The following is a 115,343-nucleotide window of genomic DNA, read 5'->3' on the forward strand; positions in this document are numbered from 1 at the left end:
GATATTAAGAGAGATGATCTGAAAACAGTAATCTCATGAGTAGAATTACAAGAACAAATAATATTGATTAATAAAGTTGATAGTTCAATTGCCAAAAAAGCTATTCAGGAATTAAAGAAAATTTCTGAAATTGATGCTTTAAGTTTTAACGTTCAAGGTTTTAAATATTTAAAAGAGGGGGTTAAGGTTTATGATGAGAAACAAAAGAGATCGTTAACAATTAAATTATATGATGATAAAAATTTAAATAATAATAACTATACCTTTGTACGTCAATTTGAAATTTCTGATGGTGAAACTAAACGTATTCCAGATATAGTAATTTTTTTAAATGGATTACCAATTTCAGTAATCGAATTAAAATCACCAGTGGCTAATCAAAACTTAGAGGATGCTTGAAAACAAAATCAATCTTTAAAACGTTTTTGCCCAGAATTATATACATATAATTTATTTGATGTAATTTCCAATCGTAATGATACTAAATTTGGATCAATTACATCTCATTATAATCGATATGTTAGAGTCTTATGAAATAATGATAATAGTGATAATCCAATCCATTATTTGTTTAATAAACAGTTTATTCACAATGTGATTAAAGATTTAACTTTTTTTGATAATCAAAATGAAACAAAATATTTAGCAGCACCACACCAAATTGCAGCTATTGATAAAACAATGCACAAATTAATCACTACCCAAGATAATAAAGGGGGATTAGTGTGACATACTCAAGGGTCTGGTAAGTCAGTAACAATGTTAATGTTAACTCGCAGAATCTTAACTCAATTTCCTCAATCGACCATCATAGTTATTACTGATCGAAACTCGCTAGATCGTCAATTATATAAAAGATTTAAACAAGCAAGTGAATATCTATTTAGTGAATCAGAAAGTATTGATTCACGTGAAGAACTAGTAACTAAATTAAAAGATAAAAAGAATTTTGGAATTTACTTTATTACAGTTCAAAAATTTACCCAAGATGCCAAATTATTATCAAAACGTGATGATGTTTTTATTTTAGTTGATGAAGCACACCGTAGCCAAAACAACATTGAGGGGGAAAAACAAATTGATGAACAAGCCAAAGAAGTAATTATGAAATTTGGTTATGCTCGTTATATGCGTGATGCTTTTCCTAATGCCAAATTTGTTGGTTTTACCGGAACTCCTTTACTAGGAATTGAGAAAAAAACCCAAGCTATTTTCGGAACTTATAACCATACTTATTCTATGAATGATTCAGTTCGAGATGGAACCACAGTCCCCATTTTATATGAATCACGCCACATTGATTTAAAACTAAATGAAGATGAATTAAAACGAATGGATCAATACCAACAAATGTACATTGATCAATTACATGACGATGATCCTAATGCTCAAGACAAAATTGACGCCTTATTAAATTCCTTAAAATTAAAACCAATTTTAGAAAATCCTAAAATCATTTTAACTAAAACCAAAGATATTTTAGAACATTTAAAAAGGCGAGCAAAAACTTTACATGGTAAAGCTTTTATTGTTGCATCAACTAGACAAGCAGCTTATGAGTATTACAAAGCTATTCTGCAAGTAGAACCAGACCGTAAAGAATCAACGGTTTTAGTGATGACACATAGTAATAAAGATGAAAGTGATATGACTAAAACAATTGTTGATAAAAAAGATATCAATAATGTGGCTGAAGAATTTAAAAAACCAGATTCTAAATACAAAATTGCTATCATTGTCGATATGTGATTGACTGGTTTTGATGTCCCTGATTTAGATGTTATGTACTTTGATAAAATGATGAAGTGACATAATTTAATGCAAGCTATTGCTAGGGTTAATCGAACATACCAAGAAAGTGAAGATGTTAAAAAAGAATCAGGTTTAATTGTTGATTACTTAGGAATTTGAAAAAATCTAAGTGAGGCATTAGTGGAATATGCTAATGGTAAAGAAAAACAATATGACATTATCCCAGAAGATATTGCCAAAGAAAAAACCAAATTAATTGATTGTATTCAAGCAATGGAAGATAACTATATTCCTGGCATTCAAGAATCGTATAAACTAAACAGCAAGGAACTATTTGACTTTATTTATAAACAAGTAGATGTAGTTTTAAGTTTAACTAAACAAGAACACGAACAATTTAACAAGTTGGCAGCAAAGATTCGTAGCGCTTTCAAATCATCCTTTACAATTTTGGAACAGTATCTCTCAGTGGTTGCCAAAAACATTCAAATCATTAAGCAAGTAGCTGCAAAAAAAGATATTGAAACTGATGATTTATTATCGTCAACCAGCAAAACAATTGCTGAAATGATTGAGAATGCTTTGAATTCTGATGAATCAGAAGTAAAAGTGCAATCCACAGTACTTAATAAAGATATTAATAAAATTGCTCAAATTCTTGAAGAAGAAGCAGAACAATTGAAAAAAACTAACCCCTTAGTGGCAGTTGATAAATTAACTACAGCAATTAATTCAAAAATTGCAGAGCTAAGAAAAATTCGACCAGTTTTTTCAGAAAAAATATCAGAAAGATTAAGAAAAATTATTGAAGATATGCAAGAAGAAGTAGATGTCCAAAGAACTATTGAATTACTACAAGAGTTAGCAAAAGATGTTACCAACAAAACCAATGAAGCACCAGAATTTAATGACAAAAATTTACAAGAATTTTTTGAAGTGTTAGCAGATGATGCTTTTCTAAGTCGCAATAATAATTCCCAAGTTTTAAGACAAATTGCTGTTGATTTAATGAAAGCAATTAAGGGGAAAATTAAGGATAAAACCCAATTTAAAAATCAAAAATTTATTAGCAGTATGACATTAGAATTAAAAAAAATCTTAAAAACTAAATATAATTATCCGCCAAAAGATTCTAATCAAACTTCTGGTTTAATTATTGATAAAATTAAAAAATCTATTGAAATTAATCCTGATTATTTTTTAGATAAATCAAATAATTTAGACAACTGAATAACAAAATAAATAAAAAAATATTTTAGAAGGGTAATAACATTAAAATGCAAATTAAAGAAATCGAAACCAAACTATGACAAGCAGCTGATCAATTACGTGGTAATATGTCAGCTGAAGAATATATGCACACCATCTTAGGGATTCTATCTTTAAAATATATTTCAGATAAATTTGATACAGCAATTGAAAAATTAAAACAGGATGGTTTAGAACTATCAGATATTGAGCCAGATGAATTATATGGAGAATATGATGCCTTTATTGTTCCGGAAAAATCATCATGAAAGCATATTATTAATCATGCTAATTCTCCCCAAATTGGTCAAGTTATTGATGAAGCTTTAATTGCCATTCAAAATAAAAATAAAATTTTAAAAGGGATCTTCAACACTAATTATAACAATGAAGGAATTGACCAAAATCGTTTAGGAGAAGTGGTGAAGATTTTTTCGGATGAAAAATTAAATTTTGAAAAAGAAGACATTATTGGTCGCATTTATGAATTCTTTTTAGGTAAATTTTTTAAAGACCGTGGACAAAAAGGGGGAGAATTTTATACTCCAACATCAATAGTTCAATTAATGGTTAGTTTAATAAAACCCTTAAATGGAACCATTTATGATCCTGCTTGTGGTTCAGGAGGAATTCTAATTCAATCCAAAAGATACATTGAATCACATGGGGGTGATATTACCCAGGTTAATGTTTATGGTCAAGAGTTTAATCAAGTAACTTGAAAACTAGCTAAGTTAAACTTAATACTAAATAATTTTCCTTTAACTGACAGTGATGACAATAAAGTTTTAGGGGTTAAATCAGCTGATACCTTTACAGAAGACCAACATTTAAATTTAAAATTTGACTATGTTATGACTAATCCACCCTTTAATTTAAAACAATGAAACTATGAAAAATTACTAGATGATCCGCGCTGAAAATATGGAATTCCTCCAAAAGGGAATGCCAACTATGCTTGATTATCACATGTGATGTCTAAATTAAGTAGCAAAGGAAAAGCAGCAGTAGTTTTAGCGAACGGTTCATTATCTACATCCCAAAATGGTGAAAAAGAAATTAGAACTGAATTATTAAAACAAAACAAAGTGGATATGATTATTGGTTTACCATCCGCCTTGTTTTATACAACAGGAATTCCCGCATCAATCTGAATTTTTAATAATAATAAAACAACTGACAAAGTACTAATGGTCAATGCTACTGAAATTGGTACAATGATCAGCAAAAAACTGCGAGAATTACAAACTTCGGAAATAGAAGATATTACTAAATTATATGATAAACATTCTAAAGGGGAAGATATTAATCAAGTTGGCTTTGCTAAAAATGTTAGTTTAGAAGAACTAGCAGAAAATGATTATTCATTAGTGCCTGGAAGATATGTAGGATATGAAGAAGAAGTAGTCGATAAAGAAGCTGCAAAAGCAGAGATTAAAAAAATTTCTATAGAACTAAAAGATTTATTTAAAGAGTTTAATGAGTTAATGCCTAAAGTAGAAGAAAGTATAGATAAAGCAATGAATTTTAAAGAAGAAGAATAAAAAAATATTTTATTTTTAATAAAATGATTTTCAGAATATTAATTAGGGAGTTATAGAATGTCTAATATAAAAGATGATAAAAATATTTTTTCTTTTGATTTAAAAAGTTTATTTAATTTGTCAATAAATGCAATTGAAAAAAATAAAAAAAATGATTTAATCCATATGATTCGTCAATATGGCTTACTTTTAAAGTTTATTAAACTTGAAAGCAAAGAGTTTATAATAATTTTAGAAAAAAAAGATTAATGTATGGTGATTATCCCTTTGAAATAAAACATTATTCTGGAAAAATGAAAAAATTAAATAATTCAGAAGAATTATTTAATTTTTTTGATGAAATTTTAACTATTGATTTTAAACAATTTATCAATGAAATAGGATTGATAAAACAAATAAAAATGATATGAAAAGATGAAAACAAATGATTCGAAGATTATTTAACTATTGATTTTTATATAATGTTTAACAATGTAATAGAAGAGTTTATGTCACTTATAAATCTTAGAAGCAAATTAAATGTTAAATATGATATTTCAATTATTAAGACAATAAAAGAAGAATATAAAGATATTCTGGAAAAATTTTCTAAATTAAATGAGTTTGAAAATAAAATAAAAGAAATAGATGAATTATGAGAACAGAAAAAATATGACGATGTCTTTATGGATGCTTGTTCTTTAACTAAACAAATAATTAAGTATGCATTTCAAGTGAATAGTGTAGAATTGAAAAAAGTAAATAATAAAAATTTTGATGATTATGCTAAAGCTACAAAAGAACTCTTGAAAAAAGTAATAGGAGAAAAATTTTTGTCATTAGGAGAAATAAATGGAAAATTAAGTAATTTTTTTACTGGTTTTATAGTCGCCATTAGGAATAAATATAAACCAGAAAATGATGATTCTGAAATGAGGAAAGAATTCAATTCGCTAAACGATAAAAATAAACGAATATTTTCTCAATTGTATATAAATATATGCAAAATATATATGAATATATTTATATTATGTGATTAATTTTTTTCTCAATAGTTAGTTTAAAATGTTATAAATTTTAAATTTATAGAAACTCAAAAATAAAAATATTATATTACTTTTTATTTTCTGTAATTATTAAATTGCATAGTCCTTTTTATATTTATCAGTTATTCTTTCATCTATTTTTTTCTTAGTTGATTTTCATCTTCGTAAATAACCATATTTCTATTTCTTATATCAAATTTAACATCTTTAATATTTTCCTTATTGCATACAAGAATAGTTTCTTTATCTTGGCCTAACATATATCAGATTTCCAGATATACATTTGCATTTGTTGAAGAAATTTTAAAAATACCAAAATCAGCATTATCCATAGATTTAAAAAGAATTTTATCTATAACTTCATTGTGTTGCATTTTGTCTATTTTTATAGGTTTTAAATTTCAATCATTTATACTTTTTTTATAATTTCTGAAATAGGCTTAAATTTATCACCAAAGTCCATACCTATAAAAACATTTTTTGTCTTGATATTTTTGCCATCTTTTTTAAAAGCATTAATAATTTTTTCTTTGTATTGCTGATTTTTACTAAATTCTACTGCCACATTTTTAACATCTTGCAATAATAAATCGCAACTATTTAAGTTAAAAAGATAAGCCATATTTTCCGTAGTTAACATATAATCATCGAAATTAGCACTATTTTTTATAATGCTACTATAATTTATTGATCTAATTTTAATAGTTGAGTAATTACAAAACCATTCTCTAAAAATCAGATATCATTTTTTAAGTCATTATTAATTCCTGAATGTTCCATTTTTAAACATTTCATATTAACAGAATAATTCCTTATTTCACTAGAATGCAAATTTACAAATTTAGCAGTTAAGTTGTGCATAGTCACCCTTTAAAATTTTATATTGTTCCATAAATTATATTTATTACAATGAATCAATGTTTTAAAATTAAAATTTTACTATATATATTTTAATAATTCTATTTCATTAAAACGCGCAAAATAAATTTTGATTTACATAAGAAAGAACTATTGAAATAATTTTATTAACTAATAACTATCAAAGTAAAAAAATCATTGATAAAAATAATTATTTATAATATTTTATCAACTATTGTTCCTATAGTGTTTGTCAATTCATTTTCAAATTCTCTAGTATTGTCTACCTTACCACTTACTGCATGAATTACTTCGTGCAGTAAAGTTCCAGAATATGTCTCTAAATTTTTTAATTGAGATCTCTTTATAATTATAGTTCCAGTCTCATTATCTCAAATCCCAAGTATTTCCATAAATGAAGTAGTATCTTTTTGCATAACTTCTGAAATTTTAATATTTTTAATGACTTTAGGTTTTTTACAGATAAGGTTAATTATAGAATCTGTTTTATTAAAAATTTTTAATTCTCTATTTTCCAACTCATGAGCTTCAACAAATTTATACTCAAAATTTTCTTTCAATTCTGATAAAAATTGATTTAAATCCTGAATAGGTTTTCCTTCAAAATCGTTCATATTTTCAATTTTATTTCTTATATTGTTTGATATAAAGATTATTTTTTTACCATTCATTTTTATTTCATCCAATATACCAGGGCAGTTTTCTAATTCTTTTCGAGACAAAAAAACAATAGAATTATTTGACGTACTATATTTTTTTATGACATATTCTTGAACATCGGTTCAACCTATTTCCTCAGTTTGAATTCCTTCTTCAATTTTTTCTAATTCTTCACATAAAGCTTCAAAAACTTGGTTTTCTTTAGCATTTTTTAAAATTAATTTAATTCTATCTGAATATGCTACACGGCCAACATTTGTTCTTTCTCTATTTAGAGCTTTTTTAATTTTTTTGTCTAAGGATGTTATATTGTAACTAAATAAAAAATTGGTTTCTTCTGCAACTTTAATTCCATTTAAATATATACAAGATGTCTCATTTTTCTCGATTATTTGACCATACTTATTAGTTTCTAATATTCTTTCATTAGAAAAATTTAAAAACAATTTTTTAGCTTTTTCCATTTCAGAATCATCTATTCCTGATATGGCGAATATAGTACCGCAAAAGTTTTTATCATTAGGTTCATTTATAATCACATGTAATGTTTTAATATCTTCAAAATTTTCCTTTGAAGACATATAAATTTTATTTATATTTAAATATTTAGATTTAACTAATACTTTAATGTTTTTTCTATGAAAGGTTGCCAAGGCATCTTTTAACCCAATTCCAAATTGACCTATTAAATTTTCATTTTTAGTTTTTTCAATATTTTCATTTTGAGTTAAATGTTTATTTTGCAGACCTCTTCCGAAATCACGTATATATCATGTGCTTGGTTCATTTTTACTTTTGTAAATTTGTATTTCCTTTGTTTTGGATAATAATTGTTCATCTAATGCATTGGCTATTATTTCTCTAATAGCATGAAAAGTCTCTCAATTTTCTAATATTTTTTCAATATTTAAATCAAATAATTTTTTATTTTCCATATAGGTACCTACTAAAAATTAATAATAAAATTATAAAGTATTATAATATATTTATCTAATAATCTATAATTTCCATTATTAATAATATTCCTCCACTCTTTAGATCTCATTATATTAAAAAGACAGTAAAATTTTATTATTATTATATTATTTTCGGTCATATTCATATTGTTTAATATTTTATTGTTTAATTTTTCATTTTCAAAAATTTTTAATACAGATATAAAATCCGATTCCAAACCAGATTGATTGATTTCCTTTTCAATGTTATATCCATCAACTGAATAAAGACCATTTTCTACAATTTTTTGTTTAGCAGATTTACTTTTTAAATTCATTTTTTTAAAAATATTTTCTTTTGAAATACTATAATAAAGTGATTTTGTATTTTTTTTATTTATTAAGTAAAAATATATAGAATAGTAATATTGTTTATAAATATAGGTTTCTATTGATATATTTTATTCTTTGTGTTAAAATGACATAAAATCATTACATTTTTATTAGATTAAACAAGGGGTTATTTATGGAAAATGGAATGAACAAGCGCCAAAGTTCTTTTAATAACATCAACAAAAAAGGAAATAATTTTTCCGAAAACAGACCAGCTCCTATAATAAATTCTGGAAGTTTTTCAAACCCTGTAGCAATTACTGGTGTTAAATATAATAATCAATTAAAACCCTTAAATCCATCATATAATTTTAATCCAATCAATAACATTAACAATGTTCCTGTTAATAAAAAACCTCATGATAATAAAAAAACTAATAAAAACCGTTTGTTAATGGGTTTAATAGGTGTTATAGCTTTAACAACAGCTGCGGTAGCAGTGACAATTCCTATTAGTGTGCAAGTGGCAAATAGTAGAGAGGTCCAAAATATTGTAGAAATTCCACAAGATATTTTTACAAAAAGCGATACAGTAAAAGGCAATAATGTCTTCTTCAAAGGTGCTGATATCGAAACCTTTGAGCAATCTTATGAGCATTCAGTTTGAATCACCTTAAATGATTATTTAGATTCGACAAACGGTAGTATTGTATTATTTGAAGAATTAACTTTTGATTGAACTAATGTCAATTTTACTAATTTAACAGAACAGACTTATTATGTTAATATTGATTGTAAAGATCCATCAATTCAAAATATTCCTCCAGGAGAAATTATCTTTGATAGTACAGATAGAATTAATTTGTCTGTTTTAGACATTAGCGATCAAATCAATTTAAGTCCATATGTAACTACTGATAGCTCTTATTTTAAAGACCAAACAGAACAATCAATTTTAAATGCATTATCAGCAATTTACCCAGATAGACCACCAGTTACTAATAATGATATTTCATTTAGTTATTCAAGCACTATGGATCAATATGATTTAGATTTATCTAGTTCCACTCAAGGTGGTGGGCGAGATTTTAAAAATCAAATTTTATTAACTACTACTAATAACAATAGCTTAGTTTATGGTTCGATGGTTTTATCAGTTACACCAACCGCATACTCATTAACTAGTCCTTATTTATTTGGATCACAGCATAAACGCCCGACAGGTAATAATGATAGATATTATGCATCTTTATATTATAATCAAGCTAATTATATTAATTGGGAAGGTACCAACACAGTTGATGTCGACAAAGTCTACCAAACTGAAGAAAGCGATTTAGAGTATTGTTTTCGCCAATTTGCAAAGCAACCAGAAACATTAAACATTCCGCTTCCTGTCGGAGGAGCATATTCTTTATTTGATTTTACAGATTTATATAAATTCACTTCTAACCCTAGATCATGAGGTTATAGACCGATAACATATGATGCAGACTGAACAACCATGTACACACTATCGGCAGCCAAAGGTAATGGTGTGGTCTACGGTTCATTTACAAGATCATTATATTGATACTTTTAACCAAAAAAGTTCCTATTAATAGGAACTTTTTTGGTTAAAGAATGTTTATTTCAAAACAGAAATAAATGGTAATATTATTTTAATTTATAAATAATTTGTTAACATATTGATAAGTTAAATATTGTTCGTTAAATTCTTTATTTTAAAATTATCACTTTTACTTTTAGCTCTAGTAAATGAAGCATAATAAATTGCAGAAGGGTGAATTTCTTCACCATTTTTATTTTTTATAAATAACTCATAAAGTAATATTAAGTTTTTATCTGTATTAAGCGGATGTTTATGAAGATTGTTATCACCAATGTACTGAGCACTTAGACCTGTAGAAAGTGATATGATATTTTTTTGAGTTCTGAAGTTATCCTTATTATCATTATGTCTAATCTTAATTACTTTTAATTCATTATCAGTTTCAGTTATTATTCTGTCGAATTCTTTTTCATTAACATTTAATTTAAAAATTAACGCTTTTCATATTGAAGGATATTTTATTTTAAAATTATGATAATTTTTAAATGTTATTTCTTTATGAATTCTAGAATTAGTATAATTTTGATTGTTAGATATTTTCACTAAATTATCTAACTCGTTTATTTCATTTGGATTATCTGGATAATAATGAGTTTGTCACAATCAGGAATTGCTTTTTTCTTTTATGTTTTTTTGAAAATTACCAGCATTGGCTCTATGTGGAATCATCTTTGAATTTTGATCAAGACTAAATCTATAATCTTCGATTAAGTCATCTAGTGAATCTTCATTTTCAAAATAAGGATCATTAACTTCTAAAACACCTCATCTCTTTTTCTCATCTCTTGCCAAAATTGAAAAATCATTATAAATTTCATTAGACATAAAAATTTTCATATAGTTTAATAAACTATTTCTATAACCAAATCATCGCGCTCTTTGCAAAGTTGTATCAGCATTACTTTTACTTTTACCGCGCCTTGTAATATATATTATGATTAATTTATCAATCGTTACGCCTCGTTGTAATAAATTTCCACCAATATAAATTAAATTTAAATCATCTCCCTCAAAATTATTTTTGGATTTACCATTGATAATTTGGGAATTTGTAAAATGGATTCTATCTTCTAAAATTTTAAATATTTCATTGTCTTGCTCATTCAATAAATTTAAATTTCTTCCGAATATTTCTTTAAAAGGAATATTTAATACGCTGTTTAAATTTTTCTTTTCTAAATCATTATTTTCTTTTATTTCTAGCAGATTTGTAATTTCGTTAATCCTCTCTTTTAAAATTTCATTGGTTCTTCGATGCTCATTAGTTTTTACATCTTCGTGGATTAACATTGAACAAATGGTATTTCTATCTTTTGTGTCATATGCATATTTAGAACTTATAATTAAAAAGTAATGAAAAGCATCAATAATACTTTTTTTATCATTTGGATCTTCTATTAGTTTTATGTATTTAAAAGAATTTTCATTATGAAACTCTTCTAAACCTGCGTAGTTTTTCCCAGGTTTAGTGAGATGATAAAAGTCAGGTCTTAAATGATCTTTGTAATCTTTCAATAATGAAATGTTTAATTGTGCAGTAGCTGTCACCGATAAAAAAATATGATGGGGTAAGATATTTCTTATATTTCTGATATTTGAAAAAATAGATGTATTATTAACTTTATTATTATTTTTATTGCCATCAGGAGAAAATTGATCACCTTCATCATCAATAATTATAATTTTTTGCTTTCTAATTAATTCTGTTTTTTCTAGAAAGTTTAACAATCAAATAATGTGATTATTATTTTTTAGACAAGGGATAATAATATTTTTCTTTTTGATTTTTAGAACTTTATCATATTTACCAGCATTAGATTCAGTTTCTTTATTTAACGAAAGAATAGTTACTTGATCATCGTCGCCAAAAACATCATGGATCCTTTTTTTATTTTGTTCAAATAATGTTTTATCAACACCACCAATAACAATTGCTATTTTATAGTCATCATCAAAAAGAACTGAAATTAGCGCTAAAAAATTTAATGTTTTTCCAGATTGAATTTTTCCAATAATCAGACCCGTGGGGTTAGAAATGTTGTTTTGAATTTTATAATTTATTTTCTTTTTAATTTCTAAACTATTTTGTAAAATTTCGTCAATGTTTTCGTCATTCAGTTTATTAATGTTTTTAATTTTTAATTTAAAATTATTCATAAATTTATCGACTGGCATATTATTTTCTTTCTTTGAAATTAAATTTTAGTAAATCATTCAATGTTGCCAATAGTTCCATAGGATCGATTTTTGCAAAATTATTGATATATTTTAATTTGATTATTGTTGCACTTAATGAAATGACAAATTTTCTAATCGCAAATAGAAAGTCTTCGTCAATTTTTAAATCCTTGAAAAAGGGATGTAAACGATAAAGAACTACATTATAATTTCTATATTTGTTTTCATTTTCAGTAATAACAAGTCATCTTTCACTAAATTCTTTTTCGTTAACAGAATAGTTTAATTCAATTGTTTCATTGTTTGTTAGAGTCATTGCAAAAGTTTTATCTAAAGTTTTATCGTTAAAAACGTTAGGTTCGATTACATCAACTTTTTTAATTTCAAAATTATTATTTAAGTTAAAATTAATACCTTGTTTTAAACCTTCGCTTATTTCTGTATTATCAGTAATAACCTTTTTTGGATTAAGTTTAATAGGTTTATCTTTTCTTATAGTTTCACATTTATGTCGATATTCTGCTGTTATTTCTTTCATTTTCTCGATAAATTGATCTTCTAAACCATTTTCTCAATCAAAATTATCCTTTGCTTGTGTAACAGGCCATTCGTTTAAATATATTTCACCAAACAATCTTAAATACACAAAACCATTTTTAGAACCAAAAATTTCACTATTATAGTAATTAGAATCAGGTCCTCCAATGATCACTCTTCCACGTCTTAAAAGTGAAAAACCACCATATTTTCTATCACCAGTTTCACGAACACCTATAACACCTGATATGTCATAACGCTTTCCTTCGAATTCAATAAAATCACTAAAAGATTTTTTTAATTCGGTATCATCATTTTCTATAAAAAATTCAGGATATTCATATTGTAATGGTGAAATATTTTCCCACTGTCCATAAGTATGACCCTCTATATTTTTATATATAATTTTGCCATAGTTATTTTCTTTTTCTACATACCTGATTTCAATTTTTCCACGTGTGATATCAAGTCTATAAGTGCTTGCTAGTTGTTCTAATAATATTTTTTTCTGTCTTTTTGTAGAAAAACTTTTATTTAAATTCTTTAATATTATTTGAGTACCATGCCAACCAAAATCATCATTCAATGTCTCTAAAGGAATTGTTGCTTGTTTTGTTCTTTCTAATTCCGCTGTATCTAAAGAAGCTTTATACAATTTATTGCTGTGCAATTGAGAACTTTTGATAGTTCATGTTTTAGCAAATCAACAAGCTGCAGTTTTAAGTCCCATCCCAAATTCATTTCTGCCTGTTTTATCCTTTGGTTTTGCGTTGATCATAAAGGCTCTATGAAAATCTTCTTGTTCCATCCCGTAAGCATTATCAAAAATTTCGATCTCTTTTCGTTCAATATCATTGAATATATATATTCTTAATTTATAACTTTCATCATTTGCTAATAATTCTTTTTCATGTTTAAAAAAACTTGCTGTAGAATTATCGATAAATTCAGCAATTGCTGTATGTGTTTTGTATGACAAACGACTAAAAGTTGAATAAACATCTGTTTTCGGTTGAATATCAATATAATAATTTTTATTATTATTTTGAAAATTTTCCATTTTGGTTCTCCTTTATATAATTTCTTTTAAAAAATTCATCATTATGAAAAATTAAATAATTCGACATATTTTTATCTATGATATTTATCGTTTGCTGCATATCGATTAAGTTAAAATAATTAGTTTGATGTTTAACTTCATCTGAAATTAAAACTTCACCCTTACCACTAGTGAAAGAAATTAAAAATCTATCAAATAATCGATCGTGATTTGGACAAAATAAAAATCCATTACACGAATCCATGATTTCTTTAATTTTATGAGGTTTATCCATTCTTGTATCATGAACAATAGAATGCACAGGCTTGATGTGGGAAGCATTTAATAAGTTTTTACCACCAACTTCACAATTAAAAATTTCGCATTTCCAACCTCGTTCTAATAGAAGTTTTTCTCTAAAAATATTTCGAAATTTTTGATATTTTTTTAAATCATTTTCCATATCTTTTACTTCTAATCAGTTATCAACTAATTTCAAAAGATTATTATTGTAGCAATTTAAATATTTACTTTTAATTTCGTTGGAGATCAACATTTTCAAATCATATCGATTACATATGAAGAGATTTTTACTATTATTCTGAACAATTATTTTTTCATTTAGAACTTGTAAAATTTTTTTCAATTCAATTCATCTAGAAGAAGAATTTCATGTCTCTTGGGTAAGTGATTTGGAATTATAAATTTCTTCAGGTTCTACAATAGCATAGACCCTGTTTCCATAATCTAATTCTTCATTCTTTAAAGGTATATAAACATTAATAACTAAAATAGTTTCATTATTTTTTATTAATTCTTTAAATTTATTATTTGCAAAAGGAATTTCAATTTTTTTTCGTGGATTATCCATTTTTTCTTTTTTATTTGTTCGATCATTACCACCGCCATCGCAAGGTTCTAAACTGATCATTCAATCTACATTATTAAAAGTTAAAGAAAAAATTTTATTTGATTTTTTAATTATTGAATTAAAATTCACATTTAAATCTTTGCAAAAGTTTTTAATGTGAATGTCATTTTTATTTGGTAACTTGATATTTTTCATATCACTTAAAGGGTGAATAGAAGAGGACTCTCTTATTTCATTATTATTGATATCGTTATATCTAAAATTATTACCATTCTTTATTGCCATAAAGCTAGTAGTTATCCAAGAGAGTTTTTTGAATTATTTTGATAATTTCAACATTTACAGAATTGCCAAATTGTTTATATGAATAATAGTCATCGTTACTTGTATTAAGTTCATTATGCAATTTAAATGTTTTAGGAAAACTTTGTAAATTAGCTGTTTCTCGTGGTGTTAAGTAGCGTCATTCTTTTAGGGTGTTGTCAAAGATAATGGGAATTTGTACCATCGCAACTAGAGTAGGGAATTTTACAGGTCTTTTACATCTAATCCCTGACTGACGTAATTGAATAAATGATTCTTTAATATCATTAATATCTTTTCCTGCCTGTCACTCAAATTTTTGTTCTCTAATTTTTCAAGAAAGAGGATCATGTTTTTTAAATCATGAATCAATAAAAATTTTATTGTTCTTATAAATATCTCGCATATCAGAAATATATTTATATCTTCAATGAGTCATTAATTCAGGATTTAATTCGTAGGTTTGGGTTAACTCTTTCAATCAAATTACAGGCAATGTTCTGTTAAGTGGTTTTTTAACATTTTGTAAAAATTCATTTCATGCGTCAAAAACTTTTTGTAAATAAGAACCATTTGCATTATTTTTTAATAAGTATTTTTCGTTAATTTTAGTTTCTAAAATATTGTTATAGATTTTATTTTTTTCTTGAATAAAATTATCAGAATTAAAATTTTTTTTATATTTATTGATATCTTCTTCTAAATCAATTTCATCAATATTCTCAGCAATTTTGGATTTTAATACTCCTGGAATAAAGACTCTCTCTCTCTCTTGAGGGATGCCAAAATTATGTGGCGATAATACCAAAGGTTTTTTGGGAATTAAGTAACCAATTTCTTTTAATTTATTATTTATAATTTTTCATGTTTCACCATTATCATGTTTAATAATATGTTTAACATTTTCTAGTAAAATATATTTTGGTTTTTTTTCATTTAAAATTTTAGCAATTTCAAAAAATAAAGTTCCTCTAATTTCATCTAAAAAACCTTTTTTATTACCAGCGTTAGAAAAGGTTTGACAAGGAAAACCAGCAAACAAAAAGTCATGTTCGGGAACATCTTTTTCAATATTATCAATGTCTCTTATGTTGATGATTTGATTTTTATCATAATTGAAATTATGAGTATAAGTTTCAATTGCGTATTTATCAATTTCACTGACAAAGACACACTCAATATCAATATTATTATCTTGAGCAACAAATTTAAGAGCTTGGTGAAAACCACCAATCCCTGCAAAAAGATCTACAAATTTAATTTTTTTATTAGTCATAAAAAGAAAATTCCTATGTTAATTATTAAAATAATAATATTAAATTTTTTAATATTATTCAATAATTTAAGAATAACATTTTAAGATTAATTGTTTTAGTCAATTCTTTTATTTAATTATTTTTAATTAATATTTAAAAGTAATATAATGAAAAAAATGTTCATATATTATAAGGAGTACATTTATGGCAATTAAATATTATTTAGGTTTAGATTTAGGGATCGCTTCATGTGGTTGAGCGGTAATGGCAGAAGATACTAACATAGAAATATCAGATCCAGAAAAAGATCGATTTTATATTCATGACTTTGGAGTACGAATTTTTGATCCAGTAGAAGTAGCAAAAACTAAAGTTACATTAGCAGCAGAACGAAGAGGATTCCGAGCAACCAGAAGGTTATATCGTAGAAGACACCACCGTTTAGAACGTATCAAAAGAGCACTTTCAGAACATAAATTTCTGACAGTAGAAGCAATTGATAAATATGTTAAAAGTTTAACTAATAATGATGGAGTTACTACTACCGAGAAATTAAAATATGACACAAAAAAATATATTAATCCTTATGTTTTAAGAAATGACGCAATGCATAAGAAGGTTTCAAAAGAAGAAGTGGCATATTGTTTATTAAATTTAGCAAAACACCGAGGTTATTTAAATGCTTTTGATGAAGAAGAAAAGGGCAAATCAGGTTTAAAAACAGCCTGCGATGATGCTAAAAAATTTATTGGTAAATATGAAACAATCTCAGAAGCAGTGGTTAATAATCCTGACTTTATTAAAAACAATAAAATTGATATTCGAAATAATCAAACTAGCGAGACAACGGGTTATAAATATTTATTTCGACGCAAAGAAATTCAAAAAGAAATTATTAAAATTTTAACTAAGCAACAAACATTTTATCCAGAGATTACAGATGAATTAATTACTCAATTAGAAAACATTATTGTTCAACAACGTGATTTTGAAGATGGTCCTAGTTGAAAATATCGTGATGCATCTAAACCTATTTTTGAAAGAATGATCGGATATTGTAAATATGAACCAGAAGAAAAAGTTGGTTTCAAAACTTCAATTGTTTTTGAGTTGTTTCATATTGCTAGTGAAGTTTCTAAATTTACAGTTGCTTATAAACAATTGTTAGATATAGAAAAAATTCATGTTAATGTTATTAAATATGTTATTGAAGAATTATATAAAGAACCAGGTAAAACATATCAATTTAAAAATGAGTTTAAAAAAATTATTTTAAATAGCATAAAAGAAGGTTTTGAATTTAACGATAAAGTTTATTGTAACTCACAAAACCCCTTATGAAAAAATATTGATTTTAAAATAAATTATATTAAAAAATGTAAGGAAGTTTTTGGCCCAGATATTTTTAAATCAATAGATGTTAATAATCTAACTAATGATAAAAGAACTTTTGATTTTGGTGAAATAATATCAAATAATATTACCCCTAAAAGAAGAAAAGAAAAAATTTTAGAACAATTTGGTGATATTCTAACTGTACAAAAATATGATGAATTAAAATTAGAATCTTACCAACCAACTGGAACATGCAATTTATCTTATAAAATTATGCAAGAATGAATTGATCGTTTCTTACAAGGTGAACCAACCAATACATTTCAACATGAGTATCAAATTCATCCAAAATCAAAAATTAAAGATAATAAATTTTTAGGACCCTTAAATGATCCTGATATCAAAACAAATCAAACCGTTTATAGAGCTATAAATCAAACAAGAAAAGTGTTGAAAGCATTATTTAATAAATATGGACAATTTGTAAATAAAGATAAAGAAACTTTTAGTGCAATTAATATTGAAGTTGCAAGAGATTTATATGCTTCTGTTGAAGATAGAAAAAAAATGACAGAAGATAATTTAAAAAATCAGGTCTTAAATGCAGGGATTATTAAAACTTTAGATGATAATGAAATCAAAGCAAATGAATCTAATATTTTAAAGTATAAATTATTTCAAAATCAAAAAGAACAATGTGTGTATTGTGCAAAATCATTTACATTATCTGATATTAATATAACTAATGATTTACAAGTAGACCATATTATACCAATCAGTAAATTTGCGAATGACTCATTAAACAATAAGGTATTAGTTTGTGCAAAATGTAATCAAGATAAAGGTGATAGAACTCCAATTCAATGAATGAAAGCTACAGGGAAGAATTATAAGACTTTTACAGATAGGGTTAAAAAGTTAAGGTTCAATGAATTAAAAGAAGGATTTCTGTTAGCAGAATCATTAGATGAAGAAGTTTTAGAAGGTTTTGCTTCTAGAAATTTAAATGATACTAGATATATCACTAGATTTATTATGAGTTGATTAAAAAAGGAATTAGATGCTTATTATAAAACTAATAACCATCATTTAGTCGCAAAACAAAAAGGTAATGGTGATTATAATATTAATCCTTTAAGAGGAAATGTCACTTCGAGGTATCGTAGAACATGATTGAAATGAATTTGATCAGAAGAAAACAATAAATGAGAACATAATCCATGAGGTTTAGAGAAAAAGGTAAGAGAAATTACCCATTGACATCATGCTGTTGATGCAATGGTAATAGCTTCTTTTACTAATAAATCTAATATTGATTTTGCTTCCGATATAATCATTGCAACTAATTCAAAGAGAAAATTTGATAAAAAAATGATTAGCAAAGAAGAATTTGACAAAATTAAAAAAGATATGATTTCAAAATATAATGATAAACATGTTTGAGTGAAAAGCGCTACTTTTAAATTGAATAAAATTTTTGATGGTTCATTAGAAGAAAAAACATTAATTAATTATTCAAACAACATTAAAAATTTTAGTGAAATGGTAGTCACAAGAATTCCTGTTAAATTAAAAGCAATAGAACAAGAAATTGCAAAAGATAACATCACTAAAATTTTAAAAGTAGTTAAATTAGATGAAAAACAAATTAATGATAAGTATATTAAAAAGGAATTTATTCCAGAATATTCAACAGTTTTAACTGAAGAAGAATACTTTAATCAACCACAAATAAAAGAGTACCAAGCAAAATATAAAAATAAAAATCAATGTAACATTCATTACCCATATGTTTCACATATGATCATTAGAAAAATTAAAGGTAGGGGAACTATTTTAGGTTCACAAATGCCAATGAAGAAAAAAGCTGTCGAAAAAATAAAAAATATCGATTTAATTAAAAAAGATAATTATGGAAATACATGAGACTTAAGAACTTATTATGGAATTAATTCAGATATAAATTCTAAACAAAAAACTGTTTCATGGTTAAAGGCGAAAATGGAAATCAATGAAAAAAATCAAAAAATAGATTTGACAAAAATTATTGTTCCAAATGAAAATGTAGAAGGATTCTTCGAAGGAAAGAATTTTACATTTGTTTATTATGGTATATCAGGCGACAGATTTTTTTGTAATATAAATGGACTTATAAAAACAATACCCATTTCGAATAATTCTTCAACAAGATTTAGCAGAGGGTTAAAAGAATTGGGGATTAATTATAATAAATTACAAAAAAACATATCTATTTTAGGAGAAAAATAATTTTATTTTTCTTTTTTTATTGTTAAAATTAATTTAAGGTTTTAGTTGGCTGTTATTTATTAGTACATTACTTCAAAATTGACATTATAGATTGTAAAAATAACGTTTTAGTTGGCTGTTATTTATTAGTACATTACTTCACAAAACAATAAAAGAATTTAACAAATTAAGTTTTAGTTGGCTGTTATTTATTAGTACATTACTTCTCTTCACTTTTGAGAGTAGCAACCATTAAAGTTTTAGTTGGCTGTTATTTATTAGTACATTACTTCTCTTCATTTTTGATAATAACAACCATTAAAGTTTTAGTTGGCTGTTATTTATTAGTACATTACTTCTATAATTTACCATGATATGAAAAAAATGAAGTTTTAGTTGGCTGTTATTTATTAGTACATTACTTCTTATAACTAGGTGAGGCGTCAAGAACAGAGGTTTTAGTTGGCTGTTATTTATTAGTACATTACTTCTTTCAACATTATCAACACTATAATAATAGTGTTTTAGTTGGCTGTTATTTATTAGTACATTACTTCTTAATTTCACTTGTTAAATGAATAACTGAAGTTTTAGTTGGCTGTTATTTATTAGTACATTACTTCTCAATATTTATTTCTTTCATCATATCAATTGTTTTAGTTGGCTGTTATTTATTAGTACATTACTTCCTGGATATTGCACAATGTTGTGGCGTTCATGTTTTAGTTGGCTGTTATTTATTAGTACATTACTTCGCTATATAACACTCATTTATACTATGTGTGGTTTTAGTTGGCCGTTATTTATTAGTACATTACTTCTAGTATTATCAAGAATAACTAATGCAGAAAGTTTTAGTTGGCTGTTATTTATTAGTACATTACTTCAAACTGGTTATGTTGGTTATAATGCTGACTGTTTTAGTTGGCCGTTATTTATTAGTACATTACTTCTTTATTTTTGTATCTGTAAACACCATATCTGTTTTAGTTGGCTGTTATTTATTAGTACATTACTTCAATGTTTGAGATTTAAACTCAGCGAAAGCAGTTTTAGTTGGCTGTTATTTATTAGTACATTACTTCGTTTAAACCTGTGAACCCATAAGTACAGAAGTTTTAGTTGGCTGTTATTTATTAGTACATTACTTCTATAGAGACCAAAATATTCAAGGCGAAAAAGTTTTAGTTGGCTGTTATTTATTAGTACATTACTTCGCAATAAATTAATTAAATTAAAGTTTTCAATGTTTTAGTTGGCTGTTATTTATTAGTACATTACTTCACTTTTACTTAAAGGTTTGATATGTTCATTTTAAGTATTTAATATATGGTTATTTACTAATTTTTAATAATATGTTATAATTAATTTATTAAAATACATACCTTTAATTATCATAAACAGAGGTGCTTTGTGAAAAAATGTTAAGTGCATTATCGACAATGAGTATATCGATCGCCCCAGTGATGAGTGTGGTTGCATGTGGAGATACAGAACCAATCAGTTCTGATAATGTTAAATCTACAATTGACAATAATGGTAACATAATTATGATGAAATCAAAAGACTATGATATTGCTAGTGGTACACCAGCCAGCACACCAGCAGAAAATGAACAAAATTTTACAAATTGATTTAGTTCACAAGTTGATACAATTGGTGGTTTTAGCGGGACTGCAGTGAACACAGATTATACTGTCCAAATTTTAGATTCTAATTCTAATCCAGTTTATCAAGGATGAGCAGATTCAGAAGTAAAGACTGGTATCAGCAGTAGAATTTATTTAAAAGAAGTAGAGGTCACACCTATTGAAGGTTCACAACATCTAACAGGTAATCCAATTAAATTTTATTTGACAATAACACCTTATTTATCATTTACTGGTTACTTTGGAGATTATTTACCGTCTGCAGATAAAGGTCAAGCACCTAAAATTGCATTAGATACTGAACTTGATGATGCTTCTAGTTCAGTAGTGCCAAAAATGGATTTAACTAATGTTAATAGTGAATCAACGTTTTTGGATGAATTTTTCAATGATTTTACTCATAATTTAATTGGTTGAAATTTAAGTGATGTAAAAAATAATACTAAAACCCTTGACTATACAAACAGCAATCATCCACCTATAGATTGAAGTTCTGTGGTAAATAAGAACCAGTTTGACTTGCTTATTGCAAATAAAGAAGTCAACAATAATATTTGATTTGACTACAATAACGACTTTTCTTATTTAGTCCACAATCTTATATCTGTTATCCACAATTAGTCAAAAAATCAATTGGAAGTTTTAAAAAATAAGATCCTAAAATCAGGATCTTATTTTTATCACAGTAATATTGATTAATATTTCAAAATGACGAGTTTAAAAATATGAAAATTGCCAAAACAGAAAAAAAGTGTCTCTTTATAAATTGAGTAAATTATGGTATAATTATTAAATAATTCGAATTGAAGTAAAAATTATTTTCTTTTTTATAATTACTGAAATGAGGTATTTTATGAAAAAGTTAGGAAAATATTTTCTTTTGATTATTATGCCAATTTCCTTAACAATTCCTTTAGTTCTTTTTTCAACTGGTATTTTTTATAATAATACACCAATTCCACCACCACCACCACCTTCTGGTAAGCTGGATTTAACTACTTATAATTTTCAATTTACAACTTCTTATGAGGTATGTGATGCTGATTATTCTTTAATAATTCAAAACTCTATCGATGACGAAATTAATACTGAATTAGGTGATTTGGCACAATATATTGATATTACCTTTAATTCTAGTGGGCAAATAAATAATGGATTGAACTTCTTTGGTTCTAATAATGCAAATACAGTTACTATAAGTACTATTGATGATGATTTTGTTGTTGGTGAACAAACTGTAGATATCACAACTACTGCAATTGATATTTATTCATGATTTGATGGTACTACAGAATATCCGGCAAGAAGTGATCATCAAAAATTTGTGCAAACTTATTTGCTTTATGATAATTATGTTACTTTTAATCACAATAATGTTACTAGTCATGATGTAGATTCTTCAGCAGTAATGTCATATACATTAGGTGATATTAAGAGTAAATTATATTGAATTGTAGATAATACTGAAGAAATACATATAACTAGTGAAGAATTAGATGATATTTCCTTTAGTGTTGCAAATGATTTTAACTTAGGAATGCCAACTAGGGATGGTGGAAATTATTGGGATTTTATTGGACCAGATGAAGACTTTGATAAAACATGACCAATGACCAATAAAACTACACAAACATTTTTTACTACTAGTAAGAACATAACAATGATTAGTCATTTTTATAATTAAAACCACATATTATAAAAATATACTCTTGATTTCTTGTTATAATTTGGGAACAGTAATCAAATAACAAGGATTTTTAATTTAACTATAATATGGTATAATTAATATAATAATAAATATACTTTTAATTATCATAAAGAGGGGTACTTTATGAAGAAATTGTTAAGTGTATTATCGACAATAGGAATATCAATTGCACCAGTAATGGGTGTGGTTGCTTGTGGAGAAGAATTAGAGCCACTATTGCCGATCAGTTCTGATGATGTTAAATCTACAATTGATAATAATGGCGATATGATCATTATGAAATCAAAGGATTATGATTTTATGAATGGTGCTTCACCAGTCAGTACACCAGCAGAAAATGAACAAAATTTTACAAATTGGTTTAGTTCACAAGTTGATACAATTGGTGGTTTTAGTGGAACTGCAGTTGATACCGATTATACAGTTCAGATTTTGGATAATAACACTAATATGGTAGATGGAGTTGCAGTCTATCAAGGATGAGCAGATTCAGAATTATCAAAAGAACAAATTACTTTAAAAGAAGTAGAAATTACACCTGTTAATGGTTCACAATATCTTACAGGTGATCCAATTAAATTCTACTTGATAATAACACCTTATTTATCATTTACAGGTTATATGAATTATACTTTACCAACTGAAGATCAACAATCAGCTCCTATAACCGCTTTAAATGTAGACTATGATGCAAAAAATGACCCAATAATGGATTTAACTAACGTCGATAGCGACCAAACATTTTTAGATGAATTTTTTAAAGTTTTTACTCATAATTTAATTGGTTGAGATTTAAATGAAGTTAAATCTCAAACTGCCCCAGACCCATTTTATGGTGATACTGTAGATTGAAATGCTTTGAATAATGATGATTCACTTAGACTTATAATTGCTAATAAGGATAATAAAACAGATCGAACTTGATTCACTTATACCAATTTCTTCAATAAAAGTTTAATAAATACTATTATTGATGATATACATGTTCTTAAAAACTAGTTATAAATGAATTTAAATTTTTAAAAAGAGAGTCTAATAAATTAGACTCTCTTTTTTATATTTATTTTATAAGATATAATATAAAAGTTTAGCTTTTACTTTTTTATTCTGTGGATAATAATTTTATTAATTTTTTAAATAAAATTATAAATGACACTTACAATATATTTTGTTGTATTATTAATACTTGAATAATTTATAAAATATGATACAATAAATTATATTACATTTTCAATAAACATAAGGTTAATCTTTTATAATTATTAATTATGTTATTATTTTCAAATTAAAATTTTTGTTTTTATTGTAACTTAATATGATTGGAGCTTAATATGAAGAAGAGTCACATAATAGTTATGTTAGTAATCCCAATAGTATTATTGCTGGGAATGTCTGTATTTTTATCTGTTTATGTTCCTTTAGAAAATTCAGCAAATAAGCCAGTTACAGTTCCGGTGAACACAACCAAATTAAAAGAGTCAATTGATAATAATGGTAATGTGATTATGTTGAGATCAAAGGATTACGACTTTGCAAAAGACATCGATGTTGATTTCAACAATGATGTACCACCAGCCAGCACACCAGCAGAAAATGAACAAAATTTTACAAATTGGTTTAGTTCACAAGTTGATGCAATTGGTGGTTTTAGTGGAACTGCAGTTGATACCGATTATACAGTTCAAATTTTGGATAATAATAATGATAAAGTAAATGGAAATTCCGTTTATCAAGGTTGAGGAGATTCGCAGATTTTTCAAGGAGGAATTATCTTAAAAGAAGTAGAAATTACACCTGTTAGTGGTTCACAATATATAACTGGTAGTCCTGTTAAATTTTATTTAATTATAGCCCCTTACTTATCATATTCTTCATTCAACCCTAATGCTTTGCCAGAAGAAGACAGAGGTACAGCTCCGATCACTGCATTAAATAATGTAGAGTATGATGGACTTATGCCTATAATGAATTTAACAAATATTTATGATTCCAATTCATTTCTGACTGAATTTTTAAAACTTTTTACTCATAATTTAATCGGTTGAGATTTATATGCAATTGAAAACCATACTCGACTTACACCTCTAGATTTAAGTCTGGTTACAGATGGATCAGCTTGAGGAGTTACAGTTATGGATGCACTTCCTTATGAAAAAAATTGATTTGGTTTTGATACATCTACTGATGATAAGAGCATGCCTCTTATAGTTAACACCACAATTAAATTTGTTGAAGAATAGTTAGAAGCAATATTTAAACTTGAAAAAACAAGAACCTCATTAATCAGGTTCTTGTTTTTATTGTAATGTTAAAATCCTTCCATAGCATCTGATAGATATAGACTAGTTTGTTATATTTTTTAATATGTAAACATGCATGTTTGTTAAATAATTAAAATTTAATTGACATATCTTAATTATAAGATAAAATGATAATGTTAAATATGTTAATATGCAAAGGATATAAAATGAGTAATTTTAAACCTGTTATTATTAATGTAAAAGATGATAATGGCGTAAAAAATAAGTTGTCTGCCAATAAAGCTAATGATAATTTTAAAATTGTTTCAAATAATAAATCAACTTTAACAAAAGAAATAAGGAAAAAAAATACTTTGTGAACCAAAAGAAATGTCTTAATTTTAATGGCAACTTTGATATTTTTATTTTCCATTGTATTTGTTATCGCACTACCTTTAAGTGCAAAAAGTAAAAATAATGTGACAAAAGATTTTGTTTTGCCATACAGTTTATTTGATGACCTAAATAAAGGGTTAACTACATCTTATTATGAAAGTGAAGATCAAGTTGTTTTTATGGTAGATGTAGAGGAATCAGCTTTAGAAACGATTAACGATGCTTTAGATCCATCTGAACAATTGACAGATGATGAATTGAAATTTGATTGAGACAATGTTGATTACGATACACCTGGTAAATATTATGTCAGCATAAATGTTGTTAAAAATACAAATGATAGATACTATATTCCAGATATAAAAGTAAACATTACTGGTATGTCTGTTATCGATTTATCTGATATTTCATTTTCTGATGTTTTTGATATTAATCCGTATGTAACAACTGATTCAACATCATATGAAACAGTTGTTCAAAATAGTGTACAGAATTTACTTGAATCAAAAGGAATTTCTGCTGATAATATTGATATAAAATTTTCTTCGCAAAATAGTGAAGTTTCTGATCATTTAAATCTTTCCCAATCTACCCAAGCTGGTGGAAAATATTTTGGTAATGTTGTCTCAATTAAGGCGACAAAACATTCTCGTTATGTTACAGGTAATGCATCAGTTTTCATAAGTCCTAGTGCTTATTGATTAAGCGATGTATTGAATGAAAAGCGAATTACAGAAAATCATAATAAAGAATATGAAAAGAGATATAATCAGGTTTATTTTTCAAATGATCCAAAGTTAACTCCTGATAATCGAAATAATTATTTTGATTTAACAGTTATTGATTCAGCAGATACAGCTAGACTTAATCGCGAGATACAACAAAATGTAGAAGATGGTTTAAGAGAACTTTCAAATACTGCAGATTATTTAAACATTCCTACAGCAGCTGATGGAACCTATAATAGTTTATTAAGTTACACTGATTTCCCGTATCAGGGTTCTACAGATCCAAAATTAAATCACACCAGCACTGCACCATGAGCTGCCGACGGTGCTAGAAATGTTTATAGAGGTACCACTTGAACTCGTTATTTTAATATATACACCCGCCCAAATAATGGTGTTTTTCTTGACTTAGCGGTTATGAATGTAACTTTATCAATTCCATCTTATAAATAGAGGACAAGATATTTGCTTCGAGGAGGATTTGTTTATGAATAATCAAAATAAAAATTTAAATTTTTTTGACAACAATAAACCAAATTCATATAAACAAACAGTTAACAACAATAAACAAATTTTACTTAATCGAACTGTTAGTATCAACAAACCAAATTTAACCAACCAAACTTTTAATATCAACAAACCAAATTTAACCAACCAAACTGTTAATAACAATAAACCAAATTTAACCAACCAAACTGTTAATAACAACAAACCAAATTTAACCAACCAAACTTTTAATAACAACAAACCAAATTTAACCAACCAAACTTTTAATAACAATAAACCAAATTTAACCAACCAAACTTTTAATAACAATAAACCAAATTTAACCAACCAAACTTTTAATAACAACAAACCAAGTTTAACCAACCAAACTTTTAATAACAACAAACCAAGTTTAACCAAACAAATTTTATATAATCAAACCAACCAAACTGTTAATAACAACAAACCAAATTTATACAACCAAATTGTTTTCAACAATAAACCAAATTTACCAAAACAACCTTATCCTCAAAATAAAACATTGAGTGAAAAATCGACATTTTTTTCAAAAGCTTCATTAAGCTCTATCACTAAATTTAATGAAGCTTTTGAAAAGCAAAAAATGAATGTAATTAAAACAAATTCAATAAAAGATACAGATGGTTTAGTTCATAAATCTTTTCCAATTGAAAAGTCAGAAAAAACCAAATTTTTATTATTTAAAAATATTTCTAATTTTACAATTACATCAATTCTTATATTATCATTACTCGTTATTTCAGTTATATTGGTGATAATAGGTGTCACTACTTATTCAACAATCAGTGATGGACCAGTAGTTTTGCCCGCTAATGTATTTGAAAATTTAGAAGAAGGATATTCTACAACTTATTATGAAAGTCAAGAACAAGCTCAATTTATTTCGAGTGTAGATCAATTAGCATTATCTGCGATCAATAGTAATGTATCTAAAACAAAAAGATTAACAATGGAAGAAGTTGATTTTAATTGAAATGATGTTCAGTTTTCAAATGAAGGTGAATATAATGTTGGCATAGAAGTTAATGATAAAGTAACTGATAAATATTATATTCCTGATATTGAAGTAAAAATCTTTTCTGTTATGAATTTATCTGATATCGATTTTTCTAAAATTTTTAATACTTTTCCATACGTTACTACTGAAACAGCGTCATATGAAAAAAATGTTCAAAATACTGTAAGTAATTATTTTGAATCAAAAAATGTTCCTTCCCAGGATGTTGATATTAAATTTTCTTCTAAAAACACTGTTCATGCTGATCATTTAAATCTTTCTCAATCTACCCAAGCTGGTGGGGCTAATTATGGAAATTTAATCGAATTTATCGCAGACCCTAATTCAAATGCTGTTGTTGGCGATACTAAAATAATTATAACGGTTCAAGCGTATGATATAGAAGAATTATTAGCTCAAAGAAGAACACCAAATAGTGAATATGATAAATATGAAGATAGATATAATCAAATACATTTACTTCAAGGTATCTCACATGTTGGATATAGTTCAGAATGTGATCAATATTTTAACTTTAATGGTTGAGGCGTAGATACAGCAAATTCAGGCAAGATTAACCATGATATACAATACGCTATTAATAAAAATATAACAGAAATATCTGATAAAAATGGATTGCATATTCCACCACTATCGGATAATACATATTACTGATTATTAGATTTCACTAATTTTCCTTTTGAAGGAAGCGATAAGGGTTATGAAGAAACAACCACTGAACCATGAACCGCCGAAGGAAATAAAAATATATGAAGAAATGAAGACTGAACTCGCAATTGAGAATTAATGGTTCGCCCAAATAATGGTGTATTTATAGGAGAAACATATATCTGAGTGACGTTTTCTACTTAATTCAACAACCTAAACCACAACTAAAATAATTAGGCATTATTAAAAATCTATCACATTGTTCAATTATTAAATTAATATACTTATAATTATGTAAATTAATAATTATTTTGAGGGTTTTATCAATGAAAAAATGATTATTTTAATTTTAGTAATCAAAATAGACAAATTTTTTCACTCATTATTAATCTAAAAACACAATTAAAAATCACTGGTGAATTTTGTACATTTTTAATGAATAATGAAAAAATATTATTATTGACTTTTAAATTATATATGTATATAATCACATTGTATAATTATAAGAAATTACTTAATCAAGCATAAATTTTTTATATGATAAAATAATAGAAAATTATTTGATAGTTGTTTATATAGAAATTCATTTATATTTAATTTTATAATAATTCAAAATATTCTTATTCAAGAAAGGCCTGTCACAAAAATGAAGATAAATGATCAAAATAATAATTTAAATTATATGAATAATACTTCTCGTCCAATGATGAACCAAAATGGTCAAGTAAATAGTCGTCCAATGATGAACCAAAATGATCAAGTAAATAGTCGTCCAATGATGAACCAAAATGATCCAGTAAATAGTCGTCCAATGATGAACCAAAATGGTCCAGTAAATAGTCGTCCAATGATGAACCAAAATGGTCCAGTAAATAGTCGTCCAATGATGAACCAAAATGGTCCAGTAAATAGTCGTCCAATGATGAATCAAAATGGTCCAGTAAATAGTCGTCCAATGATGAACCAAAATGGTCAAGTAAATAGTCGTCCAATGATGAACCAAAATGGTCAAGTAAATAGTCGTCCAATGATGAACCAAAATGGTCAAGTAAATAGTCGTCCAATGATGAATCAAAATGATCAAGTAAATAATCGTCCAATGATGAATCAAAATGATCCAGTGAATAAAGAATCAAAATTCAATGTTGCTTTCAAAGAATTTCAAACCAAATTTCAAACTAAATTCAAAGAATTTCAAACCAAATTTAAAAGAAAATCAAATGAAGCGCCATCACAAGAAATAAATCGTGAAGAAAAAAAAGATACTTTTTGAACTACGAAAAATATTTGAATTGTAGCAGCAACTTCAGTGCTTGTAATTTCAATTATATTAGCAATTGCTTTGCCCTTATCATTAAGAGGTGACAAATTTAATATCCCTGATAATGTGTATGATAGTATTAACGTAGATACTGTATCTTACTATGAAACTCAAGATAGAAAAGTATTTGAAAAAAATGTAGAAAATTCAGCTTTAGTGGCAATAAACGCTGCTTTACCTGCTTCACAACAATTATCAGCCAACGATCTTTCTTTTGATTGAAATAATGTTAATTTTAATACTACAGGTCAATATAATGTTGGTGTAGAAGTTGTTAATAATACTCATAACAAATATTATATTCCTGACATTAAAGTAAATATTACCGGTATTTCTGTTATCGATTTATCTGATGTTTCATTTTCCGATGTTTTTGATGTTAATCCGTATGTAACAACTGATGCATCATCATATCAATCAGTTGTTAAAAATGAAATAGATAGTTTTTTTGAATCAAAAGGAATTTCTTCTGATGCTGTCCAAATCAAATTTGGTTCAAGTGCTAATTCTGATAATGTAGACCTATCTCAATCTACCCAAGCTGGTGGAACAAATTTAGAAAGTTATGTTAAGATTACTGCAAATTCAGACCAACATGCTGTTGTAGGGGTTGAGACAGTAAACATAAGTCCTGAAGCTTATAATTTAAATGATTTATTAGATCAAGGAAGATCGCTTGACAATACTGTACCATATGAAACTAAATATAATGATATATATTTACCTGATGTTAAATCAAATGGTTCTGGTAATGACAATAATTACTTCGATTTAACAGGTAGAGATGGTGCTAACTCAGCAAAAATTAACCATGATATACAAGAAAATATTCACTTAGGTCTAACAGAAATTTCAGACAAAAATGGATTAAACATACCAACAGGACCAGATGGAACTTATACAACTTTATTGGATTACGCTCAGTTCCCATACAGTGGAACTACAGATTCTGTACATCACAATGATGACTCAACCAAACCATGAGCTCCTGAAGGAAGTGAACATGTTTGACAAAACCATACTTGAACTCGTCATTGAGATGTTTTGGCTGCTCAAAATAATGGAGTATTTGTTTATAAAGCAACTATCGATGTAACATTCTTCATTCCAGATTATTAAAATAAAATTCTTATAAAATAAACATTCAAATTTAATATTTTAAAATATAAAACACAATTATGTTTAATTGTGTTTTATTTTATAACTTTACTACTTGATATAGTCAAGCAGTAAAGTTATACTTAAATTACTTGATATAGTCAAGTAGAAATTCGGTGATAAAATCAACGCTCAATTGAAAAAAGGAATTATTGAATTAATTATATTGAAATGTCTAAAAAATAAAGACATGTATGCTTATGAAATTAATAAAATAATTAATAAAACAATTGATACAAATGAGTCTACAGTTTATGTTAATTTGAAAAAATTAGTAGAAAATAAATATTTAATTATGTACCAAAAAAATAGTTTAGTCGAAATTAACCGAAAGTACTATCAAATAACTTCGTTGGGTATGCAACGTTTAAATAGCTTATTAGAAGAATGGAATAATTTTTATTTAACAGTTAATCAGTTATTAGATAATATACTTTAGTTAAACGATCAACTATATGTATTCAAAGAAGGAAAATAATATGCAAAAAAACAAACAAGCTCAAGTTTGATTAAGAAAACTAAAAAAAGAATTATTCTTTTTAGAGAAAAATGATAAAAAAGAATTAATCAATTATTATTATGAACAGATTCAAGAAAGGATTTTGCAAAAAGAAACGATTGATGATATCTTGTCACAATTGAAGATTGATGAAATTGCAGAAGAAATTATAAATAACCTTCCTTATGAACAAAAACAAAATATTTTAAAAAATAAAAATAAAATACAAAATAAAATTAATTTTTTAATTAGTTGACCTTTTGTTATGTTGCTATTTTTAGCACCAATTATTTGTTTTGTAGTTTTTGGTGCTATGTTGGCTTTACCGCCAGGATTATTTATTTTTTCATTTTTATCTTATATTGCCTATGATGCTTCAAGAGCTACTGCCTTCATGTTTGGCTGCTGGTTTGGTGCAATTGTATGTTTTTTTGTATTTTACTCATTAATAGCTTTACTGTGAAAATACTGCTTAAAATATTTTGTAAAATATACAGTACATTTTTTTGACCCCAAAGAAAAAACAGTGGCAAAAATAGAAGATTTTAGTTTTTTTGCATTATTTCAAAAAATTAATAAAGTGTGATGAATAGTAATTTTAGTCACATCAACCCTAATTGGGGTGTTAGGAATAACTAGTTCTTTTGTTGGAGAATATTCAGTTTTTGGAGGTTTAATCCAACAAAAATATATTCATACTGAAAATGACTATGATGTATTGGAAAAAGATATGACTATCGATAATGTTTCAATTAGTGATTATGATCAAATTTACATTGATATCAGTAACTTATCAATTCAAGAATTTCAAATTATAAATGATCCTGGGCATCAAGATTATTCTTTAAACATTACGCGTTATCACCGAATGAAAGCAACAGATGATGTAAGTTATGTGTTTAGTATTGAAACAATAGATGATGTGAATAATACTTTAACATTAACTATAAATGAGATTCAACCATGATATGATATTGTGTTTGGGCAATCTCAAAAATTTACTTTTGAATGTGGAACTCATATTAATATATTATAGTCAGAGTTAATTGCTTAAGTAATCAGAATTAACTTTTTAGAAATATAATGATCGATTCAAAGGGAAATAATATTTGACCTATCTGCTTCTTATTTTGGACAAAATTGATTTGGTCATGATCATAGAAAAAACTCAGATATTGGAATTATTGATTTTAAAACCTTTAGAGTTTTCAAAAATAGTTAAAAAGAAAATTTAAAACTAAAACAAGAACCTAATTGAATAAAGGTTCTTGTTTTTTCATTAATAATTGACTTATAAATAATTTCATATATAATTTATTTTAATTATATATGAAATTATTTTAGGTGGTTAATTAATGAAAAAACCAATTAATAATTTTAATTCACATAATAGCTTGAACATACAAGGTCAACCACAACGCCCAAATAACCAAAACCAACAAGTTTATGGTCAACTACAACGCCCAAATAACCAAAACCAACAAGTTTATGGTCAACTACAACGCCCAAATAACCAAAACCAACAAGTTCACGGTCAACCACAACGTCCAAATAACCAAAACCAACAAGTTCACGGTCAACTACAACGCCCAAATAACCAAAACCAACAAGTTTATGGTCAACCACAACGCCCAAATAACCAAAACCAACAAGTTCACGGTCAACCACAACGCCCAAATAACCAAAACCAACAAGTTTATGGTCAACCACAACGTCCAAATAACCAAAAACAACAAGTTTATGGTCAACCACAACGCCCAAATAACCAAAACCAACAAGTTTATGGTCAACCACAACGCCCAAATAACCAAAACCAACAAGTTCATGGTACAAAGAAAAGAATGGTTGCTTATATAATAGGGGTAATTCTTTGAATATTAGTATTAGGAATGTTGGTTTGTACATTATTAGTGATATTCAATATAATTTAATTAATGGGGGTCAACCGCTAAACCTCATTAGTCCAAAAGAGGAAAATGGTTTTTGAACTAAAATATTTTAATATTATTCGCAATGTTAGTGATTTTAATTTCAGTTATTTTATCAATTACTTTGCAACTAACTTTAAAAAGTAATTCCCGGAAAGTTGAAAAAATTTACTTGCCCAACAATGTATTCAGTTCTTTATATGACAATGATGTTTTATCTTATCATACAGGTGAAGAGTAACAACATTTTGAATCATATGTTGAAACATCGGCATCAGAAGCGACTAACAGTGCATTGCTTGTAAATGAACAGTTAACTATTGATGAAGTTAAATTTGATTGAGAAGATGATGTCAACTTTTCACTCAGGTTCAATATAATTTAGAAATTGAAATTAATAAATAAGGTTATGAATACTACACTCCAGATCTTACAGTGAATGTCATTCAAGATCTAAACTCTAAAATTATTTTAGATATTGTTGATTTTGAAATATTTTTGATAATCACCCATATGTTACATCTGATTCAGCAGGGCATGAAGATAGTATTCGAAACACTATATACAATTATTTTGTGCCAAAAGGTGTTTCTCGTGATGATATTAATATTAGATTTAATTCATTAACTTCCGAGGGTGCAGTCGTAGATTATACAAATTTATTTCAATATACAACAGAATGAGGAGAAAATTAATAAAGACATTCAAGATAATCTTGCGCAAAGTTTGAAAGAAATTTCTTCTAAACCAAAGTTTTTCAATCTTCCTTCAACCTCTGATGGAACATATGCTAGTTTGTTAAAATTTGATCATTTTCCATATGCTGGTTCTACAGATTCTGATGCCCACTCAAAAGATAGCGATGAAACAAAATGAGCTAAAGAGGGAAATAATCGTATATTTTAAGGACAAACATGGACTAATTCTTATGAACAAGATAGCGCAGATTAAAATGTTTTAGTTATATATAGCGTTACTTATCTAAAGACCCTGCAAAAGAATCTGGAGCGCTGATATCTATTCAGTTTATTAAATTAATCCTAAAATGGTTGATTTATTAGTTTTTTGATGTATAATTTAAAAAAATAAATAAAGTAATATTTTAAGTTGGAGATCATGAAAAAAACAAATGCAGATAATAGACATTATATTTCTTCCGTGATGGATAAAATTTTAGATAATATGGACAATCCAAATAGTAAACAAACAAATAAAAATAATAAAGATATAAATTCTAATTTTTATGCTACTGAGAATCACAATCCAAACCAACCCCAAACATTTTATTCAAACAATCAAGATAGCTCGACTGTTTTAGGCCCAAACCAACCCCAAACAATTTATTCAAACAATCAAGATAGCTCGACTGTTTTAGGTCCAAACCAACCCCAAACATTTTATTCAAACAATCAAGATAGCTCGACTGTTTTAGGCCCAAACCAACCCCAAACAATTTATTCAAACAATCAAGATAGCTCGACTGTTTTAGGTCCAAACCAACCCCAAACATTTTATTCAAACAATCAAGATAGCTCGACTGTTTTAGGTCCAAACCAACCCCAAACATTTTATTCAAACAATCAAGATAGCTCGACTGTTTTAGGTCCAAACCAACCCCAAACATTTTATTCAAACAATCAAGATAGCTCGACTGTTTTAGGTCCAAACCAACCCCAAACATTTTATTCAAACAATCAAGATAGCTCGACTGTTTTAGGTCCAAACCAACCCCAAACATTTTATTCAAACAATCAAGAGAATTTTCCTTTTTTAATGAACCCAAATCAAACCCCAGATTTTGATCCATTTTTTATTGAAAATTCACAACCAATAAAATCTAAAAAATTATTTAAATTTAAAAATTCATCTAAACCTAAAATAAAAAAAGAGGTAATTAATGTAGAAGTGCGAAAACCTCTTTTAGGTCCTATTGGCTGAATTTTATTATTAGTTTGAATTTTATTGATCGTTTTATTAATTATAAAAATTTGTTTAATAAAATTTTCATAATTTTTATGAAAAAATGCTTTTAACAATAAATGTATGTTTATTATTCAAGTAAATAATTAAAAAACCTTTAATACTTGACTTATATTTATTTTTATGTATTATATTGTTATATAAAATATTTATTTTCTTTTTAAGGATAATTGATTTATGGGAAAAAATAAGAGTAAGAAAAAATCCGATATAAATGATTCAATAAATATTCCGGAAGCAAATTATAATTATAACCAAAACCAACAAGTTTATGGTCAACCACAACAATCCATTGTTCAACAACCATACGCTTATGGGCAACCACAACAATCCATTGTTCAACAACCATACGCTTATGTCCAAACAACTCCAACCGAAACTGTTAAAAATCCAGTGCAAGTTCATCAAATTATTAAAGCTAAAAAAAGAGGTAAACCTGGTTGAGCGCTTTTTTGAATATTAATTATTTTGGTAGCTACAGGGTTAAGTTTAACTTTGTTTTTCACTTTAAAACCTGATAAATTTGTTTTACCTAGTGACTTATTTGTAGAAAGTAATTTTACAGATACAACTTATTATGGTGGAGGTATAAACGAACAAAGAGGATTCCAATCACATGTTGAAGAATATGCAAGAGATAATATTAATACTTATATGCAAGAAGAAACTGGTGATAAAAATTTCGAATTAAAAGCTGAAGATTTAGCTTTTAACTGAAGTGAGGTAAATTTTAATACTCCCGGTAAATATTCAGTACATGTTACATCTACATCTTTAGTTAAAAATAATTATGTTTTTCCAGATTTATTTGTAATTGTAGATGAAAATGGACGTTTGGATATTTCGAATATTTATCTTAGTGATATTACAGAAGTTAGTCCTTATGTAACTACTGATTATGGAACATATCAGTCAAAAGTGAAATCTGATTACATTGATTTTCTTGCATGACATGGTTGCTCTTCTAGTGATGTAAGTTTTGCATTTAGTTCAGATGCATACTCAGATCATTTAGATTTAACACTATCACAACAAGATGGTGGTTCTAGTGATTTAAATAGCCACATTAAAATTACTGCGAATCCAAATTCTACTAAAGTTACAGGATCAAAAGATTATAAAATAGATCCTACAGCTTATGCGTTAGATGAAACACTTAATCAACTTCAACCAGAGAGTATGAGAACTCCGTATACAGAAACTTTTGGTGACGTGTTCTTGTCTGATGATTCAACAGGTCATAGTTATGATGATACTAACTATTTCGATTTAACTGGTGTAGATTCTGCTGATACAGGTAGACTTAATCATGATATAAAACAAACTATTCAAGATAATATACAATATATGTCAGATAATAAAATTTTTTGCCCTAATTTACCACAACCGCACTATTACAAAGATCTATTTGACTGAAAAGAGTTACCACGACATGGTTCAGAATCTTCAGATTATAACGCTGACAGCACAAGTTATTGATCTATGCAAGGTCAAAGTAATGTTTGACAGGGTGAAACTTGAACTAATTATTACAGAATATATGTTAGAACTGATTACAGCGGTATTTTCCGTGCTGGTAGCAATGCAGTTATTGCAGTAACATTCCACATTCCAGATTATTAAAATAAAATTAAACTATAAATATTGCTTAGATATTAAGTTATTATTATATTTATTTATAATTTATATTTTATTAAAAAAGCAATTTGATTTCTGTTTTTTTTAATAAATAATTTTATACATTATATTAATTTATCCATTAACAATTCACATTTATTTATTTAAATTGTTAATTCAGTTTTATTGAGCAAATTAAAAGCAATCAATTATTCATTAAAATTAAAATGTTCAAAAACAATAATATAATTTATTTAAAAAAAACAACTTTTGAGTTGTTTTTTTATTTGTCTTTATATTTATTTATTAAAAAAAATATCATATATAATTTGTGTAAAAAAGGTCCATATTTGCTGGTCGAAAAGTTGGGATCCCTACAATTTAAGGTTTAAAAATGGTATAATTATATAAAAGGTATTTTTTAAGGGGTTGGAAATGAAGAAAAAAACAAGCAAAAAAAATGTGATTCTTTTGGTAATCGCTCCATTAGTCTTGCTTGTCTTATTTTTTGCATTTGTATTTATATATATATTTTTTATTTGAAAACCCTTAATTCCAACACAAGACATAAAAAATACAATTAATAATAATGGTCAAATATGAGTTTTTATGCGTTTTGATGAAAGTCAAAATGTGGTTCAAAAGAGATTTACTGACTGATTTGATAAAGAAGTCACAGATATAGTAAATACCAATTTTCACGAATGTAAATATGGTGATGACTATACTTTAACAGGTGTTTTCGAATATTCAAATAATGGTCATGACAGAACTGATCCTAATTACATATACAATGAAATTGTAATAACACCAACTGAAAATTCTGATGTTTTTATGGATACAACACCTTTCACATTATATTGTTATGCCTCTGATTATTTTGTAATTAATCCTGGTTTTACTGTTTTTCCATACACACCAGATGACTATAATTTAGAAGATAATCAACAATATATATCAATATTAAACCCGGATAATTATGTTTACTATGACAAAACTGATCACGTAGACGTATACATGAACTATTATTGTAGTATTAATTGAACAGTTGAAGATGTTTTCAATAAAATATTAAATAGTTTTAGTACAAATGTGATGGGTTTTTCATCTGATCAAACTCAATTTAATTCCTTAGGAGTTCGTATGACCGATAATAGTAATAATGATTTTGTAATACCAGATGATTTATCACACCCAACAGCTTACTATTGGATATTTTTTGATTATGTCCCAGAAAATATGAAAACTTTTTATCCCGCCTCTTTAGGTAGTACACTTAACTCTATAATATTCCAAATTACTTGAACAGATTAACCAAGTTAAATTAATTTGAATTTTATTTAATTGCAAAATATGTATAATAATAATATTGTAATTAGTTAAATGTTAAAGAGTAAATATGATAGAAGATAAAAATAAATCTGACACAGTAATTATTGAACCAGAAATTTTGGAACCTGGCGATTATATTGATAATTCACATAAGAAAAAAAACCAAAATATAAAAGAAGCGACTTTAATAAACAATAAAAAAAATATTTGAGTAATCTTAATTTCTATATTTTTATTTATTATTTTTTTACCTTTGACTATTTTAATTCTGATAATATTTGGAGTTTTAAAATTAATAAATATGATTTTTAAAAAATAGCTTTCATTAATTTTTTAGAGATAAAAAGAAAGTTGTATGAAAATAAAAAATAATATTTTAGTTATAAATTCAATTTTGAACTTATCAAAAGTGCAATTAAAACATTTATTTTAGATAAAGAAAAACTGAACTATGACATAATCAGATATTTAGTTAATTTGAAAACTATATATTTGTGACAATTCATCTTGTTTTGTTGCGAAATAAGCTATCCATCTTTAATATAAAATGATATCGTATGTGATGAAGACATTTTAAAAATCAAATTGATTTTTTATGCTGGAGATGTTTAAAAAAAATCAATACAGTTCAAAATCCAAATAATTAAATGGTGTATTTAATTCAATGAAATTCTCGTTTATATTTGTAATCACAAATTATTAATATTTATACAATATTATAAAAAGCAGATTTAAATCTGCTTTTTTCTTTAAAAATATAAAATTTTAATTGAGATTAAAAGTATTTTTATGATAGATGCTAGCTTTATTGATAACTATAATTTTTTCAAATAATAAAATTAACTTCACAGAAACGTTAAAAATTGTTCGACCGATTTAATATATGAATATTTTTTATGTAAGTAATAAAATTATTAAATAACCTATTCTATAATTATAACCTAAAAAATGTTATAATTATATAAATAGATATTATTTTAATTTTAATATTCTTATTTTAAGGGGTTGAAACAAGAATAATAAATTATTAATTATCTATTGAAATTTCATGATAATTTAAAATAATACAAAACTTACAAATTATGACTACTTTATAAAACTGGAAGGGGAACAGTGTGAAAAAAGTAGGGTATAGTTTACTGGGTATTTTAATATTATGCGCAATTGGATTATCAGTTTTTTTTATTGTGGGAGATGACTCAACTAAGGTTAAAAAAATAACTCCACCACCAATTCCTTCAGAAAAATCCATTAATATTTCTTCAATGATGAATTATATAAATAATAGAGGTCCAATCTGAATTTATGCGCAAAAAGATGAAAGTGATGAAAATGTTAAAAAAAGCTTTACAAATTGATTTTCAGAACAGTATCTTTCCTTGGTCGGGATAGAACAATCACCTCTTGTTGAAGGTGTTGATTATTCTATTAGCGGAGATTTTTCTTATGTCAATTCTTTTGATAATTCTGCAAAAAATTATCCAATTAAAACAGCTACGATTACGCCTTTAGAAAATAATAGCGAAGATGTTAAGTTAACCGGAGAAAGTGTTGATGTTCATTATTATATTAGTTATAAATTAGTTTTTAATACTCAAAATTATGCACAAAATAATGATGAATTAATCACTCAAAATTCTACAATTTTTACACCTAGTCACTGAGAATATGATGATGAATTAACACAGCTAATTCCAGTCATTATTTTAAATTCAAATCATAATACTGTGCAAGATTTCATTGATGTATTAAATTTTTCGTATTCTAAAAATTTAATTGATTATAATTTTAAAGATGGTGAACCAAAATATATTAGTAACCAAGATGCAATCAATGATGTTTCTTATAAAATTAAAAACAATGAAGGACAATTGTTAAATAGCAGTTTTCAATTAACTGAGGGTATCTATAATGTTTCATTAGATTCATCAGCAGAATTTAGCGATGCTAAAATTTTTTCAATCAGTGATGAATGGAATAAGTGATCAACTATTACTATTAAAATTGATATTGTATAATACTTTTTGTGATAATTAAATTTTTAATATAAAAAAAGCAATTTAAAGTATTGCTTTTTTTTATATTAAAAATTTTGTTAAAAGAATATCTTTTTTTTGAAAATATGATAGATTAAAAAATAAGAATAAATAATTAGATATTTTTACTAATGGATGTGATTAATTTTTAGTTATTTATTGTAAAAAAATCATAGGATTTTTTAGTTTTAAAGAACAATTTATTTTATCGAAAGGGATATTATGGAAAATAATACAAAATCATTATCAAATAAAATTATAATAGGTGGTTTAGTTTTAATATCTATTTTCTTTGCTATTATGCCAGCATAAGCATTAAAGAAAGAAACATTAAATACCACAACAACTAATATACATAAGGATACAAAAACAGTAGAAACAAAATATACAGCCGAACAAGGATATGAATATACAGATGGTTCAACAACTGCTGTTTTGCCAGAAACATTATATTTAGATACTTATGGCATTTGATGATCTGCAAAATACTTAGCAGAAGAAGTTAATTCCGATGATAAAATTGACTACTTTATTCAAGGAATTAACTCTTGAATCGATGAGAACTATAAAGTTCAAGTAGAAATAGTAAACTTAGAAACGGCTGACTACTTCGCTCCTAATGGCAAAGAACTTGAGGGTAATACTTTTCAAGATAAAATACAAACATTCGCTACAACAGAAGGATGCACTGCTGTTTTTGATATGAATATTGCATATAAAAATGAAAACACCAAAGTTGATTCTGAACAAATTAGTATTGTTAATGATAATCCAGGTATTACATATACAACAGACAAAGTTTATTCAGCAGAAGAAGGGAAAACTTTTTATAATTTCACCGACCCAACAAAACCACTAAATAATTTAACTATTCCAGATCATTTATACATTGATACTAGTGCTATTTATTATACAGTTAATTCACTTTCTTCAGATGAAGTTACTGTCGATACATTATTTTGTAATTCATTAAGTCGTTGAATTCTTCATAACTATAATGCTTGAGTAAATATTCTTTTTGGAGACCTTAATAATGAACCTCATTTTTATGATGAAAATGGCAATGAATTAAACATTGATAATCCTATAGCATACTTTGCTACAACAGAAGGAAGCACTGCTGTTTTAAACATGTTGATTTATTATGATTCTTCTGATGCAAATAATAATAGGGAATATCAAACAACTACAATTACAATAACAAATCAAAAACCAGGTAATATAAAAACTGACACTACTGTTGTAACTGACACACATTTTACTAACGAAACAACAGTACTAGCAACAGCTATTCCATTGGCAGTGATTTCATCTGTATCTGCAGTGAGTCTTGCTTTATGAACTAAAAAATCTAAAAAATAAACAAATTAAAATATTTAAAGTTTAAAAAAACACAATGTTATAAAATTGTGTTTTTTTGTTTTATAATTTTATTTTTTTCTTAGCATCAAATATAATAAAATTATGAGTTGAAAAACATTAGTGATTAAAGATTATGATAAACTAACATTAAAAAATAATAATTTATTAGTTAGTTCATTAAAGGCAAATAAACAAGAGGTTAAAGTGTCAATTGATACTTTGAATTGTGTAATTATTGAAAATAGTTATACATTGTTTTCGATGCAATTAATTAATATTTTGATCAATAATAATGTGTTGGTAATTGTCAGTGATGACAAACATGACCCTAATGTTGTAATGCTACCATTATCATCACACTGTATGCCATTGGTAAATTTAGAATTACAATTAAAAATCACTAAGGATTTAAAAGAAAAAATTTGAACCAAAATTATTTATAATAAAATTTTTAATCAAATTGAAATTATGAAGGAATTAATTACTGATCAAACAGTGATTGAACGCTGTGAGCAACAAATGATTACTATGAATCACAATGATCAAAATAATCGAGAAGGGATTGTTGCTAAAATGTTTTTCCATGCATTATATGGCACCAATTTTATTCGGTTTGCTGACGACCAAATCAACAGTGCGTTAAATTATGGTTATAAAATTATTAGTTCAGCCTTGTCTAGGACAATAGCTAAGTATGGTCTTAATTTATTTATTGGTGTTCATCATATTGGCAGAAGTAATCCATTTAATTTAACTTATGACTTGATCGAACCATATCGTCCTATTGTGGATCGATGAGTATTTCAAAATAAAAATTACTTACAATATGGTAGTGATTTATCATATTTGAATCGTTTAAGTTTAATTAAGTTATTAAATAAGCACGTCATTATTGATCATAAGGTAATGACGGTCAATTCATCATTCAACGTTTATGTTAAGTCCTTTATTTCAGCGTTAAAATACCATGATTCTAGCAAAATTAAAAATTTAACCATCATTGAAGAAGCAAGTATCATACAAGATCAGATAATCAATGAATAAATATAGGTTCCGATATATGCGATTAATTGTAATGTATGATTTACCAACCCAAACCAAAAGTGATTTACAAGCATATAGTAAATTTCATCGTCAGTTATTAAATAACGGTTATGTGATGATTCAGTATTCTGTTTATGCCAAATTATGTATGAACTATGATATAGTTGCGAAAAACATTAAAAAACTTGAATTACATAAACCTAGCAAAGGGAATGTAAGAATTTTAAGTGTCACCGAAAAGCAATATGAAGCTATGAAATTATTGACCGGAGAGAAAAATTGAGATGAAGAAAATGAAAAAATAGATTTTGTAATGGAGTTATAAATGCAATTAAAATTAGGGTTTAACCCCTTTAATGAACAATATATTAATATCTGAAATAATCTAGCAGTTTTAGTAGGTCATTCTAATGCTGGTAAATCAAATATTTTAGATCACCTAGAAAAAAGTTTCCAAGGTAAAGGTGCTAAAATTTATTTAAATGATAAACAAATTATATTTGGTGATTATAATGTGGTTTATTTAAAAGACGTCATTGGTTTAGATGAAGAAATTAAAATGACTAAAAGTTCAGATTTAAAACAATATTTACTATCATATATCAATGAAGCCATCGATAATAATGACCAATTCAATCGAATTAAAGATAACTTACAGCAGTTTCAATCAGACTTATCTAAAATTATTAATGAAGAATTATTTGCCGATATTTATGATTTAGAAGAAGAACGTTTGATAGCGAACGTTTTTGAAATTGATTTAGAAAAATATATTGAAAAGTTATTAACAATTTCTATTATGAAAAATGGTGATAAAATCGATTCTAAAAAATATAGTAAACATTATATTAAAGACATTTGATTTAAATTAATGTTTAAAACCAAAATTTTAAATAGTATTAAAAATACAGTGTTGCTAATCGATGAACCAGAACTTTATGGTGGACCATTAGAATGATTAAATATTTGCCGAAAAATTAAGGATTTAACTACTAATAAAATTATAGTCATTTTAACCACTAAAAATCCGATGTTTATAAAATATTTAAATTTATCGGTTAAATCTTTAAACTTTATAGATAATCAAAAAATTGTAAAAGTGACTGATAATTCCTTTATATATAATTATATTGTTTTAAAAACTTATTTAGATACCCAAAATAACGAATATGATTTGGTAGAATTAAAAAGTAAATTAAAGTTAGTTATTTCTAGTCAAGACATGGAAAAGGAAAGTAAAATTATTACCGAATATTTACCATACTTAATTGAAGAATTTTATTTAAAAAAACTTAATGTTATTAAAAAACAAGATTCCCAAAATGTTTTAAAAATATTATTATCACAATTATTAGACGTACCAATTAAAACAGATATCAAAAAAATTAAAGATATTCTTTAAAATAAGAAAGAATTTAAATTATGAGCTTCAACACATTTGATATCTTGGTTGGTGCGTATGCAACTAAACAAGTAATTGATAAAAATAAATTAATTCAAGAAATTATTGATATGATTAATATCGAACAAACTCGACTACTTGAAAACCCAGATCATTTTATTTTTATCATTGAATTTAAAAAGGGAAGCAAAGTAATTATTAATTATTATGATTATGAGCAAGTTAAAGATGTATCAAATAAAAAGCTAAAACCTATAGCATCAGTAGAGTATAAGGTCTTTTTAAAATCAAATGATTCTATTTTTGCTTTGTTTGAAATTTTATATAATTTAAAATTTAATACTTTTGATCATTATGATTTTGAAAAAGTAAAATTATTAAAAGAAAATTTTGAAAAATAATAAATTTTATTGGAAAAATAATAAATTTTTGTTATTATACATATGTAAAATCTTAGTTAGTAATCTACTAATAAATAACAGTCAACTAAACTAAATGTAGATATCTGAATTTATTAATGTAATGTACTAATAAATAACAGCCAACTAAGATAACGCTAAATATGCGGAAGGGTTAAGTCATCCCACCAAGCCGACTTATATATGTTCCTTAGGGAACATTTTTTATTTCAATAAAAAAATAAAATGAATTTAATTAAAATAATGTTAAAATAAAAAATATTTATAATAAGAAGGTAGGAATTAATATGAAATTAATTTTAATGATATTTAGCACATTATTACTTTTAGCAATAGTAATAGAATTAGGAATGGTTATAAGCAAATTAGGTTAACTTTACTTTGAAGGAAGTTTTATTGTAATGATTCATTTTATTGCCAGTCAAGATAATTTTTTATTAAATAAACATTTGTCAAAAATGATTAATAAAGAAACAGACTTAGAAGAATATATTTTTAATGCAGATCAATTTGATGCGGTGATTATTAACGCTTCAACAAAATCAATGTTTGGTGAGAAACGCAATATTTTAATTAAAGATTTTAATTTTTTAAATGAAAAAAATTACATTAAAGATTCACCATTAATTGGTTTGTTGACAAAATTATTAAATAATCAACAACTTGAAAATGAAATTATCTTCACTTCTAATCAATCAATTTCTAGTCGGTTAAAACTAACTAAATTATTTAAAGAGAATAGTAAATTTTATGAAATTGAAAATGTTAACAAAAATAAATTATTAGAGTATGTTAAAACAATTGTAAAAGAACAACAGTTAGAAATATCGTTAGAAGCTATTGAGTATATGTTGCTATATATACCTAATGATTTATTAACTATTGAAAATGAATTGCTAAAACTCAAGAGTTTTAATTCAGTTGTTGAACGCAACACCCTAGAGAATAATTTATTTAAAAAATTAGAAGGTAATATTTTTGATTTATTTAATTTTTTAATTAGTAATCGTCCAGAACAATTTATGAGTACATATTACACATTAAAGGAAAATAATGTTGATATACATTTTATGATCAGTGTGCTCGCTAAAAATGTTACGTTGATTAAACACATGAAAGTTTTACAACAAAATCATACTAGTTATTCAGAAATGCTAAATTGTGTTAAAATAAATCCTTATCAATTTAAAATGTTATTTTCACAATTAAATCAAGCAGAAGTAAAAACCATCAATCGTTGATTGGTGGTTTTATATGAAATTGATAAGCTTCTAAAAACTAGTAATAATGATATAATTAGTTCAGAAGTAAAAATTGTATTTCTATTATCTAAATTATTTTTTTAGTAGTATAATATAAGTTGTTATTAAATTAAATATAATTAAAAGAGGGACTAAAACATTAGTGGAAAACAGTAATCTAAAAGAACAAGGTTTATATAATAGTATTGCACATGCTTTGTATAATATTTTTATAGATGATTATTTAAAATCAATGATCATTTCCAATGATTCTTTTAAAAAACAAATTACTAAGCAATTAAATGTAATGTTAACTTTGGAAAAAGATTTTGATAGTGCATATCAAGATCAAAAAGTTACAGTTGATTTTGTAAGAGCATTATCAAATTTTACATCAGAACGTTTTGTGATTGAAAAAATTGAGAAGATAGATTTTGAAACAGCAGATGAAGAATTTATCATTTTTGTAAGTGATTTTTCAAAAGAAACAGATTATGATAAATCTAAAATAAAAAAAGAAAATGAGATTAATGTTGATAAAATGAAAACATCAGCAAAATCTTATTCAAAATTAGATGCATCAAAAATAATTGCTGAATATCGAAAAGATAATAATTTATCAGAACAACCCAAAACAGTGGTGGGTGAAGTTGTTGATGAAGATGATGTAGTTAAAGAAAAGAAAACTAAATCCAAAGTCGATGATTCGAACCAAGAACAAGCGCAGCAAAATAATGCTGGTAATGCTCGTGGTTTCAATTCTGATTTCTTTTCTAAAATGGGAGGAGCAGCCAGCGGAGCATTTGGTGGCATGATGCCCATTCACCCTAGAATGGATCCATCATTTTATCCTTATAAAACTAAACCAAAAGCAGTATTTTGATTAAAAAAAATTACAGCTATATTAGCATTATTAACGACCTTGATTATGATGGCTGCCATCTTGGTTGCTGTAATTAAACCAGCTGTCATTGATAATATGTGATATGCACAAGGTTCATCGCCAGGTAATTATAGAGGTAGTTTATTAGTACCTGTCTATGGTGAACAAGGTGATGCAGATGCCCGAACATTAATAGGTCAAACAGTAGCACCAAGCTCCATTAGATATGGTTTTGGTTTTAATGGTAGTTTTGCCTGGTTTGAATTAATCATAGTTTTATTATCAGGTGGTTATTTATCTTATAGTCTTTTAAGAGAACCAAATAAATTTAAAGAAAAATACGTAATGTCATTAACAGCATTAATTACTAATGGAATAATCATTTTTATTGTCATGACATCATTTTTTCAAATTTTATCTTTAGATGGTCAAACATTTGCAACTTCTTTTTATTCTGGCGACGACATCATAGATCAACAAGCTTATAATGATGCTATAACTAACACTTCTAGCTATATGGTAGACACTATTAAAGCATCTCCTGGTTATAATGTCTTTCTAGGATTTGCAATAGCATCAGTCTCTTTAGGTTCAGCATGTATTGTATCAATCATTATTTCTGCAATATTGAATCCAAGAATGGATAAAAGTAAATTGATGGTTGCTAATCGTGAATTTCAAAAAGCGACTGAATCAGCAATGAAAGGTGTTAAATATAATTTCCCTGATTCATTATTTGATGCAGAAGCCAAAAAATGAAATGAACAAAAACAACAACCTAAAACTCCAGATCCAGATAGTCAATCATAAAAATAATTAAAAAATCCTCAATTTAAAATTGAGGATTTTTTAATTATGAAACTTAAAGGTTTATAATACGAGTTTATTTTTTATTTAATTTAGATTTTAGGTTCGCAACTTTATTACGGTGAAATACACCTTTTGAACAAGCTACATCTAACTGACGAGATGCTTTTTGGATCAATTCAAGAGCGTTTTCAGTTTTTTTAGTTTTAGCTTCCATTGCTTGACGATATAAATTTCTAGTTTTAGTTTTTACTGCTTTGTTATTAATTCTTTGCTTTTCATTTGTCTTAATTCTTTTAATTTTTGATTTTATGTTTGCCAATGTTTTGCCTCATTTCGTAAATTAAATTTTAATAGTATAGAATATTTATAATATATTAACATAAAAATATAAATATGTTAATATTGTTACATAATATTATCTTATATTAACAGGGTTTTTTATGAGTTACTATCAATCAAATCATTTTATTTTTACCAAGCACGCTTTACACAGAATTAAAGAACGTGTGACATTTGAGTGAGATAATGAAATTGAATTAAAACGTAAAATTGTAGAAATGGCAAAGTACTCTAGTTCAATTATTCCATCCAATAAACCAGGGATAGTATTCATTGAATTATTTGGCGCTGTTAAAAATAATCATTTCTATTTAGTACATGATGTCAAAAGCAATACTATCATCACCGGGACAGTTATGACTATATCAAAATTATTATCGCAATATTAAATAAATAAATTCAAAAACTATTGACTTAAATTTTAAATTTAATTATATTTTATATTATATTTTAAAGAAAGGTTATTTATAGTAATGAAAATAAAAAGTTCGAAATTTGGAACCAAAAAATCAAGTGACTCAAAACTTTCATTGACTAATTTAATCTGATTTGGTTTTAACTATACTGTTGGTATAGCCTTTACTGCCGCCTTTTCTCAACTGATGCTTTCTTCAGTTGTAGATCCGACTACAGGTGAGGTCACGGGTGATGGTTTAGGGTTAAACTTAATTTGGATTTTTTTAATCGGCGGAATTATAGCTGGGTCATGTGCATGAGCTTATAACAAACTAAGTAGGGTTCACGCTCAATCTAATGGAGCGTCTTATATTTACACTAGAACTAATTATGGTAGATTTTGAGGATGAATGATTTCATTTTTACAATACTCAACATTACCAGTGATTGTAACATCACAAATTGTATCAATGATTAGAATTAACTTTCTAGATCCGGGTAGTGTATTCTATGCTGACTGAGGTAGTTTTACTTATCTATATTTAGATTTAATTGGAATTGCTGTGTATGGATTATCATCATGTGCATTATTTTTTGGTATTAAAAAATTAAAAAAATTTATTAATTACTCAAGTTATATTAAATGAGGTACTGCCGCTTTATTAATGCTTGCTGTAATTGTATTAAATTTTAAGTATGGTGGTGAAAATTATTCTGAGGCCGCTTCAAATACTAGTATCACCATGAAGTCTTTCTCAGATGGATTTAGTACGTGTTTCTTCTTCTTCTTAGGATTCGAAACATATTCAACGGTAAGTAAAAATGTAGAAAATCCAGAGAAAAATGTTGGACGTTCAGCTATTTGAGTTATTGCTATTTCAACTATTTTCTATTTAATTACAACTATTTTATTTATCGGAGCAATCGGAGCTGAATTTTCAGATAACCCAAACATGCAAATTTTCGATAAATTTAATTCAGGATGAATTGATGTTGCTGGTGGAATTTTAATGATCATCAGTGTGCTATCTTTAAAAATGAATGCCGGAATGCAAAATGCTTTCTATTCAGGTGGAATCTTAGAACCTCAAGCTGTAGAAGGATACATTCCAGAAAAATATAAAGAATTAAACGAAGATAACTTAGCTATTAGAGCATCTATATTAAACTTAATATTGACCTTTTGCTTTTTATTTATTTGATTAATTATTCCAGATATTATTTCTGGAGCCACTGGTCAAGAAACCTTTGGATATAACGATATTATTGGAACAGTAACATTAATTTTGTTAATGGTATATTCATTTGTAATCTCAATTGCACTGAAATTAACTTTTGAAAATAAAATTGATTCAGCTTGGTGAGAAATAGCACTGTGAATTATTACAGGAATTTTCATTGTTTGACAAGTTGTACAATGATTTGTAGTTGTTTTTGAAAATATTTCTTCAGTAACTTCAATTATGCAACTATCATATATAACATTGATCATTGGTTTTGCAGTGATTTGATATTTCGCATATTACAACCCTAAATATAAAAAACGTTTAAAAGAAAATCCAAAATATCAAAAAGAATTAGATGATAAATTTATGATTGTTGATGATTGAAATCACGTTTCAGTACATATGCAACATATTTTAGATAAATATCTAAAACGTAGTCATAATATTCACGCTGATACAAATAACGAAAATTATAAGTTTGCTGAATCAGTACATAAAGATATGAAATTAAATTATGACAAAAATAAAGATCAAGAACCTAACAAAAAAGAACTTAAAGAAGAAGAAAAATAATATATAATTTATATTATTAAATAGTTTTAATTTAAAGGTAAATCATGACAAGTATAATTCTTATTATAATCATTATTGGAATAGTTGCTTTCGCAATTATTTCGACAATTATGTCCAAAAAAAACCAAAAGTTGGAGAAAAACAAACGTAAACAACAGGTTAAGGAAGAAATTAAAAAGTATTTGAAAGAAAAAGAAAATACTAAAAATGTTCGTGTTGATTTTGCAAAAGTTGTGGCACGAAAAGGTAAAGAATTAAAGTATCGTGATGTCTTTGATGTTGTAGTAGAAGTGTTTGATTCCAAGGCGAATAAATTACTCGAGGTTAAAGCTTTAGAAATTGAGGGTTATAGTCATAAAATTTCTAAAAAGGAATACCGTACTGATTGAAAAGTAAATGGAGAATTAGATTTAGAGAAAACTAAATACCAAATTGCTTTAAGTCAAGGTAAGATTAAATTAACCAAAGAAGAATTAAAAATTGAAAAAGAAAAAAACAACGAAAAAAATAAGCAATTAAAAATTGAAGATGCGAAAAAGAACTTAGAAGAAAAAGAAGCGAAAAAAAATAAAAAAATTGCCATGAAAAATATGGAAGCTTCTGAAGTTAAAATTGAAAATAAGTTTGTACCTCGCAGATAATTAACCATAGAGGTAATAACATATGAAAAATATTACTAAGGATGATTATAAACGTTTTAAAGATTGTGGAAAAAAGTTTTTAATTTTACAAAATGATCAAAATTATGATTTGACAAAAAAATTAATGGAATCTGAAAAAATTTCATTACATTTTAATTTAATTGAAAAATCATCTTCATCAAAAATCGATGAAGATGATTTTTTTAATGAAAATGTAAATGAGTTAAATTACCAAGAGATCATTAAGTATGATGATGATCAATTTATTGATGATAAACCTTTAACTAAAACTAGCGAATTAGAAGATTATCCTGGCGAGCAAATTGTTGATGGTTTATTGATTGGTGAAACTGCAAAAGAATATTTTCGTCAAAATCATGAGTGTTATGATTTTGCTAAATATTCTAAGAATATGGCATTAAAGAAAACAAAAGAATTATTATTTAATTCAAAATATAATGTTTTTTTTGAACCAGCTTTTATTTTTAATAATTATATTACTCGTTGCGATATTTTAATGCGTGACCCACACAATGCAAATGCATTTATTATTATCGAGGTTAAAGCTTCAACTTGTTTTGAAAAAAAACCTTCAAAGGTAAGTACTTTTAACGAAAAGTTAGAAGATAGTTTTGATAATTGAAAACTAAAATCTTTAAAAAAATATCAGCATGACTTAGAATATCAATATTTTGTTTTAATTAACAATAATCTTAAAATCTCTAATATTCAACTGATGTTAATCAGATCTGATTTTGTAAAAAATGGCGATGTGTGTTTAGATGATTTTTTCTATATCACTGATCATTATTTTCATCGAAATAAAAAAATTGTGTTTTTAGAACAATCAATAAATCATTTACTAGATATTGAAAGTGATTTATTAAGGATGGAAAATTTAATTAGTAAGAACGCTGAACCAACAGCATTTTTACTGAGCATGCAAAACAGGGATTGTTTAAATTGCTTAAATCCAGATTTATGTAAACACATTACCCCTTATGTAAAACCATATAATGTTTTTGAATTACACCGTGGTTTAGATAAGAAAACTAAATTATTTTGGGTGTTAGATTATCAATATTTAAGTGAACTGAGCCCTGATTTAACTTGAGAAAAAACAAATGCCAAGGGTAAAGTATCTACTGAAAACTTCAACGATAAACAAAAGCGACAAATTAATGTGACCAATAACGATGATGGTATTATCGAATCTGCAAAAATTAATCAAATCAAACAAATATTAGTGAACTATAAATACCCAATATATATGTATGATTTTGAAACCTTCAAATCTTCAATCCCGGTTTATGATTTTTCTACACCTTATCAACAAATACCGTTTCAATATTCCGTACACATTTTAAATAATTCTGAGTATGATTATCAAATTTTAAAAGCAATTGACCATCATTATTTTATCGGTGATGGAATTGAAGATTGTCGAATTAAATTAGCAGAAAAATTAGTCCAAGACTTAACAGTAAATGGCAAAGGAGTTTGTGTTGCGTATTATGCTTCATTTGAAAAAGGTGTAATTTTAAAATTGTATAAATTTTTTGAAGAATTAATCAAAAATGATTTATACAATAAGCAAAAGGGAAAAGAAATTCAAGCAAACTTAAAATATATATGGGAAAATACAATAGATTTATTAGATTTCTTCAATCAATTTTATATTTATAAAAAAGAATTTCACGGTTCTGTATCGATTAAAAAAACGTTACCCGCTTTTGCTCCAGAATTTACATATGAAAATCTAAAAATTAGAAAAGGTGATATGGCCTCTGAAACCTATCGCCGATTAGTAGAAAAAAATATTTCCCAAAAAATTTGAAAAGATTATTTTGAAGAACCAATGATCGCTTATTGCAACCAAGATACTTTGGCAATGGTGGTGCTTTTCAAAAAAATAGAAGAATTAATACAAAAAGAAATTCCGCCCGATGAAAATAAGGAGGTTTAAAGGTGAAAAAATATAAAACTGTTTTTATGGGAACACCCAGTATTGCATGTCATATTTTACAAGCTTTGAATGAATTACCGTTCATTGAATTGGTTTTAGTTGTCAGTCAACCAGTAAGAAATAAGAAAAAAAATAGTCCTCCAGTCGAGAAATTAGCGACAACACTAAAGTTAAATATTGAACAACCTGATAAAGTGATTGAAATATATGATGTGATAGCAGAACTAAAACCTGATGTAATTATTACGTGTGCTTATGGTCAATTTTTACCTAAAAAAATTATTAATTTAGCAAAAAATAATATTTTAAATTTTCATGCATCATTATTGCCAAAATATCGTGGTGGAGCTCCGATTCATAAAGCGATCATAAATGGTGAAACCAAAACAGGCATTTCTATTATGCAAACAGTTGCAAAAATGGATGCAGGAGATGTTTATGTTCAAGATTCAATCATTATCACAGATGATGATACTAATTTGTCATTGAATGATAAACTAGGTAACTTAGGTTATGATATGTGTCAAAAATATTTACAAGATATTTTAGAACATAAGATCCAACCAGTGCCACAAGATATTAAAATGGTGACTTATGCATATAATATAGTTCGTGAAGAAGAAAAAATCGACTGAAATAAATCTGTAATTGAGATACACAATTTAATTAGAGGTTTGTATGACAACCCGATTGCTTATACTAAAATTAATGATCAGATAATTTATAAAATTCATCAAGCAAGAGTGTATAGTCATGAAGTACTTTCAGAAATTAAAAATGGTACTATTTACAAGATTATTAAAGAAGGAATTCTGGTGAAATGCGTCGATGGGTTATTGTTAATCATAGCATCACAAAGAGAAGGAAAGAAAAAAGTTCTGTGCAGCAATTATTTTAAAAACGAAAATAATGAAATTAAAATTAATAACTGTTTTAACTAGATGTACCGATTTAAATCATCTAACTATATATCTGTCACAGCTTTATTAATTGCCCTTATTTTTGTTGTTGGTTACTTATCTCATTTTATTAGCATATCAAGTCAAGAAGGCATTTTTCAGATTTCGGATGCCTTGTTACTATCTTTAGCGTGTTTAATTGAAGGTCCAATGATGTTGGTAGTAGGACCTATTTCTGGATTGCTGATTGATGTTTCAAGTGATGCTGTTCAATATTTACCAGCAACCATTATTATTCATTTTTTAATGCCCTTATTGATAATTATGTTAAAAAAAATAATTAATTGGCCTTATTTATTAATTTTTTTCAGTTCTTTTTTAACGTTAGTTTATTCTCTTTATGATTTAATTTTATTTCCGATTTTAGGTTTTAGTGAAGCGGAAATAAAACCTTTAATTATTTCTGATTTAATTATCAATTCTATTCAGATGGTAATCACATTTGCTCTAGGTGCTTTTTTGTATTGGCAATTAAATTTAATTAATAATAGGTCTGGTCATAGAATATGAAATGATACTAAATATGATTATTTAAAAATAAAATCCAAAATTAATTAATTTTTATATATAATTTAAATAATTTATAAAAAAGGAATCTAAATTTTGCAAAAATCTCACATTAGAAATTTTTCAATCATCGCCCATATCGATCATGGTAAAAGTACTTTAGCTGATCGGATTTTAGAGTTAACGGAGTCTGTAACTCAACGTGAATCAAAAGAGCAAATGTTAGACACAATGGATTTGGAGCGCGAACGTGGTATTACGATCAAGTTAAATGCTGTTCAAATTAAATATCATGCTAAAAATGGTGAGGAATATTTATTTAACTTAATTGATACACCCGGGCATGTTGATTTTGCTTACGAAGTTTCTAGAAGTTTAGCTGCTTGCGAAGGGGCTATATTGGTTGTTGACGCTTCTCAAGGGATTGAAGCTCAAACACTTTCCAATGTTTTTTTGGCAATGGATAATAATATAGTTATTATCCCGGTTATTAATAAAATTGATTTACCAACAGCTGAACCAAATTTGGTGATAGAAAATATCAAAAACCAAATTGGTTTGGATGTCGAAGGTGTACCGCTAATTTCTGCTAAAACCGGGTTAAATGTGCAAGATGTTTTAGAACAAGTAGTAGCAAAAATTCCAGCTCCAAATGCCAATGATGATTTGCCGTTAAGGGCCTTAATTTTTGATTCTTATTTTGACCGTTACCGCGGGGTGATGTTGTTTATCAGAGTTGTTGATGGTTCTATTAAAGTTGGCGATCATATTAAATTCATTTCTAATAATATTGAACATGAAATTATTGAGTTAGGAATTAAGAGTCCTTTTGAAATTAAAAAAGAAATTCTGTACTCAGGTGAAGTTGGTTGGATCAGTGGTTCAATTAAAAATATTCAGGACGTAAACATTGGTGATACAATCACACATCGTCAAAATCAAAATGTTCCATTATTGCCAGGTTATAAAAAAATGAATCCAATGGTTTATTGTGGATTATATCCAATTGATTCTAGTAATTACAAAAATTTAAAAACAGCATTATTAAAGATTCAACTTTCCGACTCTTCATTAGTTTTTGAATTAGAAAGTTCACAAGCTTTAGGAAATGGTTTTCGGTGTGGTTTTTTAGGGATGCTTCACATGGAAGTGATTCAAGAGAGACTGGAACGTGAATATAATTTAGAAATTATCGCTACTGTACCTAGTGTTATTTATAAAGTGTATTTAACAAACGGTAAAAATTTAGATATCGAAAACCCTGCATTATTACCTGAAATTCAAAAAGTCGCGCACATTGAAGAACCTTTTGTGCACATCACAATAACTACTCCCGAAGAATATGTAGGTCCTTTAATGGAATTATGTCATCAAAAACGTGGTGTTTATTTAACGATGGATCAAATGGATAAAATGCGAGTGATTTTAGAATATGAATTACCTTTATCGGAAATAATTTTTAATTTTTTTGATAAATTAAAGTCAATTTCAAAAGGTTATGCTACTTTTGATTATGAATACAGTAATTATAAAACTTCTAAGTTAGTAAAAATGGATATTATGCTAAATGGCGAGATTGTCGATGCTTTATCTGTTATTATATTTAAAGAGTTTGCACAAAGTCGAGGTCGAATTTTGTGTAATAATTTAAAAAATATTATTCCTCGCCAAAATTTTGAAATACCTATTCAAGCAGCAATAAATAAAAAAATCATTGCTCGCGAAACAATCAAAGCATTGCGTAAAAATGTTATTTCTAAATGTTATGGTGGGGACATATCTCGGAAAAAGAAATTACTTCAGAAACAAAAAGAAGGTAAAAAAAGAATGAAGGCAATTGGTTCTGTTGAAGTTCCACAAAAAGCTTTTCTTTCGATATTAAAATTAGACGACTAAGTTAGAAGCAAAAGGTTATTATTATTTATGAATAGCAATTGAGATTTATTTATTATACTACCATTAATGATCATACTACCATTAGGAATTTTTAGTTTTTTTTATTACCAAAAATTAAAAATAAATTATTATGTTACTAACAAGAAGATTGTATTATCGTTAATTTCTAGTTTTTTATTTTTTACAATCTGTGCGTTATTAGTATCGAGACCATCTCCAAATTTAAATGATAATACAGAGATTGTGGAATATTTTTTGTTTGCAACACCTCTGGTATACGCATTAATTTTTTCATACCCCTTAAATGTTTTGAGTAAAAAAATTAAAAGTAGAAAGCTAATTATTTGAACTGCCTTTATAAGTGCAATTTTAGGTGCGGCATTTAATTTTTTTGATTCTCCGGATAATTATAATTTTCCTATTTTAATTTTAACTTCAATTTGTTTTGGTTACACCCTAGCAGCTATTCCTATGTTTTTTTTATCACACAATGAACATCCTTATTTAAAAGTAGAACCTTTTAAAGCATTAGAAGTAACAGCTCCAATAGTGGCAATTGGTTTAATTACCGGTTTTTGATTATCATCTTTATTCAATGATTTTATAACAATTAATAATGCGCATTTAACTAATGTTGTGATTTCAGTGTTTATTATTTCTTTAAGCATTCCAGGTTTAATTTTTAGTTTATATTTTGTTGAGAAAAAAATGGTGATTAATACTTGAAGTGATAATGTGATCCCAAGTATCTTAAGACCAACTAAACCAAAAAATGTCATGAATTTATTATTGATAAGCAGTTTAATTATTTTGGTGATTTCAATCACTCAATCCTACACTTCAGAACAGTTGATCAATTATTCCGATCAAATTAAGCGTTTTAATTACATTATGTTTTTAGTCGGTTTACTTATTGCCGCTTTTTCTACTAGTTTAATTTTAAAGTTTAAGATTAGTTTGAAACATTTAATTAATTTTGGATTAATAATTTTATCACTTTATTTTGTTATAATATCCTTTTCAACTAACCCTTGATTATTATCGGTTTTTTCTGCATTTAAAGGTTTTGCATCAGGTTTATTAATTCTACTATTTATAGTATTTGCCATGAATTGAGAGTACCGTACAAAAAAAATAACCATAATGGGATTTATAATGTCATGTTGATTTTTCGTTAATATTTTATCTAATTTATTTACTCATTTTTTATTTAATAATTTAGGTACAGATTTATTTGCTAACGGTGTTTCTACTTTATTTTATTCAGTTTCAGCATCATTATTTTTATTATTGATTATTTTGAATTTCTTTACATCATCATTTTTCTTAGGCGAATATTTTGATCTATTTCTGTATCTTCAAACAACTAAGTATAAATTACGTCAAGTTAATGCTGAAGAATTAAATATTTCAATGACTAATGTCGGTGATAGTGTTCTAAGTGAAGGGATTAATTTTTTAAATTATCGTGCTTATCGTAAAAAAAATAAAAAACATAAAAAAGCTACAGGTCAAAATATAAAAAAATCTAATGTTCAACATTTAATTAAAAAACAAAAATCAGCAATTAAAAAATCTGTTAACAATCAGGAGAAAACAGCGAAATTAAGTAAAAAAGCATTGATGGAAAAATCAGTGCAAAATACTAAAGATCAAAAAAAACAAAAAGAAACCACAAGTAAAAAAAATATAGATAAACCAAAAACTACTAAACCAAAAACTACTAAACCAAAAACTACTAAACCAAAAACTACTAAACCAAAAACTACTAAACCAAAAACTACTAAACCAAAAACTACTAAACCAAAAACTACTAAACCAAAAAAAGATAATTAAATTTTTAATTAATAAAAAATTGACAAAAAACCTTATTTTTTGTTATATTTATATAAGTATATAGTTTTTTAATGGAAGGACACTTTTAAGTAGTGGTTAAGATTCGTTTAAAAAAAATGGGGAAAAAGAAAAGCCCATTTTATAGAGTAGTAGTAATTGATTCAAAAGAAAAAAGAAACGGGAGATATATAGAATTAGTAGGTACATATAATCCTCTTTCTGGAGATGTAAAATTAGATAAAGAAATTGCTTTAAAATGATTAAAAGTAGGTGCCCAACCATCTGAAACTGTTTATAATCTTTTCCAAAGTGCTAAAATTACAGTTGATTTTCACGAGTATAAGACTCTTCAAAAAATAGAAAAAAATAAAAAAAATAAAAAAACAAAAGTAAAAACTGCAAAACCTGCACCAACTGCAAAACCTGCACCAACTGCAAAACCTGCACCAACTGCAAAACCTGCACCAACTGCAAAACCTGCACCAACTGCAAAACCTGCACCAACTGCAGAACCTGCACCAACTGCAAAACCTGCACCAACTGCAAAACCTGCACCAACTGCAAAACCTGCACCAACTGCAAAACCTGCACCAACTGCAAAACCTGCACCAACTGCAAAACCAGTTAAAAAATAATGGCAAATGATTTAATAAAAGAAATGATTTTAAATGAAGAAATAAAATTATTTTTTCCTGAAAATGTTCAGGTAGAGTTCAGAATATTGCCGACTAGCGATAAAGAACAAGTTAAATTTTTAATAATGTCAAATTCTCAACAAATTGAATTTATTAATTCATCAAAAGTTATAAAAAAATCAATTATTTGGATTTTGCAACAGAATTTTTTAGATAAAAAAATTAATTTAACATTGGAAGTGTTTTAATTTTATATGGATAAACTTATTAGTATTGGTACTGTTAAAGGTACGCATGGCTTAAAGGGGATATTAAAATTTAATGTTAGTTTAGTTTTTAATTTAGAATCAATCATTAATCAGATTGGTTTTTTTAAAGTAGATGAACATTTTTTTGATGTCAAAATTTTAGATTTAAAACTTAATAAAAAGTGTTACTTATTGGTGTTAGATGTTCCATATAACCATATCGATCAAGTTGAAAAATTTGTTAATCAAAAATTGTACATTAATAAGTCTATAATTAATGTTGATTATAATTTAGAAGATAATAATTATATAGATTATGAAGTAATTTTAAACGATAAAATAATTGGTTCTATATGTGAAATTATCGACACAAAGTCATCTTCAGTAATTAGAATTCAATTAACAAATAATAAACAAGTTTTGTTGCCAGTAGTTAAAGAATATGTAAAAGAGATTGATAATAGCAACAAACAATTTATCATTAATCGATTAACGGGGGGTTAAAATGAACATTAAAATTTTAACTTTGTTCCCACAAATGTTTAATGATTTTCAAAACACATCGATCATTGCAAAAGCTCTTAAAAATCAAAAATTGAATTTAGAATTAATTGATATCAGAGATTTCGCTGATAATAAATTTAAACAAGTAGACGATTATCCAGCAGGTGGTGGGCAAGGTATGGTCCTAAAAGTAGATGTGATTTATAAAGCGATACAGAGTGTAAAAACAGATGATGCATTAGTTGTTTTGTTGTCCCCTAAAGGTAAGGTATGAGACCAACGAAAAGCTTATACTTGATCTAAAAAATATAAAACTATTATTCTAATTTGCGGCCACTATGAAGGTTTTGATGCTAGAATTAGTAATTACTGTGATCTTGAAGTGTCGATTGGCGATTATATATTAACTGGCGGAGAACTAGCTAGTATGGTTATTATAGATTCTGTTGCGAGATTATTGCCAGGAGTTATTAAAACAGAATCACATTTAAATGAATCTTTTAATAATGATTTATTAGACTATGATGTTTATACTAAACCAGTGGTTTTTGATAATAAAATTATCCCAGAAGTTTTATTATCAGGGCATCATAAAAATATTGATGATTGAAGAGAAAAATCTCGAATCTATAATACTTATTCTAAAAGAAAAGATTTATTAAAAAAAGCACAATTAAATTTGCAACAAAAAAACTTTTTGAATATAATAAAAAAAGATTGTAAAGAAGAGGAAAATTAGTTATGGATATGAATTTAATTAATAAAGTCACAGCACAACAATTAAAACCTAATATACCAACAATTTCTTCAGGTGATACCATAAAAGTCCACTTTCAGATTAAAGAAGGTAATAAATCACGTATTCAAGTTTTTGAGGGTGTTATTATTAAAACACAAGGTAGTGGAATATCTTCTTCTGTTTTGGTGAGAAAAACAACAGGTGATGTTTCAACGGAAAGAATATTCCCGGTTCATTCTCCATTGGTTAAAGATATCGAAGTTGTTAAGTATGGAAAAGTTAGAAGAGCGCGTATTTACTATATGAGAGAAAGACGCGGTAAAGCTGCTAGAATTAAAGAATTAATTGTTAAAAAATAATTATTAGTTTAAAAGCAAAGAATTTAGTTCTTTGCTTTTATTTTTATTCAATAAAAGCAATGAGGTACATAATATGATAAATTGATTTCCAGGTCATATGGCAAAAGCGAAAAATCAATTAGAAAAAAATTTAAAAATGATTGATTTAGTTATTGAAATTTTAGATGCCAGAATCCCTGAAACATCATCAAATCCCTTTTTAATTAAGATGTTAAATGGCAAACCAGTTTTAAAAGTTTTTAATAAATCTGATTTAGTAAATAATAATAATTTCAAAAAATGAGAAACATATTTTAAAGAAAATAATATTAATTATTTAAAATTAAACGCAAAGCAATCATCGGTAAAAAATCAGTTAATCAATAAAATTAAAGAAGTATTGAAAGATAAAATTGAAAAAGATTTAAAACGAAACATTAAAAATCCGCAATTCCATGTCTGTGTAATTGGTATTCCCAATGTTGGTAAATCAACTTTTATTAATAATATTTTAAATAAAAGTTCTGCAAAAACTGGCAATAAACCAGGTTTAACCAAAGGACAACAATGAATCAAAATAAATGAATTTTTTTATTTATTAGACACCCCTGGGATCTTATATCCAAAAATTAATGACGAAGCAGCAGTTGTAAAGCTAATTATTTGTAATAACATCAAAGTAGATATTATCCCTAAACCAGAATATGTTTATAAAATAATAGGTTGATTATATGAAAACAACTTTAATTTTTTAATCTTTAAGTACAATTTGCAAGAAAGTGAAATAGCAAAATTAAAATTAAACAACGATGATATCGAAGAATTTTATGTTCATTTGACACTTTTAATTTTAGAAAAAAAATATAAAAATTTAGAATTAATAACTGCATATCAAAAAATAATTTATGACATGCAAAATGATAGTAATCATATTTTAAATTTTGAATTACCAATTTCTAATTAATATTTGATTTTCAAATAAATTTGATATATCATTTTTTCAGTTTATAACTAGTTATTAAGTGAGGTAATATTAATGTCAAAACACTTAGTGATCCTAGAATCACCAACCAAGACAAAAGCAGTTAAAAATTATTTAGGTCAGGATTTCACTGTAGTTTCTTCCAAAGGGCACATTAGAAATTTATCTTTAGGTGGTAAACAACGCCTTGGCATTAATATGGATAATTTTGATCCCATCTATAAAATTGAAAAAGATAAAGTTGAATTAGTTGAAGAACTAAAAGATTTAGCTAAAAAATCTGATATTGTTTATGTTGCAACCGACCCGGATCGCGAAGGTGAAGCGATAGCTCATCATTTAGTAGAAGTGTTAAAAGTTCAAGAACGCTATAAAAGAATTCGTTTTAATGAAATAACAAAAACAGCCGTTCAAAAGGCTTTTGAAAATCCAGATATAATTGACGATAACCTGGTAAAGGCCCAAGAAACTAGAAGAATTTTAGATCGTATTATCGGTTTTCGTTTGTCAAAATTATTGCGAGATAAAATTCGTTCAAAATCAGCGGGCCGTGTACAATCAGTTGCTCTAAAATTTATTGTGGAACGTGAAAAGGAATGTCAAAAATTTGTCCCTCAAGAATATTGAACTATTGAAGGTCTGTATAAAAAAACAATAATTAAGTTAACTAAATTTAACTCTGAACCAGTTGAAATAAAAAATGTTGAAGAGTTAAAAGAAATTGGCAAAAAATTAAAAAATAAATTCTTAGTTGTAGATATTGAAGAAAAAGAAAGAATTCGTAACCCATTTAAACCATTCACCACTTCTACAATGTTACAACAATCATCTACACAACTTGGTTTTATTGCAAATAAAACATCAATTGTTGCTCAACAATTATATGAAGGAATTAAATTAGGTGCTGAAATTAAAGGGTTTATTTCATATCCTAGAACCGATTCAGTTCGATTGTCCGATGATTTTAAAGAACAAACTAAAAAATTTATTATTAATAATTATGGTGAAGAATTCTTAGGTGATTTATCATTAAAAAATAAAGCTAATGGTTCAAAATCAAAAGCACCTAATGTGCAAGATGCCCATGAAGCGATTAGACCAACTGATATTACGATGACACCAGATAAAGCTAAAAAATATTTAAAATCTGACCAATTGAAATTATACAAAATGATTTACAACCGCACTTTAGGTTCATTGATGGTATGTGCTAAATTTTTAGCAACTACAATTTATTTAGATAATAATAAATATGAGTTTAGAATGAACGGGAATAAAATCATTTTTGAAGGATTTTTAAAAGTTTTAGATAATGATGAAAAAATAAACGTACTACCGAATTTAAAAAAAGGACAATTAATAGAAGCTGATAAATTAGAAGGGGTGCAACATTTTACTAAATCTGCACCACGTTTTTCTGAAGCTAAATTGATTAAAAAATTGGAAGAATCAGGAGTGGGTCGTCCATCAACTTATGCTCCAACAATTAAAATTTTAAAAGAGCGTGGATATGTTTTATTGAAAAATAAAGCCTTGTACGCTTCAGAAAAAGGAATTCTAACTAGTGACACTTTACAAGATTGATTTAAAGATATTGTAAATGAAATGTACACATCGTTAATTGAAAACGAACTAGATGAAATATCACATGGTTTAATCGAACACAAACCACTGATTATAAAATTTTGAAAAGAATTTGAACCGCGAATTGAATATGCTTTTGAAAATATGCCTAAATTACCTGTTGAAAAAGCAGGGATTAAATGTCCTGAATGCGGTGAAGATTTAGTTTATCGTTTTGGGAAGTTTGGTAAATTCATTGGTTGTGGGTCATTCCCCAAATGTTACTATACACACTACCAAGGTCCTGATTTAGGAAAATGTCCTGAATGTAAAGAGGGGATTGTGGTGATCAAAATTAATAAAAAAAATCAGAAGTTTTTAGCCTGCTCAAACTTTAAGAAAACTAAATGTGAATATAAGGATAATTATAAAGAATCAAAAGAAGAAGAAACAGAAGAAAAAGAAAATAGAATTAATTTATTAAAGTAATTATAAAGTGTTATAATTATTAAAGAAAATTTAGATAGGATTTTATTATAATTATGATGAATTGATACTTATATTTTATTATAGACGATAACAATGGAGAATATAAATTGCGCAGCATTTGTAAAACTCCTGAAACAGCAGTAGAAGAATTAAAGGATAATGTTTTAGAGAACAAAAAAACTGATGAGTCGATTACTTCTACTTCCACATGCTTGGTTTTTAAGTTTGATTCGGGAATGGATAATTATGTTTTTGATAAATCAGAAACTTCTGACTTTATTAAAAAAGTACCACTTTGTTCACAATGTAATTATGTTAAAACTTATTTAAATGATGAAGATATTTGTAATGCTTGTACTGATGAATTAAAAGGTAATGAATTATTTAAATGTAATTTATGTAGTAAAAAATGATCAACTCATGACCGCTTTGACCGTGAGTTGTTTGGCACTTTTAGGGTTAAAAATAAAGATTATAAAATTTGTGGCAAATGTGCATTTGATTCATTTAAACCATTAGCTACAAAAGAGGCGAATTAAATGGATGTAAATAAATATAAAAAATTATTTGTAATTTTATATACAGAAGATAAAAAAGATAGTAACAAAATTAAAATTTCTAAAGTTTTTACAAATTTAGAAGATGCCAAAAAATTTTTATTGAGTAAACAAACTAAAAATAATAAAAAAATACCTAGAGATGATTCTTGGAAATTATTAGTTTATGAAATTTTAGGAACTAGTGATAAATTCGAATTTTCAAAACCTGAAACAGCAAAAGCTAAATCTTCTATTGGTGTTTGTGCACATTGTCATTTATATTTTGAACGTGTTAATAATTCAAATTTTTGTGACAAGTGCTTAGAAGAAGTTAAAAATGGCAAAAAAGAATGTGATGTATGTCGTCAATTTTTTTCAAAGGATGCAAGTTGCTTCCAATCCAACGGAGTTGTATTCCCGTCCTTAGCATGTAAAAATTGTACAAAGATATTAATAGAAAAAATGGAAATATAAGGAGCGATAAATGGAACAAACAGAAACAATTAAAGAACCCCTGAATGATAAAAAGAATCTAAAATCTAAAAAAAATTCTGAAAACTTTTTTAATTTTTTATGATATTATTATAAAAAATTTTATTTATCAGCTATTTTCTTGGTAGCTGTAACAATAGTGACTTGTGGTATTACAGTTGCACTACCTAAAATAACAAATATTATGATGAATGATTTCATGGCAGATATGGCATCGAATAGTACCCCATATATGGACTGAACTATTTTTATTTATTGAGTAATAGGCTTTTGTTCAATGTTTTTAGTCCAGGGAATTTTTACATTTTTTCAATGATTAATTGGTGGAAAATTAGCGCGTAAAATTGAAATTGATATTCGATTAAAAGTATTAAATAAATTATTAGATTTAGATATGGCTTATTATTACAATAAACAAATGGGTGATATTTTAACTAAATTAATTTCTGATACTCAAATCATCGGTGAACAATCTTTCCAGGTACCAATCACATTTCTTAGATCATTTTTAACTTTTTTTGGTTCAGTGGTGATAATGTATACATTGACTAGCAATACTGCAATATTCCCTGATTCACAATCTACTCAAGTTATGTTATCAACAATTATTTTAGGAATTGCTCTTGCAGTATTGTTTCTTTCATTATTTTTATTTGCTATTTTAAGAAAAAAAATAATGAAACAAAGAGAAGATGTTACAAAAGCTAATGCGGCAGTTAATGATAGAGTTAATGCAATTAAATTAATCAAAACTACCGGAACAAAAAGTGAAGAAAAAGAAAAATTCATTGATTCTCACAAGGAATATTATAAATCTTCTGTAGCGGCAGTTAAGTTCCAATCTTGATTTATGGCTTTAATTTTAACTGTGTTCACTTCATTGAATTCAATTTCTTTATTGTTCGCCATAATGTATGCAAATGAAGGGAAATTAGACCCAACAATTATGATTTCATTATCTATGAGCATTAACGCTTTAGTGATGCCTATAGTTCAAGCAGTAAGAGTGTTTAGTAACTTAGCAACAGCTTCTACTTCAGCTGAAAGAATTAATGACATTGTTGACACTGATTTTACTATCCATTGAAATGAAACAGCAAAAGAATTAGACAATTTAGATGTTGACATTATTTTTAAAGATGTTGATTTTAAATACATTGAAACAGATCCGTTAATTTTAGAAAAATTTAATTTTACTTTTAAAAAAGGTAAAAGCTACGCAATTGTTGGTGAAACAGGTGCTGGTAAATCTACTATTTCGCAGTTATTATTACGAACTTATGACCCAGTAGGTGGCAAAATTCTTATTGGTAAAAATGAATTAAATAAAATTAATTTAAAATCTTATTTACATAAAGTTGGTTATGTAGAACAAGAACCACAAATTTTATTTGGTGATTTCTATATTAATATTGCATATGGTCGTCCTAATGCGACAAAAACTCAAATAATAGATGCATGTAAAAAAGCAAATTTATACGATTTTGTAATGGGATTGCCAAATAAATTTGATACTGTTCTAGGTGAAAGAGGCTTCATTCTTTCAGGCGGTCAAAAACAAAGAATTATTATTGCTCGAATGTTTTTAAAAAATCCAGAATTATTAATTCTAGATGAAGCAACTTCTGCACTAGATAATATTGTAGAAAAAGAAATCCAAGGTAATTTAAATGAATTAATGACCGGAAGAACCTCAATTGTCATAGCTCACCGTTTATCAACAATTAAAAATGTTGATGAAATTTTAGTCATCGGTAAAAACAAAGGGTTAATTCAAACAGGAACTTTTGAAGAGCTGAGAAAAAAAGAAGGGCACTTTAAAAAATTATACGAAGCAGGTTTAATGACTTAATTATAACTTTACGCTTTAAAATATGTTATAATATTTTTGAAATAAGAAGGTGAAAAAAATGGATGAAATAACTATTTTAGATGTTTCGTTTAAAACAATTTATTTAATTTGATTTATTTTTTTTATCGCAACATTCTTTGGTCTAATTTATTTTTTGTCTACTTTCTTTTCTTTAAGAACAAAAAAGAATGTTAATAATAAAAAAGAATTAGAAAAATTGAAAACAAGTATTTATTTAGAAACTGAAATTGATTACATTGAAGATGAATTAAGTGCAGTTTTAAGTTTTTTGAAAAAAAGGTAATAAGAGGAAGGTTATAAAATGGGTTTAAAAAATATAGTTACAAATTTTTTTGATGGTGATGAAAAAAAAGATGCAGATAAAAAAAGTGCTGATAGTCTTCAAAAAGTTCAAAATCCATTATATTGAAATGAAAATCAATCAAATTTAAATGATAATTTAATTAGACCAGATTTGGAATATCGTAGTAAGCAAATCAATAATGTTAACAATATGTACAATGACCCTTACACTGTTAATAATAGTGGAATAAAAAATAATTATAATCATTACGAAAAATCAAATGTTAATAATTCTTATTATAATCATGATTTTGATACTATTGAAAAATTAAAAAATAATCAAATTCAAACCCATGATCCACATCGTAATTTTGATTTACATAACAATATAATTCAACCAACTAATAAATTAAAAGATAATTCGAACAAAGAAAACTTGAAACATCAATACAAAGTGGTGAGAGAACCGAAAGAAAATACCTTTGAATATAGCCCTACTATTGAAAAAACTTTAGAACATAACATTTATATTAGAGATGATGGAGATGTTATAAAAAAGAAAACAACTAAAAATAAACAAACATCCTTAAATACCAATCATTCAGCCGGCAGTTATTTTCAAAAAAAAAACTTTTCTAAAGAATTAATTAATACTGACCGTAAAATTGGACAAATAAATAGTGATGTAGAAATTGATAATCTAGATAATTTTAATAAACCAAAATCATCTAACTATGGTTTCATTGAAAAAACAAAAGATAAGGAAATAAACAAACAAAATAGAAAAGAAATATTTGATAATTATGTTCCGAAGTTTATTGTAAAAGAAATTGTCTTAGAAAAATGAAAATCTTTTATTACTGCTTTTTTGACTGGTATAGGTTTAATTATTTCTCTAGCTTTTATTAGTTTTTTTTATTATGGAAAAAATCATAATATGAATGAAATATTTGGTATGAATGTAAATAGTTTGCCAAAACCATTTTGAACAATTATTTTATCAATTGGTTGTTTTGTGGTTTTTATGTTTTCTTTGTTCAATTTTAAAAGAGCTGTGGTTGAAGCTGAGAAAACAGGTAAGGCCTATGCAAATAACGAACAAATACTTCCCACCTTTATTACTGACAATTATAAAAAAAGTATTACCAACAAAATTGTTGTAAATTGAATTGCTGGTGTAGTTTACGTTGTGGGCTTAATTGTTTTAGGATTTTTAATATTTCTAAATGTTCACTCAGGGGAAAGTGTAACTTTCATTTTTTGATCAACCCAACCTATTGGTGATTTATCTATAGACATTACGATTAATGTTATTTTATTGTCATTAATGTTTGCATATCACATTCTAACAATTGTACTATCTAGAAAAAAAGAAATTAATATAAAAAGTCATTTTGGTTACGATATTATTGATTTTGAAACTAAAACCAAAATTAAAAAAGCGACTAATAAAAAATGTCTGATTTGGTTTTTAATAATTGTCACTGTATTATTTATTTTTGTGATTATCCCAGTTCTTATTTTTAAAAAACGTAAAAATGGCCATTGGGTGTGACCGTGACAAACACAGAGTGTTGTTAATCGCTAATGGAAAATTCGAAACCAGCTTTTTTTAAATATTTGTACATCCATATACCTTTTTGTGAAAAAATTTGTTTTTTTTGTGATTTTTTTAAATTTAAAAAAAATATTAAAACAATGGAATTAGAGTATACAGAAAGTTTATTGTCACAAATTAAGAAAAACGGACCTTTTTGGGATTTGCGAACAATATACATTGGAGGTGGAACTCCTAGTTGTTTGGATTATGATTGTTGAATTAAAATATTTAAAGCCTTAAAACCTTTTACGAATAATATTGAAGAATTCACTATTGAAGTGAACCCAGAATCAGTTAGTGAAAAATTATTGAAATTATTTGTAAAAAATAAGGTCAATAGAATATCGATGGGTTGTCAGACTTTTAATGATGAATTGCTTCAACAATCAAATCGTAAACATAATAAAAAAGACATTTTAGAAAAATATTGCTTAATCCAAAAAATGGGAATTCAAAATATTTCCATTGATTTAATTTACAATTTATTTAATCAGACCAAAGAAGATGTTATAGCGGATTTAAAAATGGTCAAAAAATTAAAACCTAGCCATTTATCGTGATATTCTTTAATACTCAAAAGTGGAACAGTTTGGGGTCGAAAATATTTAGAATTGCCAGATAATGATTATGAATTTGATAATATTATTAATGAAGAGTTATCAAGATTAGGTTATGAACGTTACGAAGTTTCCAATTATGCATCAAAAGGAAATTATCGTTCAATCCATAATTTAAGCTATTGGCGCAATGAATCATATGATGCTATCGGCCCGTCAGCTGCTGGTTTTTCTAATTTAAATTTTAATCGATCTTATTTGATTCATAACGATAAGAATTATAAAAACTGAAATTATGAAATTGAGTACCTTTCAAAAGAAGATTATTATTTCAAAATTTTAATGATGGGTTTAAGACTTGTAGATGGCATAAATATAAATGATATAAAAGATGCTGACTTAGCAATTGAATATTTTTGAATTAAAATCGAAAAACAAATCAATAATAATCTACTAATTTATCATAATGATGTTTTAAAATGTTCTTCTGAAGGATTTAATTTTTTAGATAGTGTCCTGTTAGATATCCTTAATTAATTATTTGACTTTTTTATTATTAATGTTAAAATTGTTCTATGAAAAAAGAAAAGATTTATTTAAAAAACAAATTTTATTGATTAATTGTCTTCGTGTTGATGATAATTTCATTAGCATGTAATGCAATTGCTTATTTTTCCACATTTTTTGTAGGAGATAAAATAGTGGACACATTTAGCAAAATTGGTATTAATATTTCATTGAATGCTGCAAATATAATTGTAGTTTCTGTAGCTGCATTATTCTCTGTTATTACATTTTTATTTGCTATGAAGGGACATGCGTTTAATAAAAAAGAAACTGTTTTATTTTTATTAGAGTTTGAATCAAATAAAAAATTTTCGTCTTTTAATTTAGTATATCCATTCTTGTCCTTCTTTTTAGCTCCTGTAGCCTTTTTAATAGGAGTATCTGCACATATGTTTGATTGAATTCCATTTAAAGAAGAATGACAACTGTTTTATTTCATTTCTGTTGGCTTAGTATTATTATTAGGGTGGATAGGTTCAATGTCTGTACACTTTAAATATTCTAAATTAGAAAAAAGTGTCAACAAAGAAATACAAGAAGTAAATGTTCATAATATTGTGCCGCTAAGTATAGCACAACCAATTCAAGCACAACCAATTCAAGCACAACCAATTCAAGCACAACCTAATTTTAATGCACATTTTGCAGGAAATGTAGCACAAATGCCTGCAACTATGGCAAGCAACCCGGCAACACAAAATCAGCCATATCCACAAAGTATGCCATATACACCTGTCAATAACCAAATTTATGATTATCAATATTATTCATCACCAGCACAATTTTTCTATCCACAATCACAACAACAACCACAAAAGCAAAACATAATGCCTGGTAATTTTCAAAATCCTTTGAATCGACCTGTTAATGTGCAAAACATCAATCAACCTAATTTGAAAAAATAATTAAATTTATAATAAAAAAATGACAAATGCTAGTCATTTTTTTTATTTTAAAGCATTTTATTTATTGACATAAAAGTCAATAAATTATATAAAATATATGGTATAGATTTACCAATGAAAGCAACTGATTGAAAAATCTTAATTTGTTGCCAAGGCAAAGATCTGAGGATTAACCTCAATTGTTCTTAAGCTTCATAATTTTTATTAATTATGGAAAGGTTTATAATATGAGTATAAGTCGTAGTGAGAAAGAACATTTAATCAAAGAAATTGAAGATAAATTAAAAAATTCAAAATCAATGATTATTGTTAATTATCATAAATTAAACGTTCCTAATATGTTGGATTTGCGAAGTGAATTACGACAAGCTGGTATAGAATTAAAAGTTTACAAAAACCGAATTTTTAAAATTGCAGCTAAAAATTTAGGAATTGACGGATTAGACAAATATCTAATTGGTCAAAATGCTTTTTCTTTTGCTGATAATGATTCACCAGATAGTTTTAAAATTTTGCATAAATTTGCAAAAAAGAATCGTTCATTAGAAATGATGAGTGCTGTTTACCAAGATAAAGTTTTGGACCAAAAATCAGTACTAGAAATAGCAGTATTACCTTCAAAAGAAGATTTGATCTGTATGTTTGCTTCAAGTTTAAAATATTCAGTGATGAAATTTGCTTTAACTTTAAAAGCGATAGAAGAAAAAAAAGAAGCATAATTATTATTTTGTGTAAATATTTATTTTAATATTCAAGGGAGACATAAAACATGGCTATTACAAATAAGGATATTATCACTGCAATTGAAGGAATGAAAATTGCGGAATTAAATGAGTTAGTAAAAGAAATTGAAAAACACTTTGACGTTGTTGCATCAGCGGTAGCTGCCGCTCCAGCAGCCGATGGGGCAAATGATGGAGCGCCAACAGAGGTTAATGTAGTATTAACTGATGCTGGTCAATCAAAAGTTGCAGTTATTAAATTAGTTGGACAATTAACAGGTAAGGGATTGATGGATTCTAAAAAATTAGTTGAATCATTACCTGCTGTAATTAAAGAAAAAGTAAAAACTGAAGAAGCAGAAGAAATTAAACAAAAACTAATTGACGCTGGAGCTTCAGTAGATTTAAAATAATTAATTTTAAATAATTTATATTAGTATAAAAAACAATATTTATATATTGTTTTTTTATTTATAAACAAATAAAATGAATTGAAAGTTAAATTAATAATATTATTTTAATTTATTAAGGTTTTTATGAAAGATACAAAACAGAATCTTGATGCACAAGATTCGCCACAAAAAATAAATAATTTTCAAAACAAATCAAAGTATGAAAATTTAATTAAAGCATCTTCACCTTGAAAATCGATGATGAATATTTGTTTGCCATCAATTTTAATTATGATAGTTGCTGCTTCTTATAATGTTATTGATAAGTTTCTAGCAATTGATTTCGCAGCAGATGATGTTTCAGTTAAATTCGCTGCAGCACTTGTTGATCCCAATATGACTGCTGAAAATTTAATAAATTTATCTACCCAGTTCGCAGGAAACATCGTACAGTTGAATTTTGCTTTCACCATTATGATAGGTGCTGGAACTTCGATATTGTTTTCGATAAAATATGGTTCAATTGATAAACCAGGTATGTCTAAAACTGTCAACAATGGATTTGCTACTGCCTTTTTAATATCGATAGTATTGGGATTATTTATGTGATTAATGGTATCGCCTGCAACGAATTATTTTTTGTTAAATATTCAAGCTAATACCAATGAGCAAACTCCAGAAACAACTGCAGCACTAAATGAATTATCTTATCAATACGCTTCAGTGGCTTGTCTAATGCTACCGTTTTCATTTTTATCGAATGTATTTGTCTATGTTTACAGAAGTGAAGGAAAAATTCCTTTGGTATCAATCATTTTATTTTCTTCAATTGGTACTAATGTTATTTTTGCCGTTATTTTTATAAAGTATTGTCATTTAATGTTGACAGGAGCCATGTTAGCAACGGGTCTATCATGAGTTACTATGACATTAATAGGATTTATCTATTCAATGATAAGTAAAAATACATATTTAAAATTTAATCTATATAATTTATTGCACATCGATTTTAAATACTGCAAAGATATTATTTCGCTTGGTTTAACTGCTTTAGTTAATAATTTATCAATTGTATTTTTATCTGTGTTGCTAACTATTTTATTGGGTGATTTAGACGTAAGTAATAATAATTTGCAAGTTTTATATGGCGCAATAGCACCATGGACTTTTTTTCTCACCGCTCCTGCTTCTGGAATATATCAAGGTAGTTCTGTTTTGCTGGGTTATTCTTATGGTGCAAATCGAATGTCGCGGTATAAAGAGCTGATGAAGATAGTTTATATTTTTGAAATTATTTGATTTATCACCGCTTCCTTATTAGTCTTATGTTTTGGTGGTTATATGATTGGTATCTTTGGAGATCACTTTACAAGTGACCCTAATCATCGATGATTAATCGTTTTAAATTATTCTACATTTGCCTTTGCCGGAATTTCCTATTCATTAATCACTTATATGAGAAATATTAAACGTCCAGGAATTTCAACTTTAGGTTCTTCATTTAGAGCTTTTATTGTTCCGTTTGTTTTATCATTGATAGGATACTGAGTTACATCTGCAACCAATAATCAATATGCATTTTTTGCTATTTATGGATTGTCTGAATTTTTTGGTTTAATCGGAGTATATTTGTTATTTAGAAAAGAATTAAACTTATATCGTAATTATCACCATGACATTGATATAAATAACCCAGATGCTTTTGTGCAATTTGAAGTAGTGAGAATGAATGCTATGATCGAAAAACTTAAAGCGAAAAAAGAAAAAAAACGACTAAGTGACGAAAAGAAAAAACGTATTGATATTAAAATTCAAGATTGTGAAAAAATAATTTATACTAAAAAATTAGAAAAAGCTGCTTTTGTAAAAAGAGCATTAGAAGAACAAAAAATTAACACACTATAAGTAATTATATAAATTATTGATAATGAAAAAGGAAATTAAAGATGCCGCATTTTAAATTTTATAATTTAACAGAACAAGAAGTGCAGGGTTTTGTTGATGATCAATTGAATCAATTTATTCAAATTGCCAATTGTCCAGCAAATAAGGTGACTATTCGATTGATAAATGCAAAATCATTTAATACAAAACATAACAAATTAGAAGAACCGATTTTTGTGCACATTGATTGGATGCCTAGAAGTTATCAACAAAAAGAACAAGTGCAAAAGCTACTAACTAACTATTTAAAACATCTTGGTAAAACTTCAATTGTTGTAACAATTAATGACATTGATATTAATTCATATTTTAAATCTTAAATTGAATACCTTTTGTACCATTTAAATCTATAGAAGCATTATAGTTAAGTTTGATCGCATCTTTAAAAGTGGCGCTAACACAAACGTCTAATGCCACCCCAACAATCACAACGTCTTTAACGTTGTGATTTTTTAAATATTGGTCTAAACCATTATCGCGACCTTTTTCATCGTAAAAACCACTGTAACTGTCAGCGTCTTGAAAAATTCCTTTATCAATGATTTTATCAAATAAATTCGTTGGAATCATTAATTGAGCACCTAAGGTATTTTGAATGCAATGGGGTTTTCATCTCGTGAAAGAACAATGATCAATAGGGTGCCAATCACGAGTTGCTATTTTTATATAATCTGGATTATTTTCTAATAATTTAATAATGTATTCTTTAATTTTTTCACTTTCATTTACATATAAAGACCCTTTAGGATCTACAAAATCATACTGATAATCAACAACAATAATCGCTTTTTTATTCATAGTTCATAAATTATAACATTAAATAAAAAAATAAAAAAATTAGCAATAAACCTTGTAGATTGCTAATTTTTAATATAATATATAAAAAATTAGCAATTAGAGTGTTAGATTGCTAATTTTGATTATTTTGGAGGTGTATCTGATATGGACTTTAAGCAAATCTTTGATTACAAAGATAATCCAGAAAAAGCAATTGAACAATTTACGATCAACTTAGTTGATAAGGCAAAATCGGAAAAAATAGATCCCATTATTGGACGTGAAAAAGAAATTCATCGATTATTGCAAATTTTATCACGTAAGACTAAAAATAATCCATTATTAATTGGTGAAGCTGGAGTGGGGAAAACTGCAGTCGTAGAAGGTTTAGCACAAAGAATCGCTAAAAAAGATGTTCCGGAAAATCTGATTGAAACTACAATTTTAGAATTAGACATGGGTGGTTTAATAGCTGGAGCTAAATTTCAGGGAGAATTTGAATCACGTCTAAAGGCGATAATTAAAACTGTTGAACAATCAAAAGGAAAAATTATTTTATTTATTGATGAAATTCATTTAATTGTTGGAGCTGGACGAACTCAAGGAAGTATGGATGCGGCCAATTTGTTAAAACCGTACTTAGCTCGCGGGGAATTAAGATGTATTGGAGCAACAACGTTTGATGAATATCGAGAATATATTGAAAAAGATTCTGCTTTGGAAAGAAGATTTCAAACTATCTTTATTGATAAACCATCAATTTCGGAAGCGATCTCAATTTTAAGAGGGTTGAAACCAGGATTTGAATCATATCATGGTGTTAAAGTACACGACAATGCAATTGTTAGTGCTGTTAAATTATCAAATCAATTCATCACGGCACGTAATTTGCCAGATAAAGCGATTGACTTAATCGATGAAGCTTGTGCTTTAATCAAAACCCAAATCACTTCAGTTCCAGAAGAACTAGATCAAATAAACAGACAAGTAGTACAATTAGAAATCGAAAAATCAGCGTTATCTAAAGAAAAAGATATTGCGTCTGTCCGCCGTTTAGAAAAAATTAAACCTTTATTGTTAAATTTGAAACAACAACAAAAAAAATTAAGTAAACAATGAAATGAAGAAAAAACATTTTTTGAAAATATTAAAGAATTAAAACATAAATTAACAATTTCTAAGCGCGATTTAGAGAATTGTGAGTATTCGGGTGATTTTGAAACCGCTGGTAAATTAAAATACCAAATGATTCCTAAGTTAGAAAAAGAATTGAAAGAATTAAATGACAAAACTCCAGAAAACACTTTGATCAAAGAAGATGTCACCTCTGATGAGATTGTTCAAATCGTATCTCGATGAACAGGAATTCCGGTTGAAAAATTAGTTAAAACTGAACAAGATAAATTATTAAATTTAGAAAAATTATTAAAACAAAAAGTCAAAGGACAAGGTGAGGCTGTTAAAAAAATTTCAGAGTCAATCTTAAGATCACGTAGTGGAATTAAAGATCCGAAAAAACCTATTGGTAGTTTTTTATTTTTAGGTTCAACTGGTGTAGGGAAAACAGAAGTTGCAAAAAGTTTAGCAGATTTATTGTTTAATTCAGAAAATAATATTATCCGATTAGACATGAGTGAATTTGCTGAACGCCATTCAATTAGTAAGATTATCGGCGCTCCTCCCGGATATATTGGTTTTCAAAAAGGCGGTTCATTAACTGAAGCTATTAAGCGAAAACCTTATTCAATTATATTATTTGACGAAATTGAAAAAGCTCACCCTGATGTTTTAAATGTTTTTTTACAAATTTTAGATGAAGGTTTTATTACCGATAACTTTGGTAAGAAAATTGATTTTAGAAACACAATTATTATTATGACTTCAAACGTCGCCGCTAATTCATCAATGATGCCAGAGGGAATTGAAAAAACTAAGGCGTTTAATAATGAATTGAATCGCAACTTTAAACCAGAATTAATTAATCGTATTGATAATGTGGTTTTATTTAACAAATTATCAAAAGATGCTGTTTCAAAAATCATTGAAAATAAATTATTAGATTTAACTCTTCGAATTGAAGATGCTAAAAGTGTCCACATCAATTTCGATGAAACAGTAAAACGAGAAATTGCAAAAGAAGCATATAGTGAAGAATATGGCGCAAGACCTATAAATCGCTTTATTAGTCAAAATATTGAAACTGTTATTGCAAAGGAATTAATTAAAGAGAAATTAGAATCTAATAAAAATTACATATGTATGTTTAAAAATGATGAATGAATTATTAAATCTGCTGTGAAATACAATTAAAGGTTAGGAGGTAAATTATGAAAAATGAACGATCAAATTGAATTCTCAAGTTTATTGTTGAACATTACATTAAATTTGCTAAACCAATTAGTAGTGGTGAAATAATTGAAAACATGCAACTCACCATTTCTTCTGCTACCATTCGTAATGAATGCTTACAATTGGAAAAAATGGGTTTCTTAGAAAAAGATTACAATTCTTCAGGAAGGCGGCCGTCGACAAAGGGTTATCGTTATTATTTAGATTTTCTAATAGACGACCCACAATATAAATTAGAAAAATCAATTAATACTGATAAGGCTATTTCTAAATTAGAACCATTATTTGCTAATCGTAATTTAAAAATAGAAGAAATTTTAAATACTGCAAGTGATTTAATATCTAATTTATTTAATGTAGTCACAGTCACGTCTAGTTCAATTCAAAAAAAATTAAAATTAAATAAAATTGAACTAGTGACTTTAAGTTCACAATCAATTTTAATTATGTTGATTCTAGAAAATGGTTATGTGGAATACAACACTTTAAAATTAGAAGGTGTTTCGCTTGATGAGTTAAAAACTGCAGTTGATCTATTCAATTTAAGATTAACAGGAACTCCACTGTCGGAGTTACAAGAAAAATTAAATACCATTAAGCCGATCATCGAAAAACAAATTAAGGATTATGAAATTATTTTAAATCAATTTTATCAGATTTTATCAGACATGTTAAAACCACAGATGTCACGTCATGGTTTTGAGCGGATGTTAGAAAATCCAGAATTTAAAGATATTAATAAAATTAAAGAAATTATCTCGTTTATTGAACAAATTCATCCGATTCAGTTTTACGATGATTTTGGAAATAAACGAGCAATTAAAAATATTAATGTACAAATTGGAAATGAAATTCAAAAAAGTGGTAATGATAAATTTGCGTTAATTTCTTCTTATTTTAAAACAGACAATAATCATAAATCAAATATTGTTATTTATGGTCCTAAACGAATGGAATATAAAAAAATTTTAGAAATATTGTCTTGGATTAATAATAAAATTAACAATGATGTATAATTAATATTGCAAAAATTTACAAGGAGTTTTTATGCCACAAAAAGATATAAAGGTAAATAAAAAAGAAGATGAACAATTATTTAGTAAATTTAATAATTTACTAAATAATTTAAATAATAATCCTATTTATCTTAAAAATATTAAAAATTCATTAAACCAAAATGATTTTAGAACTGCTCAAAAATCTATTGCTGAATTTGAAGAATATATTCAAACAGTTAATAAAAATTTATTCGAAGGATACAATAAACTTTTGAATAATGTTCAAGAGTTAAATTTAAATAATAACAGTAGTAAGAAAGAAAGCAAGGAACAAAAAAAACAATTGGAACAAGAAGTCCAAACCTTAGTTTCTAAAATAGAACAAATAACAAAAGAAGCAAAACAATTTCGTGAAGAAAAGAAAATGCTAGTTGAAAAATGCAATCAATTAAAAAATCAGTTAGATCATGAATCAATTGATTTTAAAAATTATGGTTCATTTAATTTAGCAAAAGAATTAGTACCAATTTTAGATTTATTTGAATCATCATTGAATGTAAAAGTAAAAAACGATGAAGTGAACAACTTTTTAATGGGATTTAAAATGGTGTTTAATAATCTAAAAGAAATATTTGATGCACAAGGAATCAAACAAATTAATATAAAACCTGGTGATGAGTTTGATCACGAAATTCACGAAGCTATTGAAGCGGTTGATGATAATTCAAATTTTAAATCAAATCAAATTGTAGAAGTACTAAAAAAACCATATAAAATGAAAGAAAAAATTTTACGACATGGAATCGTAAAAGTAAAAAAATAACTAAATAAAGAGAGGTTAACAAATTATGGGAAAAATTATTGGAATAGATTTAGGAACAACTAATTCATGTGTAGCAATTATGGAAAGTGATAAACCAAAAGTTTTAGAAAATCCAGATGGTAAAAGAACTACTCCTTCTGTTGTATCGTTTAAAGGAGAAGAAATTATTATTGGTGATGCTGCAAAACGTCAAGCAGTAACTAATGCAAACACTTTTAGTTCAATTAAAAGAAAAATGGGAACTAAAGAAAAGGTTTCAGTTAATGGAAAAGAATATACACCAGAACAAATTTCTGCTGAAATTTTAAGATATATTAAATCATTCGCAGAAAAAAAATCAGGTTCAAAAGTAGACAGTGCTGTAATTACTGTACCTGCTTACTTCAACGATGCACAAAGACAAGCAACAAAAAATGCTGGAAAAATAGCTGGTTTAAAAGTGGAAAGAATCATTAATGAACCAACTGCTGCTGCATTAGCTTATGGAATTGATAAAAGTACTAAAAAGAGAAATATTTTAGTTTACGATTTAGGTGGAGGAACTTTCGATGTGTCTGTATTAGAATTACACGAAGGAACTTTTGAAGTATTATCAACATCTGGTGATAACAAATTAGGTGGTGATGATTTTGATGAAATAGTGACAAACTGAATTATTGCTGAATTTAAAAAAGAACACTCAATTGATTTGGGTAAAGATAAAATGGCATTTCAAAGATTGAAGGCAGAAGCTGAAAAAGCGAAAAAGAAATTATCAACACAAAAACAAGTGGAAATTTCAGCACCTTTTATTACTGCGATTGATGGAGCTCCAGTACATTTAAATTTATCTCTAACAAGAGCTAAATTCGATGAAATGACAAGTAGTTTAGTAGAAAGAACAGTTAAACCATTAAACGATGCTATAAAAGAATCTAAATTATCATGATCACAAATTACCGATGTACTATTGGTTGGAGGTTCAACAAGAATTCCTGCCGTTCAAGAATTAGTTAAAAAAATTACTCAAAAAGAACCAAACTGTACAGTTAACCCTGATGAAGTGGTTGCCGCAGGAGCTGCAATTCAAGCAGGAATTTTAGGTGGAGATGTAACTGATGTCTTGTTGTTGGATGTTACACCTTTAACTTTAGGAATTGAAACTTTAGGTGGAGTTTCAACACCATTGATCCCAAGAAACACAACAATCCCATGTGACAAAAAACAAATATTCTCAACAGCTGAAGATAACCAACCAGCAGTAGATATTAATATCTTGCAAGGGGAAAGAAAATTTTCAAGAGATAACACTTCATTAGGTAGATTCCAATTATCAGGACTTGAACCAGCACCAAGAGGGGTCCCACAAATTGAAGTTAAATTTTCAATTGACTCAAACGGAATCGTTTCAGTTCATGCTAAGGATTTAAAAACTAATAAAGAACAAAAAATTGTTATCGAAAATAAAGATAGTTTATCAGACGAAGAAATCCAAAGGATGATTGATGAAGCTGAAAAAAATAAAGAAAATGACGAAAAAAGAATGAAAGAAATTGAAATTGTTAATCGTGCTGAAGGGACAATTTCAATGTTGAAAAAATCTTTAGATGGAGCTAAAGAATCTGTAACTCCTGAACAAAAAAAAGAAGCTGATAAATTAATTAGTGATTTAGAAACATTAATTAATAAAAAAGAATATGATGCATTAGATAAAAAATTAAATGAAATAGAACAACAAATGTCACAATTGGCTCAAGCTTTTGAAAAAATGAAAAAAGAAAAAGAAACAAAAGGTGAAGAAGCTGAAGTTGTTAAAAAAGATGCTGATAAAAAATCAACAGATAATAAAAAAGAAGATGATAAAAAATCAACAGATAAAAAAGAAGATGATAAAAAATCAACAGATAATAAAAATAAAAAATAATAAGTACTATTGATTTTAAGGAGAATCCCAATAAATGCCAGACTCAAAACAATATTATGAAACATTAGGCGTTGCCAAGGATGCGTCTGTTGATGAAATAAAGTCAGCATATCGTAAATTGGCAAAAAAATATCATCCAGACATATGCAAAGAAAGTGATGCCGAAGAAAAATTTAAAAAAATCAACGAAGCATATGAGGTTTTATCTGATGACACCAAACGCAGTAATTATGATCGTTTTGGTTCAGCAGATCAACAAGGGTTCCCGGGTGGAGGTTTTGGTGGATCGCCATTTGGCAACGGAGCTGATATTAATGATATTTTCGCTGATATTTTTGGTGGAGGTTCGCCATTTTCTGGTGGATTTTCTAACAATCAAAGTCATCAACCATTTTCTGGAGATGAACCACTTGATGGTAATCCCATTTATATGGAATACAATATGAACATTAAAGAAATGATGTTTGGAAAAACTGTTCCTCTACATTTAAAAGTTGATGTTAATTGTAAGGAGTGCTCTGGTGAAGGAGCTTTAAGTGAAGATATTACCAATTGTACAAGTTGTAATGGTTTAGGATATGTAATTATTCACCGCAAAACTTTATTTATGACTACCCAACAAAAACAACGCTGCAACTCATGTAAAGGTCGTGGAAAAATAATTTTAAAAAAATGTTCAGGTTGTCATGGGAAAGCGCGCAAAAAAGAAAACAAAGAATTATATGTTAAAATTCAACAATCATTAAATCCAGGTAGTCAAGTAATGGTCAAGAATGAAGGTAATGATGGTTACAACGGTGGACAAAAAGGGAGCATTATAATAACTATTAATCTGATTAAAGATCCGCATTTTTCTCGTTCTGGCGATGATTTATTAGTCACAGTTGACATAAGTTATTTAGATGCTATTTTAGGTGGTGTTATTGATGTTCCAACTTTAGATGATGAAATTATTTCTGTGAAGGTTAAACCCGGAACACAAATAGGTAATAAATTGAATGTCCCAGATTATGGTTTTTTTATTAAAAATCGCAAAGATAAAAGAGGAAAATTAATCATCACATTGAATGTTGTGACTCCTGTTTCTATAAGTGATAAGGAGAAAAAAATATTAAAATCTGTACAAGAAATTTCAACTTTTGATGTAAAAAATAATTTTTAATAAAATGATTTAAAAAATCTTATATTCAATTATAAGATTTTTTTATGTTAAAATATTTTAAAAAGGTGCAGTTATGAAAGTTTTATCTATTAAATCCATCGTGAGTATTTCTAACATTATTATTTATTTAATTTTAATATTATTATTTTTAGGTTTTGGTTTTAAATTGGAAGGTTTCAACGGAACTGCTTCCTTAAATATTTGTTATTTTCTTATTGTTTTAGCCTATGGAATATTTATCACTTATCATTTAGTGCGAATGCAGGAATTGAAAAAAACTCAATTTCAATTAGTTAAACGTCATACCATTTTTATGAACACTTTTTACTACACACAGTATGCTATTTTTACCATAGTTCTAGGTTATATTATTTTTGTAGGTACTACAGTAAATAATGCTTATGATTATAGCAATATTATTTCTATATTATTTTATGTGTTATTGCCGTTAATATTTGTCACTACAATTGTTGTCTCTATTTTGGAATCAATTGTACGAGTAGAAGAGCGCATTTTCTTAAACAAGTTGGCTTGAAAAGAATCAAAAGAATATGAAGATAAAATGGCACTTCAAAACAATACTAATCCTTTTGAAGATGAAAGCAGTGTTAAAAAAAATACTAAAAATGTTAATGACGAACAACATACAAAAAAAAGTGAAAATCCATTTGAATAATATTGTTGTTGTTTTTTGTGATATATACATTATTATATATAAGAAGGTTTATTTTTATTTATAAATCAAGGAGTGAAGAACCAGCATGAAACAACCACCGTTATATGTGGGAATGGATTTAGGCACATCGTCAACATTAGTTTATGTTGAAGGTTCAGGTATTGTTTACAATGAACCAAGTGTTGTCGCTTATAATATTAAAGAAAATAGAATTGTTGCAATTGGTAACGAAGCTTATAAAATGATTGGTAAGGGAAATAAATCAATTAGAATTGTGTTTCCGATGAAAAATGGAGTAATACAAGATATTAGGGCTACTAGGTCACAATTGAATTATATTTTTAGTTTTAAATTAAAATTAATGTCACGTTTAAAAGACTCTATTATGCTGTTAGCTTGCCCATCTATGATAACACCTTTAGAAAAAAAAGCTCTAGAGCAAATAGCCAATAGTTTTGGCGCTAAAAAAGTTTTTGTTGAAGAAGAAGTTAAAATGGCAGCTTTAGGCGGAGGCGTTGATATCTATAAACCTCAGGGTAGTTTAGTGATAGATATTGGTGGAGGGACAACTGATATTGCAGTTATTGCTTCTGGTGACATCGTTATATCTAAGTCTACAAAAGTTGCAGGGTCATTTTTAAATGATGAGATTGTAAAATATATTCGTTCTAAATATGGTTTAGAAATCGGCAATAAAACCTCAGAGCAAATAAAAAAAGAAATTGGTTCAGCTTTTCGTTATTCTGATGAAAAAAATATGTCTATTTATGGTCGAGATATTGTTTCTGGTTTACCAAGAACAGCTTCAATTTCTCCGGCAGAAATTCGTGAAGTTTTAATTGTTCAATTATCAAAAATTCTTGATTGCGCTGTGGAAGTGTTAGAAAAAACACCGCCTGAATTAGCAGGTGATATATTTCAAAAAGGAATGGTAATTTGTGGGGGTGGTGCTCTGATCAGAGGGATCGATAAATATTTCACTGAATTATTGAAATTACCAGCAATAATCGGAGAACAACCATTATTAGCTGTTGTCAATGGAACTAAAAAATTTGAATATGATATTAAAACTCGCATCAAAGAGTTAAAACAAAAAACAAAAATGAATTATTAGTTTTTTTTAATATTTTATTGTGGTACAATATATATAGATTGTGTGTCTATTGTTATAGACAGAAAGTTGTAAAGAGTGGCTACTGTAATCATTAAAGATGGAGAACCATTAGATAAAGCATTAAAAAGATTTCAAAAGGAATCTTCATATAAGCGTAAAGAAGCTCGCAAACGCGAATATTGAATGAGCAAAAAAGAAAAAAGAAAATATAAACAAGATCGTAAAAAATAATTTTTTAAATCACTATTTTATTAGTGATTTTTTTATTTTAAAGGCAAAGGATTTTTTTATTTTATCGTTAATTAATAAACGGGTGATAAAATGATATATCCTTTTGTAAAACAAGATGCAAAATTTGATTGTGGATTTGCTTGTGTTAGTATGATCATCAATTACCATCAACATTTAAATATTAGCGTTGACGAATTAAAATTTTCTAATAATTTTGGAGATGGTCAATTATCTTTGTTAGATATTCAACGAATTTTATTAAAGTATAAAATTAAAATGAATTCATATGAAGTGAAAGTAAATTCTTTAATTACTGAAGTCTCCTTTGATAAACCGATAATTTGCTACTGTGTAAACAAAGAGGGGATGAATCACTTTGTAGTAGCTTATGCTTATAAACGTAAAAAAATTTTAATCGGCGATCCTGCAAAAGAAAAATTAGAATGAATAAACATTAACATATTTTACAAATTTTTTAAAAACATTATTGCAATCCCTGAAAAACAAGAAAAAGTTAATTTTCAGAAAAATCAAATTTTTATATTTTTAAAAAATTATAAATTATTTATTATTTGTGCTGTATCACTAGCTGTCATAATCAATATTTTATTAGTTCTAAATAAAGGTTTTATAAAAATTTATTTAGATTTATTGACCAGACATAATGTAAACCAAATTTTTAGTATTTGTTTTATTTTTTTCTTTTTAATATTAATTAAAAGTTTTTTAAAGTTAGCATTTCAAAATATTGTTATTAAATTTAATTTAAAAATTAATAAAGAGATGCAAATTAAATTCTGAAAAAAAGTGAATAGATTAAAGCCTATTAATTATCAAAAAAATAATAATTCGCAATGAATTAAAAGAATTGAAGATATTAATATTTTAGCAAGGTTTATTAGTGTTGATTTTTTAAACTTATTATTTACATTTATAATGATGTTATTTTCATTAATTATTTTAGTAACAACTAACTCCATTTTATTCTATTTTACTTTATTTGAAAATCTTGCAACCTTTTTAATAACATATCTCTTTATTAAAATTAATAAAAAATATTACGATAATTATTATAAACAATCATTATCAACTCAAAATTATTTTTTAGAATATGTTTATTCCCATAATTATCGTTATAATAGAAATTTAAATAATTTATTTTTTATAAATTTAATTAATGAAATTGAATCAATGAATAAGAGTGCTTATAAATTAACATATTTAAGAAATAGTCGAATAATGTATCAAAATTTAACAATCCAAATTTTTAATTTATTAATTTATTATTTTTCTTTTAGCTATATTTTAAATTTACAAATGAATTTAGGGGATTTAATGTTATGCGGCGCTTTAAAAAGTTATTTAATAGATTTTAATATCAATGTCTCAGGTTATATTCTGGATCGAAATAAATATAATTTATCCTTTAAACGTGTAGAACCAATTTTATTTTATGAAGACAATGAAATCAAAACTATTTTTAACGAAAAAATTAATACTATAGATTTTAAAAATATAAATTTTGAATATGATGGCCAACCAATTTTAAAAAATTTAAATTTTAGAATTAGTGATAACTCTCTTATTCGTGCTCCTAGCGGTTTTGGTAAAACAACATTATTAAAGATTATTAATTATGGTAATAATGAATATGGAGGTTCTCTTATCATTAACGATAAATATGATTTAAATAATATAAACAATGTCAGTTGAGTTAATAAAGTTTTATTGATTGAACAAAGTGATTATATTTTTAACGGAACGATACTAGATAATTTAATTAATTTTAATAAGGAAAACATGGATAAATTAAAAAATAATTTTGAAATCATTAATATTATAGAAAGTTTAAAATTAAACTTAGAACAAAATTGTTTTAATAATGGCGAAAATCTCAGTAAAGGTCAAAAACAAGTGATTATTTTTATCAGTGCATTACTCGAAGAACGTGATTTGTATATATTTGACGAAAGTTTAAGTAATGTTGACCATCAATTAAAAATACAATTAATAAAATTATTATTTAAAATGAAAAAAAATAAATTAATTATTTATGCTAGTCACGATCAGGAACTACATAAATATTTTAGCAATATTATTGATTTAGAAAAAATTAGTAATGAATAAGAAAATTCTTTGAATCTTATTTTTTGCCATTGGCGCTGCATTATTTTTAATTTCAATTCTAATAATGTTAAATATGCCTAAAATAATAAATGGTTATTTAACGATTAAAAATAATGGTGATGGCGAATCAGAGTCGATAATTATTTTTGTTCCTGATGAAAGTGTTTATGAATTACCGGAAAATGCTTTAATTAAATATCAAATTGACAATAAATGATTTTATATTAATTCCGAATTATCATTAGAATATCAATATATTATTATAGAAAATCTTGATGCAAATATTTTGGACACACTTTACACTAATGCTTATTTAGAAGTTGGACAAATTTCATTTTTTAATTATTTTTTAGAAATAATTTTTAATGTATAATTGACAAGGTGGTTTAACTTGGAAGATACATTTAGCATTATTAATCATACTCAAAATTTTATCAATAATTTTGAAGACAATTGAAATAAAATTTTATTAGAAACTAAAAAAACTTTAAAGATAAAAAAGCGATTAGAATTATCTCTAAATATTGTTGACCCAAAAATGCAAGTGTCTTTAAATGTTAAGTATCGAAACAAAGATTATATTGCTGATGTTTTGTCATTTGAAATGAAAGATAATATTTTGCAATTAGTTGATAAGAATACAATGTATTTGGGAGATATTTTTATTTGTTTTGAACAAGCTGAAAAACAAGCGAAAGAGTATGGACACTCTTTGGAACGAGAATTAGCCTTTTTATTTCTTCATGGTTTATTACATATATTAGGCTATGATCATATTAATGAAGCAGACGAAAAAATAATGTTTGGATATCAAGATCAAATTTTAAAAAATTTATCTATAAATAGATAAAAGAATAGGAGAGTTATGGCAATAATAGAAAACGAAATTTTTAAAAGATTAAAAAAATTGAAACAAAATTCATATGCTCCATACTCTAAATTTCAAGTTGCAGCAATTGTGGAAGTTGAAGGTAATAAATTAATTTATGGTGTTAATGTAGAAAATGCGTCATATCCTGTTGGAATATGTGCCGAAAGAACAGCTCTTAGCCAAGTTTATTCACAAGGTTATAAAAAAAATAAAATTGTCAGAATGTATTTAATAGGTTCCTCAATAGACTTCACTTTTCCTTGTGGAATGTGTCGTCAATTTATTAATGAAACAATGAATCCAGAAATACAAATTATTTTGTTTAAAGATAATGGGGATTACAAAGAAATAAAAGTGAGTGACTTACTACCGTGAGCTTTTAAAGGTGAGGATTTGATTTAAATGGATAATCAAAAAAAAGATTTTAAATCCGGATTTGTAAGTTTGTTAGGTAGAACCAATGTTGGGAAGAGCACTTTTTTGAATGCGATATTAAACAAAAAAGTATCAATAGTTACCCCTAAAATTCAAACTACTAGAAATCAAATTCGTGGAATTTTAAATGATACAAACAAACAAATAATTTTTGTTGATACACCTGGGATTCACAAATCAGAACATGAACTTGGTAAAAATATGAACAGTAGTTCCCTTCAATCTCTAAAATCATCTGACATAATTTTATTTTTCGCTCCCCTAAACGAGCATATTGGTGAATCTGATAATTTTTTATTAAAAATTTTAAAAGAAAAAAAGATACCAACTATTTTATTATTAACTAAATCAGATTTAGTTAATAATAAAATTATTTTAGAAAAAATTAGTGAATGAAAAAATCGTTACGAATTTAATGAAATTATTCCAATCTCTTCTGATCATAAAGAATCCTTGCAAAAAGTAATTGTAGCATTAGAAAAAATCTTACCCGAGGGTGTAAAATACTATCCCGATGATACTTATAGTGATCAACCTGAAAAGTTTTTAATTCGAGAAATTATACGTGAAAAAATTATAATGTTAACTAAAGAAGAAGTGCCATATTCTGTTGGTGTAATGGTGGAAAGTCAAGAAGACCTGCCGGAGGAAAACACAATTATTATTTCTGCTTCTATAATCGTCGAAAGGAAAAGTCAGAAAATTATTTTAGTTGGTAAGAATGGAAATATGATAAAAAAAATTACTTATCAGTCACGAAAAGAATTATCAAACTTATTAAACACAAAAATTATTTTGAATTTATTTGTAAAAGTTGAAGAAAAATGAAGAAATAAATCTAGTGTTTTGAAAAAATTAGGATATAACAAAGAAAGTTATTAATTAATGACTACCTTTATTGATGCGATTGTTATAAGTAATTATGATTATGATGATTATGCACAAGTAATAACTGTATTTAGTAAACAAAAAGGCAAATTATCTTTTTATGCTAATGGAGTCAGAAAATTAAACAGCAAAAATAAATATTCAGTTGGATTATTTAATTTATCAGAGTTTGAATTATTTTTATCTCCACATAAAGATAAATTATCAAAATTAAAGACAGGTACTTTAATTACAGAAAATATACAAATTAGCACTAATTATGATTCTTATATTTGAGTCTCTCTAATTACAGATTTAATTAATAAAAATTTTGACACACACCAAAAATATCCCACCATTTTCCGGTTACTAAAAGATTTTTTGGAATATATTATTATTTTTTTAAAAAATGATAACAAAACTGTCACAATAGCTTTGTTTACAGTTTGAAAATTATTTAAATATTGCGGTTTTGATTTCCATAATAAGTCATGTGTAAGATGCTCAAAAGAAAACCCGATCGCTACTTTTTCTATAAAGGACAAAGGATTTATTTGTAATTTTTGTTTAGAAAATGATGATTATATATTTTCCATTAATATTTTAAAAATTATGAATTTATGAAATTGTGTTCCTTTTTTTGAAAAAATAAAATATATACACATCACTAATAAAGATTTATTAATTCTAAAAAAAATTATTTTAAATATTTTAGACCAAGAATTGGGTTATATGAGTGCGGCTTTATATAAATTAAGCAATTATGATTTTAAAAAATTTTAATTATTTAATTTATAGTTTAAAATATTATTATTACCAAAATCACAGGAGCAATTATGAAATATAAAATTGATGATATAATCCAACATTTAAAAATGTTTGGTTTTTTCTTTCAAGGTTCAGAAATATATGGCGGATTATCAAATACGTGAGATTATGGTCCGTTAGGAGTAGAATTAAAAAGACTGATAAAAGATTTATGATGAACAACTTTTGTCACTAGAAATGAATATAATGTTGGATTAGATTCTTCAATCTTATTAAATCCAAAAGTGTGAGAGGCTTCGGGTCATGTAAATAATTTTTCAGATCCATTGACTGATTGTAACGGATGTAAAAGTAGGTATCGTGCAGACCAGTTGATTGAAGAACAAAAACCAGATTTTGATTATTCTAAGTTGAGCAATGAGCAATTAAAAGAATATATTGATAAAGAAAAAATTATTTGTCCTTCATGTAAAAAAGCAAACTTTGGTGAAATTAGGGAATTTGATCTATTGTTTCAAACACAAATTGGTGTTATTCGTGATAAAAAATCTGAAGTTTATTTAAGACCAGAAACAGCGCAAGGAATTTTCATTAACTTTAAAAACATTCAAAGAAGTATGCGTTTAAAAGTTCCGTTTGGTGTCTGTCAAATTGGAAAAAGTTTTAGAAATGAAATTACACCGGGTAACTTCATTTTTCGAACTCGTGAATTTGAACAAATGGAAATTGAATTTTTTTATAAACCCAACGATAAAACAGATTGATTTCAAATTTGAAAACTGGAAATTATTAATTTTTTAGAAAACTTAGGAATTAATTTAGAAAATATTTCTTATCTAGAACATGACGAAAAAAAATTATCTCATTATTCTAAAAAAACCTTGGATATTGAGTATAACTTTCCTTTTGGAATCGGTGAATTATGAGGTCTAACATCCAGAACTGATTTTGACTTAAAGAGGCATCAAGAATATTCTAAGAAATCTTTAGAGTATCTTGACCCGAAAACTAATAAAAAATATTTGCCATACGTTATTGAACCATCTGTTGGTGTAGATAGATTAATTTTTGCATTGCTTTGTGATGCATACAGTGTTCAAAAATTAAAAAATAATGAAGAACGCACATTGTTAAAACTTAAACCAATAGTTGCGCCATATCAATTTGCAATATTGCCATTATCAAAACAATTAAACGCTAATGCTATGGAATTATGAAAAAAATTATTACCTAAATTTCGTTGTACTTTTGATACATCGGGTAATATTGGTAAAAGATACCGTCGCCAGGACGCAATAGGTACGCCATTTTGCATTACTTTTGATTTTGATTCATTAAATGATAAAAAAGTTACAATTCGTGATCGTGATTCTATGAATCAGGAAAGAATTTCTATCGTATCTTTAAAAGAAACATTGAAAAAATTAGTTAATAATTAAAATTAAGGACAATTCTAATGCCGCTTATATCTCAAACAATTATTAATCAAATAATTAATGAAACTAACATTGTGAATGTTATTTCAAAATATTTGGATGTTAAAAAAAGTGGTAAAAATTTTTTAGCACTTTGCCCATTTCATAGTGATTCTTCACCGAGTTTAAATATCAATTCAGAAAAGAGAATTTATCATTGCTTTTCTTGTAATGCAGGGGGGAACATCATTAGATTTGTGCAAGAATTTGAAAAAATCACATTCCCTTCGGCAGCTCAAAAATTAGCCAAAGAATTAGGGATTGCAATAGTTGGAAACGATATAAATAATTTTACTTCGAAATATTCTGATAAACAAAATAGAATTTTTGAAGTTAATGAATTAGCGTTTATCTTTTTTCAAAATTCTTTATTTTCTAGTTTGGGTAAAGTGGCAATCCAATATTTAGAAAAGCGAAAAATAACTGAAGATTCATTTGATATTTTTATGATTGGTTATTGTCCCAAATTCTCTAAATTTATTCCTTTTATGTTAGAAAATAATGTAACTTATGATGAAATGTTAAAATTTGGATTATTAAAAAAGACGGATAACAATTATTTTCCTATTTTTGATCAAAGATTAATTTTTACTTTGAAAAATGCCGATTCTAAAATAGTGGGATTTTCTGGAAGAATAATTGATAAAGAGTCAAAATTAGCAAAATATTTAAATTCGCCTGAAACCTTAGTATTTAAAAAAAGTGAATTGATATATAATTTAGATATTGCTGCTAACCAAATTAGAATGAATAAATGTGTCGTTATAGTTGAAGGTTATATGGATGTTATCGCCTTGAACCAGATAGGTATCAAGAGTGTTTTAGCACTAATGGGCACTAAATTTAGTAAATATCATATTAATCAATTGAAAAAAATCACCAATAACATAATTCTATTTTTGGATGGTGATACTCCTGGGATAAAAGCTTCTCTAGAAGTTACAAAAATTTTAATTGAAAATGGTTTTACAATTAAAATGGTTAATAATAAAACTGAATTGGATCCTGGAGAAATTATTGAAAAATTTTCTAAAAATCATGTAATTGAATTAGTTGCAAACCCGATCGCAAACTACTATTATTTTTTAGAAAAATGAAAATATGAAGTTTTTAATAATCAAAGTTTATTAAAAACAATTTATTTTTTAATTTTTTATAGTGAAAAAGGTGAATTTGCTAATCGTAATCATAAGAAAATTATTATTAATATTAGTGAAAAATATAATGAAAATTTTGATGATTTATGAAATGAATTTATTGCTTTAACTAATAAATTACCTAAAAAAACAATTCATGCAGTAGAAAATTTTGATAAAATAAAGTTACTACAACATCCAATTGCGGACAATAAATTATATAATGATTTAGAAGAACCAGATTTTTTAGGTAATGCCAATAAAGATTATTTTTTAAACGAATTTTCTGATGTTTCTAATATTTATCAGAATAATAATGATGAACTAAAAAGTGATGACCAAGTTTTTTATAATTTAAAAAAAGAATATGGTGTTAATATTTTTAATTTGGAATGTAAATTATTGTTAGGAATTTGTAAAAGTAAAAAGGTGAATGATTTTTATCAGAATCAAATTGGACATTTTAACATTCCTTTATTAGGCCTGATTGCTGATAGTGTTAATTTGTGGTACAATGATAATATTGATGTTTTTAGTTTAAATATTAAAGATTATGAAAAAGGTTACAAAACTTATTCTGGTTTAATCCAACAAATTATGAGTGCATTCTTGTTAAATAAACCACAATCAATAGACACTCTTTTAAAATATAAACTTCAAATTGATAATTATAGTGAAATTATCAAAATTGATATTTTGAAAAAGAAATTAAAAAATATTGTTAATTATCAAGATAAACTAAAACTTAGTGAGCAAATTATATCTTTATCCAAAAATATTAAAGGAGACTTTAATGCCTAAGACGTTAAAAAAAACAGACATACAAAAATTAAATTCTTTTGGTGAATTTAAAAAATATATTAATAATTACTTATCAGAAAATAAAAATGTTATTAATCAACAAAAATTATTATCTTTAACTACTGAATTTTTTCCCAAAGTTGATGAAGAATTATTGTCAGAATTTTTCCAAGAATTAATTTCTGCAAATGTTGATTTTTCTGATTTAGATGAAAAAATGACTGATGAAGAATTAAAAGATACTATCGAAGAAAATATTAAGGAAAATAGTAAAGTTTTATTTAAATTTAAAAGTAATTATGGTGTCTCTAACGAAACAAAGACTACTGATATAATTAAGGCATATTTTAATATTCTTGGTGGTAGCAAATTATTAACTCAAGAAGAAGAAATTAAATATGCAAAAATGCTAGATTCAGAAGATGAAACGGAATATAAATATGGTAAAGATAAATTGATTAATTCTAATTTAAAATTAGTGGTGTCAGTGGCGAGAAAGCATTTAAATCGTGGTTTAGATTTTTCTGATTTAATAGAAGAGGGTAATATTGGTCTAATTAAAGCGGTTGGAAAATTTGATTACAGAAAAGGTTTTAAATTTTCAACATATGCAACATGATGAATTAGACAATCAATTACCAGAGCTATTGCTGACCAAGCAAGAACTGTTAGAATTCCTGTTCATATGGTTGAGACAATTAATAAATTAATTAGAATCGAAAGACAGTTAACCCAAGATTTAGGCAGAGAACCAACAAATGAGGAGATCGCTAAAAAAACTGGTTCAGGTATGACAGCTGATAAGGTTAGAGAAATCAAAAGACTTTCAATCGAACCAGTTTCTTTAGAAAAACCTATCGGTGATGAAGAAGACACGCATTTTGGTGATTTTGTAGAAGATAAAGACATTACTTCTCCTAACGAATTCACCGAAAGAGAAGCGCTAAGAGAGGTGATTGATGAAGTATTTAGTACTTTATTGTCGCCAAGAGAAGAAAAAGTGTTACGTATGCGTTACGGAATTTTACCTACTCGTTTAAGGGTGGTTATAAGGTTAGCGACAGAATGTGGTGATCCTAAATTAAATCAATTACTTGAAACTATTAAAAAATTAAAGATTCACTATGATACACCAATTGAATTGGCCCAAAGTAAAGAAAGTGAAGAATTAAATTATCATTTATCTAAATATGATTCACCTAAAACATTAGAAGAAGTAGGTAAAGAATTTAAGGTCACTCGTGAAAGAATTCGTCAAATAGAATCAAAGACTATCCGTAAATTTAAATCAAATACTTCATCAACAAAGTCAAAAGCTTTAAAAGATTTTTTTAAGGGATAATTTAATTAATTTATCAAAATTTAATAATGATTTTATTAATTATTAAGGAAAAATATATTAATGGATAAAATTTTAGAAACCAATAAAATAACTAAAATTAATTTAACATTAAAATTTAAAGAGAAAATTTTAATGTTATTTGAAAATTATATCGAAGATAAAATAAATGACTTCAACAAACACAATTTATCAAAAATTTCATTTTGAAAAAAAGAGTTTCTTTATAGTGATTACGAAAAAATAATATTTGATTTTTTAGAAAAATTAATTGATTCTGATGTTAATTTAAAAACTTTAGAAAATAATCAAACTATTAATTTTAATCAAAATTTATGTGATGCTGAAAAAATTTCATTAATTTCAAAGGATACCAATAATACAGAATTTGTTAAAAATATTACAACAAATAATATTTTTAAAACACATTCTATTTCTCCAAGTTATAATAAAGTTTTGACACGAAATGAAGAAATAGAATTTTTTAAGTTGTTAGAATCTCCTGACAGAAATATTGCTAAAATTGTCAAAGATAAAATCATTAGATTTAATATGAAATTAGTAATTTCTATTGCTAAAAAATATGTTAATCGTGGTTTAGATTTTTCTGATTTAATAGAAGAGGGTAATATTGGTCTAATTAAAGCTGTTGGAAAATTTGATTACAGAAAAGGTTTTAAATTTTCAACATATGCAACATGATGAATTAGACAATCAATTACCAGAGCGCTTGCGAATCAATCTAGAATAATACGAATACCTGTACATGTTTATGAACAAATGAAAAAGCAAAGTGAAGATCCTAGAAAATATTATCGTTATGATATTGATCAATTGACAATAAATGAAGCAGAAAAAACTGTTAATTCAAAAACTTATAATTTTGGTAAAAATATCGCATTTTCTGACGAGGAAGATGATGAGATGGAATCAACATTTTTAAATACAATTAAAGATGACAAAACTTCTGGACCTTCTGAATTTACAGAACGCGAAGCATTAAAAGAAACAATTGATAATATTTTTGATGAAATATTGTCGCCAAGAGAAGAAAAAGTGTTGCGTATGCGCTATGGAATAATGCCTACAGATCTTCAAAAAATTTTACAATTATCTAAATATAGTGATTTTGGCGATGAGCAATTAGAATTACATCAAATTATTAATAATTTAGAAAACTTAGAAAAATCAGTGGTTAACTTTTCTGAATTAAAAAATAATAAAAAATTAAATTATCATTTATCTAAATATGATTCACCTAAAACATTAGAAGAGATAGGTAAAGAATTTAAGGTCACTCGCGAAAGAGTGCGTCAAATTGAAGCAAAAGCATTTGATAAATTTAAATTTAATAATTCAGCAGCATTAAAAGTATTTCTTAAGGGATAACATGAATTTTAAAATTTCTAAAAGATTAGAAACGATTGGTAAAAATATAAATAAAAATGAAATAATCGCAGATATTGGTACTGACCACGCTTTAGTTCCAATTTTTTTATTTTTGAACCAAATCACAAATAGCATTTATGCTACTGATGTTTGTCAAGGCCCTTTAGACCAAGCGCAAAAAAATATTGATAAATTTTTAGAACCAAATTCTTCAATTATCTTAATTAAAGAATTTGGTTTAAAATGATTAAAAAATATTAATATAGATACTTGTGTAATAGCTGGAATGGGCGCTAATACCATTTTGGAAATATTGAAGGATAATAATCGAAAAATTAATCGTTTTATACTAAATGCAAATAATCAAAGTTATAAACTCAGAAAATGATCTGTTGAAAATGGTTATTTAATTGAAAAAGAAATGTTAATAAAGGAAAATAATTTAATATATGAAATTATTATTTTAAATAAACAATTTGGAGAAGAAATAAAATCAGATTATCAAATTTATATGGGTTTAAAACTTGCTCAAAATTACCCTGATTTATATATTGAAAAAAACCAACAGATTATTCAAAAGATGGAATTTACATTAAAAAAAATGAATGCAAAAATTTCTAATTATAAAAAAATTGAAAATGAATTAATTAAAATTAAGAAATATTATTTAGAAGGTTTAAATAGTGAAATTAAAAGAAGTGATTAAAAAAATTGAAAATGAGTTTCCCATTGCATTGGCTGCCAAATGAGATTTTCCGGGATTACAATACGGCAAAAATAAATTTGAAGTAAAAAAAATTATGATTTGCTTAGATTTAACAACAGCAGTCTTGAATGATGCTATTAGTAATAAAATTGACCTAATAATTTCACATCATCCCTTTTTATTTAATGAAAAAATTAAAAAAATAAAATTAAAGTATAAAAATAAAATTATAGAGCAGTTACAAAAACATCAAATTGCTATTTACGGTCTACACACTCAATATGATTCCTCAAAAAAAGGGATGAATAGCAAAATATTGGACGATTTAAAGTGTGAAGATGTAAAAAGTTATAGGAATATTAATTTTATAAAATATGGTAAATTGCCAGAAGAAATTAATTTTGACGATCTGATAGTAAAATTAAAAACAATATTTAATATTCCTTACGTACAGTTTTTAAATTGGGATAATGAGCAAAAAATAAAAAAAATTGCCATATGTGCCGGTGCTGGAGGTGACTTGATAAACAAAATTAAAAGTGATGAAATTGATGTTTTTATAACAGGAGAAATGAAATGAAATGACTGAATTTTATCTTATGAAAATAAAAATAGCGTTATTGTTTTAAACCATTTTATGGAAAATTATTTCACTAACGATATGGATATAATTTTGAAAAAAATATTTTTGAAAGATGACATTAGCATTAAAAAGCACGACATTAAAAGTCCGATAATATATAAATAATAATTATATATTATTATAGATTAATTATCAAAAATAAAGTATAATTATATTATACATTATATATGGATTTACTATGGGGGAGATATTTATGTTAGTGGGGAAATGTGATGGATGCTACAAATTACGTGATGACATCACTGTTACTAATTCTATAAAAATTTGTATAGATTGTTTAGACAATATCGAAGAAATAGTAAAATTTAAAAATCATAGAAAAGGTATTTCTGGTAAAAATCCAAAACAAAATCAAATTATGCAAAAAAATGCATGAAATAAAGTTATTGAATCTTCAATGAATAACGCAACTAAAGCAAGATTAATTTCGGTTAATGCTGTAGATGAACTTAATAACTATACATTTGGAACTGCATGATCTCCTGAAAAAGGATTTTATGACATTAATTATCAAATGGACCCTATTTTGTTAAAAAAAGAAAGTGTTGAAAAGGCGTTAAGAGAGACTGGACCAGGATTGGCATTATCTGTTGATTACACACTTCAAAAATACGCCGATATTTGTTCTAAGGATAAAAAATCAGGGCGTTCTAAAAAAAGATAATTTATTAATGAAAAATTTGATTTATTTGCATGAAAACTTTTTATTTTTATAAAAAGTTTTTTTAATTAAATGATATAATAGTTTCATTAATTAAAAGAAAGTTTTTATTAATGAAAAAAATTGCTAAAATTCTTATTATTATTTGGTGATCATTAATTGGGTTATTATTATTTTGTTCAATAATAATTTTATCTGTACCAGGTGTAGGTGTCAGCAATAGTGGATTAACTGGTTGAGAATATATTGCCAATGGTGATATCGATTGGATATGATTACCTAGTTCTTCACATAATTCCTCTAGTGTCTCAATTGATCCATTTGTTCAAGCAACGGCATCTTTATTACTTTGTGCAATACCAATTTTATCTTTAATCGGGATTCCAATTACAATAAAATTATCCTTCGCAATCACAAGACCTAAATCAATTGAATTTATAGATGCAATTAATAAACGTAAAAAAAATTACAAAAATACAAAAAAAGATGAAAAAAAATCTTATAAATTATTGACTCAAAAAAAAATAGATCAAAAGGTTTATGATGCTATTTTAAAACAAAATGAAGCTAAGAGGGAAAGTGCTAATAAAACTTACTTAGAGTTAAAGAATAAATGAGTTGAGTCTTGAAAAAATCAAAGAGGTAAAAAGAATGTTAAAAACGCAAAATAATATTTTTAATTTTAAAGAAATTCGAGCAGAGCAAATTTGAAAAATAATTTTTAAATTAGTTTGTGCAGGTATTGGAATTAGCTTCCTGTTATATTCTTGGATCTATGGAGTTGTTAATTTACAAGAATTATACAATGATGCATTAATTGATGGCAATACTGCTTATTTTTATAGCAACGCATATACATATACACAATATTACTTTAGTTTTTTTACAATTCAGACTAACATTTTTTGTTTGTTATTTTTCTTGATTGCTGGTATTTGACACAATAAAGAAGGTAAATGAAAAATAATTTCACAAGATATTGCAACACCAATAGCAATATATATAACAATAACAGCCTTAATTTTTAATAGTATGTTATTGCCTGCTATGTTAAGCGCGGGTGGTGTTTCAGCATTAGATTGAATTATTACAGAATGGGAACATGGTTTATTTCCAATATTATTTGTTTTATATGTAATTTTATGAATGGAAAATCGTGAATCATGAGATGTTAAAAAATTCATGAAAAAGAAAGTATATATATATATTTCTTATCCTTTATTATGATGTATTATGGCTATGATACGCGGAACTTTAATTGGAACTTTTAATGAAATATCAGAAACTACTTCTAATCCCGAATATTTTAATTATTTCTTTTTAGATGTTACAACTACAACTTTTGGTATCCCGGGTTATATTTGATTCCTGATTGCTTTTGTCGCCGTATTAAGTATACTTTTGGGAACAGGTGCCCTATATGTTCATTTACAAAATTTAAGTTTAAGATTAATTGACAATAATAAAGGTCCATATCCTTCAAAATCTAAAAAAAATATTAAATTAAATTCTTAAATTTAAATGTTATTTAGTGATTATAATTTTAAAGATTTTATAAACGAAGGAATTGAAAAATTAGGATTTAAAAAACCAACACAATGTCAAAGTTTAGTAATTGGTAAAATTTTAAAACGAAAAAATGTAATATGCACCTCTCAAACGGGTACAGGTAAAACACATGCTTTTTTGTTACCTTTGTTAGAAAGTATTGAATTTGATAATCATCAAATTCAAAAAATTATTCTTGTTCCCACCAGAGAACTTGCACAACAAATCTACAAAAATATCCAGTTTTTCGCCAATATCAATAAACAATTAAAGGTTAGTTGTTTTACTGGTGGTAAAGATATTGAACGCCAAATTAACAATATTAATAATTTAAATCCTCAGATTATTGTCGGTACTCCTACAAGAATTAGGAATATTTATGATTCTAAAAAAGTTATTCTAACCAATGCAAATCAAATTATCATTGATGAATGTGATATGATTTTTGATTTAGGTTTTATTGAAGATCTTGAATTATTAATGAGTAAAATGCGAAAAGATATCAATACGAGTGTATTTTCTGCGACAATCGATCATTCAATGAAAAACTTTCTTAATAAATACTTGAACCAGCCTATAATTGTCAATACTTCTAAAGATTCTTTAGTCAATAAGAACATAGAGCATCGTTTAATTCACACAAAACATCAGGAACGAAAAATTATTTTAAAAAAAATATTAAACACATTCGATCCTTATCTATGCTTAATATTTATTAATAATAAAAAAAATATTGATGAATATTATCATATGTTATTGGAATTAAATTTATCAGTTGTTCGCCTTCATGGTGGATTGCAACCTAGGGAACGAAAGCAAGTTTTGAAAAGAATTAAAAATTTAGAATATAAGTATGTAATTTGTTCTGACTTAGCTTCTCGTGGTATTGATATTGAGGGGGTTAGCCATGTCATCTCAATAGACTTACCTAATAATCTAGAATATTATATTCATCGTTCAGGGAGAACAGGGCGAGGAGATTATAATGGGATTAGTTTTGTATTGTATGATACAAACAATCAAGATTTAGTAAACTTACTTAAAGTGAAAAATATTGATTTTAAATATTATCAAATTCATGAAAATTCTTTAAAAATTATAGATAAGAAAAAAAATAATTTTAAAAAAGATATTAAAAAAAATAAAACAAATATAGAAGTAAATAAAATTATCAAACGTTATAAAATTAATAATAGTGGTAAAAATGTTAAACCAGGTTACCGAAAAAAAATGAAATCTGAAGTTAAAAAAGTCACTAAACAGATTAAAAGAGAAAACATCAGAAAAAGCATTCGCGACCAAAAAAAACGTGAAAAAGAAAAAAGTTAATTTTTAATTTTAAAGTGGTGAAAATGAAAAAATATTTAAATGAAATTAAATTAGTATGAAAAAACGATTGAAAAACAATATTGTTTCGTTTTGGTGTGTATATCTTTGGTGTGTATATCTTTGGGTTAGGTATTGCGTTATATTTAAATACTCAGGTAGGATTATCGCAAATTGATATTACAGTTTATGCATACATTGTAATATCGCATAATATAACAACTGGTGTTGTCACTCCTGAACAAATAACTGATTATTATTCATTGTATTTGATTGTTCTTTATGTTGGTTTATTTATTGTAGGTTCTATTATGAAAATTTATACTACAATAAGAAATTACTTAAAATTTAAAGACACACAAATTATTTATAAGAATGTCACAATGATTTTACTGGACATCATACCTATATTTTTGTGACCATTATTTGTTAGTTTAAGTTCTATGTATGTCCCGATTGATGCTATTGGTCAAATGTCCGCTTTCGCTAGAACTTGGATTTTCATGGGCGCATTTTTACTGTATTGCCTCGGCATAGCATTAGTTGTTTATAGTAATTTATTATTAGGCCCATATAATTCATTGAGTGCTAATTTTTGTGAAATCACTAAGATTAATTATAAAGTATCGAGAGTATTATTTGACTGTTTAATTGCTTCAGTAGGAATAATCTCATTATTGATCAACAATCCTCCAGGACTAAATATTTTTTGAGATAACTATTTTGTTTTTGGGACTATTTTTATGATGTTTATTTCTGGTCCGATAATTGGACTTATGTTGAAATACTTAAATCAAGCAGAAAAAATATTTAAAAATAAAAATATTAAGCATTATAAAACTCAGTTAAAAATTAATAATTAATTTTTTTATGTTTTATATTTTTAATTTTATGTTAGAATGTCAAAGTAGTATTTTGATAGGAGAATATAAATGTTACCAAATAGTATACAAAAGTTTATAGATGATTTTGCAAAAAAACCATTAGCTCATTACGAAAAAAAGAATCCGGATTTTTTGTATGACTTTGTACGTCAAATTTCTTGAGATGATAAATTCGATGTTATTGAAAACTTTATTGAAAGCAAAAAAGTTGAAGCCGCAGCAAATTTGATTGATGCAGAAATCGTAGAATTCCTAAAGTATGAATTTAAGAAGAAATGCATTGGCACTTCTCCGGAAAAATATTTAGAATACAAATTAATCGTTAAAGAGTATGAACAAGCTATCAAAGATGGCATCGTCCCTGATCCAACAAAAAAAGGTTAATTATAATTATTTATTTTTTATCAAATAGAAATTTAATTTCTTGCGAAAGAGGAAAAAATGAAAGTAATTGTTCTAAATAGCAAAGAAGAAATAGGAATACAGACTTCTAAAATTATGATTGAAGAAGTCAAAAATAAATCTGATACTATTTTTGGATTAGCAACAGGTTCTTCTCCAATTACTACATATGAAGCGATAATCGGAGATCATCAAGATAAAGGTACTGATTGAAGTAAAGTTAAAACTTTTAATTTAGATGAGTACGTAGGTTTATCACCTGATCATAATCAAAGTTACCGCCACTTTATGAATGTCAATTTATTTGATCACATTAACATCGATAAAAAAAATACCTTTATACCTACAGGGGTAGGTGATTACGAAGGTTTTGCTAGCAAATATGATGATTTAATCGCAGAGCACGGTGGCATTGATGTTCAATTGCTGGGTCTTGGAACTAATGGGCACATTGGTTTTAATGAACCACCAGTTGATTTTGAGTCAAAAACATCTGTTGTCGATTTGGTTGAATCAACAATTGAGGCAAATTCTAGATTTTTTCAATCTATTAATGAAGTACCGAAAAAAGCTGTTTCTATGGGGATTCAGACAATTATGAAAGCGAAAAAAATTATTTTAATCGCTAACGGTAAGTCAAAGGCAACTGCTATTAAGCAGTTGATCGAAGGAAATGTCGATAAAAATTGGCCATGTACAATTTTACAAAAACATAAAAATTTAACAATTATCATTGATGATGAAGCATCATCGCTCTTATTAAAAAAATATTAAATTTAAACTTTACTAAAATATTAAAATATTAAAATATTAAAATTAGCAATTATTAAAATATTAAATTAATTTTCGTGTTTATTTTCTTTCATTTATATTAAATAACATTATTTGAAGTGTTTACTCCTTTTGTATCATTTTGTAAAACATAATTAATGAATATAAATTATAAATCTTGTCTTTTTAAGTCTGTTTACAGAAAAAACGTTTTATAAAAACCCCTTATTTTAAGGGGTTTTTAATTTTAATTTATTTATTTGCAAAACAAAATTCAATGTAATAATATTTATTTAAAAGACTATTATATTGTATTTATTTTATTTATTATGTATTATTAATAATGGTTGTTTTTAGTTTCAACCGCTCTTTTTAAAAGTAACTAAATGGTATGAGATAATTACCTACTTTCAAGGCGAGTCTAAACTAAAGAGGAGAACAAATAATGCTTGCAATAATCAAAACAGGTGGAAAACAATTAAAAGTTTTTGTAGGAACAGAAATATTTGTAGAAAAACTGGAATTAGAAGCTAACGAAACTGTTACTTTTGATGAAGTTTTAATGATGGATACCAAATTTGGTAATCCATATTTAAAAAATGCTTCTGTAAAAGGTGTAATTTTAAAAAATGATCGTGCAAAAAAAATTGTGGTATTTAAATATAAACCTAAAAAAGATTCTCATAAAAAATATGGTCATCGTCAACCATATTCAAAAGTGTTTATAGAATCGTTTATTTTAGATGGTAAGGTAATTGCTGAGCAAAAAAATACTTCAGTTAACGCTGAAAAAGCCTTAAACGAACCAGAAATTAAAGCAATTACAAAAAGTGAAGCAACAGAAGTAAAGACAATAACAAAAAAAATTGAAACTGTTGAAACTAAGGTAGAAAAATCAAACACAACTAAGGTTGCACTTGAAAAAAAAGAAACTTTAAAAAAACCTGTAGATAATATTAAAAAAGCAATTCCTAAATCAGGAAGTGTAAAAAAATAATTTAATGGTAAAAATTGATATTGTTAAAAAACAAGGTTTATTTCATTCTTTCCTAATTAAAGGTCATGCTAATAGTAATGAATTAGGAAAAGATTTGGTTTGCTCCGGATTAACTGCTATTACAACCGGTTTTATGAATAGTTTGGATAATTTATTTCCAAAACAAACTAAGTTGTTAGCAAAACAAGGTTATGTTTTAATTAAAATTTTAGTTAATTCTGATAATATTCAATTATCAAGCAAAATATTTTATTACCAATTATTAACTATATATCAACAAAATAAACAATTTATTAATTGAAAAGAATTTGAGGAATAAACAAATGAAATTTAATTTAGGTTTACAATTATTCGCTTCTAAAAAAGGAGTAGGATCAACTAAAAATGGTCGTGACTCTGAATCAAAACGTCTAGGGGCTAAAAAAGCAGATGGTGAAAAAATAACTGCCGGAGCAATCATTTTTCGCCAAAGAGGAACAAAGATTCATCCAGGAAATAATGTCAAAAGAGGCGGGGATGACACATTGTTTGCTTTAATTGATGGTTTTGTTAAATACGAAATGATTAATAAACATCAGAAGAAAGTTTCGGTTTATACTAAATAATTGAATTTAAAATAAAAAAATCATTAAATAATTTGATGATTTTTTTATTTTAAATTTTGTTATACTATAATTATAATTAATGAATCCAAAGGGTCTAAAATGAATATTAAAAAAATAAAAACAAGATTGAAATATAATATAACGTTTAGTTTTATTTTATTCGTCCCTATTATAATGTTTATGGTCATGGTGCTTATAGATCCAAACATTAATCAGATTAATAGTGTTCGTTATTTAGACTTTTCTAGCATTACAAACCAAGTCGATCAAAATGATGTGGTTTCTTCAATTATTCCAAGGGTATGAAAAAAAGATGCTATTTTAATGTTTTTAACACTATCTATCTTTTTTTATTTAGTTGCCAATGCTATTTTATTTTCTTTACTTTTTCATTCTAAAATTGAAGATGATGAATTAAAAAATATTGAAAGTAATATTTTTGATGTAGGTTTTAATAAATATAAATTACGTTTTACGATTTCTTTGATCATTGTTTGAATATCATTTTTAATATCGATTATTCTATTTTCTGTAGCAGAACAAGAAGTGTCGATCATTAATCAATGAATTGTCAATCGCCCGTTAAATGTTGATGCACAGTCAACTTATTTTACTAGTTATTTACAAAGTTTATTGAATATAAATATTTCTCCTGCTTTAAATGATGCCTTAAATGATTGATTTAATAACGTGAATAACGGTTCAACTATACCAGCTTTCCAATGATTGAATACAGCATTTCTTATTCCGATTTCATTTGCCTTTTATTTTATTTTATTCGCCCAAACAATCACAAATGTAAAATGATTAAATCCAAAAGAAAAAAGTATGTTTGTTGAAAATAAAAATATTTTGAAATCCATCGATGGTTACCAAAATATTAAATTAGTAAATAAATTAAAAAGTATGGATTCGCAATTTATAGTACTTTTTTTTGTATTATTATTGAGCATCGTGTTTTTACCTGAATGAATTAATATTTTATCTATATTGTTAGGTGATTCTGATCGAAGTAAAATTCTTGAATATACCTATTTCAAACCATATATTTTACCACCTAATGATACGAATTTGATGCATGATTTTTTAGTTTATTCTTATGCTGTTCAAAACGTAGATTATAATTTATTTAGTATATTATGATTACCCTTTATTGCTTTATTTTTATCTAATGTATTAACAATCTTGATGTATTCTTATCGCCATTACTTCAATCGTTTATCACGTAATGCATTGTTTTTATATTTAATGCTAATCTTTGTATTAATGTTATTGTGTTTATCAACAATAACATTAAGTGAATTTTCAATTGAAAGTATCGCCAATTTCTGAAACAGTTCTAGCTCTGGTATTCCTGCATCGATTAAAAATTATATTTTTGGAGTTGATGAGAAAGTTCAAAATATATGAAGTAGTAAAAATGAAATTGTTTCTCTTATTATTTTGATAAGTAGTTTTGCGATAACAATATTTACATTATCAATGTATAAAATTAATGAATTGAAAAATGATAATATTGTTTTTGGTTATCAAGAAAATGTATCGACAGAATTACATTAATTTCTTATTGTAAACTATCGTTTAATCAGTAATAATTATTTTATTAAATAAATAAATGTCATTATTTATAGATCAATATAAATAATTTAAAATGGAATTAAGTGAAATTCTTAAACTGCTCCAGCAACTGTGATGATGATGAAAGCTATGTTACCACTGTATATTTTACGGGAAGGATAGTTAGTAAAGAGAAACTAAGTCAGGATACTTGCATTTATGTTTTAATGTTTTGGTATTCTGGGTGTAATACTTACATATTATTTTTCAGCAACAAAACACCTGCAATAAAGACAGGTTTTTTGTTGCTGAAAGGAAAAAGTGAATAACACAAAAAATAACATTTTAAAAACAATCTTATTTTTTAGTATAATCTTATTATTTACTTTTGGTGGTTTATTTGGTTATTACTTATTTAAATATAATGTTCTGGCTAATGATTCAGATGATATCGAAAATTTATATTTTAATGTGTCTGTAATAGATGAATTAACTGATCCACAAAATAAGTACCAAGCAGACTATATGTTTGAAGCAACAGCAAATAATTTAGGTGATTCCTTGTTAGAACATTCTGATATTTTCGATATCAATAATGGAATTTTAACCCATATCAATGAAACACCAGAAGCACAAACTCCCACTTGAGTAGGAGGTTGAAAAAATAATTTCTGGTGTGTTTACTATAAAAAAGGTGATGATTTTATTCAAGCACCAGTTGGTATTATGAATTTAAATTTTTTACAATACTCAAATGTATTTCAAATTAAATATACAGATTTTAATTAAAATTAAAATAAATTAGCTATAAATTTAATTTTTTTTATAAATTGTTTTATAATATATACAAAATTATATTCGGAGGTATTGTGTTTTGCTAAAATATAAAAGGTGCTTATTAAAATTATCAGGCGAGTCATTAGGCGGTGTCGAAAAAGGTCAACTTTATTCTTTCGAAAGACTAAATGATGTTGTTAAACAAATTATTAAATTAAAAGAAGAAGGCATGGAACTTGGTATCGTTGTTGGTGGTGGAAATATCTGACGTGGTGTTTTTGCAGATAAAATCCATATGGATAAAATAAACGCAGATTATATGGGGATGATGGCAACTGTCATGAATGCCTTGGCGTTAGAATCAGTTTTTAAGAAAAATAATTATAATAAAGTAATAATTACTTCCGCAATTGAAATTAATAAAATTGGTGAACCTTTTTATCACAAAAAAGTGATTAAACGTTTAGAAGAAGGTTATATCGTTATTATGGCAGCGGGTACAGGATTTTCTCATTTCACCACTGATACCGCAGCTATTTTAAGAGCTATCGAAGTGAAAGCGGATATTGTCTTTATGGCTAAAAATGGAGTAGATGGTGTGTATAGTGACGACCCAAAAACTAATCCAAAAGCTACAAAATATGATGAAGTTTTATTAAATGAATTAATTAAAAAACAATTACTGGTTATGGACCAAACTGCCTCAACACTTGCGATGGATGGGAAGATCGATATTTTAGTATTTGATGTAACAGAAAAAGATAATATTTATAAAGCAGCACATGGGACAGCGAAAGTTACAAAAGTTATAGGAGGTTAGTTATGGAAAATAATATTTTAAAGTTAATGACAGACAAAATGGATAATGTAATAAATAATTTAAAACAACACATAGCAACAATCCGTACTGGGCGCGCAACGCCTGCATTATTGCATGGAGTTAATGTAGAATATTATGGAACCCCAACTCCTGTAGAACAAATTTGCGCTATTTCTTCTCCAGAACCGCGTATGTTAATGATTAAACCATATGAAAAAACAATGACAAAACAAATTATCGCAGCTATTAATGCTAGTGACTTAGGTTTAAACTGTAATGATCAAGGTGATATTATTCGCATCAACATTCCACTGTTGACAGAAGAAAAACGTAAATTAATAATTAAGCAAATGTTAAAAGAAGTCGAAAATTATAAGGTGACAATTCGAAACGAACGCCGCGATGCGTTGCATAAAATTAAAAAAGACAAAGAAATGAGCATTAACGAAGTAAAGATTCTGGAAAATGATGTTCAAGATTTAACTAATAAATTTATAAAAGAAATTGAACAATTAGCTCGGCAAAAAGAAAAAGAGTTATTAAAAATTTAGAATAAGAGGAAGTTAATGGATAAATCGCAGATTAATGAATTGAAAAAAATAAATTCAGAAAAACAAAAATCTGAAAAAAAACAATTAAAAAAATCAATTCGTAAAACACAAAGTGATTTATTTTTTTCTAAATTAAAACTTGCCAAAAAAAGATCGCGATTTTTTATTTTTATCATTTTATTAATTGGTTTAGCAGGTTATTTATTTGTAGGGGCAATTGCGTCTGAATGAATTGATTTGCCAAATATTGTTATCGCCAATTATTTTTTTATAAGTTTCAATACAATAATTTTATTAATTGCTAATGTAGAAATATTAAATTTAAATAAAACTAAAATTCCATTAGGTCCAAAAATTATTTCATATTTCCTTATTGTATTAATGTATTTAACACCGTCATTAATGTATTACGATAAAATTTTATACCCCCCTGGTTCTGCTATTAATTTTAGTAGTGATATTAATGTGATATTATTTTTTGTGTACATTATTTATTTAGTAATTTATATTCTTCTTGGTTTATGAGGTAAGGATAATAAAATTTCTATAATGTTTTTTACTTATGCTTTAAGTAATTTATTAGTATTTGCTTTTAAAGCCATGAATATTATTATGTTGTCTACAGATCATGGATTATCAAACCATGGATGAATTGCAGTGTTGTGATTAATGCTGATAGTCATTTCGGCGGACACCTTTGCGTATTTAGGTGGTTCTAAATTTGGTAAAAATAAACTAGCACCTTCAATTTCTCCGAACAAAACAAAAGAAGGTGCTTTGATTGGGTGAATAGCTAGTTCAATCATAGGAATAGCCTTTGCTTTTTGCTTTTTTGGGAATTTTGATTATTATTTTTTCCCATCAGAAACTCTAGGCCTACGTTGCTTTTTATATGTGATTTTACCTATTTTTTTAAGTGTATTTTCGATGTTAGGCGATTTACTATTTTCTTATGTAAAAAGAAAATATGGAGTTAAAGACTTTTCTAATTTATTAGGTGCCCATGGTGGTGTTTTAGATCGTTTAGATTCTGTATCGTTAGTATTTTTTATAATGTATTTTATTTGTATGATTTTGTTATAAATTAATGAACTATAATTTGATCAAGAGGTAAAGTAAAATGGTAAACAATAAATCGCTATTTATATTAGGTGCTTCTGGTAATATTGGAAAACAAACTCAAGAAATTATTTTGCGCAATCCAAATTTAAAATATGATGTTGTCGGCATTAGTGTTGGCAAAAATATTTTTGAACTAATGAAGATTTTGAAACGTTTTAAAACAATAAAATATGTTTGAAGCATTAATGTTATAACTATCTCCATTAAAGAAAAATATCCACATATTCAATTTTTGCATAGCGATAATACTATTGATAAATTTTTAAAAAATGATCCATTAGCATTCAAATTAAATGCTATTCAAGGTAGCGCTGGTTTAATTTGAAGTTATCACATTTTAAGTAATCAACAACAAACTTTATTGTTGGCTAATAAAGAATCATTGGTTCTTGCGGGTCAATTATTAAATACATTAAAAATAAAAAATCAAAATAAAATTATTCCTGTAGACTCTGAACACAATGCCATTTTATCTTGTTTAGAAGAAGGTAATAAAGTTCATAAAATTATTTTAACTGCCTCAGGCGGACCTTTTGTAGATAATAAAATATCTGAATTGAAAGATGTAACCTTGTCACAAGTGATAAAACACCCCACTTGAGATATGGGAATACCAATTTCGATCAATTCAGCAACCATGGTTAATAAAGCTTATGAAATAATTGAAGCTTATCATTTATTTGGGATTAAAAATATAGAAGTTGTGATTCATCGTCAATCACTGATTCATTCAGCAGTAGAATTTGAAGACAAGAGTATGAAACTATTGCTGTCTAATCCAGATATGAAACAAGTTATTAGTTATGCGTTATCCTATCCAAAAAGAGTTATTGATTCTACCTTGAAACCAATTGATTTAGGTAAACTAGAAAAAATAACTTTCGAACCAATTGACACTAATCGTTTTAAAGTTATTACTATTGCAAATTATTGTGTTAAATATGCGCATTACAATTCATTTAGTGTTGCTTTAAATTCTATCAATGAAACTTTACAGATTTATTATTTAAAAGAAAAAATTAATTTCTATGATTACAATTTTTTATTAATTAAATTGTTTAAAACTATTAAGCCATTAAAATTGTGTAAACTACAACAAATAATTGATTATCATAAACAAATTGAACAAGAAGTCATTAATTATTTAAAACAAAATCAATATTTATAACATGGTGAGAATATGAACAGAGAACTTGAAAAATTATTTAATAAATTAAATTTATCTTTAGATTTGATAACTAATTATGGATTGAAAATCGAAGGTGATGTCATTTTTGATAACAATGATCAAAAATGACATTTAACAGTTTCTCAAACAATTATTTTTTCATTGGATGATTTTAAAGAAGTTTATTCTAGGGTTATTGATAATAATATTTTTGCAATAAAATTCATTAATAATTTAAAAATTATTAATGATGAAGTTCTGAAATATTACTTTTTGTTTTTTGCAGAAACTAATGACAAATTTTTAAATAGTTTTTTATACACTAAACAAGAAAATATTAATTCGATAAACAAGAAAATTATTTTCGACATTAATGATTCAGTACAAAAAAATATTATTCAAAAATGAATTAATTATAATACACCATTTTTTGAGCAGTTTGGTTTCTTTCAATTACAATATGATTTTATAACAACCCCGCTATCTGAAGAAGAAGTAGAAAAAAAAGAATCAGTAACTCAAGTGACAAATGCAAATAATTTAAAACCCATCATTAAGAAATCAGAACCTAAAAAAAATAATTTTAAAAATGCAAAAAATAAATCTAATTCTAAAAATTCAATTTCAATTGCTGACATAATAGACGAAGAAGAAGATGTTGTGGTAACAGGTGAAGTATTTAATAGTTCTTTTTTTGAAACTAAATCAGGATGATTCATATTAACTATTTCAATTACCGACTATCATAATTCAATTAGAATTAAAATGTTTATTAAGGATGAAAACAAATTAAAAATATATTCTAATTTTAAAAAAGGACAATGAATTAAAACCCATGGTGCTATTCGCTACGACAAATACGACAAAGATTTAGTGATAATAGCAAAGGAAATAGAATCAACTGATTCTCAATTGGCAGTAATTAAAGATGAATTTGAAACAAAACGTGTTGAATTACATTTACATACTCGAATGTCAGTTATGGACGGTGTTTCTGGACCAGATGATTATTTTAAAAAAGCTCAATCATTAGGCCACAAAGCAATTGCCTTTAGCGATCATCTGAATGTTCAAGCTTTCCCTGAAATTTATAATACTAGTAAAAAATTTCCTGATATTAAACCTATTTATGGTGTAGAGATGGAAATTATTGATGAAGTTGTTAAGTATAGTTGAAATAATAAAGGGGTGAATTTAAAAGAAACCAAATTTGTTATTTTCGATTTAGAAACTACAGGTTTGAATTCTAATTATGATGAAATTATTGAATTCGGGGCTGTTACATTAGAAAAGTACAATCAAGGTGCTTCAGAAAGTATTGATTTATTAATTAAGTCAACCGAATCAATTTCTAGTTTTACAACTGAATTAACTGGAATTACCAACCAAATGTTAAAAGATAAACCTTCAATTAAAGAAGTTTTTCCAAAAATTATTGAATATTGCAAAGACGCAGTCTTAGTTGCTCATAATGCCAATTTTGATATGAATTTTTTACAGTCATGAGCTGTTAAATTAGGTTATCCACCATTTGATAATGTCGTAATAGACACTTTACAAATTGCTAGAGCTTTAAAGCCTCAATTAAAAAGTTACCGTTTAGGTAAAGTGTGTAGTAAATATAATGTTGAGTATAATGAAGCAGAAGCGCACCGTGCTGATTACGATGCTGAAGTATTGGCGAGATTATTTTTAAAAATGTTTGATGAAATGTTTAATAATTATAAAGTAGAAACTGATCATGACATTATAAATATCCATAAGGATGTTGTTTATAATTATCAATATGGAAAACATATTGTAGTTTTAGTTAAAAATCAAGCCGGACTAAAAGATTTGTTTAAATTAATTTCCAAATCTTATATTGATCGTTTTTATAAAAGTCCAAAAATTTTTGTCTCTGATATTATAAAAGTCCGAGATAATTTATTAATTGGTTCTGCTTGTGTTAATGGTCAGGTTTTTGATGATGCGCTAAATAAAAGCGATAAAGAACTAATAGAAACAATGGATTTCTTTGATTACATTGAGGTTCAACCCCTAAGTGTATATAAGCATCTAGTTCAAAAAGGCAATGTTAATAACACTGATTTACAAAAAACTATTCAAAAAATTATTAAATTAGGAAAACAAAATAATAAAATAGTAGTGGTTACAGGTGATGTGCACTACGCTAATGATTATGAAAAAATCATCAGAGAAATTTATATTCACTCTAAGGGTTTAGGTGGTATTAATCACCCATTATTTGACTACAAACAAAGGATCCAAGATTTTCCAGATCAATATTACCGTTCTACCCAACAAATGATAGATGAGTTTCATTTTTTAAACGATATGAAATTAACCGAAGAAATCGTTATTACTAACCCTAATTTAATTAACGATCAAATTGAAAACATTCAAATTATTAAAGATAAGTTATATACTCCGAAAATTGATAATGCCGATAATCTATTAAAAGAATTGTGTTATAAAAATACTAAAAAAATATATGGTGAAATTATTCCAGAATTAATTAAAAAAAGATTGGATCGTGAATTAGATTCTATCATTAAACATGGATTTGGTGTAATTTATTGAACCGCACATCAATTGGTGAAAAAATCTATCAACAGTGGTTATTTAGTTGGTTCCCGAGGTTCGGTCGGAAGTTCTTTTGTGGCTACTATGGCAGAAATAACAGAAGTTAATCCTTTAGCTCCACATTACATTTGTGCTAAATGTCAGTTTTCTAATTTTGACATTCCAAAAGATATACGTTGCGGTTATGATTTAGAAACTATTCAATGTCCTAAATGTGGAAATGATTTATATGGTGAGGGCCACAATATTCCGTTTGAAACTTTTTTAGGTTTTAATGCCGATAAAGTTCCTGATATTGATTTAAATTTTTCAGGAGATTACCAAGAACAAGCTCATAATTATACAAAAGAATTATTCGGTGAAAAGTATGTTTATCGTGCTGGTACTATTTCTACCGTTGCTTCAAAAACAGCTTATGGATATGTTCGTAATTTTTTAGAAACGAAACAAATATTAACCGACTATCGCCAATCAGAGGTCGATCGTTTAACTCAAATGTGTGAAAAGGTTAAAAGAACAACAGGGCAACACCCTGGTGGAATTATTGTAGTTCCTAATGAGTATGAAATTGAAGATTTTTGTCCAATCAACTATCCTGCAGATGATATTAATTCACACTGATATACTACGCATTTTGATTTCCATTCGATTCATGATAATTTATTGAAATTAGATATTTTAGGCCATGTTGATCCAACTGCTTTAAAAATGCTAGAAAGAATTACCGGTGTAAATCCCATAACTATTAAAACTAATGATAAAGAAGTTATTAGTTTATTTAATAATTTGAATACTTTGAACATCACAAATCCAAATTTCAATGAACCCACAGGAGCACTAGGAATTCCAGAATTTGGAACTAACTTTGTTCGTCAAATGTTAACTGAAACTAAACCCAAATCTTTTGCAGATTTAGTGCAAATTTCTGGACTATCTCATGGTACAGATGTTTATGTTGGTAATGCTAAAGATTTAATTGAAAATAAAACAGTGGATATTTCTGAAGTGATAGGTTGTCGTGATGATATTATGACTTACCTAATTAATCATAATCTAGATCCTAAATTATCATTCGATATTATGGAAGCAGTGCGTAAGGGTAAAGGTTTAACTGATGATAATATTGCTATTTTAAAAAAACATAATGTGCCAGAATGATATATAAAAAGTTGTTTAAAAATTAAGTATATGTTTCCTAAAGCACATGCTACAGCTTATGTATTGATGGCTTTTAGAATTGCATGGTATAAAATTAATTTTCCTTGTGAGCATTATGCAACATATTTTACAACACGTTCGAGTGTGTTCGATATTTGAACTATCCATCAAGGGTATAGTGCAGTGTTTACCAAAATTCAATACATTACCAATCAATTAAATTCTGACAATAAAAAAAGTGTTACTCAAAAGGAAAAAGATTTATTGCCCATTTATGAAATTGCATTAGAAATGTTGTCAAGAGATATTTCTTTAGATAATGTTTCAATTTTTGAATCAGCAGCACGTGAGTTTACAATCAAAAAAGAAGGGAATGTTCGAAGTATTATTCCTCCTTTAACTGCAATTGATGGTTTAGGTGACGCAGTTGCTGATTCTATTGTTTGTGCAAGAGAAGAAAAGCCGTTTTCTTCAATTGCTGATTTTAAAAAAAGAACTTCTGTAGGAAAAAATATTATTGAAGAATTTCAAAGATTAAATGCTTTAGGAGATTTACCAGAAGACGATCAATTAACTTTTGATTTTTAATTTTATAAACCATTGAAATTATAGTATAATTATATTATATGGTTTATTGTTAAGGTGCTTAAAATGAAAAAAGTTGATGTTAAAAATGAATTATCTAATTCAAAAATAATCAAAAGCAAGTTGGATGGCAATCTGCACACAAACTATCAATATGGTGTTAATTTTATTCCACTGATAGATGAAAAATCTTTATTTGATGAAAATATTGGTTATAATAAAAATAATAAATTAAATAATTTATTTAATAATAATCATTATAGTTATGAAATAAATAAAAAAAATTTAAGCAAAAATAAAATAAATAATTAAAAAGGGTTTATAAAATGGTTAAAAATAGCATCACTGATTTTAATTTAGATCTTAAAGAAGTTACAGATTCATTAGAACCTACATCTGAAAATCTTTTTAATGCAAATTTTGATTTACCAAATTTGGATTCAAAAGAAGAAAAAAAGTTAAAAAATGATTTAAATAAAGAATATTGAAAACAATTAGAAAATGAAACCAAAAAAGATAATGTATTACAGGAAGAAAAATCCAATTTAAATAATAAAAAAGATGTAACTTATAATTTTTTCGATCCCAAAAAAACACCTAATTCATTAGGTCCGCTTGTTAAAACCAACTATTTGCCTTCGCATAATGATAATTTTTCTACTGAAGAATTAGAAAGATTAGAATATGAACACGATAACCCAAATTTAGCTTTAGATGCCAATTTGAATCCCTTGCCACAATATGAACTTTTTAAAACTGATAAGGAAAAAACAACAATCTTTAAAAATAAAACAAAAAATGAGCCAACAAGTTCATTGTGAGAAATTGTTAGTCAAAAGCAACGTGAAAAAGCTAACATGGAATCTCTTGAGATAAAAAGCGCCTTAGGTAAGGCGATGAAAGTTCGAAAACATATAGAATATACTGATTTGAATTATGAAGATTTAAAAAAATCTAAGGAAAAATTTTATCAAGGAATATCTAATCCAGTTCAAGAGTATAATCCAAATAATACTTGATATGCTAAAATTAAACATTTTTTTAAAAGAACAAATTTACGTTTGGCACATCATGATAAAAAAAGAGGTTTCAATGAAAATGTATATCAAACTGGAGAACACTTAAAATATAATTTTAAAATTAAAACTTTACACAATGGTAAAACCCGAGTTAAAAATGTTCGTAAAAAACATGCATTGAATTGAAAAAATCCAATTTTAGCTACTGGAAGATCGTTAGCACCAATTGGTTTGTTATTTAGTTTGTTAAGTACTTTTATTTTCACTTCATGATTCACTGGTTCAAATGTCGTGAATATTCACTATAATTTGTATACTTTAGTTGATAGTTTTATTCCGAATTTATTTAATTTATCTAATTCTGATTTTTGATCTCCAAGTCGGGTATTTAATATTATGGTCGAAGGTTCATTATTAATTATTTTGATCACACCACTAATGGTTTCATCGAATAAAAAAGTTTTGTTTTTCTTTGCAAGTTTATTAAATTTAATTTCAGTGATTTGGTTTTCATATTCATTTTATGGTTATTTTGCTATTCAAGATGAACAACTTATTGTAGGAAGTGGTAGTTTTATTGCATCCCAAGTTTTATGGGCAGCTAGTATTTTAGGGACAAGCTTTATTATTCATGAGGTTTTCTTGGCATAATATTATTGAAAAAGGAATTTAAATTTCTTTTTTTTATTATATTAGTTATTATATAATTGATAATTATATAATATTTTTTAAAAGAACAGTGTGGTGATTTGGTGCCAAAAAAAGTAATCTTAGGAATTTCTGGCGGAGTCGATTCATCAGTTTGCGC

At 26.3% G+C, this 115,343-nt stretch carries 106 protein-coding genes, 1 pseudogene, 1 riboswitch and 1 other annotated feature (1 of these 109 running past the window's edge); of the genes and pseudogenes, 95 read left to right on the forward strand and 12 right to left on the reverse strand.

What is annotated here, in order from left to right; translation table 4 throughout:
- The 4 genes from AAHM77_RS00465 to AAHM77_RS00480 all read left to right on the forward strand — a co-directional run.
- Positions 1-2,994, forward strand: a 2,994-nt coding sequence (locus tag AAHM77_RS00465; protein WP_342252171.1) for a type I restriction endonuclease subunit R, incomplete at its 5' end; no start/stop codon positions are given.
- A gap of 35 nt (positions 2,995-3,029) precedes the next feature.
- Positions 3,030-4,544: a type I restriction-modification system subunit M gene (locus AAHM77_RS00470; protein WP_342252172.1), complete on the forward strand. Its 1,515-nt coding sequence runs from the start codon at positions 3,030-3,032 to the stop codon at positions 4,542-4,544.
- 57 nt (positions 4,545-4,601) lie between these two features.
- Complete coding sequence (locus tag AAHM77_RS00475) at positions 4,602-4,793, forward strand: hypothetical protein (RefSeq protein WP_342252173.1); 192 nt, start codon at positions 4,602-4,604, stop codon at positions 4,791-4,793.
- Positions 4,793-5,563, forward strand: a complete 771-nt coding sequence (locus AAHM77_RS00480) for a hypothetical protein (RefSeq protein WP_342252174.1) — start codon at positions 4,793-4,795, stop codon at positions 5,561-5,563. The genes AAHM77_RS00475 and AAHM77_RS00480 overlap by 1 nt, the downstream gene beginning before the upstream one ends.
- A 140-nt stretch (positions 5,564-5,703) precedes the next feature.
- Here the strand turns inward: AAHM77_RS00480 and AAHM77_RS00485 are convergent, their stop codons facing one another.
- From AAHM77_RS00485 to AAHM77_RS00505, 5 genes are all read right to left on the reverse strand, one after another.
- Positions 5,704-5,943 carry a hypothetical protein gene (locus tag AAHM77_RS00485; RefSeq protein WP_342252175.1) on the reverse strand — a complete coding sequence of 80 codons (240 nt, stop codon included), beginning with the start codon at positions 5,941-5,943 and terminating at the stop codon, positions 5,704-5,706.
- Between the two features lie 35 nt (positions 5,944-5,978).
- Complete coding sequence (locus AAHM77_RS00490; protein WP_342252176.1) at positions 5,979-6,209, reverse strand: hypothetical protein; 231 nt, start codon at positions 6,207-6,209, stop codon at positions 5,979-5,981.
- A 44-nt stretch (positions 6,210-6,253) separates the two neighbouring features.
- Positions 6,254-6,430 carry a hypothetical protein gene (locus tag AAHM77_RS00495; RefSeq protein ID WP_342252177.1) on the reverse strand — a complete coding sequence of 59 codons (177 nt, stop codon included), beginning with the start codon at positions 6,428-6,430 and terminating at the stop codon, positions 6,254-6,256.
- A 212-nt stretch (positions 6,431-6,642) separates the two neighbouring features.
- A complete protein-coding gene (locus tag AAHM77_RS00500; RefSeq protein ID WP_342252178.1) occupies positions 6,643-8,043 on the reverse strand; it encodes an ATP-binding protein in 1,401 nt (466 codons plus the stop codon).
- A gap of 11 nt (positions 8,044-8,054) precedes the next feature.
- Entirely contained in the window at positions 8,055-8,381 is a 327-nt protein-coding gene (locus tag AAHM77_RS00505; protein ID WP_342252179.1) for a hypothetical protein, read from the reverse strand.
- 188 nt (positions 8,382-8,569) lie between these two features.
- Between AAHM77_RS00505 and AAHM77_RS00510 the strand changes: the two genes are divergently transcribed.
- Positions 8,570-9,958, forward strand: coding sequence for a hypothetical protein (locus AAHM77_RS00510; RefSeq protein WP_342252180.1), 1,389 nt, complete (start codon positions 8,570-8,572; stop codon positions 9,956-9,958).
- A gap of 114 nt (positions 9,959-10,072) precedes the next feature.
- Here the strand turns inward: AAHM77_RS00510 and AAHM77_RS00515 are convergent, their stop codons facing one another.
- From AAHM77_RS00515 to dcm, 4 genes are read right to left on the reverse strand one after another with little or no spacing between them, the layout of a single operon-like run.
- Entirely contained in the window at positions 10,073-12,163 is a 2,091-nt protein-coding gene (locus tag AAHM77_RS00515) for a Z1 domain-containing protein (protein WP_342252181.1), read from the reverse strand.
- Position 12,164: 1 nt separating this feature from the next.
- Complete coding sequence (locus AAHM77_RS00520) at positions 12,165-13,763, reverse strand: ATP-binding protein (protein WP_342252182.1); 1,599 nt, start codon at positions 13,761-13,763, stop codon at positions 12,165-12,167.
- Entirely contained in the window at positions 13,744-14,898 is a 1,155-nt protein-coding gene (locus tag AAHM77_RS00525) for an HNH endonuclease (protein WP_342252183.1), read from the reverse strand. Before AAHM77_RS00525 ends, AAHM77_RS00520 begins: the two co-directional genes overlap by 20 nt.
- 4 nt (positions 14,899-14,902) lie before the next feature.
- A complete protein-coding gene (gene dcm / locus AAHM77_RS00530; RefSeq protein WP_342252184.1) occupies positions 14,903-16,192 on the reverse strand; it encodes a DNA (cytosine-5-)-methyltransferase in 1,290 nt (429 codons plus the stop codon).
- Between the two features lie 184 nt (positions 16,193-16,376).
- Between dcm and cas9 the strand changes: the two genes are divergently transcribed.
- The 10 genes from cas9 (at position 16,377) to AAHM77_RS00580 (ending at position 32,680) form a co-directional block, all read left to right on the forward strand.
- The gene (cas9, locus tag AAHM77_RS00535) at positions 16,377-19,775 is read left to right on the forward strand and encodes a type II CRISPR RNA-guided endonuclease Cas9 (protein ID WP_342252185.1); all 3,399 of its coding nucleotides are present in this window, start codon (positions 16,377-16,379) and stop codon (positions 19,773-19,775) included.
- Positions 19,776-21,175: 1,400 nt separating this feature from the next.
- On the forward strand, positions 21,176-22,024 hold the full coding sequence (locus AAHM77_RS00540; protein WP_342252186.1) for a hypothetical protein: 849 nt from the start codon (positions 21,176-21,178) through the stop codon (positions 22,022-22,024).
- 232 nt (positions 22,025-22,256) lie between these two features.
- Positions 22,257-23,087 carry a hypothetical protein gene (locus tag AAHM77_RS00545; protein WP_342252187.1) on the forward strand — a complete coding sequence of 277 codons (831 nt, stop codon included), beginning with the start codon at positions 22,257-22,259 and terminating at the stop codon, positions 23,085-23,087.
- Positions 23,088-23,234: 147 nt separating this feature from the next.
- Positions 23,235-24,110 carry a hypothetical protein gene (locus AAHM77_RS00550; protein WP_342252188.1) on the forward strand — a complete coding sequence of 292 codons (876 nt, stop codon included), beginning with the start codon at positions 23,235-23,237 and terminating at the stop codon, positions 24,108-24,110.
- A 332-nt stretch (positions 24,111-24,442) separates the two neighbouring features.
- On the forward strand, positions 24,443-25,351 hold the full coding sequence (locus tag AAHM77_RS00555) for a hypothetical protein (RefSeq protein WP_342252189.1): 909 nt from the start codon (positions 24,443-24,445) through the stop codon (positions 25,349-25,351).
- Positions 25,352-25,578: 227 nt separating this feature from the next.
- The gene (locus tag AAHM77_RS00560; RefSeq protein WP_342252190.1) at positions 25,579-26,928 is read left to right on the forward strand and encodes a hypothetical protein; all 1,350 of its coding nucleotides are present in this window, start codon (positions 25,579-25,581) and stop codon (positions 26,926-26,928) included.
- 34 nt (positions 26,929-26,962) lie between these two features.
- A complete protein-coding gene (locus AAHM77_RS00565; RefSeq protein WP_342252191.1) occupies positions 26,963-28,870 on the forward strand; it encodes a hypothetical protein in 1,908 nt (635 codons plus the stop codon).
- Positions 28,871-29,312: 442 nt separating this feature from the next.
- On the forward strand, positions 29,313-31,106 hold the full coding sequence (locus AAHM77_RS00570) for a hypothetical protein (protein ID WP_342252192.1): 1,794 nt from the start codon (positions 29,313-29,315) through the stop codon (positions 31,104-31,106).
- Between the two features lie 175 nt (positions 31,107-31,281).
- Positions 31,282-31,584, forward strand: coding sequence for a PadR family transcriptional regulator (locus tag AAHM77_RS00575; RefSeq protein ID WP_342252193.1), 303 nt, complete (start codon positions 31,282-31,284; stop codon positions 31,582-31,584).
- Between the two features lie 40 nt (positions 31,585-31,624).
- Positions 31,625-32,680 (forward strand): magnesium and cobalt transport protein CorA, encoded by a 1,056-nt coding sequence (locus AAHM77_RS00580; protein WP_342252194.1) that lies wholly within the window; start codon positions 31,625-31,627, stop codon positions 32,678-32,680.
- 341 nt (positions 32,681-33,021) lie between these two features.
- On the opposite strand, the gene AAHM77_RS00585 is transcribed toward AAHM77_RS00580, so the two are convergent.
- A complete protein-coding gene (locus tag AAHM77_RS00585) occupies positions 33,022-33,549 on the reverse strand; it encodes a hypothetical protein (RefSeq protein WP_342252195.1) in 528 nt (175 codons plus the stop codon).
- Between the two features lie 108 nt (positions 33,550-33,657).
- Here AAHM77_RS00585 and AAHM77_RS00590 point away from each other — a divergent pair, with 108 nt between their 5' ends.
- The 14 genes from AAHM77_RS00590 (at position 33,658) to AAHM77_RS00655 (ending at position 47,698) form a co-directional block, all read left to right on the forward strand.
- Positions 33,658-33,813 (forward strand): hypothetical protein, encoded by a 156-nt coding sequence (locus tag AAHM77_RS00590; protein WP_342252196.1) that lies wholly within the window; start codon positions 33,658-33,660, stop codon positions 33,811-33,813.
- A 485-nt stretch (positions 33,814-34,298) separates the two neighbouring features.
- Positions 34,299-34,478: a hypothetical protein gene (locus AAHM77_RS00595; RefSeq protein ID WP_342252197.1), complete on the forward strand. Its 180-nt coding sequence runs from the start codon at positions 34,299-34,301 to the stop codon at positions 34,476-34,478.
- 210 nt (positions 34,479-34,688) lie between these two features.
- Positions 34,689-35,582 (forward strand): hypothetical protein, encoded by an 894-nt coding sequence (locus tag AAHM77_RS00600; protein WP_342252198.1) that lies wholly within the window; start codon positions 34,689-34,691, stop codon positions 35,580-35,582.
- Between the two features lie 147 nt (positions 35,583-35,729).
- Complete coding sequence (locus tag AAHM77_RS00605; protein WP_342252199.1) at positions 35,730-37,175, forward strand: hypothetical protein; 1,446 nt, start codon at positions 35,730-35,732, stop codon at positions 37,173-37,175.
- Positions 37,176-37,604: 429 nt separating this feature from the next.
- On the forward strand, positions 37,605-38,483 hold the full coding sequence (locus tag AAHM77_RS00610; RefSeq protein ID WP_342252200.1) for a hypothetical protein: 879 nt from the start codon (positions 37,605-37,607) through the stop codon (positions 38,481-38,483).
- Between the two features lie 85 nt (positions 38,484-38,568).
- Entirely contained in the window at positions 38,569-38,820 is a 252-nt protein-coding gene (locus AAHM77_RS00615) for a hypothetical protein (RefSeq protein ID WP_342252201.1), read from the forward strand.
- Between the two features lie 796 nt (positions 38,821-39,616).
- The gene (locus AAHM77_RS00620) at positions 39,617-40,519 is read left to right on the forward strand and encodes a hypothetical protein (RefSeq protein WP_342252202.1); all 903 of its coding nucleotides are present in this window, start codon (positions 39,617-39,619) and stop codon (positions 40,517-40,519) included.
- 453 nt (positions 40,520-40,972) lie between these two features.
- A complete protein-coding gene (locus AAHM77_RS00625) occupies positions 40,973-41,899 on the forward strand; it encodes a hypothetical protein (protein WP_342252203.1) in 927 nt (308 codons plus the stop codon).
- A 102-nt stretch (positions 41,900-42,001) separates the two neighbouring features.
- Entirely contained in the window at positions 42,002-42,943 is a 942-nt protein-coding gene (gene cas1 / locus AAHM77_RS00630) for a type II CRISPR-associated endonuclease Cas1 (protein ID WP_342252204.1), read from the forward strand.
- Positions 42,944-42,959: 16 nt separating this feature from the next.
- The gene (cas2, locus tag AAHM77_RS00635) at positions 42,960-43,268 is read left to right on the forward strand and encodes a CRISPR-associated endonuclease Cas2 (RefSeq protein WP_342252205.1); all 309 of its coding nucleotides are present in this window, start codon (positions 42,960-42,962) and stop codon (positions 43,266-43,268) included.
- The gene (locus AAHM77_RS00640) at positions 43,269-44,345 is read left to right on the forward strand and encodes an OLD family protein (protein WP_342252206.1); all 1,077 of its coding nucleotides are present in this window, start codon (positions 43,269-43,271) and stop codon (positions 44,343-44,345) included.
- Positions 44,346-44,365: 20 nt separating this feature from the next.
- Positions 44,366-44,746, forward strand: a complete 381-nt coding sequence (locus tag AAHM77_RS00645; protein ID WP_342252207.1) for a hypothetical protein — start codon at positions 44,366-44,368, stop codon at positions 44,744-44,746.
- 419 nt (positions 44,747-45,165) lie between these two features.
- A complete protein-coding gene (gene holA, locus AAHM77_RS00650) occupies positions 45,166-46,110 on the forward strand; it encodes a DNA polymerase III subunit delta (protein ID WP_342252208.1) in 945 nt (314 codons plus the stop codon).
- Positions 46,111-46,168: 58 nt separating this feature from the next.
- Entirely contained in the window at positions 46,169-47,698 is a 1,530-nt protein-coding gene (locus tag AAHM77_RS00655; protein ID WP_342252209.1) for a hypothetical protein, read from the forward strand.
- 73 nt (positions 47,699-47,771) lie between these two features.
- Here AAHM77_RS00655 and rpsT read toward each other — a convergent pair whose 3' ends face one another.
- A complete protein-coding gene (rpsT, locus tag AAHM77_RS00660) occupies positions 47,772-48,017 on the reverse strand; it encodes a 30S ribosomal protein S20 (RefSeq protein WP_342252210.1) in 246 nt (81 codons plus the stop codon).
- A gap of 121 nt (positions 48,018-48,138) precedes the next feature.
- Here rpsT and AAHM77_RS00665 point away from each other — a divergent pair, with 121 nt between their 5' ends.
- From AAHM77_RS00665 to AAHM77_RS00790, 26 genes are all read left to right on the forward strand, one after another.
- Entirely contained in the window at positions 48,139-48,426 is a 288-nt protein-coding gene (locus tag AAHM77_RS00665; RefSeq protein WP_342252211.1) for a hypothetical protein, read from the forward strand.
- An 84-nt stretch (positions 48,427-48,510) separates the two neighbouring features.
- Positions 48,511-50,232: an APC family permease gene (locus AAHM77_RS00670; protein ID WP_342252212.1), complete on the forward strand. Its 1,722-nt coding sequence runs from the start codon at positions 48,511-48,513 to the stop codon at positions 50,230-50,232.
- Between the two features lie 44 nt (positions 50,233-50,276).
- On the forward strand, positions 50,277-50,873 hold the full coding sequence (locus tag AAHM77_RS00675) for a hypothetical protein (protein WP_342252213.1): 597 nt from the start codon (positions 50,277-50,279) through the stop codon (positions 50,871-50,873).
- A gap of 22 nt (positions 50,874-50,895) precedes the next feature.
- Positions 50,896-52,839: a DUF2779 domain-containing protein gene (locus AAHM77_RS00680; RefSeq protein ID WP_342252214.1), complete on the forward strand. Its 1,944-nt coding sequence runs from the start codon at positions 50,896-50,898 to the stop codon at positions 52,837-52,839.
- Positions 52,840-52,865: 26 nt separating this feature from the next.
- Positions 52,866-53,780 (forward strand): methionyl-tRNA formyltransferase, encoded by a 915-nt coding sequence (fmt, locus tag AAHM77_RS00685; protein WP_425288817.1) that lies wholly within the window; start codon positions 52,866-52,868, stop codon positions 53,778-53,780.
- Positions 53,781-54,356, forward strand: a complete 576-nt coding sequence (locus AAHM77_RS00690) for an ECF transporter S component (RefSeq protein ID WP_342252216.1) — start codon at positions 53,781-53,783, stop codon at positions 54,354-54,356. It begins immediately after the preceding gene.
- 45 nt (positions 54,357-54,401) lie between these two features.
- Entirely contained in the window at positions 54,402-56,201 is a 1,800-nt protein-coding gene (gene lepA, locus AAHM77_RS00695; protein WP_342252217.1) for a translation elongation factor 4, read from the forward strand.
- A gap of 27 nt (positions 56,202-56,228) precedes the next feature.
- Positions 56,229-58,037, forward strand: coding sequence for an MFS transporter (locus AAHM77_RS00700; RefSeq protein ID WP_342252218.1), 1,809 nt, complete (start codon positions 56,229-56,231; stop codon positions 58,035-58,037).
- 92 nt (positions 58,038-58,129) lie between these two features.
- Entirely contained in the window at positions 58,130-58,672 is a 543-nt protein-coding gene (gene rpsP, locus AAHM77_RS00705) for a 30S ribosomal protein S16 (protein ID WP_342252219.1), read from the forward strand.
- On the forward strand, positions 58,672-58,920 hold the full coding sequence (locus AAHM77_RS00710) for a hypothetical protein (RefSeq protein WP_342252220.1): 249 nt from the start codon (positions 58,672-58,674) through the stop codon (positions 58,918-58,920). Before rpsP ends, AAHM77_RS00710 begins: the two co-directional genes overlap by 1 nt.
- Positions 58,921-58,926: 6 nt before the next feature.
- Positions 58,927-59,424 carry a ribosome maturation factor RimM gene (locus AAHM77_RS00715; RefSeq protein WP_342252221.1) on the forward strand — a complete coding sequence of 166 codons (498 nt, stop codon included), beginning with the start codon at positions 58,927-58,929 and terminating at the stop codon, positions 59,422-59,424.
- A 1-nt stretch (position 59,425) separates the two neighbouring features.
- Positions 59,426-60,163, forward strand: a complete 738-nt coding sequence (gene trmD, locus AAHM77_RS00720) for a tRNA (guanosine(37)-N1)-methyltransferase TrmD (protein WP_342252222.1) — start codon at positions 59,426-59,428, stop codon at positions 60,161-60,163.
- Between the two features lie 2 nt (positions 60,164-60,165).
- Entirely contained in the window at positions 60,166-60,522 is a 357-nt protein-coding gene (gene rplS, locus AAHM77_RS00725; RefSeq protein WP_425288815.1) for a 50S ribosomal protein L19, read from the forward strand.
- 73 nt (positions 60,523-60,595) lie between these two features.
- Positions 60,596-61,465, forward strand: coding sequence for a ribosome biogenesis GTPase YlqF (gene ylqF, locus AAHM77_RS00730; protein ID WP_342252223.1), 870 nt, complete (start codon positions 60,596-60,598; stop codon positions 61,463-61,465).
- Positions 61,466-61,537: 72 nt separating this feature from the next.
- Positions 61,538-63,535, forward strand: a complete 1,998-nt coding sequence (gene topA / locus AAHM77_RS00735) for a type I DNA topoisomerase (protein ID WP_342252224.1) — start codon at positions 61,538-61,540, stop codon at positions 63,533-63,535.
- 53 nt (positions 63,536-63,588) lie between these two features.
- Positions 63,589-64,074 (forward strand): hypothetical protein, encoded by a 486-nt coding sequence (locus AAHM77_RS00740; RefSeq protein ID WP_342252225.1) that lies wholly within the window; start codon positions 63,589-63,591, stop codon positions 64,072-64,074.
- Positions 64,075-64,548 (forward strand): hypothetical protein, encoded by a 474-nt coding sequence (locus AAHM77_RS00745; RefSeq protein ID WP_342252226.1) that lies wholly within the window; start codon positions 64,075-64,077, stop codon positions 64,546-64,548.
- A gap of 10 nt (positions 64,549-64,558) precedes the next feature.
- Complete coding sequence (locus tag AAHM77_RS00750; RefSeq protein ID WP_342252227.1) at positions 64,559-66,418, forward strand: ABC transporter ATP-binding protein; 1,860 nt, start codon at positions 64,559-64,561, stop codon at positions 66,416-66,418.
- Between the two features lie 58 nt (positions 66,419-66,476).
- Positions 66,477-66,722, forward strand: a complete 246-nt coding sequence (locus tag AAHM77_RS00755) for a hypothetical protein (RefSeq protein WP_342252228.1) — start codon at positions 66,477-66,479, stop codon at positions 66,720-66,722.
- 18 nt (positions 66,723-66,740) lie between these two features.
- The gene (locus tag AAHM77_RS00760; protein ID WP_342252229.1) at positions 66,741-68,309 is read left to right on the forward strand and encodes an MSC_0882 family membrane protein; all 1,569 of its coding nucleotides are present in this window, start codon (positions 66,741-66,743) and stop codon (positions 68,307-68,309) included.
- A complete protein-coding gene (gene hemW, locus AAHM77_RS00765) occupies positions 68,309-69,415 on the forward strand; it encodes a radical SAM family heme chaperone HemW (protein ID WP_342252230.1) in 1,107 nt (368 codons plus the stop codon). Before AAHM77_RS00760 ends, hemW begins: the two co-directional genes overlap by 1 nt.
- A 38-nt stretch (positions 69,416-69,453) precedes the next feature.
- On the forward strand, positions 69,454-70,350 hold the full coding sequence (locus AAHM77_RS00770; protein WP_342252231.1) for a hypothetical protein: 897 nt from the start codon (positions 69,454-69,456) through the stop codon (positions 70,348-70,350).
- Between the two features lie 227 nt (positions 70,351-70,577).
- Positions 70,578-71,069 carry a 50S ribosomal protein L10 gene (gene rplJ / locus AAHM77_RS00775; protein ID WP_342252232.1) on the forward strand — a complete coding sequence of 164 codons (492 nt, stop codon included), beginning with the start codon at positions 70,578-70,580 and terminating at the stop codon, positions 71,067-71,069.
- A 50-nt stretch (positions 71,070-71,119) separates the two neighbouring features.
- Entirely contained in the window at positions 71,120-71,485 is a 366-nt protein-coding gene (gene rplL / locus AAHM77_RS00780) for a 50S ribosomal protein L7/L12 (protein ID WP_342252233.1), read from the forward strand.
- Between the two features lie 123 nt (positions 71,486-71,608).
- The gene (locus AAHM77_RS00785) at positions 71,609-73,369 is read left to right on the forward strand and encodes an MATE family efflux transporter (protein WP_342252234.1); all 1,761 of its coding nucleotides are present in this window, start codon (positions 71,609-71,611) and stop codon (positions 73,367-73,369) included.
- 41 nt (positions 73,370-73,410) lie between these two features.
- Positions 73,411-73,728 carry a DUF1904 family protein gene (locus tag AAHM77_RS00790; RefSeq protein WP_342252235.1) on the forward strand — a complete coding sequence of 106 codons (318 nt, stop codon included), beginning with the start codon at positions 73,411-73,413 and terminating at the stop codon, positions 73,726-73,728.
- Here the strand turns inward: AAHM77_RS00790 and AAHM77_RS00795 are convergent.
- On the reverse strand, positions 73,718-74,206 hold the full coding sequence (locus tag AAHM77_RS00795) for an isochorismatase family protein (protein ID WP_342252236.1): 489 nt from the start codon (positions 74,204-74,206) through the stop codon (positions 73,718-73,720). The genes AAHM77_RS00790 and AAHM77_RS00795 overlap by 11 nt on opposite strands.
- Before the next feature lie 144 nt (positions 74,207-74,350).
- Between AAHM77_RS00795 and AAHM77_RS00800 the strand changes: the two genes are divergently transcribed.
- The 40 genes and pseudogenes from AAHM77_RS00800 to mnmA all read left to right on the forward strand — a co-directional run.
- Entirely contained in the window at positions 74,351-76,495 is a 2,145-nt protein-coding gene (locus AAHM77_RS00800; protein WP_342252237.1) for an ATP-dependent Clp protease ATP-binding subunit, read from the forward strand.
- Positions 76,496-76,512: 17 nt separating this feature from the next.
- On the forward strand, positions 76,513-77,550 hold the full coding sequence (gene hrcA, locus AAHM77_RS00805) for a heat-inducible transcriptional repressor HrcA (RefSeq protein ID WP_342252238.1): 1,038 nt from the start codon (positions 76,513-76,515) through the stop codon (positions 77,548-77,550).
- A gap of 31 nt (positions 77,551-77,581) precedes the next feature.
- Complete coding sequence (locus AAHM77_RS00810; RefSeq protein WP_342252239.1) at positions 77,582-78,355, forward strand: nucleotide exchange factor GrpE; 774 nt, start codon at positions 77,582-77,584, stop codon at positions 78,353-78,355.
- 25 nt (positions 78,356-78,380) lie between these two features.
- A complete protein-coding gene (gene dnaK, locus AAHM77_RS00815) occupies positions 78,381-80,258 on the forward strand; it encodes a molecular chaperone DnaK (protein ID WP_342252240.1) in 1,878 nt (625 codons plus the stop codon).
- Positions 80,259-80,292: 34 nt separating this feature from the next.
- Positions 80,293-81,420: a DnaJ C-terminal domain-containing protein gene (locus AAHM77_RS00820; RefSeq protein WP_342252241.1), complete on the forward strand. Its 1,128-nt coding sequence runs from the start codon at positions 80,293-80,295 to the stop codon at positions 81,418-81,420.
- Positions 81,421-81,493: 73 nt separating this feature from the next.
- Entirely contained in the window at positions 81,494-82,096 is a 603-nt protein-coding gene (locus AAHM77_RS00825; RefSeq protein WP_342252242.1) for a hypothetical protein, read from the forward strand.
- Positions 82,097-82,181: 85 nt separating this feature from the next.
- Positions 82,182-83,210 (forward strand): rod shape-determining protein, encoded by a 1,029-nt coding sequence (mreB, locus tag AAHM77_RS00830; RefSeq protein ID WP_342252243.1) that lies wholly within the window; start codon positions 82,182-82,184, stop codon positions 83,208-83,210.
- Positions 83,211-83,285: 75 nt separating this feature from the next.
- The gene (gene rpsU, locus AAHM77_RS00835; RefSeq protein ID WP_342252244.1) at positions 83,286-83,441 is read left to right on the forward strand and encodes a 30S ribosomal protein S21; all 156 of its coding nucleotides are present in this window, start codon (positions 83,286-83,288) and stop codon (positions 83,439-83,441) included.
- Positions 83,442-83,531: 90 nt separating this feature from the next.
- On the forward strand, positions 83,532-85,568 hold the full coding sequence (locus AAHM77_RS00840; protein WP_342252245.1) for a cysteine peptidase family C39 domain-containing protein: 2,037 nt from the start codon (positions 83,532-83,534) through the stop codon (positions 85,566-85,568).
- Positions 85,561-85,941 carry a hypothetical protein gene (locus tag AAHM77_RS00845; protein WP_342252246.1) on the forward strand — a complete coding sequence of 127 codons (381 nt, stop codon included), beginning with the start codon at positions 85,561-85,563 and terminating at the stop codon, positions 85,939-85,941. The genes AAHM77_RS00840 and AAHM77_RS00845 overlap by 8 nt, the downstream gene beginning before the upstream one ends.
- A gap of 18 nt (positions 85,942-85,959) precedes the next feature.
- Positions 85,960-86,418: an rRNA maturation RNase YbeY gene (ybeY, locus tag AAHM77_RS00850; protein ID WP_342252247.1), complete on the forward strand. Its 459-nt coding sequence runs from the start codon at positions 85,960-85,962 to the stop codon at positions 86,416-86,418.
- Positions 86,419-86,433: 15 nt separating this feature from the next.
- Positions 86,434-86,841 carry a cytidine deaminase gene (cdd, locus tag AAHM77_RS00855; protein ID WP_342252248.1) on the forward strand — a complete coding sequence of 136 codons (408 nt, stop codon included), beginning with the start codon at positions 86,434-86,436 and terminating at the stop codon, positions 86,839-86,841.
- Complete coding sequence (gene era, locus AAHM77_RS00860; protein WP_342252249.1) at positions 86,842-87,756, forward strand: GTPase Era; 915 nt, start codon at positions 86,842-86,844, stop codon at positions 87,754-87,756.
- A 3-nt stretch (positions 87,757-87,759) separates the two neighbouring features.
- A complete protein-coding gene (gene recO / locus AAHM77_RS00865) occupies positions 87,760-88,524 on the forward strand; it encodes a DNA repair protein RecO (RefSeq protein WP_342252250.1) in 765 nt (254 codons plus the stop codon).
- 53 nt (positions 88,525-88,577) lie between these two features.
- A complete protein-coding gene (locus tag AAHM77_RS00870) occupies positions 88,578-89,948 on the forward strand; it encodes a glycine--tRNA ligase (protein WP_342252251.1) in 1,371 nt (456 codons plus the stop codon).
- A 17-nt stretch (positions 89,949-89,965) separates the two neighbouring features.
- Positions 89,966-91,921 (forward strand): DNA primase, encoded by a 1,956-nt coding sequence (dnaG, locus tag AAHM77_RS00875; protein WP_342252252.1) that lies wholly within the window; start codon positions 89,966-89,968, stop codon positions 91,919-91,921.
- Entirely contained in the window at positions 91,914-93,263 is a 1,350-nt protein-coding gene (locus AAHM77_RS00880; protein ID WP_342252253.1) for a sigma-70 family RNA polymerase sigma factor, read from the forward strand. Before dnaG ends, AAHM77_RS00880 begins: the two co-directional genes overlap by 8 nt.
- A gap of 60 nt (positions 93,264-93,323) precedes the next feature.
- Entirely contained in the window at positions 93,324-94,649 is a 1,326-nt protein-coding gene (locus AAHM77_RS00885; RefSeq protein ID WP_425288816.1) for a sigma-70 family RNA polymerase sigma factor, read from the forward strand.
- A gap of 1 nt (position 94,650) precedes the next feature.
- Entirely contained in the window at positions 94,651-95,355 is a 705-nt protein-coding gene (locus AAHM77_RS00890) for a tRNA (adenine(22)-N(1))-methyltransferase (RefSeq protein WP_342252254.1), read from the forward strand.
- The gene (locus AAHM77_RS00895; protein WP_342252255.1) at positions 95,333-96,103 is read left to right on the forward strand and encodes a Nif3-like dinuclear metal center hexameric protein; all 771 of its coding nucleotides are present in this window, start codon (positions 95,333-95,335) and stop codon (positions 96,101-96,103) included. Before AAHM77_RS00890 ends, AAHM77_RS00895 begins: the two co-directional genes overlap by 23 nt.
- Before the next feature lie 88 nt (positions 96,104-96,191).
- Positions 96,192-96,662, forward strand: coding sequence for a hypothetical protein (locus tag AAHM77_RS00900; protein WP_342252256.1), 471 nt, complete (start codon positions 96,192-96,194; stop codon positions 96,660-96,662).
- Between the two features lie 110 nt (positions 96,663-96,772).
- Entirely contained in the window at positions 96,773-97,330 is a 558-nt protein-coding gene (locus tag AAHM77_RS00905; protein ID WP_342252257.1) for a hypothetical protein, read from the forward strand.
- On the forward strand, positions 97,311-98,174 hold the full coding sequence (locus tag AAHM77_RS00910) for a Pr6Pr family membrane protein (protein ID WP_342252258.1): 864 nt from the start codon (positions 97,311-97,313) through the stop codon (positions 98,172-98,174). Before AAHM77_RS00905 ends, AAHM77_RS00910 begins: the two co-directional genes overlap by 20 nt.
- A 6-nt stretch (positions 98,175-98,180) precedes the next feature.
- Positions 98,181-99,536, forward strand: a complete 1,356-nt coding sequence (locus AAHM77_RS00915; protein WP_342252259.1) for a DEAD/DEAH box helicase — start codon at positions 98,181-98,183, stop codon at positions 99,534-99,536.
- Positions 99,537-99,559: 23 nt separating this feature from the next.
- On the forward strand, positions 99,560-100,396 hold the full coding sequence (locus tag AAHM77_RS00920) for an SPE_1075/MLC_0560 family membrane protein (RefSeq protein ID WP_342252260.1): 837 nt from the start codon (positions 99,560-99,562) through the stop codon (positions 100,394-100,396).
- A 69-nt stretch (positions 100,397-100,465) separates the two neighbouring features.
- Positions 100,466-100,801, forward strand: coding sequence for a hypothetical protein (locus tag AAHM77_RS00925; RefSeq protein WP_342252261.1), 336 nt, complete (start codon positions 100,466-100,468; stop codon positions 100,799-100,801).
- Between the two features lie 57 nt (positions 100,802-100,858).
- Positions 100,859-101,593 (forward strand): glucosamine-6-phosphate deaminase, encoded by a 735-nt coding sequence (gene nagB / locus AAHM77_RS00930; protein WP_342252262.1) that lies wholly within the window; start codon positions 100,859-100,861, stop codon positions 101,591-101,593.
- Positions 101,594-101,941: 348 nt separating this feature from the next.
- Positions 101,942-102,023: a sequence feature (ribosomal protein L21 leader region), on the forward strand.
- A 12-nt stretch (positions 102,024-102,035) separates the two neighbouring features.
- A pseudogene (gene rplU / locus AAHM77_RS00935) lies at positions 102,036-102,323 on the forward strand (50S ribosomal protein L21); the annotation flags it as partial.
- Positions 102,324-102,591: 268 nt separating this feature from the next.
- A complete protein-coding gene (locus AAHM77_RS00940) occupies positions 102,592-102,906 on the forward strand; it encodes a ribosomal-processing cysteine protease Prp (protein WP_342252263.1) in 315 nt (104 codons plus the stop codon).
- Between the two features lie 4 nt (positions 102,907-102,910).
- Complete coding sequence (rpmA, locus tag AAHM77_RS00945) at positions 102,911-103,192, forward strand: 50S ribosomal protein L27 (protein WP_342252264.1); 282 nt, start codon at positions 102,911-102,913, stop codon at positions 103,190-103,192.
- A 99-nt stretch (positions 103,193-103,291) separates the two neighbouring features.
- Positions 103,292-104,752, forward strand: a complete 1,461-nt coding sequence (locus AAHM77_RS00950; RefSeq protein ID WP_342252265.1) for a hypothetical protein — start codon at positions 103,292-103,294, stop codon at positions 104,750-104,752.
- A gap of 38 nt (positions 104,753-104,790) precedes the next feature.
- Positions 104,791-104,982, forward strand: a riboswitch (cobalamin riboswitch).
- Positions 104,983-105,070: 88 nt separating this feature from the next.
- Positions 105,071-105,538, forward strand: coding sequence for a hypothetical protein (locus AAHM77_RS00955; protein ID WP_342252266.1), 468 nt, complete (start codon positions 105,071-105,073; stop codon positions 105,536-105,538).
- An 85-nt stretch (positions 105,539-105,623) separates the two neighbouring features.
- Positions 105,624-106,346 (forward strand): UMP kinase, encoded by a 723-nt coding sequence (gene pyrH, locus AAHM77_RS00960; RefSeq protein ID WP_342252267.1) that lies wholly within the window; start codon positions 105,624-105,626, stop codon positions 106,344-106,346.
- Between the two features lie 2 nt (positions 106,347-106,348).
- Entirely contained in the window at positions 106,349-106,897 is a 549-nt protein-coding gene (gene frr / locus AAHM77_RS00965) for a ribosome recycling factor (protein WP_342252268.1), read from the forward strand.
- Between the two features lie 15 nt (positions 106,898-106,912).
- A complete protein-coding gene (locus AAHM77_RS00970) occupies positions 106,913-107,980 on the forward strand; it encodes a phosphatidate cytidylyltransferase (protein ID WP_342252269.1) in 1,068 nt (355 codons plus the stop codon).
- A gap of 37 nt (positions 107,981-108,017) precedes the next feature.
- Complete coding sequence (locus AAHM77_RS00975; RefSeq protein WP_342252270.1) at positions 108,018-109,187, forward strand: 1-deoxy-D-xylulose-5-phosphate reductoisomerase; 1,170 nt, start codon at positions 108,018-108,020, stop codon at positions 109,185-109,187.
- Positions 109,188-109,199: 12 nt separating this feature from the next.
- A complete protein-coding gene (locus AAHM77_RS00980; RefSeq protein ID WP_342252271.1) occupies positions 109,200-113,519 on the forward strand; it encodes a PolC-type DNA polymerase III in 4,320 nt (1,439 codons plus the stop codon).
- 63 nt (positions 113,520-113,582) lie between these two features.
- Positions 113,583-113,828, forward strand: a complete 246-nt coding sequence (locus AAHM77_RS00985) for a hypothetical protein (RefSeq protein ID WP_342252272.1) — start codon at positions 113,583-113,585, stop codon at positions 113,826-113,828.
- A 14-nt stretch (positions 113,829-113,842) separates the two neighbouring features.
- Complete coding sequence (locus AAHM77_RS00990) at positions 113,843-115,186, forward strand: hypothetical protein (RefSeq protein ID WP_342252273.1); 1,344 nt, start codon at positions 113,843-113,845, stop codon at positions 115,184-115,186.
- A 77-nt stretch (positions 115,187-115,263) separates the two neighbouring features.
- A protein-coding gene (gene mnmA / locus AAHM77_RS00995) for a tRNA 2-thiouridine(34) synthase MnmA (RefSeq protein WP_342252607.1) crosses the window boundary here: on the forward strand, positions 115,264-115,343 show its 5' portion. Its footprint extends 1,081 nt past the window's final position; the window shows 80 of its 1,161 coding nt (coding positions 1-80); it begins with the start codon at positions 115,264-115,266; its stop codon lies beyond the right edge, outside the window.

The organism is Spiroplasma endosymbiont of Amphibalanus improvisus, assembly GCF_964030645.1.
In the GTDB taxonomy this organism is placed as follows: Bacteria; Bacillota_I; Bacilli_A; order Mycoplasmatales; family Mycoplasmataceae; genus CAXIPX01.